Below are 111,031 nucleotides of genomic sequence, written 5' to 3' on the forward strand. Positions count from 1 at the left end.
TCGCCACCGTGCACGAGATCGTGCGCGAGACGCTGCACGACATCGTCGAGCCGATGGTCTACGCCGAGGCCGCGGACCTCATCGAGGAGCACCGGGCGGCCGGCCGGGAGATCGTCATCGTCTCCAGCAGCGGCGCGGAGATGGTCGAGCCGATCGGCGAGATGCTCGGCGTCGACCGCGTGGTGGCCACCCGCATGGTGACCGTCGACGGCCGCTACACCGGCGAGATCGACTTCTACGCCTACGGGGAGAACAAGGCCGTCGCCCTCCGGCAGGTGGCCGCCGAGAGCGGCTACGACCTGGCCGACTGCTATGCCTACAGCGACTCGATCACCGACCTGCCGATGCTCTCGGCGGTCGGGCACCCGACCGCGGTCAACCCCGACCGGGCGCTGCGGAAGGCGGCAACCGAGCACGGCTGGCCGGTGCTGGAGTTCACCTGGCCGGTGACCATGCGCTCGCGCTTCCCGGTCCCGTCGGCCCCGGTGGTCACCGGGGCGGCGATGAGCGTGGGCGCCGCCGTGGCGGGCCTGGCCTGGTACGCCCGCAGGCGGGCCCTCCGGGTGGTCGCCGAGACGCCGCCGGCGCCCGGCCGTTGGTGGCGCCGCGGCGCCTGAAGGAGGACCCCGCTGCCCCCCACGCCTCGCAAGCTCGGCGCGGGCCCCTGCAGCGGGGCCGTTCCAGCACCTCAGAGCGGCAGGCTCTCGCGCACCCGCTCCACGAGCGTGCGCACTGCGGACACCGGCCGGAACGCCCGCGCCGCCGCGGTCAGCGCGGCCTGCTCGTCGGGCCGCAGGTCGATGTCGGCCGCCGCCGCGTTGGCCTCGACCTGGGCGACGCTGGAGGCCCCGGGGATCACGACCACCCGTGGCAGGGAGACCAGCCACGCCAGCGCGATCTGCGCGGGCGCGACGTCGTGGGCCGCGGCGACCTCGCGGAGGACGTCGAGCAGCGGCTCGGCGCGGCGCAGGTTCTCGGTCCCGAAGAGCGGGTTGGCCGCGCGGACCCCACCGGGCCGGTTGTCCACGCCGTAGCGCCCGCCGAGCAGGCCCTGGGCCAGCGGGCTGTAGGCCATGACCATCCGGCCCTCGCGCTCGGCGAAGGGCACCAGGTCGTCGAGGGCCGACGGCGCGGCCAGCGAGAAGTGCACCTGGTTGCTGACCACCGGCCGGCCGAGGGCAGCGTCGGCCGCGCGCCAGCGCTCCAGCGAGTAGTTGGAGACGCCGACTGCCCCGATGCGGCCCGCGTCGAGCAGCTCGCGCATCCCGGTCATGGTCACCGAGTCGGGCACCACCGGGTTGGGCTGGTGCACCTGGTAGAGCGGCACGCGGTCCAGCCCGAGGCGGCGCGCGCTGCCGGCCAGCCGGCTGCGCACGACGGGCGGGAACGGGGCCACCGGGAAGAGCTTGCTGGCGACGACGACGTCCGCCCGTTCCTCGCCCAGCGCCTCCCCGAGGATCCGCTCGCTGCGGCCGAAGCCGTAGACCTCGGCGGTGTCGAACAGGGTGACGCCCAGCTCGCGGGCCCGCCGGACGATCGCCTCGGCCTCCCCGGAGGCGTAGGCATCGCCGTAGCCCCACTCGCGGGAGCCGAACTGCCAGGTGCCCAGGCCCACGCGGCTGACCGCACCGAGCCCGTCGACGTCGAGGTGCCGCACGGGCGTCAGTCTGCCCGCTCGTCAGCCGCGGAGCAGGGCCTCGGCGATCGCCAGCCCCTCCAGGGCCCCGTGCTCGGTGGCGCGGCAGCAGTGCACCAGCCACCCCGCCACACCATCGGGCCGCCCCGAGGCGTAGCCGGCCAGCGCGCGGGCGTACTCCTCGCGGCCGAACTCGGCGAAGCCGACCTCGGGCACCGACACCGCCTTCGGGTCCAGGCCGCGGGTGATGCCGGTCAGCCGCGCCGCGGCGCGTGCGACCACGCCGTCGGCGGTGCCGAACGGGGCGATCGCGGCCAGCTCACCGTGCACGACCGCGGCCAGGACGACGGCCGGAACCGAGCCCTCCGCCGTGACCAGGGAGAACAACCCGCCGAGCCGCGGTCCGGCGTGCGCGCCCGGGCGACCGAGATCGGCACGGTCGGCGAGGTCCGCCGCGGCCAGCACGTGCAGCCGGGCGAGCACCTGGCCCGGCGCCCGGGTCCACGTCTCCTGCATCGAGCCGAGCGCGACCGAGGCGCGCAGCGCACCCTGCACGACGGGGTCGTCGACCTGCCCCGCCCGCAGGTCGGCGAGCGGGACGTCGACCCCCTCCAGGGCGGCGGAGGCCCGGGCGCTGCGCAGCGCCGACTCGGTGCTGACCTCGGCCGACCGGTTGCGCATCAGCCGGTGCCGCAGCAGGCGGTCGATCCCGCTGCGGGCGGCCTCGGCGGCGTCCCGCACGCCTGGCAGGTCGAGCAGCGGGGCCAGCGGGTCGGCAGCGGCGGGGCGGGCCGCCGGGCCGGCGCCGGGACGCACGGGGATCGTCACGCACCGACGGTACGAGGCGGGTCGCGGTGACCGGCGGCACCCCGACCCCGGCCCTGACTAGGCTGCCTGCCACCATGGCCCGACCCCTGACCCTCCTGCTCGTCCGCCACGGGCAGAGCGAGTGGAACGCCGCGGGGCTCATGCAGGGCCAGACCGCGCACGTGCCGCTGACCGAGCTCGGGCACGCGCAGGCGGCCGCGGCGGCACGGGAGCTGGTGGCGCTGCGTCCGGGGACGCTCGTCTCCAGCGACCTGCGCCGCGCGGTGCAGACCGCAGAGCACTGCGCCCGCGCCACGGGTCTGCCGCTGACCACCACGCCGGCGCTGCGCGAGCAGGGCTACGGCGTGCTCGAGGGCCGGCCCTCGCGGGAGCTGTGGGACGTCGTCGACTGGACCGACCCGCACTGGGCGGCGCCGGGCGGGGAGAGCCTGGCCGAGCTGCACGCCCGCGTCGGCGCGTACCTGAAGGCCCTCTGCGCCGACCCGCCGGCCGAGGTGGTGGCGCTGGTGACCCACGGCGACACGATCCGGGCCGCGCAGGCGGTCGCCGCCGGGCTGGGGCCGGACGCGATGCCCGCAGTGACCCCGCACAACGGCACGGTGACCGCCCTGGAGCTCGTCCTGTGAGTGCCGGGAAGGCGCCGGGCGAGCGATGAGCAGGGTCCTCGTGCTGGGCGGGTCGCGGTCGGGCAAGTCCGCACACGCGGAGTCGCTGGTGGCCGACGTCGGCGACGTCACCTACCTGGCGACGTCCCCTCCGGTCCCGGGGGACGCCGAGTGGGCGGAGCGGGTCGCCGCGCACCGGGCCCGCCGTCCCGCGGGCTGGACGACGCTGGAGACGACCGCGCCCAGCGACCTGCTGCGCCGCGGCACCGTGCTGGTCGACAGCGTCACCACCTGGGTGGCCGCGCTGATGGACCAGACCGGCGTCTGGACCGACGAGCCCGGCGCGTCGGACCGCCTGGCCCGCCGCTGCGACGCGCTGGTCGAGGCCTGGACGATGACGCCCGCGCACGTGGTGGCGGTGTCGGACGAGGTGGGGCTCGGAGTGGTCCCCGAGACCCGCGCCGGGCGGCTGTTCCGCGACACCCTCGGCTCGGTCAACCAGCGGTTGGCCGGCACCGCCGACGAGGTGTGGTTCGTGGTGGCCGGGCTGCCGCAGCGGCTCCGGTGAGCCGGCGCGTGCGCGGGTGTCGCAGCGAGCGCCGGCGAGGGAGGCGCGCAGCCGAGCGCGGGGGTGCGTCGTGAGGTGGACCGGCCCGTTGGAGTCCGCGGCGCTGCTGACCGTCCTGCGGGTGCCGGCGCGGGCGGCGGCGTCGACCCGCGGCGTGCTGCCGTGGGCGCCGCTGGTCGGGCTCGTGCTCGGTGCCCTCGCGGCCGGGGTCGGCGTGGCCGGCGAGCGCCTGGTCTCGCCGCTCACCGGCGCGGTGCTGGCCGTGGCGGCGCTCGCGGCGCTGACCCGCGGCCTGCACCTGGACGGCCTGGCCGACACCGCCGACGGGCTGGGCCCGCTGCGCGGTCGCGAGCGGGCACTCGAGGTGATGCGGCAGGGGGACGTCGGCCCGTTCGGCGTGGTGACGGTGCTGCTCACCGTGCTGCTGCAGGTCGCCGCCGCGGCCACCCTGCTCGAGGCCGAGCGGGGCTGGACCGCGCTCGCGGCAGCACCGCTGGTCGCCCGGCTCGCGATGGCGCGCACCGGGCTGGCCGGCGTCCCGATGGCCGCGGGCTCCGCGCTCGGGCAGTCGGTCGCCGGCACGGTCTCGGCGCGCTGGCTGGCCGGCTGGGTGTTCGTCACCGCCGCGCTGCTCACCGTTGCCGACCAGGCGCTGGCGGCCAGTGCCGCGGCCGGCCTGCTCGCGGCCGAACTGCTCCTGCGCCGGGCGCGCGCCCGGCTGGGTGGCGTCACCGGCGACGTGATGGGGGCGATGGGCGAGACAGCGGCCGCGGTCACCCTGCTGGTGGCCGCGGCCGCCCTGCGGTGAGGTGCTGGAACGGCTCCGTCCAGAGGCTTGCCGCGAGCCTGCGAGCGGTGAGGAGGACGGGGTCCTTGCTCAGCGGCGGCGCAGGAGGCCGCCGAGCAGTCCGCCGAGGCCGGAGGACGCTGGGGTCGCCCGTCCCCGGCCCGCGCGCCCGGCACTCCCCCGGCCGGTCCCGCCGCGGCCGGCGGTGCCCAGGCCGCCCATCCCGCGGCCGGTCCGGCGGCCGCCCGTCACACCCGCCGTCCCCCGTGCGGTGGTCCGACCCCCGCGGGACGCGGTGCGCGCAGTGTTCTCTGCCGTGCCCATCAGTCGTCCGAGGATGCTCATGGCAGTGACGTACCCCCACGTCGCGGCGGCGAAGCACGATCGTCAGGACCGGGTCGACGCCGGGGTCTCCCCGCCCTCCAGGTCGCCCTCGGTGTCGAGGTAGGCCTGCTGCAGCTCGGCCAGCACCGCCGGGTCCGGCTCGGCCCACATCTGCCGGTCGACGGCCTCCAGCAGCCGCTCGGCGATGCCGTGCAGCGCCCACGGGTTGGACTGCTCGAGGAAGGCGCGGTTCTCCGGGTCGAGCACGTAGGTCTGCGCGAGCTTCTCGTACATCCAGTCGGCGACCACGCCGGTGGTGGCGTCGTAGCCGAACAGGTAGTCGACCGTCGCGGCCAGCTCGAAGGCGCCCTTGTAGCCGTGCCGCCGCATCGCCTGCAGCCACTTCGGGTTGACCACGCGGGCGCGGAACACCCGGGCGGTCTCCTCGGTCAGCGACCGGGTGCGCACCGACTCGGGCCGGGTCGAGTCGCCGATGTAGGCGGCCGGCGCGCGCCCGGTCAGCGCGCGGACCGTCGCCACCATCCCGCCGTGGTACTGGAAGTAGTCGTCGGAGTCGGCGATGTCGTGCTCGCGGGTGTCGACGTTCTTCGCCGCCACCGCGATCCGCCGGTAGGCCGCCTCCATGTCCGGGCGGGCCTGCACGCCGTCCAGCCCGCGGCCGTAGGCGTAGCCGCCCCAGACGGCGTAGACCTCGGCCAGGTCGGCGTCCCCCCGCCAGTTCCGGGAGTCGATGAGCGGCAGCAGCCCGGCCCCGTAGGCGCCGGGCTTGGAGCCGAACACGCGGGTGGTGGCCCGCCGGCGGTCACCGTGGCCGGCGACGTCGGCGTCCACGTGGGCCTTCACGAAGTTGTCCGAGGTGGGCTCGTCCAGCGAGGCCACGAGCGTCACCGCGTCGTCCAGCATCGTCACCACGTGCGGGAAGGCGTCCCGGAAGAAGCCGGAGATCCGCACGGTGACGTCGATCCGCGGGCGCCCGAGCTCGTCGAGCGGGATCGGCTCCAGGCCGGTCACCCGCCGGGAGGCGTCGTCCCACACCGGGCGGACGCCGAGCAGCGCGAGCACCTCGCCGACGTCGTCCCCCGAGGTGCGCATCGCCGAGGTGCCCCACACCGACAGCCCCACCGAGGCCGGGTACTCCCCGGTGTCGGCGAGGTAGCGCTCGACGAGGGAGTCGGCCATCGCCTGCCCGGTCTCCCAGGCCAGCCGTGACGGGATCGCGCGGGGGTCGACCGAGTAGAAGTTGCGGCCGGTCGGCAGCACGTTGACCAGCCCGCGCAGCGGCGAGCCCGACGGCCCGGCCGGCACGTAACCGCCCTCCAGGGCGTGCAGCGTCGCGTCCATCTCGTCGGTGGTGCGCTCCAGCCGGGGCACCACCTCGTCGACGGCGAAGCGCAGCACCGCCTCGACGCCCTCGTCGGGACGCCCCAGGACCTCGGCGACCACCGACGGCACGGCGTCGGGCACCCAGCCGCGGGCCTCCATGGCCGCCACCAGGGCGGCAGCGGAGGCCTCGACCGCGTCGGTCTCGACCCGTCCGGCCGACCCGTCCTCCGCCAGGCCCAGCGCCTCGCGCAGACCGGGCAGCGCCACCGTGCCGCCCCAGATCTGCCGCGCGCGCAGCACCGCCAGCACCAGGTCGACGCGGTCCTGGCCGGACGGCGGCGTGCCCAGCACGTGCAGCCCGTCGCGGATCTGCGAGTCCTTGATCTCGCAGAGCCAGCCGTCGACGTGCAGGACCAGCTCGTCGAAGTGGTCGTCCTCCGGCCGCTCGGCCAGCCCCAGGTCGTGGTCGAGCTTGGCCGCCTGAAGCAGCGTCCAGATCTGCGCCCGGACGGCGGGCAGCTTGGCCGGATCCATCGCCGCGACGTTGGCGTGCTCGTCGAGCAGCTGCTCGAGCCGGGCGATGTCGCCGTAGGAGTCGGCGCGGGCCATCGGCGGCACCATGTGGTCGACCAGCGTGGCGTGCGCGCGGCGCTTGGCCTGCGAGCCCTCACCCGGGTCGTTGACCAGGAACGGGTAGACCAGCGGCAGGTCGCCGAGGGCGGCGTCCGGGGCGCACGACGCCGACAGGCCCACCGTCTTGCCGGGCAGCCACTCCAGGTTGCCGTGCTTGCCGACGTGCACCAGCGCGTGCGCGCCGAACACCGACCGCAGCCACCAGTAGGCGGCCAGGTAGTGGTGGGACGGCGGCAGGTCCGGGTCGTGGTAGATCGCGATCGGGTTCTCCCCGAAACCGCGCGGCGGCTGGACCATCACCACGACGTTGCCCGCCCGCAGCGCGGCGAAGACGATGTCGTCCCCGTCCACGAACAGCGAGCCCGGCGGCTGCCCCCAGTGCTCGACCATCGCCCCGCGCAGGTCGCCCGGCAGGGTGTCGAAGAAGGCGCGGTACTGCGCCGCCGGGATGCGCACCGGGTTGCCCGACAGCTGCTCCTCGCTGAGCCAGTCGACGTCCTGCCCACCCGCGGCGATGAGCGCGTGCACCAGCGCGTCGCCGTCCAGGTCGGCCACGCCGGGCAGCGCGTCGGGCCCGTCGAACGGCCCGACGTCGTACCCGGCGCCGTGCATGGCGGCCAGCAGCCGGACGACGGACGCCGGGGTGTCCAGGCCGACCGCGTTGCCGATGCGGGCGTGCTTGGTCGGGTAGGCGCTGAGCATCACGACGACGCGGCGCTCCGCGGGCGCAGTGTGCCGCAGCCGGGCGTGCGCGACGGCGGTGCCGGCCACGCGGGCGGCGCGCTCGGGGTCGGCGACGTAGCTGGTCAGCCCGTCGGCGTCGGTCTCCTTGAAGGAGAACGGCACGCTGATCAGCCGGCCGTCGAACTCCGGGATCGCGACCTGGTTGCCGACGTCCAGCGGGGAGAGCCCGTCGTCGTCGGCCAGCCACTCCCCGCGCGGGCGGGTCAGGCACAGCCCCTGGACGACCGGCACGTCGAGCGCGGCCAGCTGGCCGACGTCCCACGCGCCGTCGTCCCCGCCGGCCTGTGCGGTGGCCGGCCGCGAGCCGCCGGCGGCGAGCACGGTGACCACCAGGGCGTCGGCGGTGCGCAGGACGTCGAGCAGCTCGTCGGAGACGCTGCGCAGCGAGGAGGTGAAGACCGGCAGCGCGGAGCCCCCGGCGCCCTCGATCGCGCCGCACAGCGCCTCGACGAAGGCGGTGTTCCCGGCCAGGTGGTGCGCCCGGTAGTAGAGGACGGCGACGGTGGGACCGCTGCCCGTGGACGGCCGCTCCAGCACGCCCCAGTCGGGCGCGACGACCGGCGGCTCGAAGCCCTCGCCGGTGAGCAGCACGGTGTCGGACAGGAAGCGGTGCAGCTGCACCAGGTTGTCCGGGCCGCCCTGCGCCAGGTAGCCGTGCGCCTCGGTCGCCACCCCCATCGGGACGGTGGACAGCTCCATCAGCTCGGCGTCGGGCAGCGCCTCCCCGCCGAGGACGACGACCGGCGCGGGCCCGGCCAGCAGCGGCGCGAGCAGCTCCTCGTACTGCCGCCGCACCCCGAGGATGCGGACGACGACGAGGTCCGCGCCGGCGGTGAGCGCGGCGATGCCCGCGTCGTCCAGGCGGGCGGGGTTGCCCAGCCGCCAGTCGGCGCCGCTGGCGCGAGCGGAGAGGAGGTCGGTGTCGCTGGTCGACAGCAGCGTGAACACCGACGGCACGCTACCGGGAACGACGGGCACCTCGCGGCCAGGACCCGGCCGCCTCCGGCCGGTGGCGACGCCCCGCGCCACCGGGTCCGCGCGCCCGACGGCCCCGGGCGGCCCGGGTCGCGGCCCTAGCGTCCGGCCATGGCCCCTCCCCCGGTGCCGCCGTTCCCCGACGGCGCCTTCTCCCGGGTGCTCTGCGTCGTCGCCCACCCCGACGACGTCGAGTACGGCACCTCCTCCGCCGTCGCCGCCTGGACCGCTCGCGGCATCGACGTCGCCTACCTGCTGCTCACCCGCGGCGAGGCCGGCATGGACGCGCTCCGCCCCGAGGAGACCGCCCGGCTGCGGACGGCGGAGCAGCTGGCCGCCGGCGAGGCGGTCGGGGTGAGCGGGATCCGCTTCCTCGAGCACCGGGACGGGGTCCTCGAGTACGGCCTGGGACTGCGCCGCGACATCGCGCGGGTCATCCGCGAGCACCGCCCCGACGCCCTTCTCGTCGGGTCCTGGGACGTCGAGTTCGTCGCGGGGCTGAACCAGGCCGACCACCGGGTCGCCGGCCTGGCCGCGGTCGACGCGCTGCGCGACGCCGGCAACCGCTGGGTGTTCCCCGAGCTGCTCGACGAGGGGCTGGAGCCCTGGACGGTGCGCTGGCTGCTGGTCGGCGGCGACCCCCGGCCGACCCACGGCGTGGACGTGACCGGGGAGCCGCTGGAACGGGGCATCGCCTCGCTGGAGGCGCACGGGCAGTACCTGGCCGGCATCCCCGGGCACCCGCCCCCGCGGGCCATGATCACCGGGATCACGGCACTGCAGGGGCGGGCGATGGGTGTTCCGCACGCCGTGCTGTTCCGCACCTTCCACTTCGCGGCCCCGCCACCGATCGCGCAGGAGGCGATGCGGGCCGCGGCGGAGTCGGTGGGCTGAGGCGGGTCAGCAGCCCCCGCCGCCGTCGCCACCACCACCGCAGTCGCCGCCGAAGCCCCCGCCCCAGCCGCCACCGATCCAGCCCGCCCCGGCGCCGTGGGCGTACACCCCGGAGTGGCTGCGGCGGACCTCGCGCACGCTCGGGCCCGTGGCCGTCGGCACGTAGGGCCGGGGCGGGGCGAAGACGGCTGCCCGGCGCTCGGCGTCCGCCCACGCCCCGGGACCGCCGAGCGCCACGGCGAGGGCCTCGGAGGTCCCGACGACCGCCGGGTCGGACCGCAGCCGGCGCAGCTCACGCCGTCCCGCGCGGGTCAGCCCGACCGCCGTCCACGTCCGCTCGGCCGTGGCGTGCACGCCGCCGCGCCGGGACACCAGACCGGCCTGCTGCAGCCCGTCGGCGAGTGCGGTCAGCCGGGCGTCGGTACGCACCCGCCAGGCGATCCCGTCGATCGACCGGCGGGCGCGCGGACCCGCGGCGTCGAGCACGGCGGCCTCGACGGGGTGCCGGCGGCGGGGGTCGACCACGTGCAGCTCGGCGGTGGCGGGGGTGACCCGCAGGCGGCCGTCCTCGATCAGGGCCACCACCGCGGCCTCGACGGCCCGGCGCGGCCCGCCGGCCAGGTAGGCGACCCCGTACAGGTCGGAGCCGAGGAGGGGGACGTGCACTCCGGTCATGTCCGTCGTCCTTCGCGTCGAGGATCGAGAGGGGCTGCGGCCGCACGCCGACGGTCGCACGTCCCACCCGCCGTCCGCGAGCGTGCTTGCACGATTGCACGGGGTGGCTATCGTCCGGCCGTGCTCGACCGGGACACCCCATCGGTGCGGGAGCGGCGGCTGGCGCGCGAGCTGCGCCAGCTGCGCACGGACACCCAGCTGCACGCCAAGGACGTCGCCGCGCGCCTCGGGTGGTCACCGTCGAAGGTGTCGCGGATCGAGACGGCGCGGATCGGCATCGCCGCCGACGACCTCGACCGGCTGCTCGAGCTCTACCGGGTCCCCGACGGGCAGGCCGACCTGCTGCGCCGGCTGGCACCGTCGGCTCGGCCGCGCGGCTGGTGGGACGCCTACGCCGACACCCTGTCCCCCGGGTACGCCAACCTCATCCGGCTGGAGGCGGGGTCCCGGGCGCTGCGCTGCTTCGGCGCGCTCGTGCCGCACGCACTGCTGCAGACGCCGGACTACGTGCGCCAGGTCGTGCTCTCCACCTGGGAGCGGCCCGCACCACCCGAGGTCGAGCGCCGGGTGCAGGTCTGCCGGCGGCGGCAAGAGGTCCTCGACGCGGCCGACCCGATGCAGCTGTGGGCGGTGCTCGACGAGTCGGTGCTCCACCGCACCGCGGGCGCACCCGGGACGTCCGACGGTGCGGCGGTGCTGCGCGGTCAGCTCGGGTGGCTGGCCGAGGTGGCCGGCCGGCCGAACGTCACCCTGCAGGTGCTGCCCTTCGACGCCGGGCTGCCGCCGGTGACCGCGGGCTCGTTCTCCGCCCTCGAGTCCCGCGCCACCGGGACGCCGGACGTCGTCTACCTGGAGAACAAGACGCGGATCGCCTTCGTCGACGGCGAGGCGGAGGTGCACCGGTACGGCCGCGCGTTCCAGCTGCTCACCGAGATGGCGCTGGACCCCGACGCGTCGGTCCGGCTGATCCGGCGGCTGGCCGCCGGCCGGTAGCCGGCCGGGCCGGGTCTGCGGCGGGCGGGGCCGGGGCGGGGTCCTCGCTCAGGCGGCGCCGAGGGCGTCGGCCACCCGGTGGTGGGCCACCGCCTCGCCGGCCCGGCTCTGCCGCTCCAGCGTGCGGGCCAGTGCCCGACGCGCCCAGCCGTTGGCCGGCGCCGTCTCCACCAGCCGGGTCAGCGCGTCCTCCGCCCTCGTCAGCTGGGCGGAGCCGAAGTAGGCGCGGGCCAGGAGCTCGAGGGCGGCCTCGTTGGCCGGCTCGGCCTCGACGAGCGGCTCGAGCAGGCGCGCCGCCTCGATCGGCTGCCCCATCGCGAGGAAGAGGTCCGCGCGGAGGAACTCCGAGTGCAGGTCGCGCTGGGTCATGCCAGGACAACCCGCAGCCCGCGCCACGGCTTCCCGCAGAAATACGTCGAACCCGCATCGCTGTAGTGCATCCACCGAGGGGTGGAGGGGGAAGAATGGGCACCGTCCCCCTCCCCCCGGGAGAACTCATGGCACTGCGACCGCACCGCACGGCCGACACCACCGAGGAGCGCCCAGGACCCGGCGCCCGCGTGTACGCCGTCCAACGCACCGGCGCCGTCCTGGTGGCGCTCGTACTCCTGGTCTTCGGCCTCCTCGGCTTCGCCGGCGGCCTGGACTACTTCTCCACCGAGGGCGAGCGCATCCTCGGCCTGTCGTCCAACGGCCTGCTGTCGACCATCTCGGTGGTCATGGCGGTCGTCCTGCTGGTCGCCGCTGCGCGCAGCCCGCGCGTCACCTCGACGATCATGATCGTCGCAGGCTCGCTGTTCCTCCTCTCCGCCCTGGTCAACCTGGCGGTGCTGCGGACCTCCTTCAACATCCTCGCGTTCGAGTTCGAGAACGTCGTCTTCTCCGTCGTCGTCGGCCTGCTCCTGCTGACGCTCGGCGCCTACGGCCGGATCGGCGGCCACCTGCCCGAGGACAGCCCGTACGCCCACCCGCACGCACTGGCCGAGGAAGAGGACGACGACCTGCCGACGACGCCGGAGGAGGTCGCCGCGGAGCACGCGATGCGCGACGCCGAGGTCGCCGTCGTCCAGCACGTCGCCACCAACGACCAGCGCCGCCGGGTGGCGGCCATGGCGCAGGTGCACAGCCGCGGCGACCGCCGCCGGGTGTGGATGTCCTTCGACCAGGCGCGCCGGCTCGGCTGACCGGGCCGCCGCCGGCCACCGGGCGGGGCGGTGGGACGTACCCTCGCCACCGCCATGACCGCCCGCACCCCCACCGCTGCCCGCCTGCGGGCCGACGCGTGCCCCGGAGCGCTGCAGACCCACGCCGCCGCCGACGGCGCGCTGGCCCGGGTGCGGGTCCCCGGCGGCCTGCTGACCGGCGGCCAGCTGCGGGCGCTCGCGGCTGCCGCGCGCGGCCTCGGCGACGGGGCACTGGAGCTCACCAGCCGGGGCAACGTGCAGCTGCGCGGCCTGGCCGACGGCACGGAGGCCGAGCTCGGCCACCGGCTCGCCACCGTCGGCCTGCTGCCGAGCGCGTCGCACGAGCGGGTGCGCAACGTGCTGGCCAGCGCGCTGACCGGCCGGGCCGGCGGGCACGTCGACGTCCGGCCGTGGGTGCGTGCGCTGGACGCCGGGATCTGTGCCGACCCCGCGCTCGCCGCGCTGCCCGGCCGGTACCTCGCCACGCTCGACGACGGCCGCGGCGACGTCACCGGCCTCGGAGGGGACGTCGGCCTGCTCGCCCTCTCCCCCGCCGAGGTCGCCCTGACCCTGGCCGGCACCGACTCCGGGCTGCGCGCCCACCCGGACGACGCGGTCGCGCTCGCCCTCGCCGCCACGCGGGCCTTCCTCGACGAGCGCGCCGCCCAGGGCGGCACCGCGTGGCGACTGGCGGAACTGGACGACGGTGTCGCAGCTGTGACGGCCCGGCTGAGCGGCCGCCGGGGCGGAACCCTGGACCTCCCTCCGGCGCCGACGCCGGGGCCGGTCGGTGCAGCGGCGCAACACGACGGGCGGACCGCCCTCGTCGCCGTCGTGCCGCTCGGCCGGCTCACCGCGGGCCAGGCGGAGCTGCTGGCCCGGCTCGCCGACGAGGTGCAGCTGACGCCGTGGCGCAGCGTCGTCGTCCCCGACCTGGCCGAGGACGCCGTCGACGACGCGGCCGTCGCCCTGCACCGGACCGGCATGGTGTTCGACGCGGACAGCGCCTGGACCAGGGTGACCGCCTGCGCGGGCCGGCCGGGGTGCGCGAAGTCGCTCGCCGACGTCCGCGCCGACGCCGCCCGGGCCGTGGCGGACGGCACACTGCCGGCGGGCGGTGCCCGCCAGCACTGGGCCGGGTGCGAGCGTCGCTGTGGCCGTCCCCGCGGCGAGGTCGTCGACGTGGTGGCGACCGGGACCGGATACCGAGTCGGGTGGAGCTGATGTACGAGTACGAGAAGGACGGCGCGGAGATCTACCGGCGCTCGTTCGCCACGATCCGCGCCGAGACCGACCTGGCCGGCCTGCCCGAGGACGTCGCCCGCGTCGCGGTGCGGATGGTGCACGCCTGCGGGCAGGTCGACCTGGTCGAGGACCTCGCCTTCTCCCCCGACGTCGTGGTCCGGGCCCGCGAGGCGCTGGACGCCGGCGCCCCGGTGCTGTGCGACGCGGAGATGGTCGCCTCGGGCGTCACCCGGCGGCGGCTGCCCAAGGACAACGACGTCGTCTGCACGCTCAACGACCCGCGCACCCCCTGCCTGGCCGCCGACCTCGGCACCACCCGCACCGCCGCGGCGCTCGAGCTGTGGCGCGACCGGCTGGACGGCGCGGTGGTCGCCATCGGCAACGCGCCGACCGCGCTGTTCCACCTGCTGGAGATGGTCGCCGCCGGGGCGCCGCGCCCCGCCGCCGTCCTCGGCATCCCGGTCGGCTTCATCGGCGCGGTGGAGTCCAAGGACGCCCTGGCCGCCTCCGACCTCGAGCACCTGGTGGTCCGTGGCCGGCGCGGCGGGAGCGCCATCACGGCGGCTGCGGTCAACGCGATCGCGAGCGACGTCGAGTGAGCGGCTCCCGCACCGGCCGCCTGTACGGCGTCGGCCTCGGCCCCGGCGACCCCGAGCTGGTGACCGTGAAGGCCGCCCGGCTCATCGCCGCCGCCGACGTCGTCGCCTTCCACGCCGCCCGGCACGGCCGCTCGGTCGCCCGCGCGGTGGCCGCGCCCTACCTGCGCGAGGAGCAGGTCGAGGAGCTGCTGGTCTACCCGGTGACCACCGAGACGACCGACCACCCCGGCGGCTACCAGGGCGCGATCGACGAGTTCTACGAGGCGGCCGCGGCCCGGCTGGCCGCGCACCTGGACGCCGGCCGCGACGTCGTCGTCCTCGCCGAGGGCGACCCGTTCTTCTACGGCTCCTACATGCACATGCACAAGCGGCTGGCCCACCGGTACCCGACCGAGGTGGTGCCCGGCGTGACCAGCGTCAGCGGCGCCGCCGCGGCCGTCGGCCGGCCGCTGGTCGAGCGCGACGAGGTGCTCACCGTGCTGCCCGGCACGCTGCCCCCCGAGGAGCTCGCCGAGTGGCTGGCCACCACGGACGCCGCTGCCGTGCTGAAGCTGGGCCGCACGTTCGGCAACGTGCGGGAGGCGTTGGACGCCGCCGGGGTGCTCGACCGAGCCCTCTACGTCGAGCGGGCCAGCACCGACCGCCAGCGCACGGTGCCGCTGGCCGACGTCGACCCGGCGACCGTCCCCTACTTCTCCCTCGCCCTGCTGCCCAGCCCGCTGACCGACCCGACCCCCGGACCCGAGCGGTCCGAGGACGCCGCGCCCCGCACCGGCGAGGTCGTCGTCGTCGGCCTCGGTCCGGGGGCCCGCTGCTGGACCACCCCGGAGGCCGCCGAGGCGCTGGCCGCCGCCGACGACCTGGTCGGCTACGGCCCCTACCTCGACCGGGTGCCGGCCAACCCGCGGCAGACCCGCCACCCCAGCGACAACCGGGTCGAGGCCGAGCGCGCCGCGCACGCCCTCGACCTGGCCCGGTCCGGACGGCGGGTCGCGGTCGTCTCCAGCGGCGACCCCGGCGTGTTCGCGATGGCCGCCGCGGTGCTCGAGGTCGCCGAGCGGCCGGGGTACGCCGACGTCCCGGTGCGGGTGCTGCCCGGCCTGACCGCCGCGCAGGCCGTCGCGGCCCGGGTCGGCGCGCCGCTGGGCCACGACTTCTGCGTGGTCAGCCTCTCCGACGTCCGCAAGCCGTGGGACGTCGTCGTCGAGCGGCTGCGGCACGCCTCGGCCGCCGACCTGGTGCTCGCGCTCTACAACCCGCGGTCCAGGGCCCGGCCGCACCAGCTCGCCGAGGCCCAGCAGGTGCTGCTGGAGGGCCGCAAGCCCGACACGGTGGTCGTCGTCGGCCGGGACGTCGGGGGACCCGAGGAGAGCATCCGGGTCACCACCCTCGGCGAGCTCGACCCGGGGACCGTCGACATGCGCTGCTGCGTGATCGTCGGCTCGTCGCAGACCCGGGTCAGCGCCACCGGCGCGGTCTACAGCCCCCGCACGCACTCGGACGCACACCCCTCCTGACGGGCCCCGACGGGGTCGTGACACTCAGTGCCACGCCTGGCACGATGACGCGCGACGTGGCGCACGTCACCGTGGGCGGGACGGCGCTGATGACCGGGCGATCGCGGGAGGGCTCCCATGGCCAGCACCAAGGACTGGTTCGAGACCGTCGAGGAGGCCCAGCACCGCGCGAGGAAGCGGCTGCCGAGGTCGGTCTACCTGGCGCTGGTCGCCGGGACCGAGAAGGGGCTGACGGCGAACGACAACGTCGCCGCCTTCGACGAGATCACCTGGCGCCCGCACGTCGCCGACCTGCCCGCCAAGCGGGACACGGCGACCACGGTGATGGGCCAGGAGGTCAGCATGCCGGTGCTGGTCTCCCCTACCGGCGTGCAGGCGGTGCACCCCGACGGCGAGGTGGCGGTGGCCCGCGCGGCCGCGGCCCAGGACGTCGCGATGGGGCTGTCCTCCTTCGCCAGCAAGTCGGTCGAGGAGGTCGGCGCGGCCCAGCAGAAGCTGTTCTTCCAGATGTACTGGGTCGGCTCGCGCGAGACGATCCTCGCCCGCGCCGAGCGGGCACGGGCCGCCGGCGCCAAGGGCCTGATCATGACGCTGGACTGGTCGTTCGCCTCGCGCCGCGACTGGGGCAGCCCGCCCATCCCCGAGAAGATCGACGTCAGGAACGCGCTGAAGTTCGCCCCCGAGGTGGTGCGCAAGCCGCGCTGGCTGGCGACCTACCTGCGTTCGGGCGCCATCCCCGAGCTCACCGTCCCGAACCTGGCGCTCGGCGGCGACGAGCCGCCGAACTTCTTCGGCGCCTACGGCCAGTGGATGGGCACCCCGCTGCCCACCTGGGAGGACGTCGCCTGGCTGCGCGAGCAGTGGGGCGGGCCGTTCATGCTCAAGGGGATCACCCGCCCCGACGACGCCCGCCGCGCGGTGGACGCCGGCGTCACCGCCATCTCCGTCTCCACCCACGGCGGCAACAACCTCGACAGCACCCCGGGGGCGATCCGCTCGCTGCCCGGGGTGGTCGACGCGGTCGGCGACCAGGTCGAGGTGCTGATGGACGGCGGGGTGCGCCGCGGCGCCGACGTCGTCAAGGCGATGGCCCTGGGCGCCAGGGCGGTGATGATCGGCCGCGCCTACCTGTGGGGCATGGCCGCGAACGGCGAGCGCGGCGTCCAGAACGTCCTCGCGATCATCCGGCAGGGCATCGACGAGGCGCTGCTGGGGCTGGGCAAGGCGTCGGTGCACGACCTGACCCGCGAGGACGTCGTCCTGCCGCCGCACTTCACCCGCGACTGAGCGGACCGCGCGCCCACCGACGGGAATGCGGACGCGGCGGGCGGGCTTGCGCTGTTGCGTGCCCGCCCGCCGCCCGTCCCGCGCCGTCCCGTTCTGGACGGCGGCCGCGCTGCTCGTCCTGGTCCTCGCCGCGTCCGGCGTCCCGTCGCCGCTCTACCGCGTCTACCAGGAGCGCTTCGGCTTCTCCGCCGGCGTGCTGACGACGGTCTTCGGCATCTACGCCCTCGCGCTGCTCGCCACGCTGCTGGTGGTCGGCGCCCTGTCGGACCACGTGGGACGCCGGCCGGTCATCGTCGCCGGGATGCTGCTGCAGGTCGTCGCCATGGCGCTGTTCTGGGCCGCCGACTCGGTGGGCTGGCTGCTGGCCGCGCGGGTGGTGCAGGGCCTGTCGGTCGGCAGCCTGACCGGCGCCCTGGGCGCGACGCTGCTGGACCACCAGCGCAGCGACCGCCCCCTCGGCGCCCTGGTCAACAGCGCCTCCCCCGGGTTCGCCCTCGCCCTCGGCGCCGTCAGCGCCGGGTTGGCGGTCGACTTCGTCCCCGCCCCCACCGACTGGGTCTTCGGCGCGCTGACCGGGCTGTTCGCCGTCGCCGCCGGGGTGGCCCTGGTGCTGCCGGAGTCCTCGCCGCGGATCCCGGGCGCACTGGCCTCGCTGTGGCCGCGTGTGCACGTGCCCTCGTCGCAGCGGGCGGCCTTCCTCGTCGCGGCGCCGTGCTTGGTGGCGATGTGGGCGCTGGGCGGCCTCTACCTCTCGCTGGGGCCGTCCGTGGCTGCCGGCGTCTTCGGCCTCGAGGACCACCTCGTCGGCAGCCTGGTGATCGTGGCCATGCAGGGCATGGGCGCCGTCGGCAGCGTCACCATGCGGAACGCGGCCCCGCACACCGCCATGACCGCCGGCTGCCTGGTCTTCGCCGCGGGCGTCAGCGGCACGATCGTCTCGCTGACCACCGGGAGCGTCGCGCTGTTCTTCGCCGCCGCCACGGTGTCCGGGTTCGGCTTCGGCGCGGCCTTCCTCGGCGCGGTGGCCACCGTGACCGCCGGCGTCGCGCCTGGCGAGCGCGGTGGGCTGCTCTCCAGCGTCTTCGTCGTCGGCTACCTGGCCTTCAGCATCCCGGCCGTCGCCGCCGGGCTGGCCGCGGGCGCGGTGGGGCTGCGGCCGACCGCCGCGGTGTACGGGGTGGCCGTGATCGTCCTGGCCCTGGCCGCGGTGGCCGGGCTGCGGCACCGGCGCGCGGCCGAGCGCCGTCCGGAGCCCCGGAAGGACCCCGTTGCCCCCCACCACTCGGAGAAGGACCCCGTCCTCCCCGGCCCTCGCCAGCTCGGGCCGGGACCCGGGACGGGGCCGGGGACCCTGCAAGGGGGCCGCGCTCAGCTGTAGGGGCCGAGGTCGTCCGGCCCCTGGACGGGGCCGGCGGCGGTCAGCGCAGGACGGCGTCCAGGAACCCGTGCACCCGCTGCTCGAGCTCGGCGGTCCGCTCGGCGGCGACCTCCTCCGGGTCGCGCTCCCGCAGCCACGGCGGGATCTCGCTGCGCGCACGGAGGGCACAGGCCAGGTCGGCGCAGACGTAGGTGCCGACCGTGTTGCCGTTGCGGCCGGCCTCGCCCGCCCGGCGCGCGGTGAACAGCGAGACGTCGCTGCCCGACTGCGCCGTCTGGCACAGCAGGCACATCGCCGGCGTGGCCGAGGACATCCGGGTGTCGGCGGCGCGGACGGCGACGCCGACCGGCCCGCCGTCCCGCTCGACGACCAGGTAGCCGCGCAACGGTGCCCTGGGGTCGCGCCAGCCGAGGACGACGAGGTCCTCCCACGGCGTCTCGGCGAAGGTGCGGGGCAGCGTCATGGCCTCGGCCTCGCCGCGGGAGCAGTTCACGAAGGACCGCCGCACCTGCTTCTCCGTCAGCGCGCGCACCGTGCCGTTCCTCCTCGTGGTCGTCGGATCACCGGCGGACATCATGCGCCACGGCACCCGAGGCGGTCAGCCCATTTCCCGGAGCGCCGCCGGAACCTCCGCGGGCGTCGCGACCACCACCGCGGCGCCGGCGTCCGCCAGCTCGCCCGGCGGCGCGGGGCCCCACCCGGCGCCGATGCAGGGCAGCCCGTGCGCGGCCGCGCCCAGCACGTCGTGTGCCCGGTCGCCGACGAGCACCGGCCGCTCCCCGTCGGGGTGCGCGGCCAGCGCCGCGGCCACCACCTGGTCCTTGTGCCGCACGGTGCCGTCGAAGGTCGCGCCGTGCACGGAGGCGAAGGCCGGCAGCAGCCCGGCGTGCGCCAGCAGCCGGACGGCGAAGGCCTCCGGCTTGCTGGTCGCGACGGCGAGGGTGGCGCCGGCGTCAACCAGGTCGGCGAGCAGCTCCGGGACGCCGGGGTACACGGTCGCGTCGAGCAGCGCCCCCGCGGCGTGGTGCGCGCGGTAGGCGGCGACCGCCCGCGGGACCTCGTCGGCCGGGACGCCGAGGACGAGGGCGAACCCGTCCTGCAGCGGCGGGCCGACCATCCCGCGCAGCTGCTCCGGCGTCGGCTCGGGCAGGCCCAGCGCGGCGGCCGCGGCCCGCACCGAGGACCGGATCCCGGGCGTGGAGTCCACCAGCGTGCCGTCGAGGTCGAACAGGACCAGGCGGCAGGCGAGCCCCTGGCGCGGACCGCCGTCAGCTGCTTCGATCTTCAAGCACCTCTTCCCGCCGTCCGCCCTCGGAGGCCCGCATGACCCGGACCCGCGACACCACCGTGGCAGCCCCCCTCTCGACGCTCCGGCCGGTGCAGGCAGCCGCGGTGCTGTCGGTGCTGGTGCTGTTCTGGCAGTTCCTCTCCGCCGGCCGGCTCCTCGTCGGCGAGGACGCCACCGGGGGCCACGGCGCCGGGGCGATCGCCCTGCACGTGACCACCGGGCTGCTGCTGGCGGCCACGGTGCTGCACGGTCGTCGCACGCGGGTCTGGTGGCCGGCCGCGCTGGCCGCGGTGGTCTTCGTGCTCACCTTCGTCCAGGCGGCGCTGGGCAGCTCGGGCTCGATCGGGACGCACGTGCCGCTGGCCCTGGTGGTCACCGTGGGCGTGGTGTGGCTGACGGCCTGGTCGTTCCGCTCGCCGGCCGCCTGACGACAGCCGCGGGAGCATCGCAGCGCGGAACGAGCGAGGAGCGGACCGCGGCGCGGAGTCAGGCCCGTGGACACCGCCCCCTGAGCACCCAGGCCGCGGCCTCCTCGACGGTCGCGGCCACCGGCACACCCTCGGGCAGCGGTGGCCGGCGGACCAGCACCACCGGGACGCCGAGTTCCCGGGCCGCGGTGAGCTTGGCCGCGGTCATCGACCCGCCGCTGTCCTTGGTGACGACGACGTCGACGCCGTGCGCGGTCATCAGCGCCCGCTCGTCCTCGACGGTGAACGGGCCGCGGGCGAGGACCACCGTCGCCCGGGCCGGCAGCGGCGGCTCCGGCGGGTCCACCGAGCGGACGACGCAGTGCGCGCGCAGCCCGGCGAACGCGGCGAGGCCCTGACGGCCGGTCGTCAGCAGCACCACGCGTGAGCCGGCCACCGCCGTCGCCGCGTCGGCCAGCGAGTCCACCCAGCGCCAGTCGTCGCCGGGCTGCGCCGTCCAGCCGGGGCGCTGCAGCCGCAGCAGCGGGGTGCCGGTCGCCGCGGCCGCGGCCGCCGCGTGCGCGGTCATGGTGGCGGCGAACGGGTGGGTGGCGTCGACCAGCGCGGCCACGCCGTCGAGCGCGGCCGCCAGGCCCGCCGTCCCGCCGAAGCCGCCGACCCGCACCTCCCCGGGCGGCAGCACCGGGGCGGCGACGCGGCCGGCCAGGGAGCTGAGCACGTCGACGCCCTCGGCCACGAGCCGCTCCGCGAGCCGCCGGGCCTCCGACGTCCCGCCCAGGACCAGCACCCGGCCGGTCACGCAGCCGCCCCGTGCATGCTGGTCAGGTGACCGAGGCGGGGCGCGAGGGCAGCACGGGGCTGCGCTACGGCTGGACGACGGGTGCCTGCGCGACCGCGGCCACCACCGCCGCCTACACCGCGCTGCTGACCGGTGAGTTCCCCGACCCGGTGCAGATCGACCTGCCGCGCGGCCTGCACCCGTCGTTCGCGCTGGCCACCGAACGGCTCGAGGACGGCACCGCGACCGTGGGCGTGGTCAAGGACGCCGGCGACGACCCCGACGTCACCCACGGCGCGCTGGTCTCGGCGCGGGTCGGCCACGGCGAGCCGGGCAGTGGGGTCGTCTTCCGGGCCGGCGAGGGCGTCGGGACGGTGACCAAGCCCGGGCTGCCGCTCCCGGTGGGCGAGCCGGCGATCAACCCGATGCCCCGGCAGTTCATCCGCGCGCACGTGGCCGCGGTCGCCGCGCGGCACGGCGGCACCGGCGACGTCGTCGTCGAGGTCTCGGTGGAGAACGGGGCGGAGATGGCGCGCAGGACGTGGAACCCGCGGCTGGGCATCCTCGGCGGGCTGTCGATCCTGGGGACGACGGGCGTCGTCGTCCCCTACTCGTGCTCGTCGTGGATCGACTCGATCCGCCGCGGCATCGACGTCGCGCGGGCTGCGGGTCACCAGCACGTCGCCGGGTGCACCGGCTCGACCAGCGAGCGGGTGGTCACCGAGCTGTACGGGCTGCCGGAGGACGCGCTGCTCGACATGGGGGACTTCGCCGGCGCGGTGCTGAAGTACCTGCGCCGCCACCCGGTGCCGCGGCTGACGGTGGCCGGCGGGATCGGCAAGCTGGCCAAGCTCGCCGACGGCCACCTCGACCTGCACTCCGGCCGCTCGCAGGTGTCGACGGAGTCGCTGGCCGCGATGGTGCGCGACGCCGGCGGGGCGCCCGGGCTGGTCGAGGGCGTGCGCGGCGCGAACACCGCGCTCGACGCGCTGCAGCGGTGCCAGGCGGCCGGGCTGCCGCTCGGCGACCTGGTGGCCGCCGGTGCCCGCAGGACGGCGCTCGGCGTGCTCCGCGGGGCGCCGGTCGAGGTCGACGTCGTGGTGATCGACCGCGCCGGGACCGTGGTGGGACGGGCCTAACCGCGGCATCGCGTCGTCGAGTACAGGTGGCTGTCGGGGAACTGCTCCGCGGCGAGCACCGGCCCCACGACCACCACCGCCGTCCGCCGCACGCCCGCCGCCTCGACCTGCCCGGCGATGTCGGCCAGCGTGCCGCGCAGCACCAGCTCGTCGTCCCGGCTGGCGCGGGCCACCACCGCGACCGGACCGTCGTCCCCGTAGTGCTCGGCCAGCTCGGGGGCGAGCTCGGCGATCCGCTGCACGGCGAGGTGCAGCACCAGCGTCGCACCGGTGGCCGCGTAGGCGGCGAGCTGCTCGCCGGGCGGCATCGGGGTGGAGCGGGCGCTGGTGCGGGTGAGGACGACGGTCTGCCCGACCCCCGGCACGGTCAGCTCCCGCTTGAGCGACGCGGCCGCCGCAGCGAACGCCGGGACGCCGGGCACGACCTCGTAGGGCACCCCGGCGGCGTCGAGCCGGCGCATCTGCTCGGCCACGGCGCTGTAGATCGACGGGTCACCGGAGTGCAGCCGGGCCACGTCGAGGCCGGTCTCGTGGGCGGCCACCAGCTCGGCGGTGATCTGGTCGAGGTCGAGGTCGGCGGTGTCGACCAGCCGGGCGCCGGCCGGGGCGGTGTCGAGCAGCTCGCGCGGCACCAGCGCACCGGCGTACAGGCAGACCGGCGCCGACGCGATGATCCGCGCCGCCCGCAGCGTCACCAGGTCCGCCGCTCCCGGCCCCGCCCCGATGAAGTGGACCGTCATGGTCTGACCACACTCCAGATCGTGACGGGCATGGCGGGCCTCCAGCCGGTGTAGCCGCCGACCGGTGCCGCGTGCGCGACCGACAGCCGGGTCAGCTCACCGCCGACCCGCGACCGCCACGCGGCGAGCACCGCCTCGCCCTCGACGGTCACCGCGTTCGCCACCAGCCGGCCGCCCGGGCGCAACGCGGCCCAGCAGGTCTCCAGCAGCCCCTCGCCGGTGAGCCCGCCGCCGACGAACACCGCGTCCGGCTCGGGCAGCCCGGCGAGCGCGGCCGGCGCACGGCCCTCGACCACCTGCAGCCCGGGGACGCCGAGCCGTGCGGCGTTCTCCGCGACCCGCCGGGCGCGCGCGACGTCGGACTCCACCGCGACCGCTCGGCAGGAGGGGTGCACGCGCATCCACTCGATGCCGATGGAGCCCGCGCCGGCGCCGACGTCCCACAGCAGCCGGCCGGGCAGCGGCGCGAGCCGGGCGAGGGTGACCGCGCGGACGTCGCGCTTGGTCAGCTGGCCGTCGTGCGCGTACGCGTCGTCGGGGAGGCCCGGCACGGGGGGCAGCGGCACGGTGCCGGGGTCGGCGACCACCTCGACGGCGGTGACGACGAGCGGGTCGGTCTCCGGGTACGGCCACTGCGCGGCGGTGCCGGTGGACCGCCGCTCGGCCGGCCCGCCCAGCTGCGCCAGCGCGACCAGCCGGCTGGCGCCGTAGCCGTGCCCGGTCAGCAGCCGGGCGACTTCCGCGGGGGTGCCGCCGTCCGAGCCGAGGACCAGCAGCCGCCGGCCGGGCGTTGCGTGCGGCACGACCAGCTCGACCGGCCGGCCGACCACGGTCACGACCTGCGTCTCCTCGACCGCCCAGCCCAGCCGGGCGCAGGCCAGCGTCACCGACGACGGGTGCGGCAGCACCTCGACCGCGCCCGCGCCGTGCAGCCGGACCAGCGAGGCACCGACGCCGGAGAGCATCGGGTCGCCGCTGGCCAGCACCGCGACCCGGCGGCCCGGGTGGGCGTCGAGCAGCCCGGCCAGGGCCGGGGCCATCGGCGAGGGCCAGGGCACCCGCTCGGCGGGGACGTCGTCCGGCACGAGGGCCAGCTGGCGGGCGCTGCCGCGCAGGACGTCGGCGTCCTCGACCGCCCGGCGGGCCCGCGGCGAGAGGCCGTCCCAGCCGTCCGCGCCGATCCCGACCACCACGATCGGCGTGCTCACGCGGGCAACTGCCCGCTCGGCCCTGACGCCTCGGCCAGCAGCCGCTCCCGCAGGTCCTCCGGCAGCCGGTCGACGTAGACCACCCCGTCCAGGTGGTCGACCTCGTGCTGCAGGCAGCGGGCGGCCATCCCGGTCGCCTCGATCGAGACCGGCACGCCGTCGGCGTCGACGCCGTCCACCCGGGCCCGGAAGGCTCGCGGCAGCTCGGCGTAGGGGCCGGGCACCGACAGGCAGCCCTCCTCGGTGACCTCCTCGGCCGGCTCCCCCTCGTGCGGCTCCAGTACGGTCAGCTGCGGGTTCACCACGTAGCCGACGACGTCCTCGCCGCCGGCGTCCGGGCAGTCGATGACGAAGACGCGCGCGTCGACGCCGATCTGGTTGGCCGCCAGGCCCACGCCGTCGGCGGCCTCCATCGACGCGAACATGTCGAGGACCAGCCGGCGGACCTCCTTGCCGAACCCGGTCACCGGCGCGCACGGCCGGTGCAGGACCGGGTTGCTGCCGTAGGTGACGATCGGCCGGGCGACGCCGCTGTAACGGCCGGGCAGGCGCATGACCGTCGATCCTAGGGACGGCGCCGGTTGGCACGATGTGCCGCGTGCTGCTCCCGCGCGACCTGCCCACCGCCGCGGGGCTGGCCCTCGGCGCCGCCGCCGACCTGCTGCTGGCCGATCCGCGCCGGTGGCACCCGGTGGCCGGCTTCGGCCGGGCCGCCACGGCCCTGGAGCGCGCGCTCTGGCGGGACTCCCGCGCGGCCGGGGCGGCGTATGCCGGGCTGCTGACCGGCGCCGCGACCGGTCTGGGCGTCCTCCTCGACCGGGCCACCCGCGGCCGGCCCGCCGTCCGCACGCTGGTCACCGCGGCCGCCACCTGGGCGGTGCTGGGCGGCACCTCCCTGGGCCGGGCCGGGACGGCGATGGCGCGCACGCTCGACGCCGGGGACCTGCCCGCCGCCCGCGCCCTGCTGCCCACCCTGGCCGGCCGCGACCCCTCCACGCTCGACGTCCCGGAGCTGGCCCGCGCCACGGTCGAGTCGGTCGCCGAGAACACCTCCGACGCCGCCGTGGCCCCGCTGGTGTGGGGCGCGCTCGCCGGGCTGCCCGGCCTGCTGGGGTACCGCGCGGTCAACACCCTCGACGCGATGGTGGGGCACCGATCGCCGCAGTACGCCCGCTTCGGCTGGGCGGCCGCGCGCACCGACGACGTCGCCAACTGGCCCCCCGCCCGGCTGACCGCCGCGCTCACCGTGGCGACCGCGCCGGTGGCCGGCGGCTCGTCGCGCCGCGCGTGGACGGTGTGGCGGCGCGACGGTGCGGCCCACCCCTCGCCCAACGCCGGTCGGTGCGAGGCGGCGCTGGCCGGTGCTCTGGGCCTGCGGCTGGGGGGGCGCAACGTCTACGGCAGCCGGGTGGAGGACCGTCCGGCGCTCGGCGACGGCCGGACGCCCGCGGCCGCTGACGTCCCGCGCGCCGTGCGGCTCTCCCGCGCGGTGTGGACCACGGCCGCTGCGCTCGCTGCCGCAGCCCGGGCGCGACCCCGCCGCTGACGGAGCGGCGCTGGCCGACCGCGCTCCGCAACCTCCACGCAGGGCGCACGAGGACACGCGGGGCGGCGCAGCGGACCGGCACCGACGGGCGTGCGTGTCGCTCCCGGAGGTCGTACGGTCCCAGAACACGGAGCGGTCGGTGACCCCACGTCACCGGCATACCGCGTAGGTCGAACCCACGGCCGGCGGCGCCCCGGCCGGGCCTGGACCCGGTGGCACTCCCGTGGAGCCGAGATGACAGCGACCCCTTCTCCCATCCTGGCCCTCAGCACCGCGTCCCCCGCCCGTCCGGCAGCGCCGCCGGCACGCACCCTCTCCGCCCCACGGCGGCTGGCCGGCCGGTACCGCTACGACCGGCGCGCCGGCACGTGGACCTGGTCCCCGGAGATGGCCGCGCTGCTCAACCTCGCCCGCAACGCCGCGCACCCGTGCACCGAGCTGCTGGCCCACTCGCTGCACCCCGGCGACCGGCCCCGGGCCCTCGACGCCATCGCCGCCGCCTGCACCACCGGCACGCCCTTCGCCCTGCGGGTGCGGCTGGGCAGCCGGGGCGGGGTGGAGCGCCCCGCCCTCCTCGTCGGTGAACCGGTCGTCGACCCGGCCGGGGCGGTCGACGCGCTCGAGGGCGTGCTCGTCGAGGTCCCCCCGGAGCCGCGCCCGCCGGCGTCCCGGCCGGGGGCGGCCGGGACCGAGGACGACCGGGTGCAGGCCCTGGAGACCGAGGTCGCCCAGCTGCGCACCGCGATGAGCAGCCGGGCGGCGATCGAGCAGGCCAAGGGCATCCTCATGCTGCTCACCAGCTGCGGCGAGCAGGTGGCCTTCGACCTGCTCGCCCACATCTCGAGCAACTCCCACCGCAAGGTGCGCGACGTGGCGGTGGCCATCGTCGAGTCCGCCGCCGGACACGCCGGGCTGCCCGAGGACATCCAGGCCCTCATCCGGGACGTCTGCCCGCCCCGCCCGCACCACTAGAGCGCCCCTGTGCGCCCCGGGAGCCCACCCTCCCCGGGGCGCACGGGATGATGCCGCTGACGCCGGTGCTCGCCGGCGCTCCCCGAGCCGAGAGGGGAACGCGGCGTGCTCTACCTGGTCGTCCGGTTCCTGCTGCGCCCGTTGTTCCACGTGGTGCTGCGCATGCACGTGACGGGGCGGGAGAACGTGCCGGCCACCGGCCCGGTGATCCTGGCCAGCAACCACCTGTCCTTCATCGACAGCATGGTGATCCCCCTGTCGGCGCCGCGCCGCGTGCACTACCTGGCCAAGGCGGAGTACTTCACCGGCACGGGCGTCGGCGGGTGGCTGACCCGGACGCTGTTCACCGCGCTCGGCGCCATGCCGGTGCAGCGGCAGACGTCCCGGGCCGCCCAGGAGGCGCTGGACACCGCGCTGGGCGTGCTGCGCCGCGGTGAGGGCTTCGGCATCTACCCGGAGGGCACCCGCTCGCGCGACGGCCGGCTGGCCCGCGGCAAGACCGGCGTCGCCTGGCTGGCGCTGACCGCCGACTGCCCCGTCGTCCCCGTGGCCGTGCACGGCACGGACCGGGTGCAGCCGGTCGACTCCCGCTGGCCGCGGCCGCACAAGGTGTCGGTCACCTTCGGCGAGCCGCTGACGTTCCCCGAGCAGCGCGGGATGGCCCGCAACGGCCGGGCCCGCCGGGTGGTGACCGACCGGATCATGGAGGCCATCGCCGAGCTCTCCAGCCAGGAGAAGGCCGACTGGGGGCAGCCGCGGGCATGAGCGGCACCGTTCCCCGGCGCCCGGCCTCCGGCGGCGCCCTGCTCGTCGCCGGGACGACGTCCGACGCCGGCAAGTCGGTGGTGACCGCCGGTATCTGCCGCTGGCTGGTGCGCCAGGGGGTGTCGGTCGCCCCGTTCAAGGCCCAGAACATGAGCAACAACTCGATGGTCACCCTCGACGGCGCGGAGATCGGCCGGGCCCAGGTGATGCAGGCCGCCGCGGCCCGCGTCGAGCCCGAGGCGGCGATGAACCCGGTGCTGCTCAAGCCCGGGGGCGAGGACTCCAGCCAGGTCGTCGTCCTCGGCCGGGCCGTGGCCGACGTGACCGCGCTGTCCTACCGGCCGATGAAGGCCGCGCTGCTGGAGCAGGTGCTGGCCAGCCTCGAGGACCTGCGCGCGCGGTTCGACGTCGTCGTCTGCGAGGGCGCGGGCTCCCCCACCGAGATCAACCTGCGCGCCGACGACATCGCGAACATGGGGCTGGCCACTGCCGCCGGGCTGCCCGTGGTCGTCGTCGGCGACATCGACCGGGGCGGGGTCTTCCCGGCGCTCTACGGCACGGTCGCGCTCATGCCGCCGGCCGACCAGCGGCTGGTCGCCGGCTTCCTGGTGAACAAGTTCCGCGGCGACGTCCGCCTGCTCGCGCCCGGGCTGGACCAGCTCACCGCGCTCACCGGCCGCCCGACCCTCGGCGTGCTGCCCTGGCTGGCCGGCGCGGCGGTGGACGTGGAGGACTCCCTCGGCGTCCCGACCGGTGTCTCGTCCGCCGGCCCGCCGCACGGGGACGAGGTGCTGCGGGTCGCCGTCGCCCGGCTGCCGCGGCTGTCCAACTTCACCGACCTCGACGCGCTGGCCGCCGAGCCGGGGGTGCTGGTCCGCTACGCGACCACCCCCGAGGAACTGGCCGACGCCGACCTGGTCGTGCTGCCCGGCACCCGCGCCACGGTCGCCGACCTGGGCTGGCTGCGCGCCACCGGCCTGGCCGACGCCGTCGTCCGGCACGCCGCCGCCGGCCGGGCGGTGCTCGGCGTCTGCGGCGGCCACCAGATGCTGGCCCGGACGATCACCGACGACGTCGAGTCCCGGGCCGGCACGGTCCCCGGGCTCGGGCTGCTGCCGGCCGACGTCCGCTTCGCGCCGGAGAAGACCCTCGGCCGGCCGGCCGGGACGGCGCTGGGGCAGCCGGTGCGCGGCTACGAGATCCACCACGGGGTGGTCACCGTGGACCGGCCCTCCCACGACCTGCCTGCCGAGCCCTTCCTCGACGGCGCCCGCGCCGGGTCGGTCTTCGGCACCACCTGGCACGGGGCGCTGGAGGTCGACGGCTTCCGGCGCGCGTTCCTCGCCGAGGTCGCCCGGGTGGCCGGACGGCGGTTCGTGGCGGCGCCGGACACCGACTTCGCCGCGGTCCGCGAGCGGCGGCTGGACGCCCTCGGCGACCTGGTCGCCGAGCACGCCGACACCGACGCGTTGTGGCGGCTGCTCGAGGACGGCGTCCCCGACGGCCTGCCGGTGCTCCCGCCGGGGGACGCGCTCGGCCCGCGGTGAGGCCGGCCGACGGGGGTGCCGGAGGCGGTTGACCCGTCTCTCCGGCCGGATGGAGACTTGCTGCCTCGTGGAGGGAGCCCGGCGATGTCGTGGAACCTCAAGGGCAGCTACGCGGAGACCTGCTCCTGCGAGCTCATGTGCCCCTGCAACCTCTCGTTGGACCACGGCGCCACGTACGACTACTGCCGGGCCACCCTGGCCTTCAACATCCGCGAGGGCGAGGTGGACGGCACCGACGTCCGGGGCCGTCGGGTCGTGACGATCATTGACACCCCGAAGGTCATGACCGACGGCAACTGGCGGCTCGGGATGTTCGTCGACGACCAGGCCACCGACGAGCAGTTCGACAAGCTGGTCAAGGTCTTCGGCGGGCAGCTCGGCGGCCCGATGGCGGCACTGGGTCCGCTCGTGGGCGAGGTCGTCGGCGTCGAGCGGGCGGCGATCGAGATGCGCGACGACGGTCTGCTGCACAGCGTGCGCGTCGGGGACGTGATCGACTTCGAGGTCGAGGACATCGTGCCGTTCGGGTCGGAGACCGGTCGGCCCGTCCGGTTCGACGGCGCGTTCCACCCGGTCGCGCCCGACCTGACGATGGCCGAGGCACGGCGCTCGCGGATCAACGCCTTCGGCATCGAGTACGAGGGCAAGACCGGTGTCTCGACCGCCGAGTTCTCCTGGGCAGCCTGACGCGCTGCGCGCCCCGGCGCAGGGACGCGCTCGTGCCGGAGACCTCGGGCCCGCCTTCGCCGCGGTGCGGGTCCGGCTGGGGCTGGTCCTCGTCCTGTTCGCCCTCGCCGCCGTCGGGTGGTGGTGGAGCGCCGACCGGATGCGCGGCATGGACGACGGGCCGTGGAGCAGCCTCGGCGCGCTGGGCTGGTTCCTCGGCGTCTGGGTCGTGATGATGGCCGCGATGATGTTCCCGTCGGTCGCGCCGACGGTCGCCCTGTACGCCCGCATGACCAGGAAGCGCGCTCCGCTCCTGCCGCTGCTGTTCACGGCGGGCTACCTGCTCGTGTGGATCGGCGCGGGCGTGGTCGCGTTCCTGATCGGGGCCGCCGTGGCCCGGGTCTCCGGGGACGTGTTCGCCTGGGACCGGGCAGGCCGGTGGGTGGCGGGCGCGACGCTCCTGGTCGCGGCCGTCTACGAGCTGACCCCGCTCAAGGACGTCTGCCTCGGCAAGTGCCGCAGCCCGCTGGGCTTCCTGCTCGGATCCTGGCGGGACGGCCCGTCGGGGGCGGTGCGGATGGGCGCGCGGCACGGTGCCTGGTGCGTCGGCTGCTGCTGGGCGCTGATGGCGTCGCTGTTCGCGCTGGGCGTCATGAGCGTCGCCTGGATGGCCTTCGTCGCCGCTCTGATCGCCGTCGAGAAGACCGTCCCGTGGCGCCGGGTGGCCACCTACGGGACGGCGGCACTGCTGCTCGCCCTCGGCGTGCTCCTGCTCGCCGCGCCCGGCGCCGTCCCCGGCCTCAGCATCCCGGACAGCGGTCCGATGGACAGGATGGAGCCGATGGGCTCCTGACCCGTCCCCTGCTCGGCCGCGCTCAGCCCTCGGTGAGCCGGGCGCGCACGTCGTCCGGCCAGGGGGCGGCCACGCCGCCCGAGGCGCACACGTAGGTGGTGCGGACGACGCAGCAGACCTGCTCGCCGACGCGGACGGTGAACCGGACCGTCACGCTGGTGCGGCCGACCCGCTCGGTCTCGGCGTCCACCGTGACGGTGTCGCCCCACCGCGCCGACGACGTCCACTCCAGGGAGCTGGCCTTGACCAGCGGGTCGATGCCGCGGGCGACCAGGTCCTCCCAGGGCAGGCCGTGCGCCGTCCACCAGTCGTAGGAGGCCTCGTCGGTCCAGGTCAGGTAGTGGGCGTTGAAGACGACGCCCTGCTGGTCGCACTCGACGTACCGGACCGGGGAGCTCCACTGTGCGGGCACGGGGTCGCACGCTAGCCGGGTTACCGTGCACCCGTGGACACCGCTCCCGACGTCCTGGCGGCGTACCGACCGCCCTCCCGGCTGGTGCAGGACAAGGTCGTCGACCACCTGGACCGGCACTGCCGGGCCTTCATCGCCCTCTCGCCGTTCGCCACGCTGGCCACGGCCGCTCCCGACGGCTGGCCGGACGTCTCCCCGCGGGGCGGCGACCCGGGGTTCGCGAGGGTCCTCGACGAGCGGACCCTCGCCCTCCCGGACCGGCAGGGCAACAACCGGGTGGACAGCCTCCGCAACACGGTGGGCAACCCGCGCGCCGCCCTGCTGTTCTTCGTGCCGGGTTTCGAGGAGACCCTCAAGGTCTTCGGGACGACGACCCTCGTCGGCCCGGACGACCTCGGCGTGGACCTGACCGAGTTCGGCCGCCTGCCGCGGTCGGTGCTGGTGCTGACCGTCGAGCGGGCGTACTTCCAGTGCGGCAAGGCGGTCATGCGCTCGGGGCTGTGGGACGCCGACCGGCAGGTCGAGCGCTCGACCTTCCCGTCGCTGGGCGAGGTGCTGCGCGACCACTGCGGGCTGAGCACGCCCCTGCCCGGACAGGAGGAGATGCGCGCCGAGCTGGCGCAGGAGCTCTGAGGGAGGACCTCCCTGCCCCCACCCTCCGCAGTGGGAGGACCCCGTCCTCCCCGACCCTCGCGAGCTCGGGCGGGACCCGGGACGGGGCCGGGGCCCTGCAGGAAGCCGGGACCCGTCGGTGCCCGGGCCTATCGTCCGCCCATGGCCACCGACGTCCAGATCGTGATCGACTGCGCCGACCCGCACGGGTTGGCCGACTGGTGGGCCGAGGTCCTCGGGTGGCAGGTCGAACCGCAGGACGAGGCGTTCATCCGCCGCATGGTCGCGTCGGGCGCGGCGACCGAGGCGGACACCACCACGCACCGCGGCGCGCTGGTCTGGCGCTCGGGCGCGGCGCTGAACTCGCCCGACCCCGGCCGGCCGCGGGTGCTCTTCCAGCAGGTCCCCGAGGCCAAGACGGTCAAGAACCGTGTGCACCTGGACGTGCACGTGGGCGCGGATCGGCGGGAGGACGAGGTCGCCCGCCTGCTGGCGCTCGGTGCGACCGAGCTGTACCGGGCCTCGCAGGGCCCGTTCGAGTGGGTCACCCTGGCCGACCCCGAGGGCAACGAGTTCTGCGTCGCCTGATGCGGCGACCGGCGACGTCCGCCCTGAGCAGCTCGTCCAGCGGCAGCTCGACCGGCGGCGCGCACCGGCCCGCGGCATCGCCTGGTCGCGCCACTGAGCGGCACAGCCCCATGGCGCAGGTGGCTGCACCGCTGCGCCGGGAACCGCTACTTGACCGCGACGACCATCGAGGTGGGGCCGCTCAGGTGCTCGGCGCGTGTACTGCGGAAGCCTGCGTCCCGCATCCACCCCATGCACTCGGCGGGGGTGAAGTCGAAACCGCCGGGCGTCCCGAGCAGCATGGTGAGGCTCATGAGCAGGCCGAGGGCGTTCGAGGACCGGTCGTCGTCGATCATCGCCTCGTACACGATGAGCGAGCCGCCGTCCGGTAGGGCGTCGTAGGCCTTCGCCAGCAGTGACCGTTTCTCCTCCAGGTTCCAGTCGTGGAGGATGTGCCCCATCACCAGCACGTCCACGGTCGGCAGGGCGTCGGTGAAGAAGTCGCCGGGCACGAAGGTCAGCCGCTCACCCACCTGGTTCCGGTGGGCGTGGTCCTCGAAGACGGGCGCGAGGGCGGGCAGGTCGAAGCCGTATCCGGTGAGGTGCGGATGAGCCAGGGCGATCTGGACGGCGGTGTCGCCCTGCGCGGTGCCGATGTCGGCGAACGTCGCCACGTCGGCCCAGGGGAACCGCTTGGCGAGCTCCAGGTTGGCCCCGCGGCTGGTCCCGGTCATCCCGGCGGCGAACAGCTCCAGGCGTTCGGGGTCGGCACACAGTTGCTCGAAGAGCGTTCCGCCGCCGTGCTTGGTCTCGTTCTGCGGCTCGCCGGTGCGCAGCGCCTCGGTCAGGTGGCCCCAGAGGCCATACTGCCGCGCGTTGGCCAGCTCCAGGATGCCGCCGATGTAGGACGGCTTGTGCTTGTCGAGGAACGCATCGGTGGCGCCTGTGTTGCGGTAGACCCCGTCGGTGCGGTGCAGGAAGCCGAGGGCCACCAGGGCGTCCAGGAAGTCGCGGGCCGACCGCGGGTGCAGTCCGAGCCGCGCACGCAGTGTCTCCAGATCCTGCGGATGGCCTGCGAGGTGGGTGAACAGTTCCAACTCCACCGCGCTCAGCAGGGTCTTCGACGCACAGAACCCGATCCCGACCTGCAGGATCGATTCGGGCGAGACCTCGGTGACGTCGGCCGGGGTGGGCTGTGCACCCGCCGCCGTCGAGGTCGTCGTCCCGCTCATGAGTACCCCTCCGTCCTCGATGGGTCATCGTCGACCCGGTAGCGGTCGACACCGCCCCGAGCGGCCAGGGACGTCGACGACCGCCGGTGACCGGTCCCGCTCGGAGCCGATCGGCTCGCGTCAGCGAGTTCCTGCGCGTCCATGCCCCCAGCCTCCGACGAGGTGCGGCGACGCTTGCTGACGGCGGCACTCTCACAGCCCGGCGTCACCCGATCGTCACCGCTGCGTTGCTGGCCCGTCGGGCGACCGAGCTGCGGCAGGTGTCTCGGGGCGGACGTCGCCCGACCGCCGGTCGATCGAGGTCCCCCGCACGGGAGGACCTCCACGGGCGGCTACCGGCCCGAGGCCTGCTGCTCCGAGTCCGCCGTCGTCGCGGCGTCGCCCGGGGGGAAGATCCGCACGGTGCCGAACTGGCCGTCGTAGCCCGGCTCGACGTCCACCTCGCCGGCGCGCACCCGGCCGATCCCCTCGGCCACGCGCGCCCCGGCGGAGGCCTCGACGTCGGCGAGGGGTGCCTCGGTGAGCACCGACAGCTCGTCGCCGAAGGCCTCGAGCAGCCGGGCGCGCGCCGCACTCACCCGCTTGGCGGCCGGCCGGACGCCCAGCGCCGCGGCCAGCACCTCGTCCAGCGGCACCAGCGACCGGAACCCCGGCGCCCCGTCCGGCCGCGCACCGACCGGGCGGTCGGCGAGCTCCTCGACGCGCGACAGGACCCCGACGGTGACCGGCTTGCCGCACACGGGACACCGCCCACCGGCGGCTGCCCGCTGCGCCGGTGTCATCCGGACGCCGTGCTCGCGGTGGCCGTCGAGGTGGTACTTGCCCTCGGCCGGGTAGAACTCGACGGTGTCGGCCAGCCGGGTCACCGCGGCCGCGCGTTGCCCGACGCGGTCGGGGGCGCCGGTGCGGAAGGCCTCACGGATGCCGGGGTAGGACAGCTCGCCCTCCAGGCGAGTGGCCTCGCGGGCGATCGTGCGTGGCCCGTGGGCGTCGGAGCTGGACAGCAGCGCCACGGCGTCCAGGGAGCTCACCCGCCAGCACATCGCCGGATCGGCGGACAGGCCCGTCTCGGCCGCGAGGACCTGCGGGGTCAGGTCCCCGAAGCACTCGGCGAGGGAGTCGAAGCCGGATCTCGACCCCAGCGCCCCGAACCACGGCGTCCAGACGTGGGCGGGCACGACGAGCGCGGTCGGCTCCACCGCGAGGACCAGCTCGGCGACGGCCTTCGCGCTCAGCTGCAGCGTCGGGCGCCCGTCGACGGTGAGGTCGGCACCCCGCTGCGCCAGGGCGCCGTTGAGAGCCGCCGCGGCCTGCATGGTCGGCAGCATCACGAGGACGTGGATCCGTCGCGCCCGACCCGCCTGGCGGTACACGCAGGAGACCTCGACGCTCAGGAGGAACCGGGTGGCGTCGTCCCCGGCGGCCTCGTGGCGGACGTACAGGCCCTCCTCCGCGGCCGGCACGAGCTGGGTGCTCAGCTCCTCGAACCACGCCGGGTGGGTGAAGTCGCCGGTGCCCACGACGCGCACGCCCTTCGCCCGCGCGGTCGTGTCGAGAACCGGCAGCGTGAGGTTCCGGGACGTCGCGTAGGCGAAGCGGGAGTGCATGTGCAGGTCGGCGTAGTACACCGGCGCGAACGACGGGGCCACGCAGCCCACCTACCCCGTCGGGCCACGGGGTCCTCGCTCAGCCGACGCGCAGGTCGCGGGCGAGTCTCCGGTAGGCGACGGCGCGTTCGGCGAGCGCCCGCCGGCGCCCGTGCCGGCTGCGCCGGTCGGTACCCAGGTAGCGGGCGTCCTCCACGAGTTGGAAGGCGGCGAGCACGCTCGCCTTCACCTCGCGCCCCCGCGGCTGGGCGGGGGGAATCGGCTCGGCCGAGGTCATGGCGACCCCCTCTCCCGGGGACGCCTCTGCACAACCCCCGTGCGGACATGGTGCCCTGACCTCGGCGGTTCCAACCGTGCTCGTGTCCGATCGACACCTGTGTGTCACACGGAACACCCCGCACGCACCACCCACCCCACCCGTGTCACCCGTACCGTGCCCGGCATGGCCGGACCCTCCCTGCCCCGGGTGCTCACGTCGCTGCTCCGCACGGTGCTGCGGCCCGCCCCACCCTCGTCGGCGGGCCCCCGACGGGAGGCACCGGCCGGGGGTGGCGTGCGCGACCTCCGCGGCGGGCTCGACGGCGTCGACCTCGTCCACCGCCCGGAGGACGACGGTGAGCCGGACCCCGGTGAGGTCGTCTGGGCGTGGGTGCCCTACGACGAGGGCGACGGCCGCGGCAAGGACCGTCCGGTGCTCGTCGTCGGCCGCCGCGGCACGGACCTGGTCGGCCTGATGCTCTCCAGCCAGGACCACGACCGGGACGCCGCCGACGAGGCCCGGCACGGCCGCACGTGGATGGACGTCGGTCACGGCGGCTGGGACCCGCGCGGGCGGCCCAGCGAGGTGCGCCTGGACCGCCTGCTGCTCCTGCCGCCCGGCTCGGCCCGCCGGGAGGGCGCGGCGATCGGGCGGGCGGTCTTCGACCGGGTGGTCGCCGAGCTGCGCCGCGTGCAGCGCGGGTGACGCCGGTCAGGTCGCGCCGGTCCTCCCGACGGGACGGTCCTCAGAACGGGACCTGCTGGGCCAGCAGCCCCTCACCGGTGCCGCGGCCCGAGATGATGCGGCAGAACTCCACCGCGTCCACCTCCAGCTCGGGACCGCCCCTGCCCGTCGTCCACGTGCCGCCGGCCGGCCCGGTGAGCCGCAGCCGGTGCGGCGACCCGTGCCGCTCCGCCCACTCGGCCACGACGTCGGCGACCAGGACGCCGTCGTGCTCTGGTGTGAGCAGCAGGTCGCGGCCGGTGGCGCGGGCGATGTCGATCCGGTGCATCCAGGTGTCCCGGGTCAGGACCACGTCGAAGAGGTAGGCGAAGGACCAGCGCTCGGTCCGGTCGCCGACGACCTCCTCCTCGGGCATCGTCACCCGTCCGATCGCGCGGGACAGGCGGCGCCGCCCGCGCACCGCCCGGGGAGCGATGGAGGCGACTCGGTCCACGAGCTCCTGCGGGGACAACCGCGCCTCCCGGCGCACCTGGTGCGCGGTCAGGGCGTCGACGCCGCCGCCGGCCCGCGCGGCGGCGGCGTTCTGTGCGACGAACTGGCGCGCCGTGGCGACCATCTCGGCCATGCCGAGCACGTGGCCGGCCATGGCGCGGACGTCCCAGGCGGGGCAGTCGGTCGGCCGGCTCCACTCCTCGGGCCCGAGGGCACGCAGCTGCACGGCGAAGCGGTCGTACTCGGTGGCGGCCAGCCGCAGCGCGGTGTCGCGGTCGAGGCGGGGCCGGCGGGCGGCGGTGCGGGCGGTGCTGCGGTCGGAGGTCGGTGCGGTCATGACGGTGCCTCTCGGCAGGGTGGGTGGGATCAACCGGGCGGGGCCGCCCGGAGGTGGGGGGCAGCCGGATCGCCGTGGTGGGCGAGCCACATCGCCACCACGTCGGTCAGGGTCGAGGTGAACGTGCCGGTCTCGAACGGCTCACCGGGGGCGTTGGCCAGCTGCTGCGTGATCACGCCGTTCACGACCACCGTGAGGGTCCGGAACGCGCGGTCGAGGTCGATGTCGGGCCGGAGGAGCCCGCGGTCGCGCAGCTGCCCCAGGAACGCGCGGCTGAACTCCGCCAGTTCGACGGCCGGGGAGTACGCCCGCGCCGTCGGCACGAAGCCCGGCACGGGGCGCCAGAACATCAGCGGGGCACAGGCCGGGTGCTCGACGGCCCACCGCACGAAGACCTCCTGGTGGGCGAGCAGGTCGGTGGCCGGGCTCGGGTGGGGTCCCTCGGCGTGGACGGACCGCACGGTGGCCAGCAGCTCGCGCCACCCCCGCTCGAAGAGCGCGTCGTACAGGGCGTTCTTGCCGTCGAAGTAGACGTAGAGCGACGGAGGCCGGATGCCCATGCGCCGGGCCACCTCGCCGAGCGTCAACCCGACGACGCCCTGCTCGGCCATGACCTCGACGGCGACGTCGAGCACCTGCTCGATCGTCTCCTGGCGGCGCCGCTGCCGACGGTCCGGACGTGTTGTCCCGGTCACGCCCGGAGTGTCCGCCTAATGCTCTTAGGAGGTCAACGCGCCCATAGGCTGGACAGGCCCTCCCCGTCGGCCGGTCAGGCTCCGACCGGCGCTGCGCCCCCCGCGCCGTGCAGCCGGCGCTTGGCGACGGCGATGGGCACCTGACCGACCAGCGCCGGCAGCACCCACCACACCGGGTTCCCCGTGGAGGCCACCAGGAGCCCGGTCACCAGCGCGATGTAGGAGCCGCCCAGCAGGTGCGGCTGCAGGCTGCGCCAGCGGCGCCAGTCCCGCCGCCGGGCCAGCGCACCGGCGATCGCGAGCGCCTGCGTGGCCACGGCCACCGGGAGCAGCCAGCCCGGTCCGGGCGCCGACACCGCCAGGACCGCGCCGCTGCCCGCGACACCGGCGACCGCCGCCTGGTAGGCGCCGGCCGGGCCCCGCGCCCGCGCCCCCGCCAGGCGGGCGACGAGCCACACCGGTCCGAGCAGCAGACCCGCCGTCCCGGCGGTCACGTGGAGCAGGAGCAGCGGGTCCCCGGCCATGTCCCGACGGTGCCAGCGGCCCGGCCGGCCGGGCAGTGCCGTCCGTCAGGAGCCCGGTGTGACAGGGGTGAGGCAGGGGGTCCTTCGTCACTCGGCGACGGACTGGTCGCGGACCGCCTGCCGCGGGCGCAGGTGGTAGACCCCGGCCCGCGGGCCCAGCGGGGTCAGGTCGTAGCGGTGCACGACCTTGGGGCCGCCGTGCAGGTGCACGTGCGTGACGGTCGGCAGGGGCTCCCCGTGCCGCGCCTCGCGGATCTCCACCCGACCGTCGAGCGGGCCACCGACGAACAGCAGCACCGCGTCCTGCGTGCCGGCGTCCGCGCCGGTCTGGTCCTCGGACAGCTCCCTCACCTCCTCCGACACCCGGTCGAGGGTAGGCGCGCCCGGCGCTCGCGGCACCGGACCGGCGGCCTCGGTCACTCCCCGGTGCGTCGCAGCCAGCGCGCCAGCAGCGGCGCCGAGAGCAGCATCACGAACAGCCGCAGCACCTGGACGGCGAGCACGAAGGTGGCGTCGGCGCCGCCGTCCTGGGCGGTGGCCAGCACCGCGTAGAGCCCGCCGGGCGTGGTGGCGAGGTAGGCGTCCAGCGCGCTGGCCCCGGTGGTGGCGGCGAGCACCGCGCCCAGCCCGGCGCAGGCGACCACCAGGCCGAGGATCACGGCGAGCGCGAGCGGCAGCGCCCGGCCGACGGTGCGCAGGCTGTCCCGGTCGAAGTTCAGCCCGACCACCAGCCCGATGACCAGGAAGGCCGCGGTCTCCAGCGGCGCCGGGACGTCCGCCCCGCCCGAGAGCCCGCCGAGGTCGAGCCCGGCGGCGACCAGCATCGGCCCGAGCAACGTCGGCACGGGGATCCGCAGCAGCCGGGCCAGCGGCGCACCGGCCCCCAGGCAGACCGCGGCGAACAGCAGACCGGCCGGCCACCCGGGCCCGGTGTCGGCCACCGTCGGTCCCCCGGAGCCGGGCTCGGCGCCGAACAGGGCAGCGGCCGAGACCGGCATGAGGACGACGATGAGCAGCACCCGCAGGTACTGCAGGACGGCGACCATCCGGTCGTCGGCGCCCAGCTCGCGGGCCATCGCCGTGATGCCCGAGGCGCCCCCGGCGACCATGGCGAACGCCCCGGTCACCGGGCTGACGCCGGGCTGCAGGCGCATGAGCAGCCCGGCCAGCACGCTGAGCAGCAGGGTGCCGACGGTGACCAGCAGGACCGGCAGCCAGTCGCGGCCGACGGCCTCGAGGGTGCCCAGGTCGACCAGCGCGCCGATCGAGACGCCGATCAGTCCCTGGGCCGCCGTCGTGGCCGGCCGCGGGACGGTGAGCCGGCGGCGTCCGGCCAGGCCGCGTACGAGCCCGGCCACCAGGCCGCCGAACAGCGACGGCGAGGGGAGGTCGAGGACGTCGAGGGCCAGCGTGACGGCGAGGGCGGCGGCGACCACGAGCGCCAGGTCCACCGCCTGCGCCCTCCACCCCCGCTCTGCCACGGCGCCAGTCTCCCGGCCCCCCTGCAGCCCCCGCCGCGAGCCTGCGAGCGGTCGGACGGCCCCGTCCAGGGCACCGCCCTGAGCTTGCGACCGGTGGGGGCGGGGTCCTCCCTCAGCCGCCGGTGATGCGGCGCAGCTCGGCGACGTGCGCGTCGAACGCGGCCCGGCCCTCCTTCGTCAACGCCAGGCTGGTGCGCAGCCGGGAGGCGCGGGTGGCCTTGTGCACCCGCACGTAGCCGGCCTCCTCGAGCTGCTTGACGTGCTTGGACAGCACCGAGTCGCTGACCCCCACGGTGTCGCGGACCGCGGCGAAGTCCATCGTGTCGACGGCGGCGAGCAGGCCGCAGACCTGCAGCCGGGGCGGTGGGTGGATGACCGCGTCGAAGCGCGGCGCGACCGCGGTCACAGCCCCTCCCGCAGCTCGGCGACGTAGGCCCGGCCCCACCGGCGGCTGAGCACGGCGACCGCGACGCCGAGGACGGCTCCGGCGACCACCATCGTCCAGTGCTGGTCGAAGCCCTCGGACAGCACGAGGGCCGGCACGAGGACGAGCACCACCAGGCCGCCCCACACCCACATCACCCGGCCCCTCGCGCTGACCCAGACGCCGGTCAGCCGCCGGTAGACGCTGACCAGCGCACCGAGTCCCGCGCCGAACAGGACGAGCGCCGGGAAGGTCACCCAGAGGGAGTCGAAGGCGTAGGACGCCAGGAAGCCGAAGAGGAGCAGCCCCAGCAGGACGTCGTACCACCACGGCTGCAGGACCCGGTCGGCCAGCGCCTCCCGGTCGGCCTGCAGCGCCGCGAGCTGCGCGGCGGCGGCGTCCCGGTCGGTCAGGGATTCGTCCCGCTCGTTCACCGCCGGCCCCGCAGCTCGGCGACGTAGATGCGCGCCCACCACTGGTTCACCAGGACCAGGCCGATCCCGAGCACCGCGCCGGCGACCACCATCGCACCGCGCCAGTGGGACTCGACGACGAAGCCGACCCCCATGACCACCAGGACGACGACGACCCACACCACGACAGCCCGTCGCGTCGGCCCCCGCCGGAACCCGTCCACCCAGAACCCGGTGAGCCGGCGGTAGAGCGCCATCATCCCGCGCAGGCACAGGAGGAAGACGACCAGCGCGGCGAGCGTGATCCAGGTGTCGTGCAGCGAGTAGGAGCTGATGAAGGCGAACAGGAGCAGGCCGAGCAGCGCGTCGTACCACCACGGTTGCACCGCACGCGCGGCCAGTGCCTCGCGGTCGGCCTGCAGGGCGGCCAGTTCCGCCGCGGCGGCGTCCCGGTCGAGATCGTCGGTTTCCATGTCGGAAAGACTGCCGGGTCGCTTTCCACTTCGTCAAGAGACGGACCGGGGTGTCACTCACCAGGGGGGTCGTGGTCTGATGACGCGGCCACAGCGACGGCAGTGGAGGAAGCCCGGTGCGACTCCGGCGCGGTCCCGCCACTGTGTGCCGGCCTCGTGCCGGGAAGTCAGGAACTCCCGCCGTCGCCTCCTGCCACCTCCGGGCGTGGACACCCGGGGAGAGGACGCGTGCCGTGCGCGGTCGACCCGCATGACCTATCCCTTCGGTGCCGTCGTCGGCATGGACGACATGCGCCTGGCACTGCTGCTCAACGCCGTCTCCCCCGCCGTCGGCGGCGTGCTCGTGCGCGGTGAGAAGGGGACGGCGAAGTCGACGACGGTGCGCGCGCTGGCCGCCGTCCTGCCCCCGGTGGACGTCGTCACCGGGTGCCGCTTCGCCTGCGGTCCCGCCGCCCCGGACCCGGCCTGCCCCGACGGCCCGCACGATCCCGGCGCGCCGGGGCTGACCAGGCCGGCGCGGCTGGTCGAGCTGCCGGTGGGCGCCTCGGAGGACCGCGTCGTCGGCTCGCTGGACCTCGAGCGGGCGCTCACCGAGGGCGTCAAGGCCTTCGAGCCCGGGCTGCTGGCCGCCGCGCACCGCGGCGTGCTCTACGTCGACGAGGTCAACCTGCTGCACGACCACCTGGTCGACCTGCTGCTGGACGCCGCCGCGCTGGGCACCGCCTACGTCGAGCGCGAGGGCGTCTCGGTGCGGCACGCGGCACGGTTCCTGCTGGTCGGGACGATGAACCCCGAGGAGGGCGAGCTGCGCCCCCAGCTGCTCGACCGGTTCGGGCTCACCGTCGAGGTCGCCGCGCCCCGCGACCCGGCCGAGCGCGCCGAGGTCGTGCGCCGCCGCTTCGCGTACGACGCCGACCCGGCCGGGTTCACGGCGTCCTGGGCCGACGAGGAGGCCGGGCTGGCGCGCCGCATCGCCGACGCCCGGACCCGGCTGCCGCACGTCGTCCTCTCCGACGACGCGCTGCGCCAGGTGACCGCCGTCTGCGCCGCCTTCGACGTCGACGGGCTGCGTGCGGACCTGGTCACCGCCCGCGCCGCGATCGCGCACGCCGCCTGGTGCGGCCGCGACGAGGTCACCGAGGGCGACGTCCGCGTCGCCGCCCGGCTGGCCCTGCCGCACCGCCGGCGGCGCAACCCGTTCGACGCGCCCGGCCTGGACGACGAGACGCTCGAGCAGGCGCTGGAGGAGTCCCGCCCCGACGAGGACCCGCCCGAGGGCCCCGGCGACGGCGGCGCCCCGCCTCCCCCGCCGCCCGGCCCCTCCGGGGACGGCGGTGCGCAGGAGGCCCCGGGTGCCGACGGCGACACCGGGTCGTCCCCTCCGTCGACGGCGCCCCGCGGCGAGGGCGGCGGCTCCACCGGGGCCGCCCCGGCCCCCGACCGGGCCGCGGTCGCACCCGCCGACCCGTTCCGCACCCGCCGCCTCGAGGTGCCCGGCGTCGGCGCGGGCGCGTCCGGCCGGCGCTCGCGGGCGCGCGGCGACCGGGGCCGCGTCGTCGGCGCGACCCGCCCGAGCGGCCCGGTCACCCGGCTGCACCTCACCGGCACCGTGCTCGCCGCCGCACCCCACCAGGTCGCCCGCGGACGCACCGGCCCGGGCCTGCGGATCGCCCGCGAGGACCTCCGCCAGGCCGTGCTCGAGGGCCGGGAGGGCAACCTCGTGCTCTTCGTCGTCGACGCCAGCGGCTCGATGGGGGCCCGCTCGCGGATGGCCGCGGTGAAGGGCGCCGTCCTCTCGCTGCTGCTCGACGCCTACCAGCGGCGGGACAAGGTCGGCCTGGTCACCTTCCGCGGTGCCGAGGCCGAGCTGGCGCTGCCGCCGACCTGGTCGGTGGAGGCCGCCGCGGCCCGGCTCACCGCGCTGCCGACCGGCGGGCGCACCCCGCTGGCCGCCGGGCTGCTGCGGGCGCACGAGACGCTGCGGGTGGAGCGGGTCCGCGACCCCCGGCGCCGTCCGCTGCTGGTGGTCGTCACCGACGGGCGGGCCACCGGTGCGCGCGGGTCCACCGCGGTCGCCGACGCGCACGCCGCGGCCGGCCTGCTGGCGGCGGAGGGGACGGCGGCCGTCGTCGTCGACTGCGAGTCCGGCCCGGTGCGCCTCGGCCTGGCCGGCGCGCTGGGGACGGCGCTCGGCGCGCAGACCCTCCGCCTGGAGGAGCTGGCCGCCGAGTCGCTGGCGCAGACCGTGCGCAGCGTGCGGGAGGCGGCCTAGTGAGCGAGCGTGCGAGCTCACCGATGAGCGCAGCGCCCCGAGGCACTCGGCCGACGAGCGCCAGCGAGGAGGACTAGTGCCCCAGGGGAAGGTGGCCGTCGTCCCACAGGACGGGCTGACCACGAAGGCCCGGCGCAACCGGCCGCTGCTCGCCGTCCACACCGGTGAGATGAAGGGCAAGTCCACCGCCGCGTTCGGCATGGCGATGCGCGCGTGGAACCAGGGCTGGTCGATCGCGGTCTACCAGTTCGTCAAGAGCGCCAAGTGGCGGGTCGGCGAGGAGAACGCCCTGACGGCGCTGGGCCGGCTGCACGAGCAGACCGGCGAGGGCGGGCCGGTGATCTGGCACAAGATGGGCTCGGGCTGGAGCTGGTCGCGCCGGCAGGGCACCGAGGTCGACCACGCCGCCGACGCCGCCGAGGGCTGGGCGCAGATCAAGCGCGACCTGGCCGCCGAGGCGCACCGCTTCTACGTGCTCGACGAGTTCACCTACCCGCTGAAGTGGGGCTGGGTCGACGTCGACGACGTGGTCGAGACGCTGACGCACCGGCCGGGCACCCAACACGTCGTCGTCACCGGCCGGGACGCCCCGCCGGCGCTGGTCGCGGCCGCCGACCTGGTCGTGGAGATGACCAAGGTCAAGCACCCGATGGACGCCGGCCAGAAGGGCCAGCGGGGGATCGAGTGGTGAGCGGCGGGGTGGGGCGGGTGACCAGCACAGTCCCGCGCGTCGTCGTCGCCGCGCCGTCGAGCAACGCGGGGAAGACGTCGGTCGCCACCGGGCTGGTCGCCGCCCTGGCCGCCCGCGGGCTGGCCGTGTCGCCGCACAAGGTCGGCCCCGACTACATCGACCCGGGCTACACCGGCCTGGCCGCCGGGCGCCCGGGGCGCAACCTCGACCCGGTGCTGGTCGGCGAGGAGCGCGTCGTCCCGCTGTTCCTGCACGGGGCCCGCGGCGCGGACGTCGCCGTCGTCGAGGGGGTCATGGGCCTGTTCGACGGCGCCACCCGGCCGGGCCTGGAGCCGGGGTTCGCCTCCACCGCGCACGTGGCCCGGCTGCTGCGCGCGCCGGTGGTACTGGTCGTCGACGCGAGCGCGCAGGCGCAGAGCGTCGCCGCGCTCGTGCACGGCTTCGCCACCTACGACCCGGCCGTGCGGCTCGGCGGCGTGGTGCTCAACCGGGTCGGCAGCGACCGGCACGAGGAGATCCTCCGCGACGCGCTGGGCGGGTCCGGGGTGCCCGTGCTCGGCGCGGTCCGGCGGCTCGCCGAGCTGGGCACGCCGTCCCGCCACCTCGGGCTGGTGCCCGCCGCCGAGCGGTCGGCCGAGGCGCTGGCGACCGTCGGCCGGCTCGGCGAGGTGGTGGCCGGCGCGGTCGACCTGGGCGCCGTCCTGCGGCTGGCCCGCACCGCCCCGGCCCTGGGCGCCGTCCCGTGGGACCCCGCCGCCGAGGTCTCCCCGGTGGAGGGCCGGCCGCGGATCGCCGTCGCCGGCGGTGCGGCCTTCACCTTCGGCTACGCGGAGAACACCGAGCTGCTCGAGGCCGCCGGCGCCGAGGTGGTGACCGTCGACCCGCTGCGCGACGAGGCGCTGCCCGGGGGCACCGCCGGTCTGGTGGTCGGCGGCGGGTTCCCCGAGGTGCACGCCGCGAACCTCTCGGCGAACGAGACGCTGCGGGCGGACATCGCCGAGCTCGCCGCCCGGGGCGGCCCGGTCGCCGCCGAGTGCGCCGGCCTGCTGTACCTGGCCCGCAGCCTGGACGGCGTCCCGATGTGCGGGGTGCTGCCCACCGACGCGGTCATGTCGCCGAGGCTGACCCTCGGCTACCGCGAGGCCGTCGCGCTCAGCGACTCGGTGCTCGCGCCGGCCGGCACGCGGGTGCGCGGCCACGAGTTCCACCGCACGGTCGCCACCCCGGCCGCCGGGTCCGCACCGGCCTGGCGGTGGGCGGACGGCGGGCCGGAGGGCTTCGTCTCGGGCGGCGTGCACGCCTCCTACCTGCACCTGAACTGGGCCGGTTCGCCGGCCCTGGCCGAGCGGTTCGTGTCCGCCTGCGCGGCGGCGGCCCTCCCGGGAGGGGTACGGCATGCACATCGCTGAGGGGTTCCTGCCCGCGACGCACGCGGTCGGCTGGACGCTGGCCGCAGCACCCTTCGTCGTCCACGGAGCCCGCCAGGTGGTCACCGAGGTGCGCGAGCGCCCGGAGAACACGCTGCTGCTCGGCGCGGCCGGCGCGTTCACCTTCGTCCTCAGCGCGGTGAAGCTGCCGTCGTTCACCGGCAGCTCCAGCCACCCGACGGGCACCGGGGCCGGCGCGGTGCTGTTCCGGCCGCCGGTGATGGCGCTGCTCGGCACGATCGTGCTGCTGTTCCAGGCGCTGCTGCTGGCGCACGGCGGGCTGACCACGCTGGGCGCCAACGCCTTCGCCATGGCGGTGGTCGGGCCGTGGGCCGGCTACGGCGCCTACCGGCTCACCCGGCGCCTGGGTGGCGGGCTGCTGCCGGGGGTGTTCGCCGCGATGGCCGTCGCCGACCTGGCCACCTACGTCACGACGGCCGGCCAGCTGGCCCTGGCGCTGCCCGACGCCGAGACCGGCATCCCCGGCGCGTTCGCCAAGTTCCTCTCCGTCTTCGCCCTCACGCAGGTGCCGCTGGCGGTCGGCGAGGGGCTGCTCGGGGTGCTGCTGTTCCGGGTGCTCACCGTCAACGCCCGCCCCGAGCTCGAGCGCCTCGGCCTGCTGGCACCTGCGCCGGGGGCGACCCGGTGACCCGCTCGCGGCTGGTGACCGCGCTGCTGGTCCTCGGCGTCGTCGCGCTGGTCGCGCTGCCGCTCGTGCTGGACGGTGGGACGTCGGAGTTCGCCGGCTCGGACTCGCAGGCCACCGAGCTGCTCGAGGCGGAGGGTCGCGAGCCCTGGTTCGAGTCGGTGTTCTCGCCGTCGTCGGCCGAGGTGGAGTCCGGGCTGTTCGCGCTGCAGGCAGCGCTCGGCGGCGGGCTGCTCGGCTACGTGCTCGGCCGGCTGCGCGGTCGTCGGCCGGCCGAGCGACCGGAGTCCGAGCGGCCCCGGGAGGACGGCGGCTCGTGACTGGGCTGGCCGTCGACGACGCCGCCTGGGCCAGCGCCTGGCGCCGCCGCTCCCCCGCCGACAAGCTGCTGCTGTGCGGCGGCCTGGTCGTGTGCGCGCTGGCGCTGCCGGCCTGGCCGGGCAGCCTGCTGGTCGGTCTCACCGCCGTCGTCCTCGCCCTCGGCCCGGCCCGGGTACCCGCCCGGACCTTCGGCCGGGCCGTGCGCTGGCCGATGGCGTTCATCGCCGTCGGCGCGCTGACCTCGGTGGTCACCGTCGGCACCGACGGCCTGGGCTGGGCGCCGGACGCCGCCGCCCGCGCCGGCTCGCTGACCGGGCACGCGCTCGCCGGCAGCGCCGCGGTGCTGCTGCTGGCCACCACCACGCCGGTGTCGGACCTGCTGCCGGCGCTGCGCGGCCTGCGGGTGCCCGCGGCGGTGGTCGAGGTCGCCGCGGTCACCTACCGGCTGCTGTTCGTGCTGCTCGCGAGCCTGCACACCATCCGCGAGGCGCAGACGGCGCGGATGGGCTACTCGAGCATCGGTCGCGGCTACCGCTCGTCGGGCGCGCTGGCCGCGGCGGTGCTCACCCGCTCCTGGGACCGCGCCCGCCGGATGCAGGAGGGGCTGGCCGGCCGCGGCATGGAGACCGGCCTGCGGGTGCTGCCCGAGGTGCTGCCGTCGTCCCGCGCGTTCCTCGCCGCGAGCGCCGCCGGCCTGGCGGCGATCGTGGCCGTCGGGGTGGTCGCTGCATGAGTCACCGGACGCTCACCGCCGAGGCGCTGGTTGCCGGCTACGAGCGCGGCCGCCGGGTGCTCGACGGCGCCTCGCTCACCGTGCCGGCCGGGCGGCGGCTGGCGCTGCTCGGGGCCAACGGCTCGGGCAAGACGACCCTGCTGCGCTGCCTGTCCGGGGCGCTGGAGCCGGCGGCGGGCACGGTCGCCGTCGACGGGAAGCGGCTGCAGCACACCCGCCGCGGCCTGCGCGCGCACCGGCAGGAGGTCCAGCTGGTGCTGCAGGACCCCGACGACCAGCTGTTCAGCGCCTCGGTCGCGCAGGACGTCTCCTTCGGCCCGCTCAACCTGGGCCTGCCCGAGGACGCCGTCCGCGAGCGCGTCGCCGAGGCCCTCGACCTGCTCGGCGTGGCGCCCCTGGCCGGCCGGCCCACCCACCAGCTCTCCTACGGCGAGCGGAAGCGGGTCGCCATCGCCGGGGCGGTGGCGATGCGCCCGTGCGTGCTGCTGCTCGACGAGCCCACCGCCGGGCTCGACCCGTCGGCGGTGGCCGAGGCGCTGGCCGCGCTGGAGCGGCTGCGGACCTCGGGGTCGACCGTCGTCATGAGCACCCACGACGTCGACCTGGCGCTGCGCTGGGCAGACGACGTCGCCGTCGTCGTCGACCGGACGGTGGTGCAGGGCGCCCCGGCCGACCTGCTGGCCGACGACGCGCTGCTCGTCCGGGCCCGCCTCGACCGGCCGTGGGCGCTGACCGTCGGCGCCCGGCTGCGCGCGCTCGGTCTGCTGCCCGACGGCGCACTCCCCCGCGACGCGGAGTCGCTGCTCGCCGCTCTGCCCGAGGGGGTGACCCCGTGACCGAGCTCGCGAGCTCACGCATGGGCACAGCATCGCCGAGCACGGAGCTGACGAGCGCCAGCGAGGAGGCGACGTGATCGTCGGCGTCGGCGCGCGACCGGGGGTGAGCGCCGCGGAGGTGCTGGCCGCGGTGGACGCCGTCCTGCCCGCCGGCGCGGACGGCGTGCGGCTGGCCACCCTCGAGGCCCGCGCCGCCGAGCCCGGCCTGGTCGAGGCGGCGGCCGCCCGGGGCTGGCCGCTGACCGGGCACCCCGCCGCCGCGCTGGCCGCCGTCCCGGTGCCGTCGCCGTCGGCGCGGGTGGCCGCCGCCGTGGCGACGCCGTCGGTCGCCGAGGCCGCGGCGCTGCTGGACGGCGGGACGCTGCTGGTGGGCCGCACGGTGGTGGGCCGGGTCACGGTGGCGGTGGCGGCGTGACCGACCTGCATCGCCACGGGGACGCCGCCGCCGTGGCTGCGCGCCGTCCTGCACGAGGCGCTCGACCGGGTGCCCGACGGCGCGCGGGGGCGGGCGGCGCTGCGGGACCGCGGCTGGGTGGTGCGCCGCGGCGACACCTTCGCCGGGCTCTCCCCCGACCACCTGTGGGTCGCCGTCCGTGGTCCCGCGACCTCGGTGGCCCTCGCCGCCGACCTCGCTGCCATCCTGGACCCCGGGACACCGGCGTTCCGGGACCTGTCCCGCCTCCCCGAGGAGATCCGCTGAGCCGCCCCACCGCCCCCGCCACCTTCCCCGGCACCCTGCTGGGCGAGACGATCGCCGCGGTCGCGCCGAGGGACGCCGCCGTCGAGCGCGCCGCCCGCGACCGCCTGGACCGGATGACCAAGCCACCGGGCTCGCTGGGCGTGCTCGAGGACGTCGCCGCGCAGCTGGCCGGCACCACGGGCACCTGCCCGCCGCCGCTGCCCACGCCGGCCGCGGTCGCGGTCTTCGCCGGCGACCACGGGGTCCACGCGCAGGGCGTCACCCCCTGGCCGCAGGAGGTCACCGCGCAGATGGTGGCCAACTTCGCCCGCGGCGGTGCGGTCGTCAACGCGTTCGCCGCCCAGCTCGGGGCCGACGTCGTCGTGGTGGACGTCGGGGTCGCGACGCCGTACGCGGTCGAGGTCAGCCCCGCGCTGCTGTCCCGCAAGGTCCGGTCCGGCACCGCCGACCTGGCCGTCGGCCCGGCCATGACGCTCGACGAGGCGCGGCGGGCGGTCGAGGTCGGCATCGAGGTGGCCACCGAGCTGGCCGCGGACCACGGCTGCCTGGTCACCGGCGACATGGGCATCACCAACACCACGGCGTCGGCGGCGCTGGTCTGCGCGTTCACCGGCGCGACGCCGGCCGCGGCGACCGGGCGCGGCACGGGGGTCGACGACCCGACGCTGGCCCGCAAGGTCGAGGTGGTCGGCCGTGCGGTGGCCCGCGTGCCCGAGCGGCCGTCGACACCGGAGGCCGCGCTGGCCGCGCTGGCGGAGCTCGGCGGCCTGGAGCACGCCGCGCTCGCCGGGTTCGTGCTGGGTGCCGCCGCCGCGCGGGTGCCGGTGCTGCTGGACGGCGTGATCGCGGGGTCCGCGGCGCTGGTCGCGGCCGCGCTGTGCCCGGTGGCGCTGGAGCACGCGCTGGCCGGCCACACCTCGGCCGAGCCGGGGCACGCCCTGGCGCTGCGGGCACTGGGCATGCGCCCGCTGCTCGGCCTGGACCTGCGCCTCGGTGAGGGCACGGGCGCCCTGCTGGCGCTGCCGCTGGTGGCCAGCGCGGCGCGCGCGCTGCGCGAGGTGGCGACGTTCGACTCGGCCGGTGTGACGGAGAAGGCGTGAGTGCCACCCCGGTCGACCCCGCGAGCGGGGTGGTGTACCCGGTCGGGCTGCGGCTGCTGGACCGGAAGGTGGTCGTCGTGGGCGGCGGGCAGGTGGCGCACCGCCGCGTCGCCGGGCTGCTGGAGGCCCGCGCGCGGGTCACGGTGGTCAGCCCCGAGGTGACGCCGGCGCTGGAGGCGCTGGTCGGCCCGGGCGCGGTCACCTGGCTGCGCCGCCGCTACGAGCCGGGCGACCTGGAGGGCGCCTGGTACGCGGTGGCCGCGACCGACGACCCGGCGGTCAACGAGGCGGTCACCGAGGAGGCCGAGCAGGCGCGGGTGTTCTGCGCCCGCGCCGACGACCGGTCGGCGTCCAGCGTGTGGACCCCGGCGGTCGGCCGGCAGGGCGACCTCGTCGTGGGCGTGCACGGCGGCGGCGACCCGCAGCGCGCGGTGGGGGTGCGGGACGCCGTCCTGGCCGGGCTGACCGACGGCTCGATCCGCGACCGGGCGGCGCGCGAGGTCCCGGGCGGGCGGCCCGGCTCGGTCGTGCTCGTCGGCGGCGGCCCGGGCGACCCCGGGCTGATCACCGTGCGCGGCCAGCAGGCGGTGTCACAGGCCGACGTCGTCGTCGCCGACCACCTCGCGCCGCAGTCGCTGCTGGCGTCGCTGCCCGCGGAGGTGGAGGTCATCGACGCCTCGAAGCTGCCGCGCGGCCGGTACATGGCGCAGGAGCAGATCAACACGCTGCTGGTCGAGCACGCCCGGGCGGGCAGGCGGGTGGTGCGGCTCAAGGGCGGCGACCCCTTCGTCTTCGGCCGCGGCATGGAGGAGCTCGAGGCCTGCGTCGCCGCCGGGGTGCCGGTCGAGGTGGTGCCCGGGGTGACCTCGGCGATCGGCGTCCCCGGACTGGCCGGCATCCCGGTCACCCACCGCGGGCTGACCCACGAGTTCGTCGTCGTCTCCGGGCACGTGCCGCCTGGGCACCCGCAGTCGCTGGTCGACTGGGAGGCGCTCGGTCGGCTGCGCGGCACGGTCGTCGTCCTCATGGGCGTGGACACCGCCCCGGCGATCGCGGCGGCGCTGGTCGAGCACGGCCGGGCGCCGGAGACGCCGGTGGCCGTCGTCGCCGACGGGTCGACGCCGACCCAGCGCACGGTGCGCACCACCCTGGCCGGACTGGCACAGACCCTGGCCGACCAGGACATCCGCCCGCCGGCCGTGTGGGTGGTCGGCGAGGTCGTGCGGCTCTCCGCGGACCTCGTCCAACGGCGCTGACGACCGGTCCCGCCGGCGGTCCCGCGCCGAACGTCTCGTCGACCGGCTGCGAGCCGCGGCGTCAGGGGCCAGGGGCCGGCTCCACCACCGCTCCCTCGCCCGGCACCCCCCGTTCCCTGAGTCGGGGGTGCCGGGTGCGGGGCGGCCACTCGTGGAAGTGCCGGAAGGTCACGGGCACGCCGCGGGCGACGACCGGGTCCGCGCTGTCCATGACCTGCAGGTGCACGTGCGGCTGGGTCGAGTTGCCGGAGTTGCCGCACCGCGCGATCTCCTGCCCGGCGACGACCTCCTGGCCGGGCGAGACGCGCACCGAGCCCCGCTGCAGGTGCGCCAGGAGGACGAAGGGACCGCTCCCGAGCAGGTGGACGACCACGTGGTTCCCCGCGACGGCGCCCGCGCCCCGGCGGAGCCGGCCGGCCTGGCCCAGCGCGTACGGGATCAGCGCCAGCTGCGAACGCCGCGCCTCGTGATCGGGCTCGGCGTCGTGCACGTGGACGACGGTGCCGTCGCCCGGGGCCAGGACGGGCCGGCCGAAGGCGACGAAACGCTCCGGCGGCTCGGTGGCGGCGAAGGTCCGCCAGGTCCGGGTGCCGGCCGTCCGGTGGCGGTCGTCCACGCCGACGAAGTCGATGGCGTAGCGCTCGCCGAACAGGTCGGTCCCGTGGCTCGGGACCCGCCGCGCCGGGCTGTTCTGGACCAGCCACCGCTCCGTGAACGGCAGCGAGATCTCGACCTCCTGGGCCCCTCGATCCCGCGCGGGCAGCTCCCCGGCCACGTCGGGGAACCTAGCGGGCACGGAGCCCGGGACGGGCCCTCTCGACCGCTGGGCGTTCCCTGGTCGCGGGCGTTCCCGCGGGAACGCCGGAGCCCCCGCCGGCCGGCGGCGCGGTCCCGTGTCCGGCGTTCCCGCAGGAACGTCCCGACGAGCGGCGCGGTCCCGCGCTCGACGTCCCCGCGGGAACGTCAGCGAGCGGCCGGGACGGCGCGGTCGCGGAGCAGCCGGACCACCGCCTGCGGGTCGTCGACCCAGAACGCGACGCGGGCCACCGGCTCGCCCTGCCCCGCCACGTGCACCGGCGGGTCGAAACGCAGCTCGACGTCCGTGTCCCCCATGACCGACAGCACGAGCCGGTCGCCGTCGCGGACCAGGACCTTCTTGTGCTCGGACTCCACACTGCGCCGGACCGCCACCAGGCCGGCCAGCGGGACGACGACCGAGCGCAGGTGCCCGAACCGCAGCACGAGCTCGTCGTCCCGCAGCAGGTGCGGGTGCTGGAACAGCGACAGGCCGGAGCCGAGCACCCAGACCAGCGCGTACAGCGACACCGCGAGCAGCACCCACCGCGCGGTCTCCCACGGCAGCAGCACGTGGACGACGACGGTCTCGAGCGCGCCGAGGACGGTCAGCGCGCCGAGCACCAGGCGGAAGCGGCCGGCGTAGGGCAGCGGCACGTCGCCGGGTCCCACACCCGAGCGGCGCCGCACCGCCCACCACAGCGCACCGACGACGCCGGCCTCGGCGCGGGCCAGGCGGAGCACCACCGGCGGCCAGACGGCCTCCGCTCCCACCACCAGTCCCGCACGACGCCTGCCGCCGTCCCGCCGCGCGACCCGGTACGCCCGGCGGAAGGCGGCCACCTCGACGACCAGGACGACGGCGAGCAGCACCTCCAGGACCAGCGCCACGATGATGCCGGTCCGCAGGGACAGCACCCCGGTGAGCACCAGCGCGACGTCGACCAACGGGATCACCAGCGCCAGCCAGCGGGCGGCCGAGAGGGCGGTGCGGGCAGCCGGCACGTCGCCCTCCTCGTCCGGGTCGCGGTGACGGCGGGTGACGTTAGGGCCCGGCCACGCCGCGTGTCGACCCGCCACGCGCCGCACACGCGGAGCGGGACGTCGGACAGGTGAGCAGGCCGTCTACGGCCTGGACCCGGCGGCTCCGTCATCGTCCGGTAGCGGCGTCAGGCCGACGGTGTAGGAGGCCATCGACAGCGAGCCGTCGGTGAACCCGTCGACCAGCAGCTCGGCCGTCGTGCCGGTCGCCCCCGCCATCCCGGCGACGTAGAGCAGCGGCAGGAAGTGGTCGGGCGTGGGGACGGCGAGGCCGGCGTCCGGGTGCCCGTCGAGGGCGGCGACCTCGGTCGGCCGCTCGAGCACCACCTCGCGGACCGCCTCGTCGAAGCGCTGCGCCCAGTCGTACCCGGACTCGGGCATCGCGCGGCTGACCGCGCTCAGGTTGTGGACGACGTTGCCGCTGCCGATCACCAGCACGCCGTCCTCCCGCAGCGGGGCGAGCGCGGCGCCCAGGCGCAGGTGGTGCTCGGCCGGCTCGAGCGCGTTGACCGACAGCTGGACCACCGGCACGTCCGCGTCGGGGAGGACGTGCCGCAGCACCGACCAGGCGCCGTGGTCGAAGCCCCAGCTGTCGAGGTCGGCACCCACCCAGGTCGGGTGGACCAGGTCGGCGACCTCCTCGTACAGCGAGGGCAGCCCGGGTGCGTCGTAGCGGACCTCGTAGAGCGCGCGCGGGAAACCGAAGAAGTCGTGGATGGTGCGCGGCCGCGGCATCGCGGTCAGCGCGGTCGCGTGCACGTACCAGTGCGCCGAGACCACCAGGACCGCGCGCGGACGGGGAACGGCCTGCCCGAACGCGCGCCAGGCCCGGGTGTAGCGGTTGTCCTCGAGCGCGTTCACCGGGTTGCCGTGGCCGAGGAACGCAGCCGGCATCAGCCCCACGCGGCGATCTTCTCCCTCACCCGGCCGCCGTGCGACACGGGGACGCGACCCTGCGCCCGTCGCAGTGGTCCCCGCGATGGCCCCGGTGGTCACCCCGGGTCCGTCGGCGTGGTCACCCTGCGTTGGAGGTCGGCGGCACCCGCCGCAGCGCCGGGGACAGCAGCCGCGCCCCCGGCCCCTCGGCGCCGCGGGCGTCGCCGGGGTTGTACAGCGCGCACCGGGTCAGCGACAGGCAGCCGCAGCCGATGCACGACGACAACCCGTCGCGCAGCTGTTCCAGCGCCCGGATCCGCTCGTCGAGCCGGTCCCGCCACGACGCCGAGAGCCGGGCCCAGTCGCGGGCCGACGGCGTGCGCCCGTCGGGCAGCGTGGCCAGCGCCTCGCGGATCTCCGGCAGCGTCAGCCCGACGTTCTGCGCGGCGCGGACGAACGCCAGCCGGCGCAGCACGCTGCGCGGGAAGCGCCGCGCGCCGCCGGGCGTCCGGGTGGCCGTGACCAGCCCCTGCGCCTCGTAGTAGCGCAGCGCGGAGACCGCCATCCCCGACCGCTCGGCCACCTGCCCGATGGTCAGCAGCCCGTCCACCGCGCCTCCCTTGACCTCAAGTGCACTTCAGGTCCGACGGTAGCGCCATGACACCTCCCACCGCACTCCTCACCGGGGCCTCCCGCGGCCTGGGCGCCGCCCTCGCCGAGGCCCTGAGCCGCCGCGGCTGGCGGCTCGTCGTCGACGGCCGCACCCCCGACCGGCTGGCCGCCACCGTCGCCGCGCTGCCCCGCCCGGACCTGGTCACCGCCGTCCCCGGCGACGTCGCCGACCCCGCCCACCGTGCCGCGCTCTCCGCCGCCGTCGGCGACCGGCTCGACCTGCTGGTCAACAACGCCAGCGAGCTCGGCCCCACCCCGCTCCCCCGGCTGGCCGACCTGCCGCCCGCGGCCCTCGAGCGGGTGCTGGCGGTGAACACCGTCGCCCCGCTCGCCCTGGTCCAGGCAGTGCTGCCGGCGCTCGAGCGGGCCGGCGGCGTCGTGCTCGACATCAGCAGCGACGCCGCGGTCGAGGCCTACGAGGGCTGGGGCGGGTACGGCGCGAGCAAGGCCGCGCTGGACCAGCTGACCGCCGTCCTCGCCGCCGAGCACCCGGCGCTGCGGGTGTACGCCGTCGACCCCGGCGACATGGCCACCGACATGCACCGCGCGGCCGACCCCGACGCCACCGGGCTGCCGGAGCCGGCGGCCGTCGTCCCCGCCCTGCTGCGGCTGGTGGACGAGGCTCCTCCCAGCGGCCGCTACCGCGCCGCGGACCTGGCCGTCGCGGCGGGGGCCGGCCGGTGACCGCGCGCACCATGGGAGCCGGGGCGGCCGCGCCGCCGGAGCGCCGGGGCCTGGCCCGCGACGGCGTCCGGCTGATGTCGGTCCGGCCCGACGGGCTCACCGAGACGACCTTCCGCGACCTGCCCGAGCTGCTCGAGCCCGGCGACCTCGTCGTCGTCAACACCTCGGCGACGCTGCCCGCACGCCTCGACGTCCGGCGGGCCGACGGCATCCGCGCCCCGCTGCACGTCGCCACGACGCTGGACGACGGCGACTGGGTCGTGGAGCTGCGCCGTCCGGACAACGACGGTCCCGACCGCGGCGTGGAGCCCGGAACGGCGCTCGACCTGCCCGGCGGCGTCCGGCTGCGGCTGGTCGAGGGCTTCCCGACACCGGCGCGGGCGTCGCGGCTGTGGCGGGCCCGCCCCGACCCGGCCGTCCCCGCCGCCGAGCACCTGCAGCGGCACGGCGCGCCCATCCGCTACGGCTACCTCGGCGCCGCCGTCCCGCTGGCCGACACGCAGAACGTCTACGCCACCGAACCCGGCAGCGCGGAGAACGCCAGCGCCGGGCGCCCGTTCACCGACCGGGTCCTGGTGCGGCTGATGGCCCGCGGCGTCCCCGTCGTCCCGGTGGTGCTGCACGCCGGTGTCTCCAGTCCCGAGCTGCACGAGCCGCCGGCGCCGGAGCGCTACCGGGTGCCCGAGGTCACCGCCCGGCTGGTCAACGCCACGCGGGCAGCCGGGAGCCGGGTCGTCGCCGTCGGGACCACGGTCACCCGCGCGTTGGAGACCGCGACCGGCGAGGACGGCGTCACCCGTGCGGCCGCCGGGTGGACCGACCTGGTGCTCGGCCCCGACCGCCCCGCCCGCGTCGTCACCGGCCTGCTCACCGGGCTGCACGCGCCCGACGCCAGCCACCTGCTGCTGCTCGAGGCGGTGGCGGGCCGCGAGCTGGTCGACCGGGCCTACGCGCGGGCCGCCGCCGGCGGCTACCTGTGGCACGAGTTCGGCGACACGATGCTGTTCCTGCCGTGAGGGGGGTGGGCCGGTGCTCGAGACCCTGGGCCGGGCGGAGGGGCCGCGTGGCGAGGTGACCCTCCGCCGGCGCACCACCGACGACGGCGGCACGCACCTCGAGCTGGTCGTCGACGGCGTCTTCGCGATGGACGACGTCGACACCACGACCGAGCGCGCCCTCGCCACCGAGGCGCTGCGCCGCCTCCCCGGCCGCGACCTGCGGGTGCTCGTCGGTGGGCTCGGCCTGGGGTGGACGGCGGCCACCGCGCTCGCCGAGCCGCGGGTCGGCACCGTCGAGGTGGCCGAGCTGCACGCGCCGTTGGTGCGGTGGGCCGAGGAGGGCAGGCTCCCGGCGCTCCCACCCGGCGACCCCCGGCTGCGGGTGCACATGGGGGACGTCGCCGACGTGCTGGCCGGGAACGACGGCCGGTGGGACGCCGTCCTGCTCGACGTCGACAACGGGCCGGGCTTCCTCGTGCACCGGTCGAACGACGCGCTCTACCGCCCGGCCGGGCTGGCCGGCGCGGTGGCGGCGCTGCGCCCCCACGGCGTCCTGGCGATCTGGTCCAGCTCCCCGGCCCCGCGGCTGCGGGAGGCGCTCGACCGGCTGCCCACGACGGCGGACGCCGAGCAGCTGCTGCTGCCGGTGGTCCGCGACGGGCGGGAGTTCACCTACGCGGTCGTGCTCGCCCGCCGCTCGGCGGCCGGGTGAGCCGGAGGGAGCGGTCCGGTCCGGCCCCGTTCCCAGGTGGCGGCCCACCACCCGGGGAACGAGGCTGGGGACGCCGGAGCAGACGGCGTCCCGCGGGGTCGGGAGGGTGACGTGCCAGGGACGTGGCTGCTGAGCAGCGAGGTGACCCCCGCCGGGGACGGCGACGGCGGGCCGGACGGCGCCCGCGCGGTGCTGCTGGGGCTGCGGGACGGCGACGCCGGCGCGGCCGACCCGCTCGACGAGCTGGAGCGGCTGGCCGAGACCGACGGGGTCGCCGTCGTCGGCCGGCTGGTGCAACCGCGCGACCGGCCCGACCCGGCGACCTACCTGGGCTCGGGCAAGGTGGCCGAGCTCGCCGACCTGGTGCGCGACCGCGACGCCGGCCTGGTCATCGCCGACGGTGAGCTCTCCCCCGCGCAGGTGCGCAACCTCGAGGACCGGCTCGGCGCGCGGGTGGTCGACCGCACCGCGCTGATCCTCGACATCTTCGCCCAGCACGCGCGCAGCTCCGAGGGCAAGGCGCAGGTGGAGCTGGCCCAGCTGGCCTACCAATTGCCGCGGCTGACCGGGCACGGCGTGGAGCTGTCGCGGGTCGGCGGCGGACGCAGCGCGGGGGCCGCGGGCACCGGCGTCCGCGGCCCCGGTGAGCAGCAGCTGGAGACCCGGCGCCGGCACCTGCGGCGGCGGATGACGGCGCTGCGCCGGCAGGTGCAGGAGACCGCGCGGCGGCGGGAGCGCACCCGCTCCCGGCGGCGGCGCAACCGGGTGCCGTCGGTGGCGCTCACCGGCTACACCAACGCGGGGAAGTCGGCGCTGATGAACCGGCTGGCCGGCGCCGACGTCCTGGTGCAGGACGCGCTGTTCGCCACGCTCGACCCGACGGTCCGCCGCACGCAGACCCCCGACGGCCGGCCGTACACGCTCACCGACACCGTCGGGTTCGTCCGCCACCTGCCGCACCAGCTGGTCGACGCCTTCCGCTCCACGCTCGAGGAGGTCGTCGAGGCCGACCTCGTGCTGCACGTCGTCGACGCCTCGGCGCCCGACGCGATGGACCAGGTGACCGCCGTGCGCGGGGTCCTCTACGAGATCGGCGCCCGCGACCACCCCGAGCTGCTGGCGCTGAACAAGGTGGACGTCGCGCCGCCGGGCTGGCTGGCGGCGCTGCGCACGGCCTACCCCGATGCCGTCCCGGTGTCCGCGCTGACCGGCGAGGGGGTCGATGAGCTGCGGCGGGCGATCTCCGAGCGGCTGGACGGCTAGCGCATCCGCTCGGCGGTGTCCTCCAGCAGCACCTCGCGCTCGGCGGCGGGCCGGCGCGGGCAGGAGGTGCACAGCGGCTCGGGCGGCAGCCGGTAGAGCAGGCAGCACGACACCCGCCGGGTGAAGCGCATCCCGGCGACGTCGACGTAGCGGGGCGCCGGCAGCGGCGGACCGACGGCGGCCGCCAGCGGGGCGGCCAGTGCGGTGACCCGCCGCTCGTCCCCGAGCGCCCGCCCCAGGGCGAGCAGCCGGTTGGCCAGCGAGTCGGTGGCGATGGCCCACAGCGGCCGGGCCCGCATCCGGCCGGCCGCGGCCACGGCGTCGACCACCGCGGAGAGGCTCTCCCGCAGCTCCGCGGCGGTGTCCGTGCCCGGTGCAGAGGACGTGGCGGCGATCGGCGTCCCGCCCTCGAGGAAGGCCACCGAGGTGTCGGCCAGCCGCGCAGACAGCGGCAGCCCGGTGGCCAGCCCGGCCAGCGCCGGTGTGAGCAGCACGGAGGACGCCGAGTACCACCACACGGTGGCCAGCACCCGCCGGTCGTCGGAGGCGTACCGCGCCCCGAGCGTGGTCAGCCGGTCGGCGGTCCAGCCGGCGTCGGCGAGGAGCGCAGCGGGGACGGCAGGCGCAGACGGCGGCGCGAGCAGCCCGAGCGCCGCCGCACCCGGCACCCGCGCCGCCACCGCCGCCTGTCCTCCTGCCGTCACGCGGCCAGTCTGGCCGCCGCGCGCGCACCGGACCACGCGCCGCGGTGCGCCGAGGTCGCGCCAGGCAGACGGGAGGCGTCCTGGGTCATACGGTGTGGCACAGAGCACTCCGCGTCGCGCTGCTGCCGGGACGCCGGGTGCCGACCGCGACGACCGGACACAGGACAGGCGTCGACGACGACGCCACGGAGCAGGAGGAGTCGCATGAGCGAGTCGACCGAGCTGGAGGGCCGCCGGTTCCCGGTGCCGGAGCAGCTGGCGGCCCAGGCCAACGTGGGTCCCGACGTCTACGAGCGGGCGGCGCAGGACCGGCTGGGCTTCTGGGCCGAGGCGGCCGACCGGCTGACCTGGACGCAGAAGTGGGACGAGGTCCTGGACTGGAGCAACCCGCCCTTCGCCAAGTGGTTCGTCGGCGGCAAGCTCAACGTCGCCTACAACTGCGTCGACCGGCACGTCGAGGCCGGTCACGGGGAGCAGGTCGCCTACCACTGGGAGGGCGAGCCGGGCGACACCCGCACGATCACCTACGCCCAGCTCAAGGACGAGGTCTGCAAGGCCGCGAACGCGCTGGTGGAGCTGGGCGTGCAGACCGGCGACCGGGTGGCCATCTACATGCCGATGATCCCGGAGGCGGTCGTCGCGATGCTGGCCTGCGCCCGCATCGGCGCGGTCCACATGGTGGTCTTCGGCGGGTTCTCCTCCGACGCGCTGGCCAGCCGGATCACCGACTCCGGCGCCGTCCTGGTGATCACCTCCGACGGCGGCTACCGGCGTGGCGCCCCGAGCGCGCTCAAGCCGGCGGTGGACGAGGCGGTCGGCCGCACCGACAGCGTCCGCAACGTGCTCGTCGTCAGGCGGACCGAGCAGGACGTCGAGTGGACCGAGGGTCGGGACCTGTGGTGGCACGACGTCGTGGACCGGCAGTCGACCGAGCACACGGCCGAGGCGTTCGACGCCGAGCACCCGCTCTACATCATGTACACGTCCGGGACGACGGCGTCGCCGAAGGGCATCCTGCACACCTCCGGCGGCTACCTCACCCAGGTCGCCTACTCGCACTGGGCGACCTTCGACCTCAAGCCCGACACCGACGTCTTCTGGACCTCGGCCGACATCGGCTGGGTCACCGGCCACAGCTACATCGTCTACGGGCCGCTGGCCAACCGGGCCACCTCGATCATGTACGAGGGGACGCCGGAGACCCCGCACCGCGGCCGCTGGTTCGAGTTGATCGAGAAGTACAGGGTCACGATCCTCTACACCGCGCCCACGGTGATCCGGACCTTCATGAAGTGGGGCGAGGACATCCCGGCCAAGTTCGACCTGTCCTCGCTGCGGGTCCTCGGCTCGGTCGGTGAGCCGATCAACCCCGAGGCCTGGCTCTGGTACCACGAGCACATCGGCGGCGGCCGCTGCCCGATCATGGACACCTGGTGGCAGACCGAGACCGGCGCGCACATGATCAACCCGCTGCCCGGCGTCACCAGCCTCAAGCCCGGGTCGGCGCAGACGCCGTTCCCCGGCATCTCCGCGAAGGTCGTCGACGACGAGGGCAACGAGCTCGGCGACGACACCACCGGGCTGCTGGTGCTCACCGAGCCGTGGCCGTCGATGCTGCGCACCATCTGGGGCGACGACGACCGCTACGTCGACACCTACTGGTCGCGGTTCGGCAAGAACGTCTACTTCGCCGGGGACGGCGCCAAGAAGGACGCCGACGGTGACATCTGGCTGCTCGGCCGGGTGGACGACGTCATGAACGTGTCGGGGCACCGCATCTCCACCACCGAGGTCGAGTCCTCGCTGGTCGCGCACCCCACCGTCGCCGAGGCGGCGGTCGTCGGCGCCAGCGACCCGACCACCGGCCAGGGCATCGTCGCCTTCGTCATCCTCCGCGGGAACGCCGAGGACTCCGGCGACGAGCTGGTCCAGCAGCTGCGCACCCACGTGGCCAAGGACATCGGCCCGATCGCCAAGCCGCGCCAGATCATGGTCGTGCAGGAGCTGCCCAAGACCCGCTCGGGCAAGATCATGCGCCGGCTGCTGAGGGACATCGCCGAGAACCGCGACCTCGGCGACGTCACGACGCTCACCGACTCGTCGGTGATGAACCTGATCAAGGACAAGCTGCCGGCCAGCTCGTCGTCCGACGACTGAAAGAGGACCCCCCTGCCCCCGCCACTCGCGAGCTCGCGGCGGGACCCTGCAGGGGGCCACCCCTGCCGCGCTCCGAGGCTCGGCGCGGGCCCCTGAGGGGTGGCCGTTCCAGTACGTCACCGGGGCCGCCGTCCCGGCCTCCCGCGCCTCGGTGCGGGAGGCCGGGGCGCGCGACCGGTGATCATGGGGCACCATTCCCCACGGTGGGCCGCTCGCGTCGGGCGGCCCGGAAGCCGCCCGTCGTCCCCAGGAGGTGCCCCTCGTGGCCCACAGCGCACCCTCGAGCCCGTCCGGGGCACGGAGCACCACCCGCGCGGAGGAGCCCTCCGTCGGCGCTCTGGTGCAGAGCGCCATGGCGGACGTCTCGACGCTGATCCGCAGCGAGATCGAGCTGGCCAAGGCCGAGGTCGGCAGGTCGGCGAAGAAGGCCGGCATCGGCGCCGGCGCCTTGGGTGCCGCGGGCGCCCTGCTCTTCTTCTCCGGGATCTTCCTGTTCGTCACCATCGCCGAGTTCCTCACCTGGCTCGGCCTGATCCGGTGGATCTCCTACCTGCTGGTCTGGCTGCTGCTGGTGGTCCTCGCCGGCATCGCCGCGCTGGTGGGCCGGCGGATGATCAAGAAGGTCGAGAAGCCCGAGCGCACCATCGAGACCCTGCGCGACCTGCCCGAGGTCATGCACCGCGAGGCCCCCGGCCAGCGTCACCGTGAGGTGCCGACCGTCTCCAACGGCCGCGTCCAGCTGCGCGGCAACGAGAACTACACCGTCTGAGCGGGCGCGCCCCCGCGCCCGCACCGGTGAGCACTCCCGACGAGGAGCGGCCGGACGCCACCAGCGTCCTGCTGCCCGGTCCGTGGACCCACCGCGACCTGTCGGCCAACGGCGTCCGGCTGCACGTCGCCGAGGCCGGTGAGGGCCCGCTGGTGCTGCTGCTGCACGGCTTCCCCGAGTTCTGGTGGGCCTGGCGCTCGCAGCTGCCGGCACTCGCCGCGGCCGGCTTCCGCGCCGTCGCACCCGACCTGCGCGGCTACGGCGGCAGCGACAAGCCCCCGCGCGGCTACGACCTGCCGACCGCCGCCGCCGACGTCGCCGCGCTGGTCCGCGCGCTGGGTGAGCAGGACGCCGTCGTCGTCGGCCACGACTGGGGTGGGCTGGTGGCCTGGACGATGGCCGCGCTGCACCCGCGCAGCGTCCGCCGGCTGGCGGTGCTGTCCATGGCGCACCCGCGGCAGCTGCGGGCGGCGCTGAAGGACGGCGCCCAGCGGCGGGCGCTGCGCCACGTCCTGGGCTTCCAGCTGCCGCGGCTGCCCGAGCGCCGGCTGACCCGCGCCGACGACGACCCGGTCGCCGAGCTCATGCGCCGCTGGGCCGGCCCCGGCTGGACCGCGACCGCCGGGTTCGCCGAGGCGGTGTCCCGCTACCGCTCGGCCGCCCGCATCCCGCAGGCCGCCTACGGCTCGATGGAGTACTTCCGCTGGGCCGGCCGCTCCCAGCTGCGCCCCGACGGGCTGCGCTACGCCCGCCGGATGGCCGCGCCGGTCACCGCGCCGACCCTGCAGCTGCACGGCGTCCTCGACCCCTGCGTGCTGCCGTCGTCGGCCCGCGGGTCGGGCCGCTACGTCGCCGGGGCCTACGAGTGGCGGGAGCTGCCGGGGGTCGGGCACTTCCCGCACGAGGAGGTGCCCGAGGAGGTCAACGCGGCGCTGACCACCTGGGTTACCGGCTGACGTTCCGCACCGCTCGCAAGCTCGCGGCGAGCCTCTGGACGGGGCCCGGCGCGAGCCTGCGAGGCGCGGGGGAAGGGTGGTCCTCCTACTCGCAGGCGCCCGTGGCGACCGGGGTGGACGAGGCCTGGCCGGTCACGGCGGCGCCCTCGACCTGCTCGTTCGTGAGCGCGTAACCGGTGAGCGGGTCGTCGATGGCCGAGGCGAAGACGACGCCGAGCACCTGGCCCTGCGGGTCGAACAGCGGGCCGCCGGAGTTGCCGGCGCGCACCTCGCCGTAGAGCGCGTAGACGTCGCGGACCACGGTCTGCTCGTTGCGGAAGTCCGGCCCGCTGATGCCGGTGTGGTCGCGCACCCGGGCCGGCCCGACGAACAACCCGCCACCGCCGGGGTAGCCCATGATGATCGCGCTGTCGCCGGTGTCGGCCGGCTCCGGCGAGAAGGCCAGCGGGATCTGCGGCAGCCCGGGGACGGCGAGCACCGCGACGTCGGTCTCCTCGTCGACGTACACCGGGACGGCGTCGTACTCCTCGCCCTCCGCGGTGACGACCGGGTCGGTGACACCGGCGAGCACGTGCGCGTTGGTCATCACGCGCTCCCGCGCGTACACGAAGCCGGAGCCGTCGATCTGCCGGGAGCACGACGGCGCGACCCCGCTGATCTGCACGACCGAGCCCGACACCGAGGTGACGACCGGGCTGGAGAGCAGGGCCTGGTCCGGCGCCGCGACGTCGGGCACCTCCGTGGGGGTCAGCGGGTCCAGGACGTCGGGCAGCCCGTTGCGGTCGATCGCCTCCCGCAGCGAGTCGTAGACCCCTCGTACGCCGTCGGGGACGGTGCGGTCGACCGCCTGCACCAGCGCCGAGTTCTTCACCTGGCTGGAGACCTGGGGGAACGGCGCGTTGGCCAGCGGGGTGGCCACCATCCAGGCGACCAGCAGCACCGCGACCGCCGACAGCACCGCGCCGGCCACCGAGTCGACGATCTCGGCCGGCTGCCACGTCACGCGGCGGCGCACCGCCCGGCCGATCGCACCGGCGAGCACCTGGCCCAGCAGCGCCGCGGCGAGGACGACGACCAGCGCCGCGAACACCCGCGTGGTCGCCGTCCCGTCGAGCCGGTCGGCCACGGGCCGGGACAGCTGCGCGCCGAGGACCGCGCCGCCGAAGAAGCCGAAGAACGAGGTGGCCGAGACGATCACACCCTGCCGGAAGCCGGAGAAGGCGAAGACCAGCGCCAGGCCGATGAGGACGAGGTCGACGATCGACATGGCGCCGCTCAGCCGCTGACCGTCATGGTGCCGAACTGCCCCAGCTGGGTGTGGAAGCTGCACTCGAAGCCGTAGTCGCCGGGCGCGGTCACGGCGAACTCGATGGTCTTGCTCTCCCCCGGCGCCAGCAGCGGGATCTCCGGCTGGATCGGCGCGGGCCCGTCGCCCGGGGTGAAGCGGAAGTTGTGGGTCGTCTGCTCGGCGTCGTTCACCACGGTCAACCGCACCTCACCCGGCGCGACGGTGAAGGAGTCGGGGGTGAAGACGTAGTCGTCCTGCGTATGCAGGGTGACCTCCTGGACGCCGTCGGGCGCGGTCGTCACGGTGCCCGGTACCGGGCCGGACGACGGAGCCGCCTGCTGCTCCGCCGTCCCCCCGCCACAGCCGGTGAGGACCGTGGCGACCAGGACTCCCCCGGCGAGCAGCGCCCGGCCGCGTCGCGACATCCCCAGCCCCCTCATCGCGGGGGAACGGTACTTGCCGGAGGGCCGTCGGGTGCGGGGTCGGCCACCGTCGGCGCGGCGGCGTCCTCGTCGTCCACCGGGTCGAGGGTGCCGGGCAGCTGCGGGCGGCGGGCACCGATCGGCGGCAGCTGCCGCACGTCGCCGGTGTCCCAGGGCCGGGCCAGCCCGGCGGCCTCGAGGATCGCGTCGAGCAGGCCGCCGGTGAAGCCCCAGACGACCATGCCGGCCACGCCGAACGCGGGGCCGACGTAGCCCGACGGGTGGGCGACGCGGAAGCGGTTGGCCGGGTCGGCGAGGTCGGCCAGCGGCACCCGGGCCACCCGGGCCACCTCGCGGGGGTCGCCCACCGTGACGTCGCGCGGGTCGTCCCACCAGGCCACGACCGGCACCACGAGGTTGTCCGAGGGCCCGAGGAACAGCTCCGGCAGCGTGGCGAGCACGCGGACGCCGTCGGGGTCGATGCCGGCCTCCTCCTCGGCCTCCCGCAGCGCCGTGCCCACCGGGTAGTCGTCGCCGGGGTCGGCGCCGCCGCCGGGGAAGGCGGGCTGCCCGGCGTGGGTGCGCAGGTGGGCGGACTTCTCGATCAGCAGGACGTCGGCCCCGCGCGGGCCCTCGCCGAACAGGATGAGCACCGCCGAGCGCCGGGCGGTCGCCGTGGGCCGGGGCATCCGGTGGCGCAGCGGCAGGTCGCCCGCGGCGAGCAGCCGGCGCAGGTACTCCGGCAGGGCGGCCTCGGCGGTGGGCGCGTCGGTCACAGCGTCACCCCCAGGTGCTCGGCGACCAGGCCCTCCAGCTCGGCGAGGTCGGCGACCGGCCCCACCTGGACGTGGGCGATCCCGCCGTCGGCGTCGAGGAGGTAGGTGTAGGGCAGCGCCCCCAGGCCCAGCTCGGCCATCAGGTCGCCGTCCCCGTCGAAGGCGCTGGGGAAGGTGGCGCCGGCGTCCGCGGCGAAGGACCCGGCCTGCGGGGCGCCGTCCCTGCTGATGACGCCGACCACCGACAGCCGGTCGCCGCCGGCGTCGGCCAGCTGCTGGACCAGCGGCAGCTCCTCGCGGCAGGGGCCGCACCAGCTGGCCCAGAGGTTCACCACCGTGGGGACGCCGGGGGCGCGGCCGAGGTCCAGCGAGCCGCCGCCCGGGCAGGGCAGGTCGAGCGCCGGCAGTGTCTCGGTGCCCTCGGCCGGACGGTCGGGCCGCTCCGGGCAGGGCGCCAGTGCCGCGAGCGGGTCGGGCGTCGGGGAGGCCGCCGTGCCGCCCGGCTCGTCCGCGGCGCCCGAGGCGCACCCGGCGAGGGCGAGCCCGAGCGCGAGCACGCCGGCCGCCGTCCTGGTGCTGCGGGCGCTCATTCGGTGTCGGAGGCGGCCGGCGTCTTGACCAGCTTCGTGGCGACCTCCGGGTCGGTCGGTCCGATGCCGTACGAGGGGCACCACCGGGCCAGGCCGCACGCGCCGCAGGCCGCCTTCTTGGCGTGGCAGACCCGGCGACCGTGGAAGATCACCCGGTGGCTGAACATCGTCCAGTCACGCTTGGGGATCAGCTCGGCGACCTCGGCCTCGACCTTGACCGGGTCCTCCTCAGCGGTCCAGCCGAACCGGCGGACCAGCCGGCCGAAGTGCGTGTCCACGGTCAACCCGGGGACGTCGAAGGCGTTGCCCAGGACGACGTTGGCGGTCTTGCGGCCCACACCGGGCAGGGTGACCAGGTCCTCCATCCGGCCGGGGACCTCGCCGTCGAACCGCTCCAGCAGCGCCTGTGCCAGGCCGAGCACCGAGTTGGCCTTGGCCCGGAAGAAGCCGGTGGGCTTGAGGATCTCCTCGAGGTCCGCCCGGTCGGCACCGGCCAGCGCCTGGGCGTCGGGGTACTTCGCGAACAGCGCCGGGGTGACCCGGTTGACCATCTTGTCGGTCGTCTGGGCGGAGAGCACCGTGGCCACCAGCAGCTCGAAGGCGTTGGTGAAGTCGAGCTCGCAGTGCGCGTCGGGGTGGATCAGTGCCAGCTCGCGGGCCATCCGCCGGGCCCGCCGGGTGCGCGCCAGCGGCGTCTCCTGCGGGTCGAACGGGGAGCCGCCCCGGGCAGCGGCACGGCGGGCGCGCGGTGGGACGGGCCGGGCGTAGGCGGGCGAGGACACGCGGTCGAGGGTAGGCGGATCGGCTGACAGGGCCCGTGCCATCATCGCGACCGCCGTCGCCGGGCTTCCCCCGCGACGCCCCTGGGTACACAGGAGTGCTGGCGCGAGCCGGCCCGTCCGGTCCGCGTCCTGCGACGAGGAGAGAGAGGAGGAGCCGGTGGTCGCCCTCAGCGTCATCCTGTTCCCGCCCCTGGTCATCGCCTTCCTGCTGGTGATGGAACGCGTCGAGGAGCCGCTGCGTCGGCCGGCCGGCCCCCGCGAGGTGGCCGAGTTCCTCTCCACCGCGAGCGCCGGCGAGGTCGACACGCTGGCCAACTCGGGCATCCGCCGCGCCATGGCCCGTTGGCGGCGTCGCCGGAGGTCGCGGGTGCGCCGCGAGGCCGAACCGCCCGTCGTCTGAGGAAGGACCCCCTGCTCCCCACCGCTCGCTCGCGGCGGGGCCCTGCAGGGGGCCGTTCCAGACCCTCACCAGGCTCGCGGCGGGGCCCTGCAGGGGGCCGAACTCACCCCTCGGGGTGGCGGCGTGGGCGTCCGATCGGGTGACGATCCGCACAGGCCCCTAGACTCTCCCCGGACGGCGCCGCGACGAAGCGGCTCGCTGACCGGGCCGGCCGCGTGCCGGTGTCCCCAGGTGTGTGTGCGAGAGGACGCGTAGTGGACGAGGTGCTGGCCCAGTCGGGGCTCTTCCAGGGGCTGCCGGGAGACGCGGTGGACCCGGTCGCCAGCCGCCTGGAGACCGTGACGCTCCCCCGCGGCCGCGTGGTCTTCAACGAGGGCGAGCCGGGCGACAGCCTCTACATCGTCATCTCCGGCAAGATCAAGCTCTCCCGTCGGTCGCCCGACGGCCGCGAGAACGTGCTGGCCGTGATGGGCCCCTCCGACCAGTTCGGGGAGCTGTCGGTCTTCGACCCCGGCCCGCGCACCGCCACCGCCACCGCGGTCACCGACGTCAAGCTGGCCCGCATGCCGCAGGCGGTGCTGCGTCCGTGGATCGAGGCGCACCCCGAGGTCGGCGAGCGGCTGCTGCACGTGCTGGCCCGCCGGCTGCGCCGCACCAACGACTCGGTGGCCGACCTGATCTTCACCGACGTCCCCGGCCGGGTCGCCAAGGCGCTGCTGCAGATGGCCGACCGGTTCGGCAGCCGGGAGGGCGAGGGCCTGCGCGTCAAGCACGACCTGACGCAGGAGGAGCTGGCCCAGCTGGTCGGCGCGTCCCGCGAGACCGTGAACAAGGCGCTGGCCGACTTCGTGCACCGCGGCTGGATCCAGCTGCAGGGCAAGTCGGTCGTCGTCCTCGACGAGGAGCGCCTGCGCCGCCGCGCGCGGTGACACCGCACTGAACGCCAGAGGCCCGGAACCGGCTCGGTTCCGGGCCTCTGGCGTTCGATGACACCGTCGGCCTGCCGGCCGACACCGGGGCCGGGAGCCGAGCCCTCCGGGCCCACTCGGCGCGATCAGGACGGCAGCGGCACCACCATGCGGATGCGGGTGCCGTCGGGCAGCACGGCCCAGCGGCCGTCGGGCTCGTCGTCGAACGACGGGCAGATCGGGTGCAGCGGCTCCGGTGGCGACCCGGCCAGGGCGGCGGCCACGTCGGCGAAGGGCTCGAGCTGCCCGAGGGTGTGGATCGTCGGCGGCAGCATGGGCCGCGTGCCGGCGCTCATCTCGGCCAGCGCTGCGGACGGCGTCAGCCAGGTCACCTCGTCGGCCTCACCGGTGACGTGCCGGGCCTCCTGGCCGACCGGCAGCGCCGCGGCGAAGAACTTGGTGTCGTAGCGCCTCGGCTCGGCCGGCGGGGTGATCCAGTGCGCGAAGGGCCGCAGCAGGTCCGACCGGAGCGCCAGCCCGCGGTGGGCGAGCAGCTCGGCCAGCGACAGCTCCCGGGCCAGCAGGGCCTGACGCTGCGCCTCCCAGACCTCGCCCGACACCGATGGCACCACCCCGCCCACCTCGTTCCCGGCGTCAGGCGCGCCCGCGAGCAGGACGCCGGCCTCCTCGAACGTCTCGCGGACCGCCGCGCAGACCAGCTCGCGCGCGGTCCGCTCGTCGCAGCCGAAGGCGTGCGCCCACTCGGCGGGCGACGGTCCGGCCCACGCGGTCTCGACGTCGCCGTCCCGCGGGTCGACGCCGCCGCCCGGGTAGGCGGTCATCCCGCCGGCGAAGGGCATGCCGCGGGTGCGCCGGAGCAGGTAGACCTCCAGGCCCGGGGTGCCGTCCCGCAACAGCAGCACGGTCGCCGCCTGCTTCGGTTCCGCGGTCACCTCAACTCGACCGTGAGCTCGACCTCGACGGGGGCGCCCAGCGGGAGCTCGGCCACACCGATGGCGCTGCGGGCGTGCCGGCCGGCCTCGCCGAAGATCCGGCCGAGCAGCTCGCTGGCGCCGTTGACCACCCGCGGCTGGCCGGTGAAGCCCTCGGCGCTGGCCACGTAGCCGACGACCCGGACGACGCGGGCCACCGCGTCCAGCCCCACCAATTCGTCGACCGCGGCGAGGGCGTTGAGGGCGCACAGCTTGGCGTCGTGCGCGGCGTCCTCGGGGTCCACCGAGCCACCGACCTTGCCGGTGCGCCGCAGCCCGCCGTCGACGAACGGCAGCTGCCCGGAGGTGAACACCAGCTGGCCGCTGCGCACCGCCGGGACGTAGGCGGCGACCGGTGCGGCGACCGAGGGCAGCCGGATGCCGAGTTCGGCCAGCCGGGCGTGCCAGCTGGAGGTCTGCGGGCCGGTCATGACCGGGTCAGCCGGCGGGGCGCTTGAGGTAGGCCACGGGCTGGTCGGCCCCGCCCGGGCCGGGGAGCACGGTGACCAGCTCCCACCCGTCGACGCCCCACGAGTCGAGGATCGCCTTGGTGTTGTGGATCAGCAGCGGGATGGTGGCGTACTCCCACTTCACGCGGGCCGGTTCGCTCATGGGCGCGACGCTAGCGCAGCCCATCGGCCTCGTCCGGCCCCGTCCCGACCCCCGGCCCCGTCCAGAGGCTCGCCGCGAGCCTGGGAGCGGTGAGGGGGACGGGGTCCTTCTCCGAACGGTGGGGGGCAGGAGGGTCCTTCGACTCTTAGGCTCGTGTCCGTGAACCCGGTCCCCTCCTCCGTGCGCTGCCACGTCGTCACCGGGAAGGGCGGGACCGGGAAGACCACGGTCGCGGCGGCCCTCGCGCTGGCCCTGGCGGCTGACGGCCGCCAGGTGCTGCTCGTCGAGACCGAGGGGCGCCAGGGCATCGCGCAGCTGTTCGACACCCCGCCGCTGCCCTACGAGGAGCGGCGGGTCGCGGTCGCCCGCGGCGGCGGCGAGGTCAGGGCGCTGGCGATCGACGTCGAGGAGGCCCTCCTCGAGTACCTCGAGATGTTCTACAACCTCCGCCGGGCGGGCCGGGCGCTGCGCCGGGTGGGTGCCGTCGACTTCGCCACGACGATCGCCCCGGGCTTGCGCGACGTCCTGCTCACCGGCAAGGTCAAGGAGGCGGTGACCCGCCGCCACGACGGCCGCCCGGTCTACGACGCCGTCGTCGTCGACGCACCACCGACCGGCCGCATCACCCGCTTCCTCAACGTCACCGGCGAGATGGCCGGGCTGACCCGCTCGGGGCCGATCAAGACGCAGAGCGACGGTGTGATGGCCGTGCTCAAGTCGCCGCAGACAGCGGTGCACCTGGTGACGCTGCTCGAGGACATGCCGGTCCAGGAGACCGCCGACGCCATCGCCGAGCTCACCGCCGTCGGGCTGCCCGTGGGCTCGGTCGTGGTCAACATGGCCGCCGAGCCGGCGCTGCCGGAGCCGGCGCTCGCCCGCGCCGCCGAGAGTGGCCTGACCGCCGCCGACCTGACGCCGGGGCTGGCCGCGGCGGGGCTGCAGGACGTCGCGGGGCTGGCCGACGCGCTGGCCGCCGAGGCCACCGAGCACGCCCGGCGCTGGGCCGCCCAGGACGAGCTGCGCGACCAGGTCGAGGCACTCGGCCGCCCGACCGTCGAGCTGCCGCTGCTGCCTGGCCCCATCGACCTCGGTGCGCTGTTCGAGCTCGCCGGCCGACTCGAGCAGCACCTGCGGACCGAGGTGGGGCGAGCGGACGGGGGCGGAAGCCCGGCAGCGAGGAACGGGCGAGGAGCGGAGCGCCCCGCGGGAGCGAGCGGAGGCACGGCATGACGCAGACGACCGAGCGCACCCGCCGGCACCCGCGCCCCCCTGCGCCGGCCGCGCCGGAGGCCCTGCCGCTCGAGCTCGCCGAGCTGATCACCGACCCCGACACCCGGATCGTGGTCTGCTGCGGCGCCGGCGGCGTGGGCAAGACGACGACGTCGGCGGCGCTGGCGCTGGCCGCGGCGGAGGCCGGCCGCACCGTCGTCGTCCTCACCATCGACCCGGCGCGCCGGCTGGCCCAGTCGCTGGGCCTGGTGGAGCTGGACAACGAGCCGCGGCGGGTCGACGTCCCGGGAGCCCGGGGCGAGCTGCACGCGATGATGCTGGACATGAAGCGCACGTTCGACGACATCGTCGTGGCGCACTCGACGCCCGAGCGGGCGCAGCAGATCTTCGAGAACCCCTTCTACCAGACGCTGTCCTCGTCCTTCGCCGGGACGCAGGAGTACATGGCGATGGAGAAGCTGGGCCAGTTGCGGGCCGGCGACCGCTGGGACCTCATCATCGTCGACACCCCGCCGTCGCGGTCGGCGCTGGACTTCCTCGACGCCCCGAACCGGATGAGCCGCTTCCTCGACGGCACGATGATCCGGCTGCTGACCGCCCCGAGCCGGACCGGCTTCAAGATCGCCAGCGCCAGCTTCATGTTCTTCAGCCGGATCATCTCCAAGATCCTCGGCGGCCAGTTGCTGCGCGACATCTCCTCCTTCGTCGCGGCGCTGGACACCATGTTCGGCGGCTTCCGCGAGCGGGCGACCGCCACCTACGAGCTGCTGCGCCGGCCCGGCACCTGGTTCCTCGTCGTCGCGACGCCGGAGCCCGACGCGCTGCGGGAGGCCTCCTACTTCGTCGACCGGCTCTCGGCCGAGCAGATGCCGCTGGCCGGGCTGGTGCTCAACCGCACCCACCCGCCGACGACGACGGCGCTGTCGGCCACGCGCGCCGAGGGGGCCGCCGAGGAGGTCCTCGAGGCCGGCGGTGCGGACGCCGAGCTGGCCGCCGGGGCCCTGCGGGTGCACGCCGAGCGGATGGCGCAGGCCACCCGAGAACAGCACCTGGCTGACCGCTTCACCAGCGCCCACCCGGAGGTCGCCGTCCGCACCGTGCCGGCCGCCGCTGGCGACGTGCACGACCTCGACGGGCTTCACGGCATGGCCGACGCGCTGACCGGCTCGGACGGCGACACGCCGACGGGCGTGCCGCGGCGACGGATCCTGCCCGCGCGCCGTCGCTGAGCGCGGACGCTCGGCAGCCCATCGCCACGTACATTGGCGCCCGATGTCTGCCGACGCCCCTGATCGCGCCCGGGTCCTGGCGAAGCTCGCCGCGACGATCGTCCTCGCCGGTGCCCTGGTCGCCGGGATGCTGCTGCCGTTCGTGGGCGGCACCGGCCTCGCCGCACGCAACTCCGCCTCGCTGCTCGACGCCCTGCCGGTCGAGCTGACCGACGAGACGCCGGCGGGCAACACCCGCGTGCTGGCGGCCGACGGGTCGCTGATCACGATGTTCTACCGGAACGACCGGGTGCCGGTGACCTCCGACCGGATCGCCCCGGTGATGAAGCAGGCGCTGGTCGCGATCGAGGACTCCCGCTTCGAGGAGCACAACGGCCTCGACGTGCAGGGCACGTTGCGGGCACTGGCGACCAACGTGGCGGCCGGCTCGGTGCAGGAGGGCGGCTCGACGCTCACCCAGCAGCTGGTCAAGCAGACCCTCGCGCAGACCGCCGACACCGCCGAGGAGCGGCAGGCGGCCACCGAGGAGAGCGTGGGCCGCAAGCTGCGGGAGGCGCGGATGGCCCTCGCCCTGGAGGAGGAGTACTCCAAGGACGAGATCCTCACCCGCTACCTCAACCTCGTGTACTTCGGCCAGGGCGCCTACGGCGTGCAGGCCGCGGCGCAGCGCTACTTCAGCGTCGACGCCGCCGACCTGACCCTGCCGCAGGCGGCCATGCTCGCCGGCCTGGTGCAGAGCCCGTCCAACGACGACCCGGTCACCAACCCGGAGAACGCGTTCGACCGCCGCAACCAGGTGCTGCAGCGGATGCTGGACCTCGGCCTGATCGACCAGGCCCAGTTCGCCGAGGTCTCGGCCCAGCCGGTGCAGGTGGCCCAGGGCGCCGCCGCGCCCAACGGCTGCATCGACGCCACCGTCGGCGGTTTCTTCTGCGCCTACGTGGCCGACTACCTCACCGGCACGCTGGGCCTGAGCCAGGAGCTCATCGACAACGGTGGCCTGACGATCCAGACGACGCTGCGGCCGGACCTGCAGCGTTCCGGTGACCAGGCGGTCCTGGGCGAGCTGGCCATGGGCGACTCACTGGCGGGCACGTTCACCGCCGTCGAGCCGGGCACCGGGCACGTGCTGGCGATGAGCGCCAACCGCCGCTTCGGCTGCGACGGCCCCGAGTGCGAGTCGGTGAACCTCAACGTCGTCCCCGGGCAGGGCTCCGGCTCCACCTACAAGGTCTTCACCGCGGCCGCCGCGCTCGAGCAGGGCTTCCCGGTCTCGCACGTCATCACGGCGAGCGAGCCCTACGTCTCGCGCGTGTACAAGGACGGCGCCGGGCGCTACGACGTCGAGAACGTCGGCAACAACTACCCGCGGACGCTGTCGATGTCCGAGGCCCTGGTGCGCTCGTCGAACACGTACTTCCTGGCGCTGGAGGACCAGCTGGGCAGCGTGGAGGGCCCGGTGCGCATGGCCGAGCGGATGGGCCTGTTCAAGTTCAGCGACCCCGGCCTGCCGCAGCAGATCATCGACGAGAACCGCGGGTCGTTCACCTTCGGGCCCGAGTCGACCAGCCCCCTGGCCCTGGCCAGTGCCTACTCCACGCTGGCGGCCAACGGCACCCGGTGCGAGCCGACGCCGGTGACCGCCGTGCTCGACCGCAACGGCGAGCCGCTCGCCGGCGAGGACGGCCGGCCGGTCGTCGACGGCGACCGCTGCACCCCCGACGCGGTCCCGGCCGAGGTCGCGGCGACCCTCAACCAGGTCCTCGTCGGGGACACCGAGTCGCCGTTCGGCACCGGCCGCAATGCCGCCATCCCCGGGCACCGGGTCGCCGGCAAGACCGGGACCAGCCAGGACAACCTCTCGGTGGCGTTCGTGGGCTACACCCCGCAGTACACGGCGAGCGTGATGGTCTACAACCCCAAGGAGCGCGAGCAGGTCCGCGGCTTCGGCGGTGGGATGCCGGCGACGATCTTCTACCACGCGATGTCCCCGATCCTCGCCGGGCAGCCCGCGGTGCCGTTCACCGCACCGGCGCCGGCGCCCGCGCCCGCGGCTCCGGCGGCGGCCGAGACGGCGCCGGACGCCGCAGCCACACCGTCCCCCGCCGCGGACCCCGCCGCCGTCGAGCCGGTGCCGGCCGACCCGGCCGCGCAACCGGCGGCCGCGCAGCCCCCCGCGGCTCCGGTCGACGCGACGGCCGGTGCCGGGAACGGGACCGGGGGCAGCGACACCGGCGCGGACGGCTGAGCCGCTCCGGCGGTGACCGGCGGAGCAGGCCGGGGCGGGCGGTGTCACCGGCCACGCGCGCTCCCCCCGGGTCTCGGGGGACGGCGCGGGACGACGGTGGCGCCCTGCTGGAGGAGATCGGCCAGGACGCGTTCCGCCGTCCGCCGGCGGGCGTCGGCGCGGTCCCGCAGCACCGCGGCGAGGTGGGGGCTGGCGCACCGCCCGGCGCGCTCGTCGAGCACGTCGGTGGTCTCCACGTAGAGGGCGTACCGGCGCAGCAGGTCGAGCAACTCCCGACGGGACTCGAACGGCGGCCGGAGCGGCACCGACCCCCCACCGGGTGCTCCGGGGAGCCGGGACGGACTGCTGCCGACGGCGCCGCGCACGGTCACGGTCGCCACCTCCTCGCGATCGGCTATGGCCTGTCACAGGAGGAGACGCGCCCGGGGCGCGGGCATGACGCGGGCCGTGTCGTTCAGGAGCCGGGGCCGCGCCGCGCCATGTCGTAGCTGGCCAGGACCTCGACGAGGAAGTCCGACGCCGACCGGGCGATGAGCGGCGCCTCGGCGGCCGGGCTGCCCCGGAGCACCTCCGCGAGGACGTCGTGGTGGACCTGGACGACCTCGAGCATGCTCCGGCCGTCGGCCAGAGCACCGCGCCCCAGCTGGTAGCCGCTGTGCAGCGCGGACTCCTCGTGCCACGACAGGTACCGCAGGAACGCGGCCCGGTAGTCCCGGAGCAGGGTCTCGCGGGCCGTCATCTCCGCGGCGCCGGCGGTGCCGTGACGTAGCCGTCCAGCTCGGCCAGGCCCTCCTCCAGGTCCAGTGCGGTGACCACCCGGCCGGTGTCCATGCCGAGCTCCACCATGGCGAACGCGACGTCCGGCTGGATCCCGACGATCACGGTCACCGCTCCGCGCAGCCGGGCCATCTCGCCGATGTCGCGCAGCGTCCGGGACGCGAAGGAGTCCAGGACGTCGAGTGCGGCCACGTCGATGACGACCCCTCGCGCACGGTCGGAGCCGATCCGTTCCACCAGGTCCTGCTGGAACCGCACCAGCTGCGAGTCGTCCAGGGCGGTGTGGATCGACGCGATCAGGTACGGGCCCTGCCGCAGGATCGAGAAGAGCCGCGGGCCACCGTTCACGGCCCACCGTTCCCGTCCTCGCGGGACACCGCGTACCCCAGGAGCCGCTCGGCCTCCTCGAGGCCGCCCTGCAGGTCGCCGATGGTGTTCATCTTCGACAGGTCGACGCCGATGGTGACCAGCGTCTGGGCGATCTCCGGGGACAGCCCCGTGATGATCACGCTGGCTCCCATCAGCCGCGAGGCGTCGACCGTCCGCACCAGGTGGTTGGCGACGGACTCGTCGACGTCCGGGACGCCGGTGATGTCGACGACGACGACCTTCGCCCGGTGCGTGCGGATGCCACCGAGCAGCTGCACGGTCAGCTGTCGCGCGCGCTCCCGGTCCAGCACCCCGATGATCGGCAGGATCAGCAGCCGCTCGCGGACCGGCAGCACCGGGGTCGAGAGCTCGCGGATGGAGTCCTGCTGCTGTCGGATGACCCGCTCGCGCTCCTCGACGAAGCTGACGGCGACGGTGTTGGCGATGCGGTTGGCGGCCGGCTCGTAGGCGTCGAGCACGCGGTTGAGCAACGCGAAGTCGCGCTGGTACTTCTCGAACAGCGACCGGGCCAGGACGTCGCGCAGCAGGAGCACGATGCCGACGACCTCGTGGGTCTCCACGCCGCGCGGGATGATCCGCTCGGACAGGTCGCGGGCGTAGTGCTGCAGTGCCTCCACGCTGCCGGTCTCCAGGACCTCGACGTAGTTGTCGTAGACCAGCGTGGTCTCGGCGGACATCTCCTGGGCGGTCATCGCCTGCAGGAGGTGGGCCTCCTGGATGCGGCCGACCCACTCCTGACGGAGCCGGGTGCGGTGCTCGCGCAGGTGCGCCACCAGTTGCGGGAGGAGGGTGTCCCCGTCGAGGTCGTCTGTGGCGCCCGTCGGAGCCACGGTCACGCTCGGGTCCTCGTACCTGGTCATGCCTCTCCCCGCCACTTCGTCATCGTCACCGTCGTACCGCGGCCGGTCTCGGAGACCACCGCGAACTCGTCCATCAGCCGTCGGGCGCCCGGCAGCCCCAGCCCGAGCCCCCGGTAGGTGCTGTAGCCGTCCTTCAGCGCCTGGTCGATGTCGGGGATCCCCGGGCCGACGTCGCGGGCGACGATGGAGATCCCCGTCCGGGGCTCGTGCAGCTCCGTCACGACGACCTCGCCGGAGTCCGCGAACCGCACGATGTTGCGGGCGATCTCCGACACCGCCGTCGCGATCAGCGTGATGTCGGTGGTGGAGAACTCCAGCCGGGTGGCGACCTCACGAGCGGTCTGCCGGGCGGCGACGACGTCGGCGTCGGTGCGCACGGCGACCCGCACGGCGTCGTCCCGGGACCGTCCTCGTCCCACCAGCGGTCCGGAGAGCCGCGCGCACAGGTCGCACTCCAGCAGGTGGCGAGCGGCGTCGACCTCGCGCTGGCGACGACGGTCGCCGCTGGAGATGGCCAGCAGCACGGGACGGCAGCGCTCCGTCGGCGGCTCGACCCGCTCGGAGACGAGCAGGTACTCCACCCGCAACCGGGCGCGGGTGCGGTTGAGCTGCGCGGCCACCGCGCCGGCGGTGGACCCCAGCTCAGCGGCGAGCGACCGGGTGTCCTGGCCGGAGACCTCGTGGGCCAGCAGCGTCGCCCGCTCGCGGTCGGACAGCCGGGTCAGGGCCTCCGCGACAGCGGCGCGGTCCTCGCGGGCGAGGACGTCCTCGTCAGGCGCCTCGGGCGGTCGCAGGTCGACGACGCGGTGCTGGTGCCGCCGCTGCCGGTCCTGGTCCCGCCACATGGAGGTGACGACGTTGCGCGCCGTCACGATCGCGTAGGGCTCGAGCATCCCCGGCTCCACCCGGCCGGCGGCGGCGAGGACCCGGGTCAGGGTCTCCTGGACCAGGTCGTCGGCGGTCGCCGGGTCGGGGACGCGGGACGCCACGATCCGGCGGACGAGCGGGATGAGCGCTGCGACGTCCGCGGACCCGCAGTCACCTCCCGGGCTCCCCACCGGCTCGACCGCCGCCACCCGCGAGACGGTACGCCCGGGGGTCCCCCGTCGGCGCGCCGAACGGATCGCCGGTGGACGCCTTCCCCACCCGTGCATGACGCGGTGCTCCAAGTCGCCTCGACAGGTCCGGACGACGCGCCGAGACGCAGGGAACCGCATCTGAGCAGCGGTGACACCAGGACAGGAACCGGGAGGAGCGGCCCGCCAGCCCTCGTCACCCGCCCCGGCGAGCGGCGTCTTCACCCGTGCATGGCCGTACTCCATCCGGCACGAGGCGCCGGGACGGCTCACGAGCAAGGAGGCTCCACATGGTCAGCACATGGGCACGCAAGGCCGTCGTCCCGGTCTTCGCTGGAGCGGCGATAGTCGCTGCTGCGACGCCTGCTGCGGCGCAGCCGAACCAAGACGGACTGATCAACGTCGCCGTCGGCGACGTGACGATCCTCGAGGACGTGAACATCGGGGTGGCGGCTCAGGTCGCGGCCAACCTCTGCGGCCTCAAGGTCGGGCCGGTCGCCGTCCTGGGCACGGCCGTGGACCGCAGCGGTGAGACCGAGACGGTCTGCACGACCGACCAGGGACCGGTCACCCTCGAGCAGAACTGACGAGCACCGGCCGGCGGGCCCCTGACCCCGGTCCGCCGGCCGGCCCGGTCCCGCTCCCCCGGCCCCGTCCCGAGGCTCGCCCCGAGCTCGCGAGGGGTGAGGAGGACGGGGTCCTTCTTCAGCCCAGCTGGCGGCGCACCTCGGCGGCCACCCGGCCGCCGTCGGCCCGGCCGGCGACCTCCTTCTGCACCGCGCCCATGACCCGGCCCATGTCCTTCATGCCGCTGGCGCCGGTGCGGGTGACGACGTCGGCGACCAGCGCGGCGAGGTCGGCATCCTCCAGCTGCGCGGGCAGGTAGGCGGCGACCACGTCGCCCTCCGCCCGCTCCCGGTCGGCCTGCTCGGTGCGGCCGGCGGTGGCGAAGGCGTCGGCGGCCTCCCGGCGCTTCTTGGCCTCGCGGCGCAGCACCGCCTGCACCTCGTCGTCGCTGAGCTCGCGGGCCTCCTTGCCCGCCACCTCCTCCGCGCTGACCGCGGCGAGCACCATCCGCAGCGTGGCGGTGCGCAGCTCGTCGCGGGACTTCATGGCGGTGGTCAGGTCGGCGCGCAGCTGCTCCTTGAGATCGGACACGGGCTCCAGCCTCGCACGGCGCTCCGGGACGACGCGCTGCGTAACCTGGGCTGCCGTGCGCGCGACCACAGCCCTGCCCGCCGCCGTCCTCGGGTCCGCGACCGCGGGGATCGCCTACGCCTCCCTCTACGAGCGCAACCGCTGGACGCTGCGCCGCTTCGAGGTCCCGGTCCTGGCGCCCGGCTCGGCGCCGCTGCGGGTGCTGCACCTGTCCGACCTGCACATGACCGCCGGGCAGCGGTCCAAGCAGGAGTGGGTGGCCTCGCTGGCGGAGCTGCAGCCGGACCTGGTGGTCGACACCGGGGACAACCTGGCCGGGCACGACGCGGTGCCCGGGACGCTGCGCGCGCTCGAGCCGCTGCTGGACCTGCCCGGCGCCTTCGTCATGGCGAGCAACGACTACTACGCGCCGCGGCCGAAGAACCCGCTGAAGTACTTCAAGCGGGACCACGTGCGCGTGCACGGCGACGAGCTGCCCTGGCGGGACCTGCGGGACGCGCTCGCCACCCGGGGCTGGATCGACCTCACCAACGCGCGCGGCGAGCTCACGGTCGCCGGACGGCGGATCGCCTTCGCCGGCGTCGACGACTCGCACCTCCGGTTGGACCGCTACGACCTCGTCGCCGGCCCCGCCGACCCGACCGCGGACCTGCGCATCGGGCTGGCGCACTCCCCCGAGCCGCGCGTGCTCGACCGCTTCGCCGCCGACGGCTCCGACCTGCTGCTGTGCGGCCACACCCACGGCGGCCAGTTGCGGGTGCCCTTCTACGGCGCGCTGGTGACCAACTGCGGCATCGACCGCGCCCGGGTCCGCTGGGTGCACCGCTGGGCCGAGCCGTCGGCGAGCAACCCGCACGGCACCTGGCTGCACGTCTCCGCGGGCCTGGGCACCAGCCCCTACGCGCCGTACCGCTTCGCCTGCCCGCCGGAGGCGACGCTGCTCACCCTCACCGCCCGCCAGGGCTGAGGCCCGGCGGTCCCCCGAACCGCCCGTCAAGCCTGATCCGGGCGTCGGCTAGACTCGTCGACGTACTTCGGGGTGTGGCGCAGCTTGGTAGCGCGCGTCGTTCGGGACGACGAGGTCGCAGGTTCAAATCCTGTCACCCCGACACTGCTCAGGGGCCGCCGCGAGGCGGCCCCTGAGTCGTTCCGGGGCTCGGCACGCCACGGCCCTGTGGGTTGACCCGACTCGCATCCGGGCACCGGGCCACCCGATGACCGAGTGGTTGCTCCTCCTCGCCGCCGTGCTGCTCACGGCACTGACCGGTTTCTTCGTGGCCGCCGAGTTCTCCCTGACCACGGTCGACCGCGGGCGGGTGGAGCAGGCCGCGGCGTCCGGGGACCGCCGGGCCGGCGGTGTGGTCGCGGCACTGCGCACCCTGTCCACCCAGCTCTCCGCCGCCCAGCTGGGCATCACGATCACCACGCTGGTCGTGGGCTACCTCGCCGAGCCCGCGCTGGGCCAGCTGCTGCGCGGGCCGCTGGAGGCGGCCGGCCTGCCCTCCGGGTGGGCCACCGGCGTCTCCTACGGCCTGGCGCTGGCCCTGGCCACCGCGCTGCAGATGCTGCTCGGCGAGCTGGGGCCGAAGAACCTGGCCATCGCCCGCCCGCTGCCGGTCGCCGCCGCGGTGGCCCCCGGGATGCGCGCCTTCACCCGGGTCACCGGCGTCGTCGTGCACGCGCTCCAGACCCTGGCCAACGCCATCGTCCGGAGGCTGGGCTTCGAGCCGCGCGAGGAGCTGGAGTCCGCGCGCGGCGCCGACGAACTGGCCGCGGTGGCCCGCCGGTCGGCCGAGGAGGGCGACCTCTCCCCGCGGGCGGCCCGGCTGCTGGAGCGCTCGCTGGCGCTGCGCGACAAGGTCGCCGCCGACGTGATGACCCCGCGCACGCAGATGTGGGCGCTGCACGCCGACGCCACCGCGGCCGACGTCATCGCCGCCGCGGTCGCCTCGGGCAGCTCCCGCTTCCCGCTCTACGGCGCCGGCCTCGACGAGGTCACCGGGCTGGTGCACGTCAAGCACGCCGTCGCCGTCCCCGAGGACCGCCGGGACGCCGTCCCGGCCGAGGAGCTGGCCGCGCCGATCCTCACCGTCCCCTCGCTGCTGCGGGTCGAGCGGCTGCTGGACCTGCTGCGCGAGGAAGGCCTGCAGATGGCCCTGGTCGTCGACGAGTGGGGCGCCACGCACGGCGTCGTGACGCTGGAGGACATCGTGGAGGAGGTCGTCGGCGAGATCGCCGACGAGACCGACCGCCCGCTGCGGCTGCTGCGCCGGGTCGACGAGCGGACCTGGCTGCTGTCGGGCCTGCTGCGCCCCGACGAGGTCCGCGAGCGCACCGGCGTCCCGGTGCCCGAGGGCCGCTACGAGACGCTGGGCGGCTACCTCGCCGAGCAGCTGCAGCGGCTGCCCGAGGTCGGGGACACGGTGCCCGTCGAGAGCGGGGAGCTGACCGTGGAGACCCTCGAGGGACGGCGGGTGGCCCGGGTGCGGGCCCGCATGCGCGAGGGGTACGCGTCAGGGGCGACCGCCGTCCGGCTCGTCGAGATCGAGAAGGAGCCCGCGGCGTGACCGACGTCCTCAGCCTGCTGGTGCTCGTCGCGCTGCTGCTGGGCAACGCCTTCTTCGTGGCCGCGGAATTCGCGCTGGTCACCGCCCGGCCCGACCAGCTGGAGCCGAAGGCGGCCGCCGGCTCGACGCGGGCCCGGAAGACCATCCGTGCCATGCGCAACGTGTCGTCGATGATGGCCGGCGCCCAGCTGGGCATCACGCTGTGCTCGCTGGGCCTCGGCGCGGTCGGCGAACCCGCGGTGGCGCACCTGATCGAGGCGCCGATGGCCGCGCTCGGCGTCCCCGAGGGGCTGCTGCACCCGATCGCCCTGGTCATCGCGCTCTCGCTGGTGACCGTGCTGCACATGGTGCTCGGCGAGATGGTGCCCAAGAACATCACCATCGCCGGGCCCGACCGCGCTGCGCTCCTGCTCGGCCCGCCGCTGGCGACGTTCGTCCGGCTGCTGGGGCCGGTGATCCGGCTGTTCAACGCCGCGGCGAACGGGCTGGTCCGGCTCGCGGGCGTGCAGCCCACCGACGAGGTGGCGGCCAGCTTCGACGAGGCCGAGATCCGCTCGATGATCAACCAGTCGCGGCGGGAGGGCCGGCTGGGCAGCGAGGTCGGCGAGCTGGCCGCCGGGGCGCTCACCTTCGACCGCGACGAGCTGGACTCGGTGCTGCTCCCCCTCGAGCGGCTGGTCACCGTGCCGCGTTCGACGACGCCCCGGCAGCTGGAGGCGGTCGTCGCCGAGCACGGCTTCAGCCGCTACCCGGTCCGGGACGACGACGGCGCGCTGCTCGGCTACGTGCACGTCAAGGACGTGCTGGGGGTGGACGCCGCGGCCCGCGACCTGCCGATCGCCGACGAGCACGTCATCGGCTTCATCCCGCTGCAGCCCGGCGCGGCCCTGCCCGACGTGCTGGCGGCGATGCGGGACTCCGGCGCACACCTGGGCCGGGTGGTGGAGGCTGAGCGCACCCTCGGCCTGGTCGCGCTGGAGGACGTGCTGGAGCGGCTGATCGGCGACATCCGCGACGCCGCCGCGGAAACCTCCCGCCGGCTCGAGGACCCCGCCCGGAGCGGGGCCGGGGCCGGGGCCGGGGGAGGATGAGCCGGTGAGCTCCGAGCCGACCGCCCTCTCCCCCGAGGTCACCGCCCGCTGGCAGGCCCGCTTCCGCGCGCCCCGGGTGAGCCTGCCCGACTGGGCGCTGGAGGCCCCGCACCGCAACCTGTACGCCTCCGACGTCAGCGGCGTCGTCGAGCAGTACGCGTGGGACCGCACCACCGACGCCCACCGGCAGGCGACCGACCGGGCCAACGGCACGCTGATCGGCACGCTGAGCCCGGACGGCGAGACGATCTGGTGGTTCGCCGACACCGACGGCGACGAGTTCGGCGTCTGGATGACCCAGCCCTTCGCCGGTGGGGAGGACCGCGTCGCCGTCCCCGAGGTGGGGCCGGCCTACCCGGCGGGCCTGGAGGTCGGCCGCCGGGTGGTGGCGATCGGCCGCTCGACGGACGATGGCTCGGAGCTGTGGCTGGTGCCGTCCGGGGGCTCGCCGCGGGTGGTCTACCGGCACGAGGACCCGGCGTCGGTGGACGCGCTCACCCACGACGAGGACCTGCTGGTCATCTCGCACTCCGAGCACGGCGACCCGCGCTACCCGGCGCTGCGGGTGCTGCGCACCGACACCTCCACCGAGGACGCGCCCTCGGTCGTCGCCGAGAAGTGGGACGGCGAGGGCCGCGGCCTCCACGCGCTGGAGTTCGCCCCGCTGCCCGGCGACCGGCGGCTGCTGGTCGGCCACGAGCGGCGCGGCCGCGAGGAGCTGCTGGTCTGGGACGTCGCCACCGACACCGAGACCGAGGTCGTGCTCGACCTGCCCGGCGACGTGACCGCCGGCTGGTACCCCGACGGCTCGGCGCTGCTGGTCGGCCACGACCACGCCGCGCGCAGCGAGCTGTACCGCTACGACCTGGCCAGCGGCGCGCTGGAGCGGCTGGACACGCCGCGCGGCGTCGTCCGCGGGGCCACCGCCCGCCCGGACGGCGCGGTGGAGCTGGCCTGGTCGAACTCCGAGCGTCCGCCGGTGGTCCGGCGGGCCGACGGGCCGGTCGTGCTGGCCGCTCCCGGGGAGGAGCCGCCGGCGGCCTACCCGGTGGAGGACCGCTGGGTGCCCGGCCCGGGCGGCGACATCCACGCCCTGGTGGTGCGCCCGGCGGGCCCGGCTCCGTACGCGGCGGCGTTCCTGGTGCACGGCGGGCCGGAGTCGGCCGACGACGACTCCTACCGCGCCCGCCGCGCGGCCTACGTGGACGCGGGGTACGCCGTGGTGCACGTGAACTACCGCGGGTCTACCGGCTACGGCAGCGCGTGGCGCGACGCGCTCACCGGCCGGCCGGGGCTCACCGAGCTCGAGGACGTCGCCGCCGTCTACGACGCGCTGGTCGAGGAGGGGTTCCTCGACCCGTCGCGGGCGTTCATCTCGGGCGGGTCGTGGGGCGGGTTCCTCACCCTGCTCGGCCTGGGGACGCAGCCGGAGCGCTGGGCCGCCGGGATCGCCGAGGTGCCGGTGGCCGACTACCTGGCCGCCTACGAGGACGAGATGGAGGGCCTGCGGGCCTACGACCGGGCGCTGTTCGGCGGCTCACCGGACGAGGTGCACGACGTCTACGTGCGCTCCTCGCCGATCACGTATGCCGAGCAGGTGGCCGCACCGGTGCTCGTCGTCGCCGGCGCCAACGACCCGCGCTGCCCGATCCGGCAGATCGACAACTACCTGGCGCGCCTGGAGGAGCTCGGCAAGCCGCACGAGGTGTACCGCTTCGACGCCGGCCACGGCTCGCTGGTCATCGAGGAGACCATCCGCCAGGTCGAGGTGGCGCTGGACTTCGCCCTGCGTCACGTCAAGCCGTGACACCGTGACACTGTCGGCCTACCGGCCGACACCGCGGCCACGTGGCGTCCCCGACCTGCGCTGAGCCGGGAGCCGTCCGCCCTCGGGGGACCCTCCGGGCCCCCGCTCGGCCGGACCCGGCTGCGCCGGTCCGTCCCCGTGGGTGGTCGACTCTCAAGCCTTCCGGTTCGCCAGGATCAACTCGGCGATCTGGACGGTGTTGAGCGCCGCGCCCTTGCGCAGGTTGTCGTTGCTGACGAATAGCGCCAACCCGCGGTCGCCGTCGACCCCCGGGTCCTGCCGGATGCGGCCGACGTAGCTCGGGTCGCGGCCGGCCGCCTGCAGCGGCGTGGGGACGGCCGTGAGCTCCACACCGGGCGCGGTGGACAGCAGCTCGGTGGCCCGGTCGACGGTCAGCGCCCGGGCGAACTCGACGTTGAGCGACAGCGAGTGCCCGGTGAAGACCGGCACGCGCACGCAGGTGCCCGACACCCGGAGGTCGGCGATGTCGAGGATCTTGCGGCTCTCGTTGCGGAGCTTCTGTTCCTCGTCGGTCTCGAACGTCCCGTCGTCGACCAGTGACCCGGCCAGCGGCAGCACGTTGAAGGCGATCGGCTTCACGTACTTCGCCGGCTCGGGGAAGGAGACCGCCGAGCCGTCGTGGGTGAGCTCCGCGGCCTTGTCGACGACCGCCTTGACCTGGGTGTCGAGTTCCTCCACGCCGGCCAGGCCGCTGCCGGAGACCGCCTGGTAGGTGCTGGCCACGACGCGCACCAGCTGCGCCTCGTCGTGCAGCGGCTTGAGCACCGGCATCGCGGCCATCGTGGTGCAGTTCGGGTTGGCGATGATCCCCTTCGGGATCGACGCCAGGGCGTGCGGGTTGACCTCGCTGACGACCAGCGGGACGTCGGGGTCGCGGCGCCAGGCCGAGCTGTTGTCGATGACGGTCACACCGGCCTCGGCGAACCGGGGCGCCTGCACCCGCGAGGTCGAGGCGCCGGCCGAGAAGATCGCGATGTCCAGGCCGGTGGGGTCGGCGGTCGCGGCGTCCTCGACGGTGATCTCGCCGTCCCCCCACGGCAGGGTGCTGCCCGCGGAACGGGCGGAGGCGAAGAAACGCAGCTCGGTGAGGGGGAAGCCGCGCTCGGCGAGGAGCTGTCGCACCACGCCGCCGACCTGGCCGGTGGCGCCGACGACGCCGACCCGCAACCCGTCGCTGCTGAAGAGGCTCATCGTCCCGTCCCTCCGTAGACGACCGCCTGCGCCTCGTCGGTGCCGAGGTCGAAGGCGTCGTGCACCGCGCGGACGGCGAGGTCCACGTCGGTGTCCCGGCACACCACGGAGATGCGGATCTCCGAGGTGCTGATCAGCTCCAGGTTGACACCGGCGTCGGCCAGCGCACCGAAGAAGCGCGCGGACACGCCTGGGTGGGAGCGCATGCCCGCCCCGACCAGCGACACCTTGCCGATGTGCTGGTCGAAGGTGACGTCGGCGTAGCCGATGGTGTTCTTGACCTTCTCCAGCGCGGCGAGGGCCGCCGGCCCGTCGCTCTTGGGCAGCGTGAAGGAGATGTCGGCGAGCTTGCTGGCCGCGGCCGACACGTTCTGCACGATCATGTCGACGTTGACCTCGGCTTCGGCGAGCACGCGGAACAGCTGCGCGGCCTCGCCCGGGCGGTCGGGCACCCCGAAGACGGTGATCTTGCCCTCGGAGCGGTCGTGCGCGACGCCGGTGATGATGGCCTGTTCCACCGTGAGGTCCTCCATCGAGCCGGTCACCGTGGTGCCGGGGAGCTGGGAGTAGGAGCTGCGGACGTGCACCGGGATGCCGTAGCGGCGGGCGTACTCGACGCAGCGGAGCATGAGCACCTTCGCGCCGGAGGCGGCGAGCTCGAGCATCTCCTCGTACGTCACCGTGTCCAACCGCCGGGCGTTGGGCACGATCCGCGGGTCGGCGGTGAAGACGCCGTCGACGTCGGTGTAGATCTCGCAGACGTCGGCCTGCAACGCCGCGGCGACGGCCACGGCGGTGGTGTCGGAGCCGCCCCGGCCCAGCGTGGTGACGTCCTTGGTGTCCTGGCTGACGCCCTGGAAGCCGGCGACGATGACGATCGAGCCCTCGTCGAGGGCGTTCCGCAGCCGGCCGGGCGTGACGTCGATGATCCGCGCCTTGCCGTGGCTGGAGGTGGTGATCACCCCGGCCTGCGAGCCGGTGAACGACCGGGCCTCGTAGCCGTGGGTGTTGATCGCGATCGCCAGCAGCGCCATGGAGATGCGCTCGCCCGCGGTGAGCAGCATGTCCAGCTCGCGACCGGCCGGGGCGTCGGTGATCTGCGCGGCCTGGTCGAGCAGCTCGTCGGTGGTGTCGCCCATCGCGGAGACCACGACGACGACGTCGTTGCCCGCTTCCTTGGCCGCCACGATCCGCTCGGCGACGCGCTTGATGTGCGCTGCGGAGGCGACGGACGAGCCGCCGTACTTCTGGACGACGAGGGCCACGGGTCCACAGGCTACCGACGTCCGCGGGGACGGCCGTGCTTGCGTCCCCCTGGGCGGAGCGCTGTGATCACCGGGTGGACGACGTCGAGCGCTGGTTGCTGACCGCCGAGGAGCGCGGCAACCCGTCGACCTCGCTGCCCGCGTACACCGAGGGCAACCTCGTCGAGCCGCTCGTGCACGGCGTCACCTACTTCGACCGGCTGGTGGAGTGCGTCGAGCGGCTGGACGCCGGTGACCACCTGTTCTTCACCGACTGGCGGGGCGACCCCGACGAGCAGCTGCGCCCGGGCGGGCCGACCGTCGCCCGGCTGTTCACCGACGCGGTGCGCCGCGGCGTCTGCGTGCGCGGGCTGGTGTGGCGTTCGCACATGGACTGGATGTCGTTCAGCGCGGAGGAGAACCGGGCGCTGGACGACGAGGTCGAGCACGGCGGCGGCGAGGTGATCCTCGACCAGCGGGTGCGCCGCGGCGGCAGCCACCACCAGAAGCTCGTCGTCCTGCGGCACGACCAGGACGCGACCCAGGACGTCGCCTTCGTCGGCGGGATCGACCTGTGCCACGGCCGCCGGGACGACGCCGACCACGGCGGCGACCCGCAGTCGCTGGCGATGGCGGCGGCGTACGGGGAGTCGCCGCCGTGGCACGACGTCCAGCTGATGCTGCGCGGGCCGACGGTCGGCGTCCTGGACACCGTGTTCCGCGAGCGCTGGGACGACCCGACCAACGCCGACTCGGGCAACCCGATCGCGTGGGTGCTCGACCGGTTGCGGGGCGCCCGGCTCGATCCGGACCCGCTGCCACCGCAGCTGCCGCCCCCACCGCCCTGTGGGCCGCACGTGGTGCAGAACCTGCGCACGTACCCGGCGATCCGGCCGCCGTACGACTTCGCGCCGCGCGGCGAGCGGTCGGTGGCCCGCGGGTACTCCAAGGCGATCAAGCGAGCTCGCCGGCTGGTGTACCTGGAGGACCAGTACATGTGGTCGGCCGACGTCGCCCGGCTGTTCGCCGAGGCGCTGGCCGAGAACCCGGACCTGCACCTGGTCGTCGTGGTGCCGCGGGTGCCGGACCAGGACGGCGCCGTCGCGGAGCGGTCGCAGTACGTCGGCCGGTGGCAGGCGCTGGAGATGTGCCAGCGGGCGGGGCGCGGCCGGGTGCACGTGTTCGACGTGGAGAACCACGAGGGGATGCCGGTCTACGTGCACGCCAAGGTGTGCGTGGTGGACGACGTCTGGGCCAGCGTCGGCAGCGACAACTTCAACCGGCGCTCCTGGACCCACGACAGCGAGCTCTCCTCCGCCGTCCTGGACACGACCCGGGACCCGCGCGAGCCCCGCGACCCGGCCGGCACCGGCGACGGCGCCCGCACCTTCGCCCGCGACCTGCGCCTGGAGCTGGCCCGCGAGCACCTCGACCGGGCCGCTGACGGCAGGGAGGACGACGACCTGCTCGACCCGGAGGCGTTCGTGCGGACGCTGGAGACCTCGGCGGCCGAGCTCGACGCCTGGCACGCCGGCGGCCGCCGCGGCCCGCGCCCGCGCGGTCGGTTGCGCGAGCACCACCCCCGGCGGCTGTCGCTGCCGACGCGGCTGTGGGCGACGCCGGTCTACCGCCTGGTCGACGACCCCGACGGCCGCCCGCTGAGCATGCGGCTGCGCAAGACGTTCTGACCCGCAGCACCCGATCGGCGGCGCGGGGACGGCTCGCCCACACCTCGTCCTCCCGCAACCTCGACCCCTGCTTCGTTCTGTGAGCAGGGGTTGATGGTCTCCACCCCTGCTCACCTGTGCAAGCAACGCCCGAGGTCGGCGGAGGACACCTCGCGTCCGGCTCGAGGCGATCGGAACTCGTCCACAGGTGCGGCCGGCCGGACCCGCAGACGCGTGTCCCACCGCACCATGGCCCGGTGGCGACCGGCTTCGACCTGTGCGGGGTGCTGCGGCGCATCCGGCGCACCGCCGACCTGTCACAACGCGAACTGGCCTCGGCGGCCGGGCTCAGCGTGTCGGCCGTGGCCCATGCCGAGGCGGGAACCCGGGACCTGCCGTCGCGCGCCTTGGCGCGGGCGGCCGAGCTGGCCGGGTTGCGTCTGGCCCTGCTCGACGCCGACGGCCGGGAGGTGGCCGGCATGCACCCCGACGGTCCACGGGACGCGACCCAGCGCCGGTTGCCCGCCCACCTGGACACCCTGCACACCGACGAGGTCGCCGACAGGTGGGCGCACCGCCCCGACCGGCAGCAGCCGTGGTTCACCTTCGGCCTCGATCGAGCCGCGCGGGACCGCCAGCGAGCACGGGCCGGGATGCCGGAGGACCACGACGTCCCCGTGCCGGGTGACTCGCCGGCCGAGCGGCGCGCCCAGCGGCAGGAGGCGGCGCGCCGACGTGCCGCCGAGGAACGGGAGCGCCGGCGCGCGACCGTCGGATGGCCCACCGACGAGGGTCTGACCTGCACGTGTTCCCCGCAGTGCGACGAGGTCGACGACGGCTCGGGCCCGCCGGTGCACGCCGCGGCCTGCGCCTGTCGCTGCGACCTCGGCTGACGCGCTGCTACGGTGGCCCTGTGCGCGGCAGCCTCCTGCTTACCCGCCGCGGCGAGGCCCTCTCCTAGGTCGGCCCCCTCGCCGCGGAGACCCTGCCGTGACCGAGTGCGTCCCCGGCGCCCGCTGACCGCCCCACCGGAGCTGCGTCCAGCCCGCGCCCAGAGGAGCGAGAACCCGTGAGCAGGAACCTGAGCGAGAACCACCCGCACGTCCGCCACCCCCAGCAGCCGTCGGGGATGCCGATCTCCCGCTACGCCCCCTTCACGCCCATCGTGCTGCCCGACCGCACGTGGCCGGAGAAGGTCACCACCGAGGCCCCGCGCTGGTGCGCCGTCGACCTGCGCGACGGCAACCAGGCACTGATCGACCCGATGACGCCCGACCGCAAGCGGCGGATGTTCGAGCTGCTGGTCCGGATGGGCTACAAGGAGATCGAGGTCGGGTTCCCGGCCGCCAGCCAGACCGACTTCGACTTCGTCCGCCAGCTCATCGAGGACGACCTGGTACCCGACGACGTCACCATCCAGGTGCTGACCCAGGCCCGCGACGAGCTGATCGAGCGCACCTTCGAGTCCCTGCGCGGGGCGAAGCAGGCGATCGTCCACCTGTACAACTCGACCTCCACGCTGCAGCGGCGGGTGGTGTTCGGCTCCGACCGCGCCGGCATCGTCGACATCGCCGTCCACGGCGCGCAGGTGGTGCGCAAGCTGGCCGAGCAGATGACCGGGACCGACGTCCGGTTCGAGTACTCCCCCGAGTCCTTCACCGGCACCGAGCTCGACTTCGCCGTCGAGGTCTGCAACGCGGTCACCGACGTGTGGGAGCCCACCCCCGACCGGCCGACGATCATCAACCTGCCGGCGACGGTCGAGATGGCCGAGCCGACCGTCTACGCCGACCAGATCGAGTGGATGCACCGCAACCTGGGCCGGCGTGACGCCGTGGTCCTGTCGCTGCACCCGCACAACGACCGCGGCACCGCCGTCGCCGCCGCCGAGCTGGGCTACCGCGCCGGCGCCGACCGCATCGAGGGCTGCCTGTTCGGCAACGGCGAGCGCACCGGCAACGTCGACCTGGTCACCCTGGGGCTGAACCTGTTCAGCCAGGGCATCGACCCGCAGATCGACTTCTCCGACATCGACGAGATCCGCCGCACCGTCGAGTACTGCAACCAGCTGGGCGTGCACGAGCGGCACCCCTACGGCGGCGACCTGGTCTACACCGCTTTCTCCGGCTCCCACCAGGACGCGATCAACAAGGGCCTCAAGGCGCTCGAGGTCGACGCGGAGGCCGCCGGCAAGCCGGTCTCGCAGATGCCGTGGGCGGTGCCGTACCTGCCCATCGACCCCAAGGACGTCGGCCGCACCTACGAGGCCGTCATCCGGGTGAACAGCCAGTCCGGCAAGGGCGGCGTCGCCTACATCATGAAGACCGAGAACCAGCTGGACCTGCCGCGCCGGCTGCAGATCGAGTTCAGCGCGGTCGTCCAGCGGCACACCGACGACGAGGGCGGCGAGGTGACCGCGCAGCAGATGTGGACGGCCTTCACCAACGAGTACCTGCCCGACCCCGACGCCCCGTGGGGCCGCTTCTCCCTGACCGGTCACCGGCACCGTGCCCACGGCGACCAGCTCGACGAGATGGTGGTCGAGCTCGTCGACGACGGCGTCCCCACGACGGTCGAGGGCCGGGGCAACGGGCCGATCGCGGCGTTCGTCGAGGCGCTGCGGTCGGTGGACGTCGACGTCCGGGTGCTCGACTACGCCGAGCACGCCATGTCCGCCGGCGGTGACGCCCGCGCCGCGGCGTACGTCGAGTGCGCCGTCGGCGACCGCGTGTTGTGGGGCGTGGGCATCGACCCGAACATCGTCACCGCGTCGCTGCGCGCGGTCGTCTCGGCGGTGAACCGGGCTCAGCGGTAGCAGAAGGACCGCCGGAGGTCCCGCGATGCCGCGGCTCACCCCCTACCTCACCGTGCGGGACGCCCGGTCGGCGACGGCCTGGTACGCCGAGGCGCTGGGCGCCCACGTCGTCGGCGAGCCGTACGTGGTGGACGACGACCGCATCGGTCATGCCGAGCTCGACCTCGGCGGGGCGCGGCTGTACCTCGCCGACGAGTACCCCGAGCTGGGGCTGGCCGCGCCGGACCCCGGCCGGGTCAGCGTGACGCTGCACCTCGCGGTGCCCGACGCCGACGCGGCGGTCGACCGGGCCGCCGCGGCCGGTGCCACCGTGGAGCGGCCGGCGGCCGATGGGCCGGGTGGGCGCACCGGCGTCGTCGTCGACCCCTTCGGCCACCGCTGGATGCTGCAGACCCCGGCGTCGGCCGACCCGGAGCCGCGCCCGCCGGTGCGCCCCGGTGACGCGGTGTACCTGACGCTGCGGGTGCCCGACGGCGCCCGCGCCCGCGACTTCTACGAGTCGGTGCTCGGGTGGACGTCGGTGCCCGGGCGGGTCCCCGATGGCTGGCAGGTGGACGGCACCGTGCCGATGGTCGGCATCAGCGGTGGGGACGGCGACGTCGGCACCGTGCCGGTGTACGCGGTCGACGACATCGAGGTCGCCGTGGCCGCGGTCCGGACGGCGGGTGGGCAGGCCGGCGAGGTCACCGACCAGGCGTACGGCCGGACGGCGGAGTGCCGGGACGACCAGGGACTGCCCTTCTGGCTGGCTCAGGTGGGCTGAGGCGCCGCCTCCTCGGGCGGGGCGTCGCCGGGCTCGTCCCCGTGGTACCGCGCGTCCTGCCGGCCGGGCCCGCCGTACTCGTCGACCAGCAGCAGGTCGCGGCGCACGTGCCGGCGGCGGTAGGCCACCCGGCTGATCATGTGGGCGCTGACCGGGGCGGTGAGCAGCTGGAAGGCCGCCACGAGCAGCAGCATCCAGACGTTGGCCCAGCCGTCGAGCCGGATGGCGCCACCGACCATGACCAGCAGCACCCCGAGCACCTGGGGCTTGGTGCCGGCGTGCATCCGGGACAGCACGTCGGGGAAGCGCACCAGCCCCAGCCCGGCGGTCAGGCACAGGGCGGCGCCGGCCAGCAGGCAGGCGAAGGCGACGACGTCGGACACCGTGCTCACGACCCGGCCTCCCGCTCCTCGGCGGCGACCGGCAGGCCGAGGTCCCGGCCGTCGCCGGTGCTCGAGCGCAGCAGCATCCCGCCGACGTAGCGGGCCACCGACACCGAGCCGACGAAGGCCAGCAGCGCCACGACGACGAGCACCGGCACCACCGTCGGGTCCTGCGCGAGCGCGGCGTGCACCGCCAGGCCGGCCGCGATGATCACCAGCAGCGTGTCGGTCGCGACCACCCGGTCCAGCAGCGAGGGTCCGCGGGCCAGGCGGACGAGGGCCAGCAGCGCTCCTCCGCCGACCATCGCGTACAGCGCGATCTGCACGAACGTCATGACGTCGGCACCTCGTCCCTCCGGTGCCCCTCGAGGGCCGCGACGTCAGCGGTCGAGCCGAACGCCCGCACCAGGCGCCGCTCCACCACCAGGACGTGCGCCTTCTTCCGCTCCACGTCCTCGAGGTCGCGCACGGGCAGCAGGTGGAGGGTCATCACCCGCTGCTCGCGGTCCAGGTCGAGCACCAGGGAGCCGGGCACGAGCGAGGTCGCCTCGGCGACCATCGTCAGGAGCAGGTCGGAGTCGGCGCGCAGCTGCACCTGCACGATCGCCGTCCGGTGCACACCGCCCGGACGCACGGCCTGCCAGGCGACCTCGGCTCCGGAGGAGAACAGGTCGAGGACGAAGTGGCCGAGGAAGGCCAGCAGCGGCACCGGCCGCACCCGGGTGCCGCCAGCCACGTGCGGGAGCGGCAGCAGCGTCAGCACGGCCAGCGCGACGAGCAGGCCGGAGAGCAGGTTCGCCCAGGACCAGGTGCCCCACAGCAGCATCCAGACCAGCACCAGCCAGACGACCAGCGGGCCCTGGTGGCGCAGCCGGGTGGCCGCGGGCTCGACGCTCACGGGACCTCACCCTCCCCGAACACCGACGCGACGTAGGGCGTGCGCTCGATCAGGTCCGTGGACGCCCGGTCGGCCAGGCCGTAGAGCGGTCCGGCCAGCCCGGTGAGGGCCACGGTGAGCGTGACCAGCGCCGCCGTGGCGCCCACCATCGTGCGCGGCAGCGGGCGCAGCGCCCGGACCGCCCCCGCGGGGGGCGGCAGGCCCGGCTCGGCCGCCGTCGCGACCGCCGTGTGCCGCCGCCACGCGTCCTGCAGCGCGGTCCGCGCCGGGCCGTCGGGGGACGCCTCCCCGTCCGGCGACCCCGCACCGTCGGCGGACGCCGGCCGGTGGCGCTGCACGGAGGCGGCGGCCGCGGCCGCGGCGGTGTCCTCGGCCGGCGACTGGTTCGGGGACCGCCAGAACGCGCGGGTCCAGACGCGGGCGACCGCGAGCAGGGTGAGCAGGCTGGTGACCACCCCGCCGGCGACCAGCGTCAACGCCCCGGCGCTACCGTCGGCGACCCCGGCCTGCAGCAGGCCGAGCTTGCCGATGAACCCCGACAGCGGCGGGATCCCGGCCAGGTTCATCGCGGGCACGAAGAACAGCACGGCCAGCAGCGGTGAGCGCCGGGCCAGGCCGCCGAGCTTGTCGATCGAGGTGGTGCCGCCCTGGCGCTCGACCAGCCCCGCGACCAGGAACAGCGTCGTCTGGATGGCGATGTGGTGGGCCACGTAGAAGACCGCGCCCGCCAGCCCGGCCGCCGTCCCCAGGGCGATGCCGAACACCATGTAGCCGATGTGGCTGACCAGGGTGAACGACAGCATCCGGCGCAGGTCGCTCTGGGCGACCGCGCCGAGGATGCCCACCAGCATGGTGGCCAGCGCCGCCCACAGCAGCAGGTCGTCGAGCGCGCCTCCGGGGAACAGCAGCGTCTGGGTGCGGATGATCGCGTAGACGCCGACCTTGGTGAGCAGGCCGGCGAAGACCGCGGTGACCGGCGCGGGCGCGGTCGGGTAGCTGTCGGGCAGCCACGCCGAGAGCGGGAAGACGGCGGCCTTGATGCCGAACGCGATGAGCAGCATCGACTGCAGCAGCACCTGGGTGCCCGCGGGCAGCTCGCCGAGCCGCACCGCCAGCTGGGCCATGTTCACCGTGCCGGTCGCGGCGTAGACCAGCCCGATCGCGGCGAGGAACACCAGCGAGCTGGTCAGGCTCACGATGATGTAGGTGATGCCGCCGCGGATGCGTGCCGCCGTCCCGCCGAGGGTGAGCAGCACGTACGAGGCCATCAGCAGGATCTCGAAGCCGACGTAGAGGTTGAACAGGTCGCCGGCGAGGAAGGCGTTGCCCACGCCCGCCACCAGCACCAGGAACGTCGGGTGGAAGATCGACAGCGGCGTCTCCTCCGACCCGTCGGCCGCGCCCTGGCCGACGGCGAACACGAGGACGCCGAGCGCCACGGTCGAGGCGACCACCAGCATCAGCGCCGACAGCCGGTCGACGACCAGCACGATGCCCAGCGGCACCGGCCAGTCGCCGACGGAGACCGAGCTGGCGCCCTCGGCGTCGGCCACGAACAGCAGCACCACCGAGACGGCGAGCACCGCGCTGAGCACGGTCGTGCTGACGGTGCGCTGGAACGACGGGTGCCCGGAGACCAGCAGCGCGCCGGCCGCCCCGAGCAACGGGAGCAGCACCGGCAGCGGGGCGAGGACCTCGATCACCGGGTGCCGCTCCCCGTGGGCAGGTTCACGTCGTCCGCCAGCTCCTCGAGGTCCTCGTGGAGGCTGTCGGCGTGGCCGGCGGCGCGGTCGTCGGGAGCCAGCTCGTCGGGGTCGAGCTCGTCGGCGTCGAGCGCCCTCCGGGCGGCGACCCGGCGGTCCTCCTCGTCGGTGCCGACCGCCTCGTTGCGGGCCAGCCGCCAGGAGCGGTGGATCATCGCCAGCAGGAACGCCGAGACGCCGAAGGTGATCACGATCGCGGTGAGGATGAGCGCCTGCGGCAGCGGGTCGTTGATCGCCGCCGGGTCGGAGTAGCCGAGGATCGGCGCCAGTCCCGAGGGTCCGCCGGCCGACAGCACCAGCAGGTTGGTGGCGTTGCCCAGCAGCACGAAGCCCAGCAGCACGCGGGTGAGGCTGCGGTCCAGCAGCAGGTACACCCCCGCCGCGTAGAGGCCGCCGATCATCACCGGCAGCACGATCGTGGGGGTCATCGCAGCACCACCTCCCCGGGCGTCAGTTCGATCGGGTCCTCCTCGTCCTCCTGGCGGTCGAGCTCCGCGCCCAGGCTGCGCAGCACGTCGAGGACCAGCCCGACGACGATCAGGTAGACGCCGCAGTCGAAGAACAGCGAGGTCACGAGCTTGACGTCGCCGAGCACCGGCAGCGTGGTCTGCAGGATGGCGGTCTGCAGCACCCCGGCGCCCAGCAGCAGGCCGGCCACGCCGGTGCCGCCGGCGAACAGCAGCCCGCCGCCGAGCAGCACGCCCGGCGCGACGGGTGCGGCCTCGCCCAGCTCGTAGCGCCCGCCGGCCAGGTAGCGCAGCACCAGGGCCAGGCCGGCGACCAGGCCGCCGGCGAACCCGCCGCCGGGCTCGTTGTGCCCGGAGAACAGCAGGTACAGCGAGAAGACCACGATCGTGTGGAAGAGGATCCGGGTGACCACCTCGAGCACGACCGAGCGCCGCGCCGGGTCGAGCGTCGCGGTCGCGGCCAGCCAGCGGTCCCGCGGCGCCCGCCGGCTGGGCTCGCGCCGCTGCGCCAGATCCGCCCGGGTCACCCGGTCGACACCGCCGGTGCGCCCTCGGAGGAAGACCAGGCTGGCCACGCCGGTGGCGGCGACGACCAGCAGCGAGATCTCGCCGAGGGTGTCCCAGGCGCGGATGTCGACGAGGGTCACGTTGACGACGTTCTTGCCGCCACCGAAGTCGTACGCCGGCCCGGGCCAGGCCTCCGACACCGGCGTCGCGGTGCGGGCCGACAGCGCCACCGCACCCACGGCAGCCATGAAGGCGCCCACGCCGACGGCGATCACGCCGCGGACGGCGCGCTCGCGCGGCCGGTGCCGCTCGGAGATGTCCTTGGGCAGCTTGCGCAGCACCAGCACGAAGACGACGAGGGTGAGCGTCTCGACGAGGAACTGGGTGAGCGCGAGGTCGGGGGCGCCCTGCAGCGCGAAGACGACGGCGATGCCGTAGCCGGTGACGCCGACGACGAGCACGGCCGAGAGCCGCTGGCGGATCCGCAGGGTCAGCGCGGCGGCGGTCACGACCACGACGCCGACCACCGCCTGCACCGGGGTGTCCCAGGCCCGCCACTCGCCCGGCCACGGGGCGCGGGTGAGCAGCAGGGTCCCGGGCAGGGCCAGCACCACGACCAGGATGGTGCCGAGGTAGGCCGGCAGGGAGCCGCGCTGGGTGGTGCCGGTGACGAGCACAGAGAGCCGGTCGACGGCCTGGACGACGTTCCAGTAGCCCTCGTCGGCCGAGGCGCCGACGGCCACCCGCCGCTGCAGGCGGGTGACCCGCCCGCGGACGACGAACAGCGCGGCACCGCCGGCGATCGACAGCGCCGACAGCGCCAGCGCCGGCTGCCAGCCGTGCCACAGGCCCAGGTGCTCGGGCTCGGGGGCCAGCAGCGGCAGCGTGTCGGCGTAGCCGGCGACCAGCGGCTCCAGCAGCGGGCTGGCCGGCCCGAGGACCAGCCCGGTCAGCGCCAGGACGGCGGGGGCGGCGAGGAACAGCGGCTCCGGCGGGTGCTCGACCGCGGTGTCCTCGGTGCCGGGCTTGCGGGCGAAGGCGCCCCACACGAAGCGCGCGGTGTAGGCGGCGGTGAGCACCGAGCCCGCCACCAGCCCGGTCAGGACGACGGCCGCGGCGGTCCGGTCGGGCAGGCCGGCGTCCCACAGCGCGGCGAAGGCCGCCTCCTTGCCGACGAAGCCGAGCAGCGGCGGCAGCCCGGCCATGGACGCCGCCGCGGCGGTGCCGATGACGGCGAGCAGCGGCAGCCGCCGGCCGAGCCCGGACAGCCGGCGCAGGTCGCGGGTGCCGGTGGCGTGGTCGATGACGCCGACGGTGAGGAACAGCGTGGACTTGAACAGTGCGTGCGCCAGGGTCATCACCAGCCCGGCGGCGGCCAGCTCGCGGCTGCCCCCGCCGACCAGCGTCACGAGGAACCCGAGCTGGCTGACGGTGCCGAAGGCCAGCAGCAGCTTGAGGTCCTTCTGGCGCAGCGCGCGGTAGCCGCCGAGGAGCATCGTGGCCACGCCCAGGCCGAGCACGAGCGGCCGCCAGCCGGGGACGTCGGCCAGCCCGGGAGCCAGCCGGGCGACCAGGTAGACGCCGGCCTTCACCATCGCCGCGGCGTGCAGGTAGGCGCTGACCGGCGTCGGCGCCTCCATGGCCGCGGGCAGCCAGAAGTGGAACGGCACCAGGGCGGACTTGGTGACCGCCCCGACCAGCACCAGCGCCGCGCCGGCGGTCATGGCCGGGCCGCTGCCGGGGTCGGCGACCACCTCCGACAGCAGAAACGAGCCGCTGGCCTGGCCGATGAGGATGAGCCCGACCAGCATCGCCAGCCCGCCGGCGGTGGTCAGGATGAGCGCCTGCGACGCCGCCCGCCGCGCGGCCAGCCGCCGTCCCGAGCCCCCGATCAGGAGGAAGGAGAAGACGGTGGTGAGCTCCCAGAACACGTAGAGCAGGAAGAGGTCGTCGGCGACGACGAGGCCGAGCATGGAGCCGGCGAAGGCGGTGAGGCAGCCGGCGAAGCGGCCGGTGCCCTCCTCGCCCGGGCCGAAGTAGCGGGCGCAGTAGACGAGCACCAGCGCCCCCACGCCGGTGACCAGCGCGGCGAAGGCGAGCGCCAGGGCGTCCAGCCGCAGGGCGACGTCCAGCTGCAGGGCGGGGATCCACGGCACCGTCTCGCGCAGCTCCTCGCCGGCGAGCACCGGGCCCAGGCGCGACAGGACCCACACGAAGCCGGCGGCGGGCACGAGCGCCAGGGCGAGGAAGGCCTGCCGCCCCCACCACCGCACGAGGACGGGCGCCAGCACGCCGGCGAGCAGGTGGAGGAGCAGCAGTACGAGCACGTGTCTCCTGGAGTCGTCGGGCGGCTCGGGGACACCAGGAACGTCGGTCGACGACGGCCGGCGGTGACCCCAGCCTACCGGGCGCGCCGATCGAGCCGCCTCGGCGGCGGACGGGCCGGGCTGCCCGGTGCTCCTCTACCCGCGGGGACGGGCCCCGACCCGCGGGTGGACGACACCTGCTCCCGAGGAGGACGGGCGGCCCCCTGCAGGGTCCCGTCGCCGGCCCCGTCCCGGGTCCCGCCCTGAGCTCGCGCAGGGCACGGAGGACGGGGTCCTCCAGCGGGGGGCAGGAGGTCCTCCCTCAGCCCTCCGCGACCTCGGCGGCCTCCAGCCAGTCGGTCTCGACCTGCTCCTTCTCGGCGAGGACGGCGCGCAGCCGCTCGTCGAGCTCGAGCACCCGCGCGTGGTCGGTCGCCGCCGCGGCGAGCTCGCCGTGCAGCCGCTCCTCCTCGGCGGTGAGCTTCTCCAGCCGCCGCTCCAGCCGCGCGGCTTCCTTGCGGGCGGCCCGCACCTCCCCGGCCGGCCGGGCCGCGGCCGCAGCGGCCCCCGGCCCGGGAGCGGCCGCGGCGGCCGAGGGCAGCGCCGCCTCCCCCGCCGCCCTGCGCTGCAGGTACTCCTCGACCCCGCCGGGCAGCGCGGCCAGCGAGCCGTCGCCCATGAGCGCGACCACCGAGTCGCAGACCCGGTCGACGAAGTACCGGTCGTGGCTGACCACCAGCACGGTGCCGGGGAAGCCGTCGAGCAGGTCCTCCAGCGCGGTGAGCGTGTCGATGTCGAGGTCGTTGGTGGGTTCGTCGAGCAGCAGCACGTTCGGCTCGCTCATGAGCAGCCGCAGCAGCTGCAGGCGGCGCCGCTCGCCGCCGGAGAGGTCACCGACCGGCGTCCACTGGCGGGAGGCCGGGAAGCCGAACCGCTCGGCCAGCGACGAGGCGGAGATCTCCTGGTTGCCGATCCGGGCGATCCGGGCGATCTCCTGCACCGCCTCGAGCACCCGCAGGCGGGCGGGCAGCTCGGTGACGTGCTGGGACAGGTAGGCGGGGGCGACCGTCTGCCCGCGCACCACCCGGCCGCGGTCGGGCTCGGTCTCCCCGACCAGCAGGCGCAGCAGCGTCGTCTTGCCCGCGCCGTTGACGCCCACGACGCCGATCCGGTCGCCGGGGCCGACGTGCCAGGTGACGTCGTCGAGGAGGGTGCGCGGGGGCGCGCCGGTCGCCGGGTCCCCCGGGACGGCGTAGTCGACGTCCTCCACGTCGTAGACGGTCCTGCCGAGCCGCCGGCTGGCGAAGCCCCTGAGCGCCATCGTGTCGCGCGGCGGCGGCTCGTCCTCGATCAGCGCCTGGGCCGCCTCGATGCGGAACCGCGGCTTGCTGGTGCGCGCGGGCGGCCCGCGGCGCAGCCAGGCCAGCTCCTTGCGGACCAGGTTCAGTCGCCGTTCCTCGGTGGCCGCCGCGATGCGAGCGCGCTCGGCCCGGGCGAGGGTGTAGGCGGCGTAGCCGCCCTCGTAGGCGTGCACCCGGCCGTCGGCGACCTCCCAGGTCTGGCTGCAGACCTCGTCGAGGAACCACCGGTCGTGGGTGACGACCACCAGGGCTCCGACCCGGTCCTTGACGTAGCCGGCCAGCCAGGCCACGCCTTCGACGTCGAGGTGGTTGGTCGGCTCGTCCAGCACCAGCAGGTCCAGCGGGCGGACCAGCTGCGCGGCCAGCGCCACCCGCCGCCGCTCGCCGCCGGACATCGGCGCGACCGGGGAGTCCAACCCCAGCCGGTCGAGCTCCAGGCCGGTGAGCACGCTGCGCACCGCCGGGTCGGCGGCCCACTCGTGCTCGGCGGCGAAGAGGCTCTCGGGCAGGACGACGTCGCGGACGGTCGCGCCGGGCGGCAGCGTGCCGGACTGGTCGAGGACGCCGACGGCGAGGTCGCCGCGGCGGGTCACCCGGCCGGAGTCGGGCTCCTCGCGCCCGGTGAGGACGCCGAGCAGTGTGGACTTGCCGCTGCCGTTGCGCCCGACCACGCCGATCCGCTCACCGGAGGCGATGCCCAGCGAGACGTCGTCGAGCAGGACGGTGGTGCCGTGTGCCTTGTGCACCCGCTCGAGGTTGACCAGGTTGAGGGGCGCGCTCATCGCCCTCCAGTATCCGCGGAGGTGTTCTCCGCGGAGGAGGCGACCACCGCGCGGACGAACGCCGCCGGGTCGTCCTGCCAGGGGAAGTGCCCGGCCCCGAGCTGCACGACCAGCTCGGCCGAGGGGAACAGGGCGGCGTACTCGGCGGCGCGGGACGGCGGGAGGGCGACGTCGTACTCGCCGGCGACCAGGAGCACCGGCACGCGCAGCTCCGCGAGGGCGGCCCGCACGTCCGCGGGTCCGGGCGCCCGTCGCCGTAGTACCGGGCCGCTGCGCCGGCGTCGCGCTGGGCGTCCGCCCGGGCGGCCGGGGCCCGCGCGGCGTCGTCCCACCGGCCGTGCGTGGAGGGCGTGATCGCCGTCCGGTCGGCGTCCGTGGCCGCACCCGACCAGATCCGCTCGAGGGCGGCGAAGGCCGCCGCGAACCACGGCTCCCCTCGACGCAGCTCGGCGACCTCCCGGCGGTCGGCGTCGGTCACCTCGAGGCCGACCACCCGAGGGCTCGGGGTGACCAACGTGAGGCTCGCGAGGCGGTCGGGGTGCCGGGCGGCGTGCAGCAGCGCCAGCGCGGCCCCGGCCGAGTGCGCCAGCAGGTCGAGCCGCTCCGATCCGCGGTGCGCACGCAGCGCCTCGACGTCGGGGACCTGACGGTCGCAGCGCTGGCTCGCCGGGTCCGCCGGGACGGCGGAGTGCCCGGTGCCCCGGAGGTCCAGCAGCACCAGGGACCGGTGGGCGTCCAGGCCGCCGAGGTCGCCCAGGTACTCCGCCGGCAGCATCGGCCCGCCGGGGAGGCAGACCAGCGGGGGTCCCTCGCCCGCCGACGAGTACACGAGCCGGGTGCCGTCGGGGCCGAGGAGGGGAGTCATGGCGGGCAGCCTCGCACCCGCGCCCGGGTCGGCCAGGGCGGCCGACCCGGTTCCGGCGGGTGTCCTGCACATCTCGCGACGTCAGCGACGCGCCGGGTCGGTGGAGTGCCTACACCGTCGACCTGCCGGTCCACGGGAACGCACCTACCGTCGGGCCGGTGCGTCTCCCCCCGGTCCCCTGGTCGGAGGTCGAGCGCCGGGCCCGGTCCGTCCCCGGCGGGCCGGTCACGCGAGCCGGCGGCGCCGACGACCTGACCGTGCGCGGCCTGGTCACCGACTCGCGGCGCGTCGTCCCCGGGTCGCTGTTCGCCTGCGTCCGGGGCGCGACCAGCGACGGCCACCGCCACGCCCCCGCAGCGGAGGCCGCCGGGGCCGCGGCCCTGCTCGTCGACCGGCCGGTCGACAGCCGCCTCCCCCAGCTGCGCGTGCCCTCGGTCCGGGCGCAGCTGGGGCCGCTCGGCGCGCTGCTGGCCGGTGACCCGGCGCGGGCGCTGCGGCTGGTCGGGGTGACCGGCAGCAACGGCAAGACGACGACCAGCGCGCTCGTGCGCGGCGTCCTCGAGGCCGGCGGCGACTGCACCGGCGTCGTCGGCACCCTCGGGGCGCAGGTCGCCGGTGTCTCGTGGGACACGGCGCTGACCACGCCGGAGGCGCCCGAGCTGCACGAGCTGCTGGGCGCGATGGTCGGGTCGGGGGCGCAGCGGGTGGTCGTGGAGGCCTCCTCCATCGCGCTGGACATGGGCCGCATGGACGGTCTGGAGTTCCAGGTCTCGGTCTTCACCGGCTTCGAGGAGGACCACCTCGACCACCACGGCACCCTCGAGCAGTACTGGGCCAGCAAGGCGCGGCTGTTCGAGGCCGGCCGGACCGCCGCGGGCGTCGTCGTCATCGACGACCCGTGGGGACGGCGGCTGGCCGACCAGGCCGCGGTGCCGGTGACCCGGGTCGGGTTCGACGGGGACGCCGACGTCCGGGTGCTCGGCTGGCGGACCGGCAGCGATGGCACCGAGGTGCTGCTGGCGGACGACGCCGGCGGGCACCGGGTGCACAGTCCGCTGGTCGGCCGGGTGCACGTGACCAACCTGGCCGCGGCCTGGGCCACCGGCCGGGTGCTCGGCGTGCCGCCGGACCGGATCGCCGCCGGGCTGGCCGCGGTGGCCCCGCCGCGGGGACGCAACACCGTCCTCGGCGGGTCGGGCCGGCCGCTCGTCGTCGTCGACTACGCGCACACGCCGCGCGCGCTGGGCGCTGCTGTGGACACCGCCCGCGGCCTCACCGCCCCCGGCGGGCGGGTGCACCTGGTGCTCGGCGCCCGTGGTCGGCGGGACCGCCACAAGCGCCAGGGGCTGGGTCAGTCGGCCCGCGCCGCCGACTGCGTGTGGTTGACCAACGAGGGCAGCCACGGCGAGGACCCGGCCGCGATCCGCGCCGAGCTGCGGGTCGGCCTGCTCGGCTCGACGGCGCTGGTACGCACGGAGCCCGACCGACGGGAGGCGATCACCGCCGCGGTGGGCGCCGCCGGGCCGGCCGACGTCGTCCTCGTCGTGGGCCGCGGCCACGAGACGCGGATGCTGGACACCCCCGACCCGCGTGACGCGGTCCACCTGGACGACGCCGAGGTCGCCGCCACGGCGCTGGCGACCCGGCACGCCGGCGAGGAGGACCTGCGCGGACGCGCGTCCTGAGCACGCTCCCGGCCGGTCGGGCCGTCAGCGGGCCTCGGCGACCGCGAGCCACGGCCGCAGCGCGCCGTCGGCGAGCAGCCGGCCCACCCGGCGGGACTGCTCCTGCGCCTCCTGGAAGCGCGGGTCGTCGCCGTGCTGGCGGGCGACCTCGGCGTCGACCGCGTCGGCGCGCTCGCTCCACCCCGGCGGACTGTCCCCGAGGTCCGCGGTCGCGGTCTCCCCCCCAGTCGGAGACCCGCCGCGTCGAGCAGCCCCCGCAGCTCCTCCTCGGTCGGGAAGTCGTTGCCCTCGGGCAGGGGCGGGGGCAACGGGCGGTCGGCCACGAAGACCAGCACCCCGAGCCGGCCGCCGTCCGCGAGCACCCGTCGCAGCTCCGTCAGCGCACCCTCCTTGTCGGGGGTGGTGCAGAGGACGCCGAGGCACCAGGCGGCGTCGAAGGCGGCGTCGGCGAACGGCAGCCGTTGCGCCAGCGCGGTCACCGACGGCAGCCCGAACAGCCGGTGCGCGGCGCGCGCCGCCTCGTGCATCGGCTCGGCACAGATGGCGCGCACACCACGCTCGGCGGCCAGCCACCCGGCCGGCCCGCCGACGCCGGCGCCGTCGTCGAGCACCCGGCTGCCGGCCGTCAGCTCCAGCCGGTCGGCCAGCCAGCGCAGCGCTCCAGCGCTGCCGCTCCCCCGGCACCCGGCCGGGACGGCGTACTCAGGGCCCAGTGCCTGCACCGCCTCCTCGGTCCACCCGGCGACCGTGCCGAACTCGGCCTCCATCGCCTCGCTCTCCAGCTCGCTCATGTCGCCTCCTCGCTCGCGCTCGTCGGCGCCACGAGCGATCGCTGCTCCGTCCATGGTGGGCTCGCGAGCTCGCCCACTGCCTCCCTGATCGCGGCCGCGACCTCGGCCTTGACCCGGGCGCCGTCGTCCTCCCCGAGGCCCGAGGCCAGACCGGACAGGTTGACCCCCACGACCCCGGGGACGCTCAGCAGCGCGCGGGCCTCGGCCACGGCGGCCGCGATGCCGGCCGACCGCGGGTCCGGCGCGGCCAGCACCCCCTCGACCGTGGCGTCGTCCACGTGCAGGCCGGGGAAGCGCTGGAGCACCCGGGCGGAGCGCTCGTCGGTGTAGACGGCGACTGCGGCGACGAACGGCAACGTCGCCCCGGCGCTCCGCGCGGCGGCGACGAAGGCGAACACCTCGGCCGGGGTGCGGACGTGGTTGAGGACGCACACCTGCGCCCCGGCCCGCTGCTTGCCCGCGACCCGGGCCGGCCGGCGGTCGACCGGCGGGGCCGCGGGCGACTCGGGGACGGCGACCGGCAGCCCTGCCGCTCCGGCGAGCGCGGCCAGCCGGGTGCCGTCGAGGTCGAACACCTGGGTGACGCCGGGCCGGACACCGGGGCCGCGGGCATCGCCGGTCACGCACAGCACGCCGTCGACGCCCACCGCGGCCAGGCCCGCCAGCTCCTGCTCGAGGACGACGCGGTTGCGGTCACGGCAGGCCAGCGTCGTCCACGGCCGGCCGCCGGCGTCCCGGACCTCGGCGGCGAACAGCGTGGGCGGGAGGTCGGGGCGGTTGGCGTGCTCGCCGACCAACAGCCCGTCGGACACCGGGGCCAGCACGCCCACGACCCGGCGCAGCGAGGCCGGGTCGAACGGCGCCACGGTGAGGTCGGTGAGCACCACCGGCCCCGTGCGGGCGCGGTCGAGCAGGCTGCCCAGTGGCGGCGCGACCGGGGGCGCCGCCGGCGCGTCCCAGGCGGGGGCGGGGTCGTCGAGGAAGACGCAGCGGTGCTCGGCCACCTCGCAGCGGCCGTCGTCCCGGACGCCACCGCACGGGCCGAACACCATCCGCTTGGGGCAGCCCGGCCGCCGACGGTCGTCGTCCACGGCCGGAGCCTGACCCGTGCGAACGGACCCCAAACCGGCGAGATCCCATGATCTCGCACGGTCCGGGGGCGCATCCGTGCGAGATCACGCGATCTCGCCACTCCGGGTGGCGGCTACCGCCCGGCCGCCGGGATCGTCATGCTGGCCGCGATCGGTCCCGCGACGCCAGGAGCCGCCCGTGTCCGTCTTCCCGCCTCTGCCGCTGGCCGAGTGGGCAAGGAGACCCTGCACCGGTTCCTGCAGGTCGTCGGCAAGCTGCGGCTGGCCAACGCCCCGCGGCGCAACCACTGGTGGCACATCCCCTTCCACCTCACCGGCCGGGGGCTGACCACCCGCCCGATGGGCTTCGACCCGGTCTTCGCCGTGGACCTCGACCTGGTCGACCACCGGCTGGAGGTGGCCGTCGCCGACGGACGGCGGGCGTCGTTCGCGCTGCCCGGGCTGAGCGTGGCGGCGTTCTACCGGCAGCTGCTCGACACCCTCGCGACGCTCGGCCTGCCCGCGACCGTGGAGATCCCGGTCCCGTTCGACCTGGCCGACCGCACCCCGTTCGCCGAGGACGAGCACCACGCCTCCTACGACCGGGACCGGGTGACCCGCTACTGGGTGGTGCTGGGCCAGGTGGCGCAGGTACTCGAGGAGTTCGCCGGGCGCAGCTACGCCAAGACCAGCCCGGTGCACCACTTCTGGCACACCTTCGACCTCGCCGTCACCCGCTTCTCCGACCGCCGGGTGGAGCAGCCGGACACCGTCGACCCGGTCACCCGCGAGGCCTACTCGCACGAGGTCATCAGCGCGGGCTTCTGGTTCGGCGACGAGCAGGTGCCCGAGCCCGCCTTCTACTCCTACACCGCCCCCGAGCCGCCGGGCCTGGTCGAGGAACCGCTGCGGCCGGCCGCGGCACGCTGGATCGACAGCCGCGGCGCGCACCTGGCGCTGCTGCCCTACGAGGACGTGCGCACCGCGGCCGACCCGCGCGCCGTCGTCCTGGACTTCCTGGAGAGCGCCTACGTGGCCGGCGCCCGGCGCGCCGGCTGGGACCTCGCGGCGCTGCGCTGCCCGACCGCCCCCGAGCCCCGATGACCCCGACCCTCCGGAGGTGCACGCCATGAGCAACCTCGACCGCCGCCCGCCCTCCCGCGAGCTCGGCGGGCTGGAGGACACCGCCGCCGGCCCGGTGCTGGACCTGCTGCCGGGCAAGGAGGTGGTGCTCGGCGAGAGCACCCGGGTGCGCCGGCTGCTGCCCACCCTGGGCCGCCGGCTGGTCGGGGCGTGGGCGTTCGTCGACCACTACGGCCCCGACGACATCACCTCCACACCCGGCATGCAGGTGCCGCCGCACCCGCACACCGGCCTGCAGACGGTGTCCTGGCTGCTCGACGGCGAGGTGCACCACCGCGACTCGCTCGGCAGCGACGCACGCATCCGCCCCGGCGAGCTGGCCCTGATGACCGCCGGGCACGGCATCGCGCACTCCGAGCAGTCCCCGGCGGTGCACCCGCGGTACCTGCACGGCGCCCAGCTGTGGGTGGCGCTGCCCGAGGCCGCCCGCGACACCGCGCCGGCCTTCGCCCACCACACGTCGCTGCCCGGCTTCGCCTCCGACGGGCTGACCGCCACCGTGCTCATGGGCAGCCTCGGCGGGGCCACCTCGCCGGGCACCGCGTACACCCCGCTGGTCGGCGCCGACCTGGAGCTGGCCGCCGGCGCGGACGTCGAGCTGCCGCTGGAGCCGGACTTCGAGTACGCCCTGCTGGCCTCGTCCGGGTCGGCCGAGGTGGAGGAGACGCCGCTGGAGGTCGGCGCGATGCTCTACCTCGGCACCGGGCGGCGCGCGGTGCGGGTGCGCGCCGCCGGGCCGACCCGGCTGCTGCTGCTGGGCGGCGAGCCGTTCGAGGAGCGGATCGTCATGTGGTGGAACTTCGTCGGCCGCTCCGGCGAGGAGATCGCCGAGTACGCCGAGCGGTGGAACGCCGAGGACGAGCGCTTCGGCGCCGTAGTCGGCTACGACGGCGACCGGCTGGAGGCCCCGCCGCTGCCGCCGGTACCGCTCAAGGCCCGGGGCCGGGAACGCTGAGGACCACGGCCGGCCGCGACGGGACGGACCTCCCTCCGAGGGGGTAGAGGAACGGCCGGGTCTCTGTGGGAGCCCGGCGGCCGGTGCGATGACAGGAGCATGAGAGCGCTGGCCCAGGACGAGGAGCGGGTCGCCTTCTGGCGGCGGCACACCCTCAGCGGGATCGTGCTGTGCGAGGTCCTCCCGGCGATCATCGCCGCGCGGACCCTGACCACCGACCCGCCTCGATCCGGACTCCTCCTCGCCCTGACGGCGGCCGTGGCGGGGTCGGCTCCGCTGCTGGCGCTCGCCCCGGTCGATCGGCTGGCCCGCCACCCGCGGGGCCGGCTGTTCTTCGACGCCTGGGAAGCCCTGGGCATCGCCCTGGTGATCACGGTCTGCGTGCTCGACGAGGGAGTCGACAGCCCCTACGTCCTGTTCCTCTTCGTCCTGCTGGCGCACGCGGCGCTGGCGTACCCACCGGCCGGTGTCGCGCTGGCCGGCACGAGCATCCTCGTCGGGTACCTCGGCATGGGCCTCGGGCTCGGGGGTGTGCCGGCCGACGACGTCCTGGTCGGTGCGCTCGCCCTCGCGGTCGCCACGGCCACCTGCGCGTTCGCGTCGGCCAACCACCAGCGGGCCTACCAGCGCACCGCCGCCTACGCCCAGCAGGTCGCCCTCCTCGCCGAGCGCGACGGGTTGACCGGCGCGCTGAACCACCGCACCTTCCACGAGCGGCTGCGCACCGAGGCGGCCCGCACCACGGCCGACCGACCGCTCGGCCTGCTGCTCGTGGACGTCGACGAGTTCAAGACCGTCAACGACACCCTGGGTCACCTGGCCGGGGACGCGGTGCTCCGCCTGGTCGCCGGGTCGCTGCAGGACCTGACCCGCAGCGAGGACGTCGTCGGGCGCCTGGGCGGTGACGAGTTCGCCCTCCTCCTGCCAGGTACCGACCTGCCGGAGGCCACCGGGATCGCCGAACGGCTCGTCACCCACGTGCGCACCGCCGGCGCTCCCTACGCGGTCACCGTGAGCGTCGGCGCTGCGGCGGTCACGTGGAGCGACCCGGTCGGGCTGCAGGCCACGGCGGATGCCGCCGTGTACCGCGCGAAGCGCAGCGGTCGCGACCGGGTCTGCGTGCCCCCACCGGCGTCGGACGGCTCCCGGACCGCGCCGCTCGCGCCGTCGGGACGCTGACCCCCGGCCCCGGCGACGGGCGGCGGGGCACAGGACGGAGCGGAACGGCGTTGCTGCCGGCATGACCGTCGACCCGCGCATGCTCGCCTTCGTCGCCTCCCAGCACGCCGGCGTGCTCGGCACCCTCAAGCGCGACGGGCGGCCGCAGCTGTCGAACCTCTTCTACGCGTGGGACGACGAGCAGCAGCTGGCCCGCATCTCGGTGACCGCCGACCGCGCCAAGACCCGCAACCTGCAGGCCGACCCGCGGGCGACCCTGCACGTGACCTCGGCGGACTTCTGGACGTGGGTCGCCGTCGAGAGCACCGCCGAGCTCAGCCCGGTCGCGGCCGACCCGCACGACGCCACCGTCGAGGAACTCGTCGGCTACTACCGCGCGCTCAATGGCGAGCACGAGGACTGGGACGCCTACCGCGCGGCCATGGTCGCCGACCGCCGGCTCGTCGTCCGGCTGCGCCCCGGGCACACCTACGGGCAGCTCCGCGGCTGACCTCGCGCCCCGGCCACTCGGTCAGCGCGCGGTGGTGTCCTCGCCCCGGCTGGCCGCGATGTGCTTGGCCGTGTCGAGGTAGTGCCGCAGACGGACCACCCGGCCGGACTCGTCGAAGGTCCACAGGTGGATCTCCTCGTCCGCGAACCGCCCGCCGCTCGGCATGGAGAACTCCGCCCGCACCTCCGCGACGACCTGGCGCCCGTCGCCGATGACGTCGAGCACGGTGAAGTCGTGCAGCGTCCACGTGCCGACGACGGCGAAGAAGTCCGCCACCTCGGCCGGTCCGGTGCGCCGGGCCATGGTCGGCACGCCCGCCCGCTGGGCCCAGTTGTCCCGCCAGTCCTCCCACGCAACGTCCTCGGCGAGACGGGCGAGGAAGCCGGGGACGTCGCCTCGGCCGAACGCCTCGTACAGACCGATGACGGTGGCTGCGTTGCCGGTCGCCGTGCCCGCGTGTCCGGTGCTGGCGGTCATGGCTGGTCCTCCTGGTCCCTGCGCTGGTGGGCAGCCCCGTGTGGTGGGCAACAGGGTGGTCGCCGTGGGACAGGGAGCGCAGCAGTCCTTGGGCCCTCCCAGCCGTGGCACGTGCTCCACGGCGACCCGGCCCCGCGGGCCGGCGGTGGACGGGTCCGACCACAGCACCGACCCGCGATCGCGCCGGTCAGCTCCCCGGGACCTGCATCGCCGCAGGGGGCTGCATCACCGACATCGGGGCACCCCACGGGTCCTCCACCACGGCGAAGCGGCCGTACTCGGTGTCCATCGGCGCCATCGTCACCTTGCCGCCGCCGGACTCGACGGTGGCGACGGCCTCGTCGGTGGAGTCGACCGCGAAGCACGCGGTCCAGCCCTTCGGGGAGCCCGGCTGGTGGCCGCCGAGGCCCCCGAGCATGCGGTCCCCGATCGCGAAGGTCTGGTAGCCCTCCGCGCCGGGCACCTCGGCCCAGGTGAAGCCGAACACCGCCGTGTAGAACTCCCGGGCCGCCGCCGGGTCGTCGACCGCGGCCTCGCTCCACACCAGCGATCCGTGCTCGTTGAAGACGCGGTACCCGGTGTGCTGGCCGGACTGCCACAGCCCGAACGCGTTGCCCTGCGGGTCGGTGGCGATGACCATCGTGCCCATCGGCTCGATCTCCATGGGCTCCACGACGACGGCGCCGCCGGCCTCCCGGATGCGGGCGGCCGTGGCCGCGGCGTCGTCGGTCGCGAAGTACGTCGTCCAGCCCGGGGAGTCGCCCGGGTTCATCAGCGGGCCGAGGCCGGCGGCCGGCTCGCCGTTGCGCGTGGCGTTGAGGTAGCCGCCGTAGTCGGGGTCACCGCCCGTGAACTCCCAGCCGAACAGGCGGCCGTAGAAGTCCTTGGCGACGTCGATCTCCGAGGCGCCGTAGTCGATCCAGCAAGGGGTGCCGGCCGGCCACGGGGTGTTCCGAGTGGGCATCGCTCCTCCTCGTCGGGTGGGGGAGGACACCGTGGCACCGGGCACCGACAGTTCCCAGGGGCTCGGGGACGCCGGTCAGAACCGCCCGCCGCCGGAGCGGCCGCGGCTGCGCGAGCCGCCGAAGCTGCCCGGACGGCGCCCGCCGCCGCGGGACCCGCCCCCGCCGAAGGAGCCCCCACCGACGCCGCCGCCGTAGGGGCCGCCGTAGCCGCCTGCTCCGCGACCGCCGCCGAAGATGATCCCGCCGAGCACCAGGCTGCCGAGGTCCACGCCGCCGCGGCCCCCGCCGTACCCGCCGCCGAACCCGCCCGGCCCGTACCCACCGCCGAAGCCGCCGGGCCCGTACCCGCCACCGCCCCAGCCGGCCACGTCGGACTGCGCCCGCTGCAGCGCCTCTTGGGCCAGCGCGTCGGCCAGCTGGGCCTCGCGCAGCCCCCCGACCGGGTCGGAGCGCCCCTGCGCGACCGCGAGGTCCAGGTGCCGCTGCGCCTCGGCCAGCCGGGTGCGGGCCTCGGGGCCGACGGCACCGCGGCGGGTGCTGATGAAGTCGCCGGCCGCGGCGATGGTGGAGCGGGCCGTGAGCAGCGCCTGGTCCAGCGACGCCGCGGCCCGCCGCGCCCGCTGCTCGGCGTCCCGCGCCACGGCGAGCGCCTGCTCCAGCGCGATGTCGGCCTCCTCCAGCTGGCGGAGGGCCGCCATCGGGTCGGACAGTCCGCCGTCGGCCGGGCGCAGCGCGGCGTCGGCCGCGGTCAGGGCCGCCTCGGCGCGGGCCACCTGCGGCCGCAGTCCGCCACCGGTGCCCCCGGCGACCAGTGCGCGGGCCTCGGCGAGGTCCTCCTCGGTCTCGGCCCGCACCTGCGCCGCCCGGGCCTCGGCGGCCGGCAGGTCGCTGCCCAGGCGGGCGACGGCGTCCAGCAGCGTGCCGGTCTGGGCGAGGGCGTCCTCGGCGACCCGGATGTCCCCGACCGCGGCGCCCGAGCGCCCGGCCGCGATCTCGTCGCGTGCCTCGGTGATCTCCTGCTCGGCGGCGTCGAGCCGCGCCCGGGCCTGCGCCAGGTTGTCGGCGACCGGCGCCAGCGCGGCGGCGGCGTAGCGGCGCTGCAGCGCGGCGAACCGTTCCCCCTCGGCGGGCAGCCGGCCGCGCAGCGCCGTGGCGCGGGAGGCCAGCGCGTCGAGGGCCTGCGGCGCGGTGCGCTCGAGGTCGCGCAGACGGTCGAAGGCCTCCGCCTGCTCGTCGAGGCGGGCGTCGGCCGCGGCGGTCAGCTGGAGCATCTCGGTGACCATGCGCCGCTTCGTCGGCTCGTCCTCGGGGTGCTCGTCGTCCAGCTGCTGGCGCAGCGAGAAGGCCCGGACCAGGTCCTGCTCCGAGGCGGCCAGCGCCTCGGCGAAGCCGGCGACCGCCTCCTGGCCGTACTGCAGCCGGGCGTAGTCGAGGTCGAGCCGGGAGGTCTTGACCGCCTCGTCCAGCTCCAGCAGCGCCGTGCTGGCCTGCCCCTCCAGCTGCTCGGTGGGCACGCCGGCGTGCGGGTCGGGCCGCTCCAGCCGCTGGGTGGGCGGCGGTCCCTGCCGGCGCCGGCGGGACCGCGAGACCAGGTAGGCCCCGCCCGCGACCGCCGCGATGCCGCCGACCACCGCGACCGTGCCCAGCCCGCTGCCCGAGCCGCCGTCCCCGGAGCCGCCGGGGTCCCCGGCGAGCCCGTCGGCGAGCGCGACCGCCGCGCCGTCCCAGTCGCCTTGGGACAGCAGCGGGTCGACGTCGGAGACCAGCAGCTGCTCGATCTCGGCGTCGGTCAGGGGGGAGTCGTCGGGCACCCAGTAGCCGTAGCGCCGGTCGTCGACCGCGACGGCGAACAGCGCGTCACCGGTGCCCAGGCCCGACGCCTCCGCTGTCGCCTGCGCCCACTGGCCCTGCGGCACGCCGTCGAACGACGACACGTAGACGACGAACAGCTGCGTGCCGTCGGCGGAACGCAGCTGGCCGAGGGAGTCCTCGACCTGCGACTCCTCGGACGGGTCGAGGACGCCGGCGTCGTCGGTGAGCTGCGCCGGGACGTCGAACGGCGGCTCGGCCAGC

116 protein-coding genes, 1 tRNA gene, 2 pseudogenes and 1 riboswitch (2 of these 120 cut by a window edge) are annotated in these 111,031 nt (G+C 75.7%); of the genes and pseudogenes, 61 read left to right on the forward strand and 58 right to left on the reverse strand.

What is annotated here, in order from left to right:
- Positions 1 to 617, forward strand: partial view of an HAD family hydrolase gene (locus ACWIX7_RS09910; protein ID WP_448621370.1) — the 3' portion only. The gene continues 220 nt to the left of window position 1, outside the view; only the last 617 of its 837 coding nucleotides appear in the window; the start codon falls outside the window, past its left edge; its stop codon occupies positions 615 to 617.
- Between the two features lie 71 nt (positions 618 to 688).
- Here ACWIX7_RS09910 and ACWIX7_RS09915 read toward each other — a convergent pair whose 3' ends face one another.
- Together ACWIX7_RS09915 and ACWIX7_RS09920 are read right to left on the reverse strand one after the other, a co-directional pair.
- Complete coding sequence (locus tag ACWIX7_RS09915) at positions 689 to 1,657, reverse strand: aldo/keto reductase (protein WP_448621371.1); 969 nt, start codon at positions 1,655 to 1,657, stop codon at positions 689 to 691.
- A 21-nt stretch (positions 1,658 to 1,678) separates the two neighbouring features.
- A complete protein-coding gene (locus ACWIX7_RS09920) occupies positions 1,679 to 2,464 on the reverse strand; it encodes an oxidoreductase (RefSeq protein WP_448621372.1) in 786 nt (261 codons plus the stop codon).
- A gap of 74 nt (positions 2,465 to 2,538) precedes the next feature.
- Between ACWIX7_RS09920 and ACWIX7_RS09925 the strand changes: the two genes are divergently transcribed.
- The 3 genes from ACWIX7_RS09925 (at position 2,539) to ACWIX7_RS09935 (ending at position 4,445) form a co-directional block, all read left to right on the forward strand.
- Positions 2,539 to 3,090, forward strand: a complete 552-nt coding sequence (locus ACWIX7_RS09925; protein WP_448621373.1) for a histidine phosphatase family protein — start codon at positions 2,539 to 2,541, stop codon at positions 3,088 to 3,090.
- A gap of 25 nt (positions 3,091 to 3,115) precedes the next feature.
- Positions 3,116 to 3,637 (forward strand): bifunctional adenosylcobinamide kinase/adenosylcobinamide-phosphate guanylyltransferase, encoded by a 522-nt coding sequence (cobU, locus tag ACWIX7_RS09930; RefSeq protein WP_448621374.1) that lies wholly within the window; start codon positions 3,116 to 3,118, stop codon positions 3,635 to 3,637.
- A 70-nt stretch (positions 3,638 to 3,707) separates the two neighbouring features.
- A complete protein-coding gene (locus tag ACWIX7_RS09935) occupies positions 3,708 to 4,445 on the forward strand; it encodes an adenosylcobinamide-GDP ribazoletransferase (protein ID WP_448621375.1) in 738 nt (245 codons plus the stop codon).
- Between the two features lie 366 nt (positions 4,446 to 4,811).
- Here ACWIX7_RS09935 and cobN read toward each other — a convergent pair whose 3' ends face one another.
- Positions 4,812 to 8,417: a cobaltochelatase subunit CobN gene (cobN, locus tag ACWIX7_RS09940; RefSeq protein WP_448621376.1), complete on the reverse strand. Its 3,606-nt coding sequence runs from the start codon at positions 8,415 to 8,417 to the stop codon at positions 4,812 to 4,814.
- Positions 8,418 to 8,555: 138 nt separating this feature from the next.
- Between cobN and ACWIX7_RS09945 the strand changes: the two genes are divergently transcribed.
- Positions 8,556 to 9,338, forward strand: a complete 783-nt coding sequence (locus tag ACWIX7_RS09945; RefSeq protein WP_448621377.1) for a PIG-L deacetylase family protein — start codon at positions 8,556 to 8,558, stop codon at positions 9,336 to 9,338.
- 6 nt (positions 9,339 to 9,344) lie between these two features.
- Here the strand turns inward: ACWIX7_RS09945 and ACWIX7_RS09950 are convergent, their stop codons facing one another.
- Positions 9,345 to 10,217, reverse strand: coding sequence for a TIGR04222 domain-containing membrane protein (locus ACWIX7_RS09950; RefSeq protein ID WP_448621378.1), 873 nt, complete (start codon positions 10,215 to 10,217; stop codon positions 9,345 to 9,347).
- On the opposite strand from ACWIX7_RS09950, the gene ACWIX7_RS09955 reads away from it, so the two are divergent.
- Entirely contained in the window at positions 10,134 to 11,006 is an 873-nt protein-coding gene (locus ACWIX7_RS09955; protein ID WP_448621379.1) for a helix-turn-helix domain-containing protein, read from the forward strand. The genes ACWIX7_RS09950 and ACWIX7_RS09955 overlap by 84 nt on opposite strands.
- Before the next feature lie 48 nt (positions 11,007 to 11,054).
- Here the strand turns inward: ACWIX7_RS09955 and ACWIX7_RS09960 are convergent, their stop codons facing one another.
- Positions 11,055 to 11,375, reverse strand: a complete 321-nt coding sequence (locus ACWIX7_RS09960; protein ID WP_448621380.1) for a tetratricopeptide repeat protein — start codon at positions 11,373 to 11,375, stop codon at positions 11,055 to 11,057.
- Between the two features lie 128 nt (positions 11,376 to 11,503).
- Between ACWIX7_RS09960 and ACWIX7_RS09965 the strand changes: the two genes are divergently transcribed.
- From ACWIX7_RS09965 to ACWIX7_RS09990, 6 genes are all read left to right on the forward strand, one after another.
- On the forward strand, positions 11,504 to 12,190 hold the full coding sequence (locus ACWIX7_RS09965) for a DUF4383 domain-containing protein (RefSeq protein ID WP_448621381.1): 687 nt from the start codon (positions 11,504 to 11,506) through the stop codon (positions 12,188 to 12,190).
- A gap of 54 nt (positions 12,191 to 12,244) precedes the next feature.
- Positions 12,245 to 13,414 (forward strand): precorrin-3B synthase, encoded by a 1,170-nt coding sequence (gene cobG, locus ACWIX7_RS09970; RefSeq protein ID WP_448621382.1) that lies wholly within the window; start codon positions 12,245 to 12,247, stop codon positions 13,412 to 13,414.
- Positions 13,414 to 14,034, forward strand: coding sequence for a precorrin-8X methylmutase (locus ACWIX7_RS09975; protein ID WP_448621383.1), 621 nt, complete (start codon positions 13,414 to 13,416; stop codon positions 14,032 to 14,034). Before cobG ends, ACWIX7_RS09975 begins: the two co-directional genes overlap by 1 nt.
- Positions 14,031 to 15,551, forward strand: a complete 1,521-nt coding sequence (locus ACWIX7_RS09980; RefSeq protein ID WP_448621384.1) for a precorrin-2 C(20)-methyltransferase — start codon at positions 14,031 to 14,033, stop codon at positions 15,549 to 15,551. The genes ACWIX7_RS09975 and ACWIX7_RS09980 overlap by 4 nt, the downstream gene beginning before the upstream one ends.
- Before the next feature lie 117 nt (positions 15,552 to 15,668).
- Positions 15,669 to 16,838 carry a pre-mycofactocin synthase MftD gene (mftD, locus tag ACWIX7_RS09985; protein ID WP_448621385.1) on the forward strand — a complete coding sequence of 390 codons (1,170 nt, stop codon included), beginning with the start codon at positions 15,669 to 15,671 and terminating at the stop codon, positions 16,836 to 16,838.
- Between the two features lie 58 nt (positions 16,839 to 16,896).
- Positions 16,897 to 18,216, forward strand: coding sequence for an MFS transporter (locus ACWIX7_RS09990; RefSeq protein ID WP_448621386.1), 1,320 nt, complete (start codon positions 16,897 to 16,899; stop codon positions 18,214 to 18,216).
- Between the two features lie 40 nt (positions 18,217 to 18,256).
- Here ACWIX7_RS09990 and ACWIX7_RS09995 read toward each other — a convergent pair whose 3' ends face one another.
- Together ACWIX7_RS09995 and ACWIX7_RS10000 are read right to left on the reverse strand one after the other, a co-directional pair.
- Positions 18,257 to 18,748: an FBP domain-containing protein gene (locus ACWIX7_RS09995; RefSeq protein WP_448621387.1), complete on the reverse strand. Its 492-nt coding sequence runs from the start codon at positions 18,746 to 18,748 to the stop codon at positions 18,257 to 18,259.
- Between the two features lie 66 nt (positions 18,749 to 18,814).
- The gene (locus ACWIX7_RS10000; RefSeq protein WP_448621388.1) at positions 18,815 to 19,504 is read right to left on the reverse strand and encodes an HAD hydrolase-like protein; all 690 of its coding nucleotides are present in this window, start codon (positions 19,502 to 19,504) and stop codon (positions 18,815 to 18,817) included.
- 35 nt (positions 19,505 to 19,539) lie between these two features.
- On the opposite strand from ACWIX7_RS10000, the gene ACWIX7_RS10005 reads away from it, so the two are divergent.
- Entirely contained in the window at positions 19,540 to 19,932 is a 393-nt protein-coding gene (locus tag ACWIX7_RS10005) for a hypothetical protein (protein WP_448621389.1), read from the forward strand.
- A gap of 58 nt (positions 19,933 to 19,990) precedes the next feature.
- Here ACWIX7_RS10005 and ACWIX7_RS10010 read toward each other — a convergent pair whose 3' ends face one another.
- Positions 19,991 to 20,731: a cobalt-precorrin-6A reductase gene (locus ACWIX7_RS10010; RefSeq protein ID WP_448621390.1), complete on the reverse strand. Its 741-nt coding sequence runs from the start codon at positions 20,729 to 20,731 to the stop codon at positions 19,991 to 19,993.
- Between the two features lie 26 nt (positions 20,732 to 20,757).
- Here ACWIX7_RS10010 and ACWIX7_RS10015 point away from each other — a divergent pair, with 26 nt between their 5' ends.
- Positions 20,758 to 21,849: a cobalt-precorrin-5B (C(1))-methyltransferase gene (locus ACWIX7_RS10015; RefSeq protein ID WP_448621391.1), complete on the forward strand. Its 1,092-nt coding sequence runs from the start codon at positions 20,758 to 20,760 to the stop codon at positions 21,847 to 21,849.
- Here ACWIX7_RS10015 and cobM read toward each other — a convergent pair.
- From cobM to def, 3 genes are read right to left on the reverse strand one after another with little or no spacing between them, the layout of a single operon-like run.
- Entirely contained in the window at positions 21,846 to 22,589 is a 744-nt protein-coding gene (gene cobM / locus ACWIX7_RS10020) for a precorrin-4 C(11)-methyltransferase (RefSeq protein ID WP_448621392.1), read from the reverse strand. The two genes, ACWIX7_RS10015 and cobM, sit on opposite strands and share 4 nt — an antisense overlap.
- Complete coding sequence (gene cbiE, locus ACWIX7_RS10025) at positions 22,586 to 23,797, reverse strand: precorrin-6y C5,15-methyltransferase (decarboxylating) subunit CbiE (protein ID WP_448621393.1); 1,212 nt, start codon at positions 23,795 to 23,797, stop codon at positions 22,586 to 22,588. Before cbiE ends, cobM begins: the two co-directional genes overlap by 4 nt.
- Positions 23,794 to 24,351: a peptide deformylase gene (def, locus tag ACWIX7_RS10030; protein ID WP_448621394.1), complete on the reverse strand. Its 558-nt coding sequence runs from the start codon at positions 24,349 to 24,351 to the stop codon at positions 23,794 to 23,796. Before def ends, cbiE begins: the two co-directional genes overlap by 4 nt.
- A 35-nt stretch (positions 24,352 to 24,386) precedes the next feature.
- On the opposite strand from def, the gene ACWIX7_RS10035 reads away from it, so the two are divergent.
- The 6 genes from ACWIX7_RS10035 to ACWIX7_RS10060 all read left to right on the forward strand — a co-directional run bounded on the left by ACWIX7_RS10035 (position 24,387) and on the right by ACWIX7_RS10060 (position 30,146).
- A complete protein-coding gene (locus ACWIX7_RS10035) occupies positions 24,387 to 25,343 on the forward strand; it encodes a cobalamin biosynthesis protein (RefSeq protein WP_448621395.1) in 957 nt (318 codons plus the stop codon).
- A gap of 234 nt (positions 25,344 to 25,577) precedes the next feature.
- Positions 25,578 to 26,315, forward strand: coding sequence for an ANTAR domain-containing protein (locus tag ACWIX7_RS10040; protein WP_448621396.1), 738 nt, complete (start codon positions 25,578 to 25,580; stop codon positions 26,313 to 26,315).
- A gap of 105 nt (positions 26,316 to 26,420) precedes the next feature.
- A complete protein-coding gene (locus ACWIX7_RS10045; protein ID WP_448621397.1) occupies positions 26,421 to 27,080 on the forward strand; it encodes a lysophospholipid acyltransferase family protein in 660 nt (219 codons plus the stop codon).
- Positions 27,077 to 28,627: a cobyric acid synthase gene (locus tag ACWIX7_RS10050; RefSeq protein WP_448621398.1), complete on the forward strand. Its 1,551-nt coding sequence runs from the start codon at positions 27,077 to 27,079 to the stop codon at positions 28,625 to 28,627. The genes ACWIX7_RS10045 and ACWIX7_RS10050 overlap by 4 nt, the downstream gene beginning before the upstream one ends.
- An 84-nt stretch (positions 28,628 to 28,711) precedes the next feature.
- Positions 28,712 to 29,314, forward strand: a complete 603-nt coding sequence (locus tag ACWIX7_RS10055; RefSeq protein ID WP_448621399.1) for a DUF1326 domain-containing protein — start codon at positions 28,712 to 28,714, stop codon at positions 29,312 to 29,314.
- A 64-nt stretch (positions 29,315 to 29,378) separates the two neighbouring features.
- Positions 29,379 to 30,146 carry a DUF2182 domain-containing protein gene (locus tag ACWIX7_RS10060; RefSeq protein WP_448621400.1) on the forward strand — a complete coding sequence of 256 codons (768 nt, stop codon included), beginning with the start codon at positions 29,379 to 29,381 and terminating at the stop codon, positions 30,144 to 30,146.
- 22 nt (positions 30,147 to 30,168) lie between these two features.
- Here the strand turns inward: ACWIX7_RS10060 and ACWIX7_RS10065 are convergent, their stop codons facing one another.
- Positions 30,169 to 30,558 (reverse strand): acyl-CoA thioesterase, encoded by a 390-nt coding sequence (locus ACWIX7_RS10065; protein ID WP_448621401.1) that lies wholly within the window; start codon positions 30,556 to 30,558, stop codon positions 30,169 to 30,171.
- Positions 30,559 to 30,591: 33 nt separating this feature from the next.
- Between ACWIX7_RS10065 and ACWIX7_RS10070 the strand changes: the two genes are divergently transcribed.
- Complete coding sequence (locus ACWIX7_RS10070; RefSeq protein ID WP_448621402.1) at positions 30,592 to 31,191, forward strand: MSMEG_1061 family FMN-dependent PPOX-type flavoprotein; 600 nt, start codon at positions 30,592 to 30,594, stop codon at positions 31,189 to 31,191.
- A gap of 141 nt (positions 31,192 to 31,332) precedes the next feature.
- Complete coding sequence (locus tag ACWIX7_RS10075; protein WP_448621403.1) at positions 31,333 to 31,758, forward strand: VOC family protein; 426 nt, start codon at positions 31,333 to 31,335, stop codon at positions 31,756 to 31,758.
- 146 nt (positions 31,759 to 31,904) lie between these two features.
- Here the strand turns inward: ACWIX7_RS10075 and ACWIX7_RS10080 are convergent, their stop codons facing one another.
- The 3 genes from ACWIX7_RS10080 to ACWIX7_RS10090 form a co-directional block, all read right to left on the reverse strand.
- The gene (locus ACWIX7_RS10080) at positions 31,905 to 32,969 is read right to left on the reverse strand and encodes a methyltransferase (RefSeq protein WP_448621404.1); all 1,065 of its coding nucleotides are present in this window, start codon (positions 32,967 to 32,969) and stop codon (positions 31,905 to 31,907) included.
- 332 nt (positions 32,970 to 33,301) lie between these two features.
- The gene (locus ACWIX7_RS10085) at positions 33,302 to 34,618 is read right to left on the reverse strand and encodes an endonuclease Q family protein (protein ID WP_448621405.1); all 1,317 of its coding nucleotides are present in this window, start codon (positions 34,616 to 34,618) and stop codon (positions 33,302 to 33,304) included.
- Between the two features lie 37 nt (positions 34,619 to 34,655).
- Positions 34,656 to 34,853 carry a hypothetical protein gene (locus ACWIX7_RS10090; RefSeq protein ID WP_448621406.1) on the reverse strand — a complete coding sequence of 66 codons (198 nt, stop codon included), beginning with the start codon at positions 34,851 to 34,853 and terminating at the stop codon, positions 34,656 to 34,658.
- A gap of 165 nt (positions 34,854 to 35,018) precedes the next feature.
- On the opposite strand from ACWIX7_RS10090, the gene ACWIX7_RS10095 reads away from it, so the two are divergent.
- Entirely contained in the window at positions 35,019 to 35,540 is a 522-nt protein-coding gene (locus ACWIX7_RS10095; RefSeq protein WP_448621407.1) for a type II toxin-antitoxin system PemK/MazF family toxin, read from the forward strand.
- 40 nt (positions 35,541 to 35,580) lie between these two features.
- On the opposite strand, the gene ACWIX7_RS10100 is transcribed toward ACWIX7_RS10095, so the two are convergent.
- The 8 genes from ACWIX7_RS10100 to ACWIX7_RS10135 all read right to left on the reverse strand — a co-directional run bounded on the left by ACWIX7_RS10100 (position 35,581) and on the right by ACWIX7_RS10135 (position 40,358).
- The gene (locus ACWIX7_RS10100) at positions 35,581 to 36,348 is read right to left on the reverse strand and encodes a maleylpyruvate isomerase family mycothiol-dependent enzyme (protein WP_448621408.1); all 768 of its coding nucleotides are present in this window, start codon (positions 36,346 to 36,348) and stop codon (positions 35,581 to 35,583) included.
- Positions 36,349 to 36,377: 29 nt separating this feature from the next.
- Positions 36,378 to 37,043 (reverse strand): TetR/AcrR family transcriptional regulator, encoded by a 666-nt coding sequence (locus ACWIX7_RS10105; protein WP_448621409.1) that lies wholly within the window; start codon positions 37,041 to 37,043, stop codon positions 36,378 to 36,380.
- 74 nt (positions 37,044 to 37,117) lie between these two features.
- On the reverse strand, positions 37,118 to 37,567 hold the full coding sequence (locus ACWIX7_RS10110; RefSeq protein WP_448621410.1) for a hypothetical protein: 450 nt from the start codon (positions 37,565 to 37,567) through the stop codon (positions 37,118 to 37,120).
- Between the two features lie 87 nt (positions 37,568 to 37,654).
- On the reverse strand, positions 37,655 to 37,930 hold the full coding sequence (locus ACWIX7_RS10115; protein ID WP_448621411.1) for a hypothetical protein: 276 nt from the start codon (positions 37,928 to 37,930) through the stop codon (positions 37,655 to 37,657).
- Positions 37,931 to 37,983: 53 nt separating this feature from the next.
- Positions 37,984 to 39,048, reverse strand: a complete 1,065-nt coding sequence (locus ACWIX7_RS10120) for an AbrB family transcriptional regulator (RefSeq protein ID WP_448621412.1) — start codon at positions 39,046 to 39,048, stop codon at positions 37,984 to 37,986.
- A gap of 112 nt (positions 39,049 to 39,160) precedes the next feature.
- A complete protein-coding gene (locus ACWIX7_RS10125) occupies positions 39,161 to 39,454 on the reverse strand; it encodes a transcriptional regulator (RefSeq protein ID WP_091218862.1) in 294 nt (97 codons plus the stop codon).
- On the reverse strand, positions 39,451 to 39,906 hold the full coding sequence (locus ACWIX7_RS10130; RefSeq protein ID WP_448621413.1) for a hypothetical protein: 456 nt from the start codon (positions 39,904 to 39,906) through the stop codon (positions 39,451 to 39,453). Before ACWIX7_RS10130 ends, ACWIX7_RS10125 begins: the two co-directional genes overlap by 4 nt.
- A complete protein-coding gene (locus tag ACWIX7_RS10135; RefSeq protein WP_448621414.1) occupies positions 39,903 to 40,358 on the reverse strand; it encodes a hypothetical protein in 456 nt (151 codons plus the stop codon). Before ACWIX7_RS10135 ends, ACWIX7_RS10130 begins: the two co-directional genes overlap by 4 nt.
- 55 nt (positions 40,359 to 40,413) lie before the next feature.
- Positions 40,414 to 40,557: riboswitch (cobalamin riboswitch) on the forward strand.
- Between the two features lie 51 nt (positions 40,558 to 40,608).
- Here ACWIX7_RS10135 and ACWIX7_RS10140 point away from each other — a divergent pair.
- From ACWIX7_RS10140 to cobA, 11 genes are all read left to right on the forward strand, one after another.
- Positions 40,609 to 42,630: a putative cobaltochelatase gene (locus ACWIX7_RS10140; RefSeq protein WP_448621415.1), complete on the forward strand. Its 2,022-nt coding sequence runs from the start codon at positions 40,609 to 40,611 to the stop codon at positions 42,628 to 42,630.
- A gap of 76 nt (positions 42,631 to 42,706) precedes the next feature.
- Complete coding sequence (gene cobO / locus ACWIX7_RS10145) at positions 42,707 to 43,321, forward strand: cob(I)yrinic acid a,c-diamide adenosyltransferase (protein ID WP_448621416.1); 615 nt, start codon at positions 42,707 to 42,709, stop codon at positions 43,319 to 43,321.
- 17 nt (positions 43,322 to 43,338) lie between these two features.
- Complete coding sequence (locus ACWIX7_RS10150; protein ID WP_448621417.1) at positions 43,339 to 44,730, forward strand: cobyrinate a,c-diamide synthase; 1,392 nt, start codon at positions 43,339 to 43,341, stop codon at positions 44,728 to 44,730.
- Positions 44,717 to 45,397 carry an energy-coupling factor ABC transporter permease gene (locus ACWIX7_RS10155; RefSeq protein ID WP_448621418.1) on the forward strand — a complete coding sequence of 227 codons (681 nt, stop codon included), beginning with the start codon at positions 44,717 to 44,719 and terminating at the stop codon, positions 45,395 to 45,397. The genes ACWIX7_RS10150 and ACWIX7_RS10155 overlap by 14 nt, the downstream gene beginning before the upstream one ends.
- On the forward strand, positions 45,394 to 45,714 hold the full coding sequence (locus tag ACWIX7_RS10160; RefSeq protein WP_448621419.1) for an energy-coupling factor ABC transporter substrate-binding protein: 321 nt from the start codon (positions 45,394 to 45,396) through the stop codon (positions 45,712 to 45,714). The genes ACWIX7_RS10155 and ACWIX7_RS10160 overlap by 4 nt, the downstream gene beginning before the upstream one ends.
- Positions 45,711 to 46,448, forward strand: coding sequence for a cobalt ECF transporter T component CbiQ (gene cbiQ, locus ACWIX7_RS10165; protein WP_448621420.1), 738 nt, complete (start codon positions 45,711 to 45,713; stop codon positions 46,446 to 46,448). Before ACWIX7_RS10160 ends, cbiQ begins: the two co-directional genes overlap by 4 nt.
- A complete protein-coding gene (locus ACWIX7_RS10170; RefSeq protein WP_448621421.1) occupies positions 46,445 to 47,284 on the forward strand; it encodes an energy-coupling factor ABC transporter ATP-binding protein in 840 nt (279 codons plus the stop codon). The genes cbiQ and ACWIX7_RS10170 overlap by 4 nt, the downstream gene beginning before the upstream one ends.
- Before the next feature lie 73 nt (positions 47,285 to 47,357).
- The gene (locus ACWIX7_RS10175; protein WP_448621422.1) at positions 47,358 to 47,699 is read left to right on the forward strand and encodes a cobalamin biosynthesis protein; all 342 of its coding nucleotides are present in this window, start codon (positions 47,358 to 47,360) and stop codon (positions 47,697 to 47,699) included.
- 69 nt (positions 47,700 to 47,768) lie between these two features.
- Positions 47,769 to 47,984 carry a hypothetical protein gene (locus ACWIX7_RS10180; RefSeq protein WP_448621423.1) on the forward strand — a complete coding sequence of 72 codons (216 nt, stop codon included), beginning with the start codon at positions 47,769 to 47,771 and terminating at the stop codon, positions 47,982 to 47,984.
- Positions 47,985 to 48,034: 50 nt separating this feature from the next.
- Entirely contained in the window at positions 48,035 to 49,084 is a 1,050-nt protein-coding gene (gene cobT, locus ACWIX7_RS10185) for a nicotinate-nucleotide--dimethylbenzimidazole phosphoribosyltransferase (RefSeq protein WP_448622144.1), read from the forward strand.
- Positions 49,081 to 50,340 carry a uroporphyrinogen-III C-methyltransferase gene (gene cobA, locus ACWIX7_RS10190; protein ID WP_448621424.1) on the forward strand — a complete coding sequence of 420 codons (1,260 nt, stop codon included), beginning with the start codon at positions 49,081 to 49,083 and terminating at the stop codon, positions 50,338 to 50,340. Before cobT ends, cobA begins: the two co-directional genes overlap by 4 nt.
- A 61-nt stretch (positions 50,341 to 50,401) precedes the next feature.
- Here the strand turns inward: cobA and ACWIX7_RS10195 are convergent, their stop codons facing one another.
- From ACWIX7_RS10195 to soxR, 4 genes are all read right to left on the reverse strand, one after another.
- Entirely contained in the window at positions 50,402 to 51,115 is a 714-nt protein-coding gene (locus ACWIX7_RS10195; protein ID WP_448621425.1) for a M23 family metallopeptidase, read from the reverse strand.
- Positions 51,116 to 51,303: 188 nt separating this feature from the next.
- On the reverse strand, positions 51,304 to 52,140 hold the full coding sequence (locus ACWIX7_RS10200; protein ID WP_448621426.1) for a hypothetical protein: 837 nt from the start codon (positions 52,138 to 52,140) through the stop codon (positions 51,304 to 51,306).
- 120 nt (positions 52,141 to 52,260) lie between these two features.
- Positions 52,261 to 53,070: a 4,5-DOPA-extradiol-dioxygenase gene (ygiD, locus tag ACWIX7_RS10205; RefSeq protein ID WP_448621427.1), complete on the reverse strand. Its 810-nt coding sequence runs from the start codon at positions 53,068 to 53,070 to the stop codon at positions 52,261 to 52,263.
- Positions 53,071 to 53,191: 121 nt separating this feature from the next.
- Positions 53,192 to 53,662: a redox-sensitive transcriptional activator SoxR gene (soxR, locus tag ACWIX7_RS10210; RefSeq protein ID WP_448621428.1), complete on the reverse strand. Its 471-nt coding sequence runs from the start codon at positions 53,660 to 53,662 to the stop codon at positions 53,192 to 53,194.
- A 47-nt stretch (positions 53,663 to 53,709) separates the two neighbouring features.
- Between soxR and ACWIX7_RS10215 the strand changes: the two genes are divergently transcribed.
- From ACWIX7_RS10215 to hflX, 4 genes are all read left to right on the forward strand, one after another.
- The gene (locus ACWIX7_RS10215; RefSeq protein WP_448621429.1) at positions 53,710 to 54,408 is read left to right on the forward strand and encodes an SDR family NAD(P)-dependent oxidoreductase; all 699 of its coding nucleotides are present in this window, start codon (positions 53,710 to 53,712) and stop codon (positions 54,406 to 54,408) included.
- A complete protein-coding gene (locus tag ACWIX7_RS10220; protein ID WP_448621430.1) occupies positions 54,405 to 55,424 on the forward strand; it encodes an S-adenosylmethionine:tRNA ribosyltransferase-isomerase in 1,020 nt (339 codons plus the stop codon). The genes ACWIX7_RS10215 and ACWIX7_RS10220 overlap by 4 nt, the downstream gene beginning before the upstream one ends.
- Before the next feature lie 13 nt (positions 55,425 to 55,437).
- Complete coding sequence (locus tag ACWIX7_RS10225; protein WP_448621431.1) at positions 55,438 to 56,118, forward strand: hypothetical protein; 681 nt, start codon at positions 55,438 to 55,440, stop codon at positions 56,116 to 56,118.
- A 111-nt stretch (positions 56,119 to 56,229) separates the two neighbouring features.
- Positions 56,230 to 57,381 (forward strand): GTPase HflX, encoded by a 1,152-nt coding sequence (gene hflX, locus ACWIX7_RS10230; RefSeq protein ID WP_448621432.1) that lies wholly within the window; start codon positions 56,230 to 56,232, stop codon positions 57,379 to 57,381.
- Here the strand turns inward: hflX and ACWIX7_RS10235 are convergent.
- The gene (locus ACWIX7_RS10235; protein WP_448621433.1) at positions 57,378 to 58,085 is read right to left on the reverse strand and encodes a (2Fe-2S)-binding protein; all 708 of its coding nucleotides are present in this window, start codon (positions 58,083 to 58,085) and stop codon (positions 57,378 to 57,380) included. The genes hflX and ACWIX7_RS10235 overlap by 4 nt on opposite strands.
- A 204-nt stretch (positions 58,086 to 58,289) precedes the next feature.
- On the opposite strand from ACWIX7_RS10235, the gene acs reads away from it, so the two are divergent.
- The 3 genes from acs to ACWIX7_RS10250 all read left to right on the forward strand — a co-directional run bounded on the left by acs (position 58,290) and on the right by ACWIX7_RS10250 (position 61,967).
- Positions 58,290 to 60,242 (forward strand): acetate--CoA ligase, encoded by a 1,953-nt coding sequence (gene acs / locus ACWIX7_RS10240; RefSeq protein ID WP_448621434.1) that lies wholly within the window; start codon positions 58,290 to 58,292, stop codon positions 60,240 to 60,242.
- A 262-nt stretch (positions 60,243 to 60,504) separates the two neighbouring features.
- Positions 60,505 to 61,011, forward strand: a complete 507-nt coding sequence (locus ACWIX7_RS10245; protein ID WP_448621435.1) for a phage holin family protein — start codon at positions 60,505 to 60,507, stop codon at positions 61,009 to 61,011.
- A 26-nt stretch (positions 61,012 to 61,037) separates the two neighbouring features.
- Complete coding sequence (locus ACWIX7_RS10250) at positions 61,038 to 61,967, forward strand: alpha/beta fold hydrolase (protein WP_448621436.1); 930 nt, start codon at positions 61,038 to 61,040, stop codon at positions 61,965 to 61,967.
- A gap of 85 nt (positions 61,968 to 62,052) precedes the next feature.
- Here the strand turns inward: ACWIX7_RS10250 and ACWIX7_RS10255 are convergent, their stop codons facing one another.
- Genes ACWIX7_RS10255 through nth form a run of 5 tightly spaced genes read right to left on the reverse strand, consistent with a single transcriptional unit; the run spans position 62,053 to position 65,825 of the window.
- Entirely contained in the window at positions 62,053 to 63,234 is a 1,182-nt protein-coding gene (locus ACWIX7_RS10255; protein ID WP_448621437.1) for a MarP family serine protease, read from the reverse strand.
- 8 nt (positions 63,235 to 63,242) lie between these two features.
- Positions 63,243 to 63,695: a cupredoxin domain-containing protein gene (locus ACWIX7_RS10260; protein ID WP_448621438.1), complete on the reverse strand. Its 453-nt coding sequence runs from the start codon at positions 63,693 to 63,695 to the stop codon at positions 63,243 to 63,245.
- Positions 63,692 to 64,453: an NUDIX hydrolase gene (locus ACWIX7_RS10265; protein ID WP_448621439.1), complete on the reverse strand. Its 762-nt coding sequence runs from the start codon at positions 64,451 to 64,453 to the stop codon at positions 63,692 to 63,694. The genes ACWIX7_RS10260 and ACWIX7_RS10265 overlap by 4 nt, the downstream gene beginning before the upstream one ends.
- Complete coding sequence (locus tag ACWIX7_RS10270) at positions 64,450 to 65,043, reverse strand: redoxin family protein (RefSeq protein WP_448621440.1); 594 nt, start codon at positions 65,041 to 65,043, stop codon at positions 64,450 to 64,452. The genes ACWIX7_RS10265 and ACWIX7_RS10270 overlap by 4 nt, the downstream gene beginning before the upstream one ends.
- Entirely contained in the window at positions 65,040 to 65,825 is a 786-nt protein-coding gene (gene nth / locus ACWIX7_RS10275; protein ID WP_448621441.1) for an endonuclease III, read from the reverse strand. Before nth ends, ACWIX7_RS10270 begins: the two co-directional genes overlap by 4 nt.
- Before the next feature lie 157 nt (positions 65,826 to 65,982).
- Here nth and ACWIX7_RS10280 point away from each other — a divergent pair, with 157 nt between their 5' ends.
- Positions 65,983 to 66,225, forward strand: a complete 243-nt coding sequence (locus tag ACWIX7_RS10280) for a hypothetical protein (protein WP_448621442.1) — start codon at positions 65,983 to 65,985, stop codon at positions 66,223 to 66,225.
- A gap of 254 nt (positions 66,226 to 66,479) precedes the next feature.
- Positions 66,480 to 67,154 carry a Crp/Fnr family transcriptional regulator gene (locus ACWIX7_RS10285; protein WP_448621443.1) on the forward strand — a complete coding sequence of 225 codons (675 nt, stop codon included), beginning with the start codon at positions 66,480 to 66,482 and terminating at the stop codon, positions 67,152 to 67,154.
- A gap of 125 nt (positions 67,155 to 67,279) precedes the next feature.
- Here the strand turns inward: ACWIX7_RS10285 and ACWIX7_RS10290 are convergent, their stop codons facing one another.
- From ACWIX7_RS10290 to ACWIX7_RS10300, 3 genes are read right to left on the reverse strand one after another with little or no spacing between them, the layout of a single operon-like run.
- Complete coding sequence (locus ACWIX7_RS10290; RefSeq protein ID WP_448621444.1) at positions 67,280 to 68,086, reverse strand: NUDIX hydrolase; 807 nt, start codon at positions 68,084 to 68,086, stop codon at positions 67,280 to 67,282.
- A complete protein-coding gene (locus ACWIX7_RS10295) occupies positions 68,083 to 68,556 on the reverse strand; it encodes a RidA family protein (RefSeq protein ID WP_448621445.1) in 474 nt (157 codons plus the stop codon). Before ACWIX7_RS10295 ends, ACWIX7_RS10290 begins: the two co-directional genes overlap by 4 nt.
- Before the next feature lie 7 nt (positions 68,557 to 68,563).
- Positions 68,564 to 68,737, reverse strand: a complete 174-nt coding sequence (locus tag ACWIX7_RS10300) for a hypothetical protein (protein WP_091154446.1) — start codon at positions 68,735 to 68,737, stop codon at positions 68,564 to 68,566.
- A 159-nt stretch (positions 68,738 to 68,896) separates the two neighbouring features.
- Here ACWIX7_RS10300 and ACWIX7_RS10305 point away from each other — a divergent pair, with 159 nt between their 5' ends.
- From ACWIX7_RS10305 to ACWIX7_RS10315, 3 genes are read left to right on the forward strand one after another with little or no spacing between them, the layout of a single operon-like run.
- Positions 68,897 to 69,967 (forward strand): ArsA-related P-loop ATPase, encoded by a 1,071-nt coding sequence (locus ACWIX7_RS10305; RefSeq protein WP_448621446.1) that lies wholly within the window; start codon positions 68,897 to 68,899, stop codon positions 69,965 to 69,967.
- Positions 69,964 to 71,196, forward strand: a complete 1,233-nt coding sequence (locus ACWIX7_RS10310; RefSeq protein ID WP_448621447.1) for an ArsA family ATPase — start codon at positions 69,964 to 69,966, stop codon at positions 71,194 to 71,196. The genes ACWIX7_RS10305 and ACWIX7_RS10310 overlap by 4 nt, the downstream gene beginning before the upstream one ends.
- A gap of 43 nt (positions 71,197 to 71,239) precedes the next feature.
- Positions 71,240 to 73,444, forward strand: coding sequence for a transglycosylase domain-containing protein (locus ACWIX7_RS10315; RefSeq protein ID WP_448621448.1), 2,205 nt, complete (start codon positions 71,240 to 71,242; stop codon positions 73,442 to 73,444).
- Positions 73,445 to 73,488: 44 nt separating this feature from the next.
- Here ACWIX7_RS10315 and ACWIX7_RS10320 read toward each other — a convergent pair whose 3' ends face one another.
- The 5 genes from ACWIX7_RS10320 to ACWIX7_RS10340 all read right to left on the reverse strand — a co-directional run bounded on the left by ACWIX7_RS10320 (position 73,489) and on the right by ACWIX7_RS10340 (position 76,547).
- Positions 73,489 to 73,815 carry a hypothetical protein gene (locus ACWIX7_RS10320; RefSeq protein ID WP_448621449.1) on the reverse strand — a complete coding sequence of 109 codons (327 nt, stop codon included), beginning with the start codon at positions 73,813 to 73,815 and terminating at the stop codon, positions 73,489 to 73,491.
- A gap of 83 nt (positions 73,816 to 73,898) precedes the next feature.
- The gene (locus ACWIX7_RS10325; RefSeq protein WP_448621450.1) at positions 73,899 to 74,183 is read right to left on the reverse strand and encodes a phosphatase RsbU N-terminal domain-containing protein; all 285 of its coding nucleotides are present in this window, start codon (positions 74,181 to 74,183) and stop codon (positions 73,899 to 73,901) included.
- The gene (locus ACWIX7_RS10330; RefSeq protein WP_448621451.1) at positions 74,180 to 74,569 is read right to left on the reverse strand and encodes an STAS domain-containing protein; all 390 of its coding nucleotides are present in this window, start codon (positions 74,567 to 74,569) and stop codon (positions 74,180 to 74,182) included. The genes ACWIX7_RS10325 and ACWIX7_RS10330 overlap by 4 nt, the downstream gene beginning before the upstream one ends.
- Positions 74,566 to 75,471 (reverse strand): STAS domain-containing protein, encoded by a 906-nt coding sequence (locus ACWIX7_RS10335; RefSeq protein ID WP_448621452.1) that lies wholly within the window; start codon positions 75,469 to 75,471, stop codon positions 74,566 to 74,568. The genes ACWIX7_RS10330 and ACWIX7_RS10335 overlap by 4 nt, the downstream gene beginning before the upstream one ends.
- The gene (locus ACWIX7_RS10340; protein ID WP_448621453.1) at positions 75,468 to 76,547 is read right to left on the reverse strand and encodes a sigma-70 family RNA polymerase sigma factor; all 1,080 of its coding nucleotides are present in this window, start codon (positions 76,545 to 76,547) and stop codon (positions 75,468 to 75,470) included. Before ACWIX7_RS10340 ends, ACWIX7_RS10335 begins: the two co-directional genes overlap by 4 nt.
- A gap of 290 nt (positions 76,548 to 76,837) precedes the next feature.
- Here ACWIX7_RS10340 and ACWIX7_RS10345 point away from each other — a divergent pair, with 290 nt between their 5' ends.
- Positions 76,838 to 77,134: a hypothetical protein gene (locus ACWIX7_RS10345; RefSeq protein WP_448621454.1), complete on the forward strand. Its 297-nt coding sequence runs from the start codon at positions 76,838 to 76,840 to the stop codon at positions 77,132 to 77,134.
- Positions 77,135 to 77,252: 118 nt separating this feature from the next.
- On the opposite strand, the gene ACWIX7_RS10350 is transcribed toward ACWIX7_RS10345, so the two are convergent.
- A complete protein-coding gene (locus ACWIX7_RS10350; protein WP_448621455.1) occupies positions 77,253 to 77,705 on the reverse strand; it encodes a GatB/YqeY domain-containing protein in 453 nt (150 codons plus the stop codon).
- A gap of 55 nt (positions 77,706 to 77,760) precedes the next feature.
- Between ACWIX7_RS10350 and ACWIX7_RS10355 the strand changes: the two genes are divergently transcribed.
- From ACWIX7_RS10355 to ACWIX7_RS10375, 5 genes are all read left to right on the forward strand, one after another.
- Entirely contained in the window at positions 77,761 to 78,672 is a 912-nt protein-coding gene (locus ACWIX7_RS10355; RefSeq protein WP_448621456.1) for a metallophosphoesterase, read from the forward strand.
- A 68-nt stretch (positions 78,673 to 78,740) separates the two neighbouring features.
- A tRNA-Pro gene (locus ACWIX7_RS10360) sits at positions 78,741 to 78,814 on the forward strand.
- 105 nt (positions 78,815 to 78,919) lie between these two features.
- Positions 78,920 to 80,272: a hemolysin family protein gene (locus ACWIX7_RS10365; RefSeq protein WP_448621457.1), complete on the forward strand. Its 1,353-nt coding sequence runs from the start codon at positions 78,920 to 78,922 to the stop codon at positions 80,270 to 80,272.
- The gene (locus ACWIX7_RS10370) at positions 80,269 to 81,363 is read left to right on the forward strand and encodes a hemolysin family protein (RefSeq protein WP_448621458.1); all 1,095 of its coding nucleotides are present in this window, start codon (positions 80,269 to 80,271) and stop codon (positions 81,361 to 81,363) included. The genes ACWIX7_RS10365 and ACWIX7_RS10370 overlap by 4 nt, the downstream gene beginning before the upstream one ends.
- A 4-nt stretch (positions 81,364 to 81,367) precedes the next feature.
- Positions 81,368 to 83,170, forward strand: a complete 1,803-nt coding sequence (locus tag ACWIX7_RS10375; protein WP_448621459.1) for a prolyl oligopeptidase family serine peptidase — start codon at positions 81,368 to 81,370, stop codon at positions 83,168 to 83,170.
- A gap of 153 nt (positions 83,171 to 83,323) precedes the next feature.
- On the opposite strand, the gene ACWIX7_RS10380 is transcribed toward ACWIX7_RS10375, so the two are convergent.
- On the reverse strand, positions 83,324 to 84,382 hold the full coding sequence (locus ACWIX7_RS10380) for an aspartate-semialdehyde dehydrogenase (RefSeq protein WP_448621460.1): 1,059 nt from the start codon (positions 84,380 to 84,382) through the stop codon (positions 83,324 to 83,326).
- The gene (locus ACWIX7_RS10385; RefSeq protein WP_448621461.1) at positions 84,379 to 85,647 is read right to left on the reverse strand and encodes an aspartate kinase; all 1,269 of its coding nucleotides are present in this window, start codon (positions 85,645 to 85,647) and stop codon (positions 84,379 to 84,381) included. The genes ACWIX7_RS10380 and ACWIX7_RS10385 overlap by 4 nt, the downstream gene beginning before the upstream one ends.
- Positions 85,648 to 85,721: 74 nt before the next feature.
- On the opposite strand from ACWIX7_RS10385, the gene ACWIX7_RS10390 reads away from it, so the two are divergent.
- The 4 genes from ACWIX7_RS10390 (at position 85,722) to ACWIX7_RS10405 (ending at position 90,871) form a co-directional block, all read left to right on the forward strand.
- Positions 85,722 to 87,314 (forward strand): phospholipase D family protein, encoded by a 1,593-nt coding sequence (locus ACWIX7_RS10390; protein WP_448621462.1) that lies wholly within the window; start codon positions 85,722 to 85,724, stop codon positions 87,312 to 87,314.
- A gap of 236 nt (positions 87,315 to 87,550) precedes the next feature.
- Positions 87,551 to 88,186 (forward strand): helix-turn-helix domain-containing protein, encoded by a 636-nt coding sequence (locus tag ACWIX7_RS10395; protein WP_448621463.1) that lies wholly within the window; start codon positions 87,551 to 87,553, stop codon positions 88,184 to 88,186.
- 176 nt (positions 88,187 to 88,362) lie between these two features.
- Positions 88,363 to 90,108, forward strand: coding sequence for a 2-isopropylmalate synthase (gene leuA, locus ACWIX7_RS10400; protein ID WP_448621464.1), 1,746 nt, complete (start codon positions 88,363 to 88,365; stop codon positions 90,106 to 90,108).
- 25 nt (positions 90,109 to 90,133) lie between these two features.
- The gene (locus ACWIX7_RS10405; protein WP_448621465.1) at positions 90,134 to 90,871 is read left to right on the forward strand and encodes a VOC family protein; all 738 of its coding nucleotides are present in this window, start codon (positions 90,134 to 90,136) and stop codon (positions 90,869 to 90,871) included.
- Here the strand turns inward: ACWIX7_RS10405 and mnhG are convergent.
- The 9 genes and pseudogenes from mnhG to ACWIX7_RS10450 all read right to left on the reverse strand — a co-directional run.
- Positions 90,859 to 91,263 (reverse strand): monovalent cation/H(+) antiporter subunit G, encoded by a 405-nt coding sequence (mnhG, locus tag ACWIX7_RS10410; RefSeq protein WP_448621466.1) that lies wholly within the window; start codon positions 91,261 to 91,263, stop codon positions 90,859 to 90,861. The two genes, ACWIX7_RS10405 and mnhG, sit on opposite strands and share 13 nt — an antisense overlap.
- Entirely contained in the window at positions 91,260 to 91,589 is a 330-nt protein-coding gene (locus tag ACWIX7_RS10415; protein WP_448621467.1) for a monovalent cation/H+ antiporter complex subunit F, read from the reverse strand. Before ACWIX7_RS10415 ends, mnhG begins: the two co-directional genes overlap by 4 nt.
- The gene (locus ACWIX7_RS10420; protein ID WP_448621468.1) at positions 91,586 to 92,152 is read right to left on the reverse strand and encodes a Na+/H+ antiporter subunit E; all 567 of its coding nucleotides are present in this window, start codon (positions 92,150 to 92,152) and stop codon (positions 91,586 to 91,588) included. Before ACWIX7_RS10420 ends, ACWIX7_RS10415 begins: the two co-directional genes overlap by 4 nt.
- Positions 92,149 to 93,855, reverse strand: a complete 1,707-nt coding sequence (locus tag ACWIX7_RS10425) for a Na+/H+ antiporter subunit D (RefSeq protein WP_448621469.1) — start codon at positions 93,853 to 93,855, stop codon at positions 92,149 to 92,151. The genes ACWIX7_RS10420 and ACWIX7_RS10425 overlap by 4 nt, the downstream gene beginning before the upstream one ends.
- A complete protein-coding gene (locus ACWIX7_RS10430) occupies positions 93,852 to 94,343 on the reverse strand; it encodes a Na(+)/H(+) antiporter subunit C (RefSeq protein WP_448621470.1) in 492 nt (163 codons plus the stop codon). Before ACWIX7_RS10430 ends, ACWIX7_RS10425 begins: the two co-directional genes overlap by 4 nt.
- Positions 94,340 to 97,216: a Na+/H+ antiporter subunit A gene (locus tag ACWIX7_RS10435; RefSeq protein ID WP_448621471.1), complete on the reverse strand. Its 2,877-nt coding sequence runs from the start codon at positions 97,214 to 97,216 to the stop codon at positions 94,340 to 94,342. Before ACWIX7_RS10435 ends, ACWIX7_RS10430 begins: the two co-directional genes overlap by 4 nt.
- Before the next feature lie 301 nt (positions 97,217 to 97,517).
- Positions 97,518 to 99,338: an ABC-F family ATP-binding cassette domain-containing protein gene (locus ACWIX7_RS10440; RefSeq protein ID WP_448621472.1), complete on the reverse strand. Its 1,821-nt coding sequence runs from the start codon at positions 99,336 to 99,338 to the stop codon at positions 97,518 to 97,520.
- Positions 99,335 to 99,568: an alpha/beta fold hydrolase gene (locus ACWIX7_RS10445; RefSeq protein WP_448621473.1), complete on the reverse strand. Its 234-nt coding sequence runs from the start codon at positions 99,566 to 99,568 to the stop codon at positions 99,335 to 99,337. Before ACWIX7_RS10445 ends, ACWIX7_RS10440 begins: the two co-directional genes overlap by 4 nt.
- A gap of 275 nt (positions 99,569 to 99,843) precedes the next feature.
- A pseudogene (locus ACWIX7_RS10450) lies at positions 99,844 to 100,275 on the reverse strand (alpha/beta fold hydrolase); the annotation flags it as partial.
- An 86-nt stretch (positions 100,276 to 100,361) separates the two neighbouring features.
- Between ACWIX7_RS10450 and ACWIX7_RS10455 the strand changes: the two are divergent.
- Positions 100,362 to 101,888, forward strand: coding sequence for a Mur ligase family protein (locus tag ACWIX7_RS10455; RefSeq protein ID WP_448621474.1), 1,527 nt, complete (start codon positions 100,362 to 100,364; stop codon positions 101,886 to 101,888).
- A 287-nt stretch (positions 101,889 to 102,175) separates the two neighbouring features.
- Here ACWIX7_RS10455 and ACWIX7_RS10460 read toward each other — a convergent pair.
- Positions 102,176 to 102,733 (reverse strand): annotated as a pseudogene (locus ACWIX7_RS10460) (class I SAM-dependent methyltransferase); the annotation flags it as partial.
- Positions 102,676 to 103,770, reverse strand: a complete 1,095-nt coding sequence (locus ACWIX7_RS10465; RefSeq protein WP_448621475.1) for a methylenetetrahydrofolate reductase C-terminal domain-containing protein — start codon at positions 103,768 to 103,770, stop codon at positions 102,676 to 102,678. The pseudogene ACWIX7_RS10460 and the gene ACWIX7_RS10465, both read right to left, overlap by 58 nt.
- A gap of 210 nt (positions 103,771 to 103,980) precedes the next feature.
- On the opposite strand from ACWIX7_RS10465, the gene ACWIX7_RS10470 reads away from it, so the two are divergent.
- From ACWIX7_RS10470 to ACWIX7_RS10485, 4 genes are all read left to right on the forward strand, one after another.
- Positions 103,981 to 104,853, forward strand: a complete 873-nt coding sequence (locus ACWIX7_RS10470) for a DUF5996 family protein (RefSeq protein WP_448621476.1) — start codon at positions 103,981 to 103,983, stop codon at positions 104,851 to 104,853.
- Positions 104,854 to 104,878: 25 nt separating this feature from the next.
- Positions 104,879 to 105,847, forward strand: coding sequence for a pirin family protein (locus ACWIX7_RS10475; RefSeq protein WP_448621477.1), 969 nt, complete (start codon positions 104,879 to 104,881; stop codon positions 105,845 to 105,847).
- Between the two features lie 99 nt (positions 105,848 to 105,946).
- Positions 105,947 to 107,026, forward strand: a complete 1,080-nt coding sequence (locus ACWIX7_RS10480; RefSeq protein WP_448621478.1) for a diguanylate cyclase — start codon at positions 105,947 to 105,949, stop codon at positions 107,024 to 107,026.
- 61 nt (positions 107,027 to 107,087) lie between these two features.
- Positions 107,088 to 107,516 (forward strand): PPOX class F420-dependent oxidoreductase, encoded by a 429-nt coding sequence (locus ACWIX7_RS10485; RefSeq protein WP_448621479.1) that lies wholly within the window; start codon positions 107,088 to 107,090, stop codon positions 107,514 to 107,516.
- A gap of 21 nt (positions 107,517 to 107,537) precedes the next feature.
- Here the strand turns inward: ACWIX7_RS10485 and ACWIX7_RS10490 are convergent, their stop codons facing one another.
- The 3 genes from ACWIX7_RS10490 to ACWIX7_RS10500 form a co-directional block, all read right to left on the reverse strand.
- Positions 107,538 to 107,993 (reverse strand): nuclear transport factor 2 family protein, encoded by a 456-nt coding sequence (locus tag ACWIX7_RS10490; protein WP_448621480.1) that lies wholly within the window; start codon positions 107,991 to 107,993, stop codon positions 107,538 to 107,540.
- A 187-nt stretch (positions 107,994 to 108,180) separates the two neighbouring features.
- Positions 108,181 to 108,957, reverse strand: a complete 777-nt coding sequence (locus ACWIX7_RS10495) for a VOC family protein (protein ID WP_448621481.1) — start codon at positions 108,955 to 108,957, stop codon at positions 108,181 to 108,183.
- Positions 108,958 to 109,032: 75 nt separating this feature from the next.
- Positions 109,033 to 111,031, reverse strand: partial view of a TPM domain-containing protein gene (locus ACWIX7_RS10500; RefSeq protein WP_448621482.1) — the 3' portion only. It continues 65 nt past the right edge of the window; only the last 1,999 of its 2,064 coding nucleotides appear in the window; its start codon lies beyond the right edge, outside the window; its stop codon occupies positions 109,033 to 109,035.

The sequence above is a fragment of the Geodermatophilus sp. URMC 65 genome (assembly GCF_053502545.1).

Bases quoted from the DNA above. Each gene is read 5' to 3' on its own strand.
- ACWIX7_RS09925 (WP_448621373.1), top strand. From the start codon at position 2,539: ATGGCCCGACCCCTGACCCTCCTGCTCGTCCGCCACGGGCAGAGCGAG.
- cobU (WP_448621374.1), top strand. From the start codon at position 3,116: ATGAGCAGGGTCCTCGTGCTGGGCGGGTCGCGGTCGGGCAAGTCCGCA.
- ACWIX7_RS09945 (WP_448621377.1), top strand. From the start codon at position 8,556: ATGGCCCCTCCCCCGGTGCCGCCGTTCCCCGACGGCGCCTTCTCCCGG.
- ACWIX7_RS09960 (WP_448621380.1), bottom strand. From the start codon at position 11,375: ATGACCCAGCGCGACCTGCACTCGGAGTTCCTCCGCGCGGACCTCTTC.
- ACWIX7_RS09965 (WP_448621381.1), top strand. From the start codon at position 11,504: ATGGCACTGCGACCGCACCGCACGGCCGACACCACCGAGGAGCGCCCA.
- cobG (WP_448621382.1), top strand. From the start codon at position 12,245: ATGACCGCCCGCACCCCCACCGCTGCCCGCCTGCGGGCCGACGCGTGC.
- ACWIX7_RS09975 (WP_448621383.1), top strand. From the start codon at position 13,414: ATGTACGAGTACGAGAAGGACGGCGCGGAGATCTACCGGCGCTCGTTC.
- mftD (WP_448621385.1), top strand. From the start codon at position 15,669: ATGGCCAGCACCAAGGACTGGTTCGAGACCGTCGAGGAGGCCCAGCAC.
- ACWIX7_RS10005 (WP_448621389.1), top strand. From the start codon at position 19,540: ATGACCCGGACCCGCGACACCACCGTGGCAGCCCCCCTCTCGACGCTC.
- cobM (WP_448621392.1), bottom strand. From the start codon at position 22,589: ATGACGGTCCACTTCATCGGGGCGGGGCCGGGAGCGGCGGACCTGGTG.
- def (WP_448621394.1), bottom strand. From the start codon at position 24,351: ATGCGCCTGCCCGGCCGTTACAGCGGCGTCGCCCGGCCGATCGTCACC.
- ACWIX7_RS10035 (WP_448621395.1), top strand. From the start codon at position 24,387: ATGTGCCGCGTGCTGCTCCCGCGCGACCTGCCCACCGCCGCGGGGCTG.
- ACWIX7_RS10040 (WP_448621396.1), top strand. From the start codon at position 25,578: ATGACAGCGACCCCTTCTCCCATCCTGGCCCTCAGCACCGCGTCCCCC.
- ACWIX7_RS10050 (WP_448621398.1), top strand. From the start codon at position 27,077: ATGAGCGGCACCGTTCCCCGGCGCCCGGCCTCCGGCGGCGCCCTGCTC.
- ACWIX7_RS10055 (WP_448621399.1), top strand. From the start codon at position 28,712: ATGTCGTGGAACCTCAAGGGCAGCTACGCGGAGACCTGCTCCTGCGAG.
- ACWIX7_RS10075 (WP_448621403.1), top strand. From the start codon at position 31,333: ATGGCCACCGACGTCCAGATCGTGATCGACTGCGCCGACCCGCACGGG.
- ACWIX7_RS10080 (WP_448621404.1), bottom strand. From the start codon at position 32,969: ATGAGCGGGACGACGACCTCGACGGCGGCGGGTGCACAGCCCACCCCG.
- ACWIX7_RS10090 (WP_448621406.1), bottom strand. From the start codon at position 34,853: ATGACCTCGGCCGAGCCGATTCCCCCCGCCCAGCCGCGGGGGCGCGAG.
- ACWIX7_RS10095 (WP_448621407.1), top strand. From the start codon at position 35,019: ATGGCCGGACCCTCCCTGCCCCGGGTGCTCACGTCGCTGCTCCGCACG.
- ACWIX7_RS10100 (WP_448621408.1), bottom strand. From the start codon at position 36,348: ATGACCGCACCGACCTCCGACCGCAGCACCGCCCGCACCGCCGCCCGC.
- ACWIX7_RS10110 (WP_448621410.1), bottom strand. From the start codon at position 37,567: ATGGCCGGGGACCCGCTGCTCCTGCTCCACGTGACCGCCGGGACGGCG.
- ACWIX7_RS10135 (WP_448621414.1), bottom strand. From the start codon at position 40,358: ATGGAAACCGACGATCTCGACCGGGACGCCGCCGCGGCGGAACTGGCC.
- ACWIX7_RS10140 (WP_448621415.1), top strand. From the start codon at position 40,609: ATGACCTATCCCTTCGGTGCCGTCGTCGGCATGGACGACATGCGCCTG.
- ACWIX7_RS10155 (WP_448621418.1), top strand. From the start codon at position 44,717: ATGCACATCGCTGAGGGGTTCCTGCCCGCGACGCACGCGGTCGGCTGG.
- ACWIX7_RS10170 (WP_448621421.1), top strand. From the start codon at position 46,445: ATGAGTCACCGGACGCTCACCGCCGAGGCGCTGGTTGCCGGCTACGAG.
- ygiD (WP_448621427.1), bottom strand. From the start codon at position 53,070: ATGCCGGCTGCGTTCCTCGGCCACGGCAACCCGGTGAACGCGCTCGAG.
- ACWIX7_RS10215 (WP_448621429.1), top strand. From the start codon at position 53,710: ATGACACCTCCCACCGCACTCCTCACCGGGGCCTCCCGCGGCCTGGGC.
- acs (WP_448621434.1), top strand. From the start codon at position 58,290: ATGAGCGAGTCGACCGAGCTGGAGGGCCGCCGGTTCCCGGTGCCGGAG.
- ACWIX7_RS10255 (WP_448621437.1), bottom strand. From the start codon at position 63,234: ATGTCGATCGTCGACCTCGTCCTCATCGGCCTGGCGCTGGTCTTCGCC.
- ACWIX7_RS10260 (WP_448621438.1), bottom strand. From the start codon at position 63,695: ATGAGGGGGCTGGGGATGTCGCGACGCGGCCGGGCGCTGCTCGCCGGG.
- ACWIX7_RS10270 (WP_448621440.1), bottom strand. From the start codon at position 65,043: ATGAGCGCCCGCAGCACCAGGACGGCGGCCGGCGTGCTCGCGCTCGGG.
- ACWIX7_RS10295 (WP_448621445.1), bottom strand. From the start codon at position 68,556: ATGACCGGCCCGCAGACCTCCAGCTGGCACGCCCGGCTGGCCGAACTC.
- ACWIX7_RS10300 (WP_091154446.1), bottom strand. From the start codon at position 68,737: ATGAGCGAACCGGCCCGCGTGAAGTGGGAGTACGCCACCATCCCGCTG.
- ACWIX7_RS10310 (WP_448621447.1), top strand. From the start codon at position 69,964: ATGACGCAGACGACCGAGCGCACCCGCCGGCACCCGCGCCCCCCTGCG.
- ACWIX7_RS10315 (WP_448621448.1), top strand. From the start codon at position 71,240: ATGTCTGCCGACGCCCCTGATCGCGCCCGGGTCCTGGCGAAGCTCGCC.
- ACWIX7_RS10325 (WP_448621450.1), bottom strand. From the start codon at position 74,183: ATGACGGCCCGCGAGACCCTGCTCCGGGACTACCGGGCCGCGTTCCTG.
- ACWIX7_RS10335 (WP_448621452.1), bottom strand. From the start codon at position 75,471: ATGACCAGGTACGAGGACCCGAGCGTGACCGTGGCTCCGACGGGCGCC.
- ACWIX7_RS10345 (WP_448621454.1), top strand. From the start codon at position 76,838: ATGGTCAGCACATGGGCACGCAAGGCCGTCGTCCCGGTCTTCGCTGGA.
- ACWIX7_RS10365 (WP_448621457.1), top strand. From the start codon at position 78,920: ATGACCGAGTGGTTGCTCCTCCTCGCCGCCGTGCTGCTCACGGCACTG.
- ACWIX7_RS10380 (WP_448621460.1), bottom strand. From the start codon at position 84,382: ATGAGCCTCTTCAGCAGCGACGGGTTGCGGGTCGGCGTCGTCGGCGCC.
- ACWIX7_RS10405 (WP_448621465.1), top strand. From the start codon at position 90,134: ATGCCGCGGCTCACCCCCTACCTCACCGTGCGGGACGCCCGGTCGGCG.
- ACWIX7_RS10415 (WP_448621467.1), bottom strand. From the start codon at position 91,589: ATGACGTTCGTGCAGATCGCGCTGTACGCGATGGTCGGCGGAGGAGCG.
- ACWIX7_RS10430 (WP_448621470.1), bottom strand. From the start codon at position 94,343: ATGACCCCCACGATCGTGCTGCCGGTGATGATCGGCGGCCTCTACGCG.
- ACWIX7_RS10440 (WP_448621472.1), bottom strand. From the start codon at position 99,338: ATGAGCGCGCCCCTCAACCTGGTCAACCTCGAGCGGGTGCACAAGGCA.
- ACWIX7_RS10475 (WP_448621477.1), top strand. From the start codon at position 104,879: ATGAGCAACCTCGACCGCCGCCCGCCCTCCCGCGAGCTCGGCGGGCTG.
- ACWIX7_RS10480 (WP_448621478.1), top strand. From the start codon at position 105,947: ATGAGAGCGCTGGCCCAGGACGAGGAGCGGGTCGCCTTCTGGCGGCGG.
- ACWIX7_RS10485 (WP_448621479.1), top strand. From the start codon at position 107,088: ATGACCGTCGACCCGCGCATGCTCGCCTTCGTCGCCTCCCAGCACGCC.
- ACWIX7_RS10490 (WP_448621480.1), bottom strand. From the start codon at position 107,993: ATGACCGCCAGCACCGGACACGCGGGCACGGCGACCGGCAACGCAGCC.
- ACWIX7_RS10495 (WP_448621481.1), bottom strand. From the start codon at position 108,957: ATGCCCACTCGGAACACCCCGTGGCCGGCCGGCACCCCTTGCTGGATC.